Genomic DNA, 115343 nt, shown 5'->3' with positions numbered 1-115343 from the left:
ATTAAAGAGGTGGATTTAGGAACCTTGGCAGTAGGTGAATCTGCAATTGTAGCAATCAGTCCTTTAGATTTTGATCCAGAATCAAACAGCACATTTTGGGGAAGCATTGAAGTGGATTTTGACTTTGAGAGCAATAGTAATATAGTCTCAATTCCAGCTGAGAATATTCAGCAGAGTAGCAAAAAAGAGCTTAGTGAGAAGAAAAGTAGACATAATGACAATTTAGAGCAAGAGCAGAAGGATTTTTCAATGCGTCAGATTGAGAATAAGCTGCTTAAAAATTATAGTATCTCAAAATTATCAAATAATCAGTTATCAATCCAGTCACTTTCATATCAGCTAGGAGATGAGAAGGAGTTTAAATTAGCAGATACTTATAATCAACAAAATCCACCTACTGTTACAGCTACTGTTGAGAAGATAAGTGATTATGCCTATATCTTTGTCGATGAAAATGTCTCTATATCTTCAGATAAATTGGATAGCTTTGCCGAAGAGTTTGACAATCAAATCTTTCCTACTGATACTAAATATTTTTCTACTCATGATTATTTTGAAGGTGAATATGATATTGATTCCAATCAGAAGGTCATAATTTTAATGACAGACTTGGGTGGAGAGTCTAGTAACGGGACATTAATGGGTTACTTTGCTCCCTGGGATGTATATAGTTCTAGTGAAATTCCTGCTTCTAATGTAGCAGATATGTTCTATATCAACTCTTGGGCAGTTAATCATTATGAATTAGAAGAATCAATTTCTACTTTAGCCCATGAATTTCAGCATCTATTATTCTTTATAGAGAAGAATTTTTATGCTAAGAGAAGATTAACGGATACTTGGATCAATGAAGGCTTTTCTGGCTTGGCTGAATATCTAAATGGATACTATAGCTATAGTGGTGATGGAAGAATTATAGATGTAGAAGGGGATAGTGGTTATTTTTATTATCCACAAGGGGAGTCTTTATTATATTGGAATGATAGATTAAGTGATTATGGTGCTAGTAATTTATTTGCTTATTATCTCTATGAGAGGTTTAATGAGGGGATGATTAAAGATATAATCTCTAGCTCCAAAGCCCCAATAGAGGTAATATCTGATAATTATGGTGATTTTTCCGATATATTCCTTGATTGGATGATTACCAACTATATAACTGATGATGATAATACTAGTTTTAATCGCTATAATTATCCTTTTGAATTAAAATATACCCCTGCACGTGCTGTATTAAATCAAGATTTTACTTCAGACATTTTCTCAATTAAATCTACTGGAGTAAAGTACTATAGGATTGATGGTAGTGGAGTAGATACAACTTTAACAATAGATTTAGATGAAAGAACAGGGATAGTTATCTATAAGGCTGCTAATAACTAAAGGAGGAAAAGACAATAATGAAGAAGCTATTAATAGTAATAAGTCTACTACTCATGCTATTGAGTACCTTTACCATATATGCTATGAGCTCTTCGAAGATAATGACTGAAGGACTAAAAGAGGGTTACCATAGCCTAGGAGGAACTATCTATGAAGAGGGAACAGGTACAATTAGTTTATTGATCTTTAAAGGTTATGATGGAAATAGATATTTAATTACTGGAGATTTAAAGGATAGGTTAAGGAGTCTAAAGGGATTACCCCTAGTTTTAACCGGAAAGGTAGAGGATGTGAATTTGGAGGGGAAGCTAACTCAAGCCAAACTCAAGGTAAAGCTATATGATGTCGAGTATAGTAATGATTATAAAGAGGTCTCTGTTTTAGGAACTTTAGAGGAGGATAAAGAAGGCTTAGTTTTATTAACTAAAAAGCAGAAGGTGATTAGACTAGATTCTGATACTTATCATTCTTTAGATAAGTATTTAGGTGAAGAGATAGTAATCAATGGCTTTTTAGAAGAGCTGACCAATTATCAGGCTAAGATGGAGGTTAAATCTTATAGGAGTTTAGATTAAAAATAACAAGGGCATCTGATGCCCTTGTTATTTTTATTTAATACTAGAATGATTCTTGATATGCTCTATAAATTTCTGCAATAGATTAGTTAAATTCTTATCCTTATGATAAATTATATTAAAACTTCTTTTAAATTCTATATCTCTTATATCTAGCTTTAGCAAATCACCTGCTACAAGTTCTTCTTGGATAGCAATCTCTGGGAGGATAGAGATACCTAGATTATTTCTAATAGATTTCTTGATTGCTTCGATATTATTTAAGGTATGCCTGATGTTATAAGTAATATTATATGCATTCATAATCTTATCAATTATCTCTCTAGTTCCACTCCCCTCTTCTCTACTGATAAAGTATTGATCTGCCATCTCCTCTCTTTCAATTATCCTCTTTCTAGCTAAAGAGTTCTCCTTAGAGCAGACTAAAAAGAGTTTATCATGGAAAAAGGAGTCAAAGAGAATATCTTTAGCTCCAATTAGCCCCTCTACCAGCCCGATATCAATATCATTATTTAGAATCTTCTCTTCAATTACACTGGTATTATCTATAATAAGATTTAAATTAATCTCTGGATACTTAGTATTAAACTCTTTAATAATTGAAGGTAGTAGATAGGTACCAATAGTCATACTAGCCCCTACCCTTATCTTTCCAATCTTTAAATTAGCTATATCCTCTAGAGTGTTCTCTGCCTCATCCATAATCAAAATTATCCGTTTGCTATATTTTAAAAGTATCTCTCCAGCATGGGTTAAAATTAATTTTTTATTCATCCTCTCAAACAACTTAACCTGTAATTTATCCTCTAAATCTATAATTGTTTGACTAACAGCAGGTTGAGTCATGTATAATTGCCTACCTGCTTCAGACATGCTAGTAGTCTTGCAGACTGTTGCAAAAATTTTAATTTCTCTTAAATTAATCTTGTGATTTAAATTCATCAGTGACCCCCTATAAGTAATTACTTATATAATTAATAATATCATACTATTTTACTAATAGTAAATTGAATATTAAAATATAAGTAAAGATGATGTTATCGCTAATGTTAAAAAGTTACTAATATAAAATTATAAAGGGAGTGTATTCAGGTGAGTGGTATGGACAGTAGTAGATGGGAGTTAATAATTCAAAAGATACCGGGTCTATTCTTGGCAACTGTGATTGCTCTTGTTGGGAGGTATCTGGCAACTTGGATTCCAAATTTAGGTGGGGTTACTATTGCTATTTTATTGGGAATGGTTATAGGTAATTTCTTTGATTTTGATGGTAATTATGGGTTAGGAGTCCGTTTTGCTGAGAAGAAACTTCTTTCTTTAGCTATTATGTTGATGGGGTTGAAGCTGGAATTGTCTGTTTTAGGTGAACTAGGACTCTCTGCAATTATTGTTATTATAATTATGGTATTTAGTACTATAACGATGGGGATTATCTTTGGCAGATTATTAGGTTTATCACCTAGCTTTAGTATTTTGCTAGGAGTAGGAAATGGAATCTGTGGATCATCGGCGATTGCAGCAGTAGCACCGATTGTATCTAAGGAGGAAGAGGAGATTGGTTTATCTATTGGAGTAGTTAACCTCTTAGGGACTATTGGAATTTTTCTGCTTCCTTTATTGGTACATCTACTAAGGTTAGAAGAAGCAAGTAGTGGTCTGATGATTGGAGGGACTTTACAGGCTGTAGGTCAAGTAGTAGCAGCAGGATTTTCTATAAATGATAAGATAGGTAGACTAGCTACTGTAGTCAAGATGGGTAGAATTTTAATGTTAGCGCCAGTAGTTTTATTATTTACCTTCTCTAGTAGTGATAATAATTCTGATTCTAAAGGTAAGTTCTCCTTACCAGGATTTATTGTTGGATTCTTTATATTCAGCCTGTTAGGAAGCCTTGGAATTATTCCTGAAACTATCAGTAATTTTCTAAAATCTTTAAGTAAAGTCTTATTAATTATTGCTATGGCAGCAATAGGCTTAAAGATTAAGTTGTCAAGTCTTCTCAAACAGGGTCCTAAAGCTTTAATAGCAGGTCTATTTATCTTCTTGGGACAATTACTTCTGATTACATTTTTAATTAAATTAATGTTATAAACAAGAAATATATGGCGATAGTTAAAAGTAGGTCTAAAAAATAGATCTACTTTTTTAATATATCTTAATTTTAGATAATATTGACAATATTCTATCAGCAAATGTATAATATAATTAAGAGAGATAATTTTTATAAAAAATTAAATATGTTAATCAAAAATCTGATAATAACTCTATTAAAAATATTAGTATTCTTATCTTATCAATATTCATTCCAACTATTACTTAATAACTTTGGTTATGGTTTTTTAATGATGGCTTACTTCAAAAAAGGGGGACGCAAAGATGTTTGAAAGAAAGGTCAAACTCCGAAATGAGTTTAATCTCCATGCAAGACCAGCATCTATCTTGGTAGAAGAAGCAGAGAAGTATGCTTCTAGAATTAAGATAATTAAGGATAATCAAGAAGCAGATGCTAAGAGTATCTTAGGATTAATTTGTTTAGCTGTTAAAGATGGAGAAGAGTTGCTTATTCAAGCTGAAGGTAATGATGCCAAAGTTGCAGTGGATAGAATTGCTGATTTAATTGAGAATAAGCTAAGGATATTGAGCCATTTACAAGATAAAAAAGCAGTAGCCCAGGAATTAGGAGATGAGATAGCTAGATATACTGTACCTAATCCTGCTGAAGTTGTTTCAATGATTGGTAGGGGCGTTAGAAAGACGATGGAATCAATTGGTATAGATATGGATGAAGATATAATTTAAAACTTTAAGATAAAAAATGAGTTGGGTTATATAACCCAACTCATTTTTTATAGAAATTTATTTGTTCAAGAAGGTTTTAATATATTTATCTAGAATAAAGCATAATAAGAAAGAATGGTAAATTGAATTGGGGTTGTTATATTTTGTATGATATAAAAGTTAATTTATTGAATAAAAAGAGATTTGATCATATAGATATGTGTATAAGTAATGGGGGTGAAGATAAAAAATGATGGGGCAAGAGCAAGCATTATTAGAAGAATTAAATAAAATTATAGAAAACGAAGATATTAGAACTTTATTTCAACCAATTATCAGTCTAAGAGATGGAGAAATTTTAGGATATGAGGCATTAAGTAGAGGCCCCAAAGATAGTCCTTTAGAGAGTGCTCCAAGTCTGTTTACTACTGCTATCAAAGCCGATAGGATGGAAGAGTTAGAAAGGATTTGTAGGGATAAATCGATTGATAGATTTAAACTTTTTGATTTAAACTGTAAGCTATTTATTAATGTTGATCCAACGATGATCTATGATTTTTATAATGGAAATGTAAAAGATATAGAGATTTCTCAAGGTAATATAGTCATAGAGTTGACTGAAAAGACCCATATTCGTGACTTCAATAAGTTTGGAGAAGCACTACAGAGGTGTAAAGCTAAGGGTTACAAGGTGGCTATAGATGATGCAGGTGCAGGATATTCAGGATTACAGTCTATTGTTTCCATTTCGTATAACTATATTAAGTTAGATTTATCTCTAGTCAGAAATGTTCATGAAGATATGGTAAAGTACTCTTTGTTAGAGTCTATGATAAACTTTGCAAGAAAGATTGGTGCGAAGGTTATAGCAGAAGGGATTGAATGTAAGCAAGAGTTAAAGACTTTAATTGAATTGGGAGTTGATTATGGGCAAGGTTATTTAATAGCTAGACCGAATCAAGAGATAGTGGATAGATTAGAGATTGTAGATTATATCTTAGAGAAGAAAAGAGAATTCTATCGAAGCAGAGATTATAGTCAGATTGGACATTTGATTAATGAAGGGGTTACTGTTCAAATTAATGATAAAGTAAGTTCTGTATTTGATATCTTTGAGGAGAAGAGATATCTGCAAAGTATAGTGATTTTATCTAAAAAGAAGCCTGTTGCTTTGCTAACTAGAAATAAGTTCTATTCTAAAATGGATACAAAGTATGCTTATTCTACCTATGTGGATAAAGAGGTAAGTTCAATAATAGAGGATAATGCTTTAATTGTCAATGAAGACGAAACTATCGAACAGGTAGCACAATTAGCAATGAGACGTAATATTGAAGATATTTATGATGAGGTTATAGTAATGCGAGATAATCAATATTTAGGTACAGCTTCTATTAGAAGATTATTGGATAGGTTGGCTCAGCTTCAAGTGGAACAGGCTAGAGGAGTAGATTCTTTAACAGGTCTACCAGGGAATCTATCTATTGAAAAGGAAGTATCTATTCGTTTAGCAAAGCAGGAATTATTCTCTGTCCTATATATAGATTTGGATCATTTCAAACCATATAACAACAAATATGGATATAAAAAAGGGGATGAGGTCTTAGCTTTCACTGCAGATTTATTGAAGAATACTCTAGTGAAGCTTGGTAATCATGATGATTTTATAGGTCATATCGGAGGAGATGACTTTATAATCATCACAACTCCTGATAAAGATGAATTGATTAGTAAAGATATAATTAGAGTTTTTGATAAAAAAATTCCTAAATACTTTAGAGAAGAGGATATAACTAAGGGTTATTTAAGAGTTGAAGATAGAGATGGTAATATGCAAAGGTATCCATTAACATCTATTTCGATATCTATCATAAATAATCATAATAATGATATTATAAATTATCGCCAAATCAGTGATATAGCCCTTGAATTAAAGGAGTCTGCTCAAAAGCAAGAGGGAAGTGCTTTTATTAAATTGAATAAATAAGCTTATCTTTCTTGAGATAACAACTCAAAATTGTTGAAATATTAGTTAAAATAAATTATATGATTATTATAATCAAAAATATCATTAAAGAGATTAATTTTAACTAATTCTTAACATTTCTTTTATACTCTATTAACAATACTATGGAATAATAACACTGAAAAGCATTTATTAGACTAGCTTTGATAACTAAATATTATTTCTATTCCCTTTACTTTATGCTATTAAAGATTTAACATAGCCTGATAATAATTATTGATAGAAAAGTTGATCTTATTAATAACTTCAATATATATGATTTCAGGATATTCTATAATTAATAAGGATGGTTAAGTTTATTAAAACTGACTTATATTATTAATTGGGAGGAAAGAGTATGAATAGTAAAGATAAGATTCTGGTAGAAGGCTTAAAGAAGGTTATTGATAATAAGAGTATAAGAACTCTTTTCCAACCTATAATTGATTTAAAAGATGGTCAAATATTAGGTTATGAAGCTTTGAGCAGGGGACCTGAAGGTAGTGACTTAGAAAGTCCTTACAGACTATTTACATTAGCTAGAGAGCACAATATGCTATTTAGATTAGAGCAGGTCTGTCGAGAGAAGGCTCTGTTAAATAGTGAAACTATAGGTGGTGGCACTAAGTTATTTTTAAATGTTGATCCAGGGGTAATTTATGATAATAGCTTTAAAGGTGGTATAACTAAAGAGATTATAGAGAATATAAATATCTCTCAAGAGGATATAGTAATTGAATTGACTGAAACAACTTGTATTGATGATTATAAAGGTTTTAGCTTGGCTTTAGACCATTATAAGCAGCAAGGCTATCAGATTGCTATAGATGATACAGGAGCTGGCTATTCAGGCTTACAATCAATAGTCTCTATTTCTTATAATTATATTAAGTTAGATCGTTCTTTGGTTCAAAATATAGATAGTGAACCAATTAAACAGGCTTTGTTAGAGAGTTTTATGAGATTTGCTAGAAGGATTAATTCTAAGGTCATTGCTGAAGGAATTGAGACGATGGCTGAATTAGATACTCTTTTAGCTATGGGGGTTGATTATGGTCAAGGATATCTAATCGCTAGACCCCAGCAGCAGGTTGATTATAATTTAGATATTATAGATTATATTTTGAAAAAGAATGAGGAGAAAAGAGAGCTTTTAGAGCCAAATATTATTGGAAAGATTGCTAAAAGAAACATTATTGTAGATAGCTCAGTTGATATCAACGAAGTAATAGATATTTTTAAAGAGGATAAGATGTTAGGGAGTTTAGTGGTTTTAAATAATGAGAAAATAATAGGTCTAATCACTAGAAATCGAGCTTTACACAATAATTTGAATCAAAATAAAGATATAGGCTCTATTATAAAAGAGAATCCATTAAAAGTTGATTACTATACAGCAATTGAAGAGGTAATCGATAAATCGATGAAAAGGGATTTCGTAGATATATATGATTGCATAATCATTACTAAAAATAATAATTATTTTGGTACAGTTTCTATTAAAGAGCTTCTAAAATTCTTTTTAAATCTAAGTTCAAGGGAAAAGTTAAATCTAGATTATTTTAATGGAAACTCTCAAAGGTTAGTGATATAAAGTTTAATAAAAAAGATGGCTACTAAATAAAATAGTAGCCATCTTTTTATATTATTAAGAGGTTGAATAAAACGGAAAAATGATAACTTTTATCAATTGAGGAAAGTGTTAACAATATATTAATGTTTTTTTAAAACAATTGTAATAAGGATATGCAATAATGATAGTTAAATTAAGAAGTTATTTGAACTTCTTAAAATACTAAAATATTGATAAGACAATAAGGAGGAGAAGAAGTTTGAAAAGAGGTTTATTATCAAAAAGTTCATTATTTTTGTTAGTTTTGTCTTTAGTAGTTTTAATGAGTAGTATTGCTTTGGCTGCAAGTGCATATACTGTTAAGCCAGGTGATACTTTAGCCAAGATTGCAATTAAAACAGGAGTAAGTGTAAAGAAACTTGTTGAATTAAATAATATTAATGATGCTACTTTAATTTATCCTGGAGAAATTTTAAAGTTGGATGCTAAGGCTCCTAAATATGTATTTTATTTTATAGGTGATGGTTTAGGAGCAGCTCAACGTCAGTTAGCAGAATATTATTTTAAGTATCAAAGTAAGGATCAGAATGCTAAATTAGTAATGGATAAGTTTCCAGTAGCAGGGATCAATACTACATATTCTTCTGATTCATTGGTAACAGATTCTGCAGCAGCAGGAACAGCTTTGGCAACTGGATATAAGACCAATAATGGAGTAATCTCTGAATTGCCAAATGGTAATAAGATAAAAACTCTTTTAGAGGGAGCTAAAAGTAAAGGGATGGCTACTGGATTGGTTTCTACTACTAGATTGACCCATGCTACTCCAGCAACCTTTGCAACACATATTGATAGTAGAAATAAAGAGAATGAAATTGCTGCTCAATATGTAGAGAGTGGAGTTGAATATTTAGCAGCTGGTGGTTATAGATATTTTGTACCTAAGAATGGAGATTTAAAGTCTAAGAGAAAAGATGATAGAGATTTAGTTAAGGAATTTAAAGGTAAAGGATATAATACCTTTATCTCTGAAGCAGATACTAGTCAATTTAGAAGATTTGTACCACAAGGTAAGGATAAGGTAGTAGCTTTATTTACTTATAGTCATATGCCTTATGAGGTTGATAGAGATGTGAACAAGGTGCCAAGCTTGGCTGAAATGACTGAAAAGGGTATTGATGTATTATCTCAATATGAGAATGGATTCTTTATGATGATTGAGGGTGGAAGAATTGACCATGCAGCCCATGCAAATGACCCTGTTGGGATGGTGCATGATACTTTGGCTTTCGATAGAGCTATTAGTAAAGCTTATAAGTTCTATCAAGCTCATCCAAAAGAGACCTTGATTGTAGTAGCAGGAGACCATGAAACTGGTGGTGTTGGTCTAGGTTTTGCTAAAAACTATTTCTTAAATGTAGATATATTAACAGATGCTAAAGTATCTACTGCAGATGTATTAAACTATGGAGAAGGTAAGTATGATGGTGATAGAGCTAAATTCTTTGATTATATTGCTAAAAATTTAGGATTAAGAGATTTAACTGCTAAAGAAAAGGCTGAAATTGAAAAGAATATGGATATGGTGGATAAAGGGCACAAAGGTTCTGCTGGAGAGTATGGTGGCTATGATCCAGTAGCAATTGCTACTACCCATGTTCTATCAGAGAGAGCTAATTTACAATGGACTACTTATGCCCATTCCGCAACTTCAATTCCTCTATCTGCTATAGGTGTTGGAGCAGATAGTTTTGGAGGATATAAAGATAATACTGAAATTGCTAAAGAAATGTCAGAAGTAATGGCAGTTCAACTAGGTAAATAATCAGTGTCTTATCCAACCTTAATTTTATATAAAAAAAGAGCAAATCACTATAATCAGTAATTTAGAAAATAAAATGCCATAATTTATTATTAAAATAAATAGTCGGGGTTAACCCCGACTATTTATAATTAGATTAAACTTAGTCTTAGAGCTGTATTAAGGTTATACAGATTAAAACTCTTAAAATATCAATATTCTTATAAGGACTTTGGAATACTTATAATTTTATAAATTTATCTGAGGTGATTTAGATGAAGAGGCTTCAAATAATAGTAATATTAGTCATGCTTCTATTAATGACAGGACTATTTTTTCTTAATATAAATTCTAAAGATAGAGAGGGAAATGTAGAGGTTAAAGCTATTGTTCTAGATACTGATAATAGTGATATGATTCAAGCAGGTATCTCCAAGATTGGTTTTCAAATTTTGCAGGTTAGAATTATTGAAGGTAAATATCAAGGAGAAGAGATATCAGCTTCAAATAATCTACTTGGTAAGCTAGATATAGATAATTATTATAAAGAGGGAGATAAGATAGTAGTTGCTCTTTTGGAGAAGAATAATCAAATTATCAGTGCCAAAGCTATAGATATCTATCGACAGAATTGGGAATTAGTACTTTTTATTTTATTTGTAGTATTATTAGTCTGGTATGCTGGATATACAGGAGTTAAGGCATTATTCTCCTTTATAGCAAGTCTATATTTGATTTGGAGTTTCTTAATTCCAGGATTATTAGAGGGTAAAAATCCTTTGTTATTATCCTCACTAATTCTACTATTATTATCAGCTCTTATTATCTTTGCAGTAGCTGGCTTTAATAAGAAGGGATTAGCTGCTTTTGTGGGAACAATCTCAGGTTTAGCTATAACTATAGCAATTACAGTCTTTTTCGGTAATCGCTTAGGATTGATGGGAATGACCTCACCCTTTGCAGAAACTTTGTTGTTTAGTGGTCATCTAGATTTGGACATGAAGGATATCTTCTATGCTGCTATAGTAATTGGAGCTTCAGGAGCTGCGATGGATATTGCAATGGATATCGCAGCTTCTATGGAAGAGATCAAGCTAAAGAAACCTGATATCAAGCGAAAAGAGCTGATTCAATCTGGGTTTAATGTGGGAAGGGCAGTAATTGGTACTATGACAACAACTTTACTCTTGGCTTATTCTGGGGGTTATCTTACTTTATTAATGTTATTTATGACTAAGGAGTCAACTCTTAGTAGGATGTTAAATTTTAAAATGGTATCTGCAGAAATTTTACGTACATTAACAGGAAGTATCGGTCTGGTATTGGTAGCACCTATTACAGCCTTTTTTGCTGGATGGATATATTCAGTTGATATTAGAGATATATTTAATAAAACAAGAGAAGGTGAATCAGTGAATTTAAAATGAGATCTTCTAGAGATAATGCGACACTTTGCAACTAAGTATAAGGCTAAGATTAAGTTTGAGTAAATCATAAAAACACTGCTTAAACTATCCTTAGACTTATACTTAATCTTATACTTAAACTCAAAAAGTGTCGCAATATACCCATATAGCCCTATCTTTGAATTCTGGAGTCACAGGATTATAAAAAGATACCGATTAAAGTTTTGTTAACAAGTTATTAATCTATTTATAACTAAATCTTAACATTTGTCTGTTATGATATTCTTATCTAACAGCTAGAAGTTTTATTGTTGAAGCCCACTATAATATAGGTCGAAGGTAATTTGCCAAAAAGGTTATTAATATAGGAGGGAATCGATTTTGAATAATGTATCTAACAGAGATCCTATATTGGAGAGTCTAAAGGAGATAATCAGGACAAAGAATATAAGAATACTTTTTCAACCTATTATTAGCTTAAAGGATGGGGTATTATTAGGGTATGAGGCGTTAACTGAAGGACCAGAGGGTAATATTTTAGAAAATTCTACAAAATTATTCTCTGTGGCTAGAAAATATGGACTAGTCTCTGATGTGGAAAATATCTGTCGGAAGAATACACTATTAAAGACTGAAGGCATTAAAGAGAAGCAAAAGCTATTTATCAATATAGATCCCGATACTCTCTTTAATCAAGGTTTTTTAAGAAAATTTAAAGATAATTTCGATGATTTAGTGCTTTTTTCAAAAAAGAATATTGTTATAGAATTGACAGAAAAGTTAGCTGTAAAGGATCAAGAGTTATTTAAGACATTATTAGATTTCTATACAGGTCAGGGCTGTAAAATTGCTATAGATAATCTAGGAGCAGAGCTTAATGCAAGGACAATTTCATCAGCCTGTTATGGTTATATTAAGGTAGATCAGTGTTTAATTCATGGTATTGATAATGATCAGCTTAAGTTATCATTATTAGAGGGAATAGTGAAATTTGCTCAAAAGATAGACCTTAAGGTGATTGCTGAGGGAATTGAAAGTGAAGAAGAGTTGAAAATCCTAATTGATATAGGAATAGATTATGGACAAGGTCACTTTATTGCAGAACCTGCTGAGAATTTAGTAAGTGATTTAGATATTAGTCAATACATTAATAATAATAGTGTAAAAAATAATTCTTTAGTTGGAGTTGTTATTGGAGAATTAGTAAAGAGACAAGTGTCAGTAAGTTTAGATACTAAGACCAATAAAGTGGTTGAGATGTTTGAGGGAAATGATGATTTACAGGAAATAGTCGTTTTAGAGGATGAGATGCCAGTAGGCCTATTAATGAAGAATAAAATCTTTTCTAGGCTGGGAACTCGTTATGGATACTCTGTATTTATTGATAGATCAGTTAATTTAATTATGGATAAGAACCCATTGATAATAGATGCTAACACAGCAATTGAGAAGGTGTCTGCTGAGGCTATGATTAGAGATGTTGACAATGTGTATGATTGTATAATAGTTACTAAAGATGATAAATATTTAGGTGTAGTATCTATTAAAAATTTACTAGATAAATTCTCGAAATTAAAGATTGAGCATGCCAAAAATTTGAATCCTTTAACCAACTTGCCTGGTAATATGATGATTGAAAGAGAGGTTACAGAAAGGATTTCAAATGATAAGGTCTTTTCAGTTCTTTATATAGACCTAGATAACTTTAAAGCCTATAATGATTATTATGGCTACAAAAAAGGTGATGAAGTTATCGGTTATACAGCTGAACTACTAAAAGAAGTTGTGATGCATGTAGGCAATAAAGGTGACTTTGTAGGTCATATCGGTGGAGATGATTTTGTAATAGTCACTGATCCTCAAAAGGATGAGTTGATCAGTCAGAGTATAATTGATATATTTGATTTAGAAATTAAGAAGTTCTTTAATAAAAAGGATATAGAACAGGGATATATTATGAGCAAGGATAGACAAGGGAATATCTGCAAAACACCTTTGGTAAGTATCTCGATAGCTATTGTTAGTAATAAAGACAGGGAGATATGTAGCCATCTGAAGGTAAGTGATATTGCTGCAGAAGTTAAAAAGCGGGTTAAGAAGATGGATGGTAGTAACTATCAGCGGGATTTACGTAGAAGCTAAGAGAATATTGATTATAATTTTTGAGATAGCGTTAAGCTATCTTTTTGTTTTTGCTTATTTATGATGTAATAATTATCTCTAAAGTGTAATAAAATATTTGATAAGAAATTTAATTATAGAATCCAATCAGCTGATTAATAAAGAATTGACACAGTTGATAATATATGTTACTATTGTAGAAAAAGAATATAATTCTTATCTAGAGTGGTGGAGGGACTGGCCCGATGAAACCCAGCAACCCCCTTTTTAAAAGGAAGGTGCTAATTCCAGCAATATCCATGTGATGTTGAGAGATAAGAGGAGTAAAGTCAATTCTCTTCTTATAAGAAGAGAATTTTTTATTTTAAGACCTAAAAGGAGTGAGTAGAAATGCCAATTAATATTCCAGATAATTTGCCAGCAGCAGAGATTTTAGAGCAGGAGAATATCTTTGTAATGAAGGAGAGTAGAGCTTATCATCAGGATATTCGTGCCTTAAAGATTGTGATCTTGAACTTAATGCCTCTAAAAGAGGTTACTGAGACTCAATTACTACGATTATTAGGAAATAGTCCTTTACAAGTAGATATTGTGTTATTACACCCTAAAAGTCATGATGCTAAAAATACTTCTGAGGAGCATTTAAGTACCTTTTATAAGACCTTTGATGAGATAAAGGATGAGAATTTTGATGGATTGATTATTACTGGTGCTCCAGTAGAACAGCTGCCATTTGAAGAGGTTGACTATTGGAAAGAGTTAGAAGAGATTATGGAGTGGAGCCTGCATCATGTAACATCTACCTTTCATATCTGTTGGGCTTCACAAGCAGGGCTTTATTACCATTATGGCATCCCAAAGTATCCTTTGAATAAGAAATTATTTGGTATATTTCCTCATACTATCAATAAGAGTAAGGTGAAACTGTTACGTGGTTTTGACAATGATTTTTTGGTGCCACAATCACGCCATACAGAGGTTAGACGAGAGGATATCGAGAAGGTTGATGAGCTTGAAATTCTAGCAGAGTCAAAAGAGGCTGGGATTTATTTAGTAGCTAGTAAGGATGGCAAGCAGATATTTGTCACAGGACATTCAGAATATGATAAGGATACCTTAAGATGGGAGTATGAGAGGGATGTAAATAAAGGTTTGGAGATTGAAATTCCTAAGAACTATTACTGTAATGATGATCCAGCTGAAAACCCAATTGTTAATTGGAGAGCTCATGCTCATCTTTTATTCTCTAATTGGCTCAATTATTATGTATATCAACAGACACCATATAATTTAAGTGAGATGAAATAAGTTAAGGGATGGAACCTTTGGGGTTTCATCTTTTTTTATTTTACAGGAGATATAATTTTGTTTAAAAGGTAATTTTTAATTACTTTAATATCCTTATTTTTTTGTATAACTTTATCCTCATATAATTTAAGTTAGTTCTATTAATGATATTTAAAGCTAATGTTTAACAACACATTAACTTAATTGTGATTTTCTTTTAATATTATTATGTGATAATGATGGGGAAATCTATTGCTAAGATTGAAGAATAAAGGGGGATAAAAAAGTAATTAATTGAAGAAGGGTATATTTTAAAATTAGAAAAATATACTCAGATTTAGTCTATAATTAAGGTTTATGAATTATGGAGGATAAGGGAAAAAATAAGATTATAAGGAGGAAGTAATTCATGTTATTTAATAATTTGCCAAGAAAGAAGTTCTTATTAGTAGTAACAATTATTATGAGTTTATTCTTATTAGTAGGTTGTAGTGATGATAACGATGATGATAATTTAAGTACCAATGATAAAGGGATCCTTCAAGTACAAGTCAGTATTCCTAATGAAGCAGAAGATATAGCTAGGGTCGAGGTTGATGTAAAGGATGGTACTAAGCTGATATCAGCTAATGATACAGAGGTTATTGAAGATAATAAAGCTATAGTTGCTTTAGATGATATGACAATCAATACCGATTATACCGTTGAAGTAAGAGCTATCAACAATGATGAATATGTCATCTTTCATGGAGAACAAGATAATGTCAAGCTCCTAACCAAAGATGAAATCAACGATTTTAATATCAACTTAAAGAAGGCAGAGGCTAAATATGTATTCTATATGATAGGTGATGGAATGGGTGAAGCTCATAGAAAGCTTGGCGAGAGCTTATTACAGGTTATAGAAGGTGACTCTTCAGCCAAATTAACTATGAACACTTTTCCAGTAACTGGTAAATTTACTACACGTTCTGCAAATGAGCCTATTACTGATTCAGCAGCAGCAGGAACTGCTTTGGCTACAGGAAGTAAGACTAATAATGGTATGATAGCAGAGCTACCCAATGGAACTGAGTTAAAGACCTTAGTTGAGGCTGCTAAAGAGAAGGGAATGGCTACTGGAATCATGACTACTACACGAATAAATCATGCTACTCCAGCAGTATTTGCTGCTCATAATGATAGTCGGCATAATTATAATGATATTGCAGTAGATTATCTGGATAGTGGAGTAGATTTCTTTGCAGGTGGAGGATATAGATACTTCATTCCTCAAGGAACTACATATCTTGGCAGAAATTTGGACTCTGAGAGGGAAGATGGATGGAATCTAATCGATAGCTTTGAAGATGAAGGATATATAACTTTCCTATCAGAAGAGGAGAGCGAAGACTTCATAGATTATCTTCCAGCAGCAGGAGATAAGGTCTTTGCAACATTTACTAACTATGGATTACCTTATGATATCAATAGACAGAACTTATCTCTAGCTTCAGAATATCGTGAAGAACTACTTAATATTCAAACTCCAAGCATTGCTGAAGTCACACAAAAAGCTATTGAACTGTTATCTCAGGATGAGGACGGATTCTTTATGATGGTTGAAGGTGGAAGAATTGACCATGCAGCTCATGGTAATGATATTGCTGGTACAGCTTATGATACAATAGCTTTTGACAAAGCAGTTGAAAAAGCCTATGAGTTCTATCAAGAGCATCCATATGAGACATTAATTGTTGTACTTGCTGACCATGAAACAGGTGGATTAGAGTTGACAGGTGATTTTGATGCAGAGATACTAAAGGATGTAAAACTGAGTAAATGGGAGTCATCTTTACAGTATTTCTATGATGGTGATAGAGAAGCATTTTATGAGTATATTGCTGAAAATTATGGATTGTCTAATCTAACTGCTGATGAGAAAGAGAGATTGGAAGAGGCTATGAATGAGGCAGAAGCTAATGATATAAATAATCCATATCAGACAGCTGAGGTAGCATCACAGATACTTTCAGAGAGGGTTGGTGTAACCTGGTCAACTGATTATCACACAGATGCTGATGTTCCTTTATCTGCTATAGGTCTGACTGCTAACCCTTTCAGTCAAGTGGAGGATAATACCGATGTAGCTAAGACTATGGCTAAGATTTTGGATTTGAAGATTGGAGTAGAAGAATAATATAATTCTTAAATAAAATTTTACTAGATATAAAAGGTATTTACATTGATTTTAGATGTATTGTTTTCTTGCACATTACTATTCTAAAAGAAGTGTGAATGCCTTTTTAATATAGTTTTACTTTGAATGTTGTTCTAGAGCCAAATAATTTCAAGGTATTAAGAAAGTATTTAATAAGTCTATAAGGAGGAAATAATTGATGGTATTTAATGAGTTGAAAAGAATTAAGTTCTTATCGATAGTACTTTTAAGTTTATTTTTATTGGCAGGATGTAGTAGTGATGATGACCATGAGGAGAGTTATGATGTTTCAGGAAGGATAGTTTATTCTAATGAAGCGGGAAATCAAGTAGGGCTTGAAGGTGTAAATTTAAACTTTAAGTATACTGATGGAATAGCTACAACCAATCACGATGGAAACTGGAGCAAGAACGGAGTAAAAGATACTGATGTTATTACCCCAGCTAAGGATAATTGGAGATTTATACCAGGAAGTAGAAGAGTAAGTAAAGAATCATCCTCTCTTGATTTTACTGCTAGAACAGAAGGGGAGTATAAGATAGCTGTGTTATCAGATTTACATTATTTTGATCCGAGGTTAGGGACAGAAGGGGCGGCTTTTGAAAATTATTTGGCACATGATAGAAAATTGATTGCAGAGAGTAAGGCAATATTAGAGTCTGCAATTCAATCTTTAAAGGAACAGAAGCCCGATGTAGTCTTAATTCCAGGTGATTTGACCAAGGATGGAGAGCGGGTAAATCACGAACAACTGGCTAATTATTTTGCAGAGCTTGAGAAGGAAGGGATTCAAGTTTATGTTGCTCCAGGAAATCATGATATTAATAATCCCCATGCAGTTAGGTATGAAGGTGATGAAGCTATTGAGATTGAGACAATAACAGCCGATGAGTTTGCAAGTATTTACCAAGAGAATGGCTATAGTGAATCTGAATATATAGAGAAGGATAAGAAGTCTTTAAGTTATCTTGTAGAGCCTATTTCTGGAGTTTGGTTGGTTGCTATGGATACTTGTCGTTATGATGATAATGGTGAGGATCCTGTTACAGCAGGTAGATTTAGGGCTAGTACTTTGGAGTGGGTAAGAGATAAGATTAAAGAAGGAAAGAGTCAAGGAAAGACTGTAATTGGGATGATGCACCATGGATTGATTGAGCATTTTGAGTTACAGAGTGCTAAAGGTTTATTTGAAGAGTATGTAGTTGAAGATTGGGAGGCTATCTCTACAGAGTTGGCTGACTTAGGGATGGAGGTAGTATTTACAGGCCATTATCATGCCAATGATATTGCTATAAAAACCACAGATGAAGGTAATAGATTATATGATATAGAGACTGGTTCTTTGGTAACCTACCCCTCTCCTTATAGGATGTTGACCCTTACAGATAATAACCTTGAAGTAGAGACTTATAAAGTAACAGAAGTAGATGCTGATACAGGTGGCTTAGAATTTCAGGATTATGCTAAAGGATATATTGAGGAAGGCTTGCTTGGTTTAACTGAAGCTATGCTAGCAACAGATGGGTTTTTGCAAAATCAAATAGAGGTTTTAGCTCCTGTAGTATCCTCTTCTCTGATAGCACATTATGAAGGTGATGAGAATTTCGATAGCTTAGATGACACAACTCAATATATAATTTCAAATATGAAGCTCTCTGAAGATCCAATGGGAGTAGCTTTGTGGTCAATCTGGCATGATGAATCTGCTGATAATAATACAGAAATTTACTTTGAATTTCAGTAGAGTAGAGATAAATAATAATATTATTAGGAAGAGATGGAGTCTGATGGCTTTGTCTCTTCTTATTTGTATTAATATTTAAAAATTATAAGCAGTATATATAAACTATCAGCTAAGTTGGTTTATATATTTAAGTTCAATGACCAACTCTGTATTGAAAATGATAATCAGCTAGGGATAAACTCTTAGCTTCGATGGTCATATGTTACTATCGAAAATTTTATCTATGATTAAAAAAGGAATAAAGGGGGGAGTTTATGGTAAAAGTTATATTGTGGGCATTATTAATCTTTATATCCAGAGCAATTGATGTTGCATTAGGAACATTAAGGGTGAGGATGGTTGTTAATAAGAGAAGGTATCTAGCAGCTACAATAGGTTTTTTTGAAGTTTTAATTTATATCTTGATAGTAAGTAAGGTCCTTCAAGATACGAGTAATATTTTTAATGTAATTGCTTATTGTGCTGGCTTCTCTTGTGGGACGATACTAGGCTTAAACTTGGAGGATCATTTAAGCTTAAATTTGCTTCAAGCTACAGTTATGATTGAAGATAATCCTTGTTTTTTATTAAAGTTAATAAGGGAAGCAGAATTTAAAGCAGATTTATTAGTAAGGGCAGAAGGTGTTGATAATGAAATAGATGTTATTAATGTGATTTTGGCAGAAGAAAGAAGAGAAGAGCTAGAAGAGATTATTAAATCCTGTGAAAATGACCCGTTAGTATCCTTCCAATCGCTGAGTCAAAGTAGGAATGATTATTTCTATAGTTTGAAGAATAAAATTTAAATAGTTCTGTTAGAGACTGTCTTATTTTGAACTAGATTTAATTCTTTTTTTATCTTAACCAGAAAAGTGTTATAATATATTTAGAATTTAGTTTTTTGCTCCAATTAAAGGGTTTATTATATTTTTATGAAGATTTAACTGACAATCTTAAAATTTATATTTCGGGAGGAATTACTCTATGGAAGAAGCTAAAAAACAGACCTTAAAGGGTAGAGATCAAATAGCTGAAGAGTATAAGTGGGATTTAAGTCAGCTATACGAGAGTGATGAAAGTTGGGAGAAGGAGTTTAATCAGATAAAGGGTAGAGTATCTGAAATGGAGGACTATCAAGGAAAGTTAGGTGAATCTGCTGAGACCTTATTAGCAGGGTTGAATTTAAGTATGGAGCTAAATAGAATCTTGGAAAAGCTCTATAGTTATGCTGCTAGAAAGAATGATGAGGATACTACAGCTAATAAATATCAAGGGATGAAGGCAAGAATCCAAGCCTTATATAGTAATTTTGCTAGTATTAGCTCCTTTATGGTTCCAGAGATTATTCAGATTCCTATCGATAAATTAGAATCTTATTTAGCACAGAAAGAGGAGTTAAAGTTATATAAGCATTATCTGGATGATATTATGCGCCAAAGGTCACACTATCTTAGCCCTCAGGAGGAGAAGATTATCGCTTTGGCTGGTGAGGTCACTCAAGGTCCTAGCAATATCTTTGGGATGATCAATAATGCTGACATCTCTTTTCCTACTATCAAAGGTGAAGATGGTGAGGAGATTGAGGTCAGCCATGGTCGCTATATCGACTTGCTAAAAGATAAGAATCGCCATATCCGTCGTGATGCCTTTAAGGCATATTATAGTTCTTATCAGGAGTTGGAGAATACTCTCTCTATGACTTTAAGTTCTAATGTTAAGAAGAATATCTTTTATAGAAAGGTCCGTAATTATGAGAGTTCCTTGGAAGCATCATTAGCTGGCAACAAAATTCCTGTAGAGGTATATACTAATTTAATCGATACAGTCAGCAAGCATTTAGACTCTATGTATAGTTATATCGATTTACGCCAAGCTGCTTTAGAGCTTGATGAGCTACATATGTATGATCTTTATACTCCAATAATTAAGGATGTAGAGATGAAGGTTACTTATGAAGAGTCTCAAAATATTATTTTAGAAGCCTTAAAACCTTTAGGAGCAGAGTATCTAAAAGTTATTAAGGAAGCTTTTGAGAATAGTTGGATTGATGTCTATGAGAATAAGGGTAAGAGAAGTGGAGCTTATTCAGCTTCTTGTTATGATGCCCATCCATACATCTTGATGAACTATACCGATAGTATCGATAATCTATTTACTTTAGCTCATGAGTTGGGTCATGCAATGCACTCTTACTATTCTAATCAGACTCAACCTTATCTTTATGCAGATTATAGCATCTTTGTAGCTGAGGTTGCTTCTACAGTAAATGAAGCTTTACTGATGCAGTATCTGTTAAGGACAACTGAGGATGAAGAGAAGAGGAAGTATATCTTAAACTACCATTTAGAGCAGTTTAGAGGAACTGTCTATCGCCAGACAATGTTTGCAGAGTTTGAGAAATCTATTCATGACTCAGCTGAACAGGGGCAAGCCTTAACTCCAGAACTATTAGCAAAGGAGTATCATAATTTAAACCAGAAGTATTATGGTCAGAGTATTGTAGTAGATGATGAGATTGATATCGAGTGGGCAAGGATTCCTCATTTCTATTATAATTTCTATGTATATCAATATGCTACTGGTTTCTCTGCTGCAATCACCTTATCCCAAAGGATACTAGAGGAAGGTCAGAGTGCTGTAGATAGATATTTGACCTTCTTACAGGGTGGAAGTTCAGATTATCCAATTGAACTGTTAAAGCAAGCAGGGGTAGATATGGCTACACCTGAGCCTATTGAGAAGGCCTTAAAAGTTTTTGAGCAGTTGGTTGAAGAGATGAAGGAGTTAGTTTTAGTAACAAGTAATGTTTAATACTAAGTAAAGATTTAAAGACAGTCTTTTAAGACGTCCTAAAAAAGGGCGTCTTTGTTTTTTCAAAGATGAGTGAAATCAGCTACTAAATTTTTCTGAAAGAAGGTATTTGTTATGTTTTTAAAGAAATTAATAGTTAAGCTTTAAGTGGTAATTTATTCTATTAGATTAAATAAAAAAATAACTATTATTAAAGAGAAAGGAGGTAAAATTATGAATCCAATTTTATCAACAATAATATATTCAATTATAGGTATAGTTCTATGCTTATTAGGCTACAAAATCTTTGATATTGCTACTCCTTTTAAGTTGGATGATGAAATTCAAAAAGGAAATACAGCAGCTGGTGTAGTAGTATCAGGAATCTTTATTGCAGTGGCTATTATAGTAGCAGCCTCAATAATCTAAGTTCGAAAAATTATATAAGTGTTGCAATCAGATATAATTATTAAATGCTAGGGAGTATAGTAGAAAAATTATAATAACTAAGGCGCCAGTTGGCGTCTTTTTATATACCTTTATTTTATCGATGATTAAGATAATATAGAGAGATTGCGACACTTTCGTGTCTTAGTTGACAGTGTACAGTTGATGGTTGACAGTTAAAATCTTTAAAACCGAAGAAAATTTCTGTTTGAACGAAGCAAAAATTGAGCTGGAATTTATAGTTTAATCAAATTTTAAATAAAGAATATGATTAATGATAATAATTAATATTTTGATTGCGTAGTGAGTTTAATTTTCTTCTTGATTTTTTGGTTACTTTTTCATCAAGGAAAAACGTAACCCGCCCTTAGGCGGAACCTAAGAAATTTGTCTACTTTTTAAAAGTAAAGTATCGCAATATACCCATAAAAAGACACTATTAATATTTAAATTTAATTAGCAGAAAAGGTTAAATTTATTATCTCTTCTTAATTGTAAAATTTTATAATAACTAATCCCTACTTTTAACAAATGATTTGGATAATTAAAAGTTTTACTATATAATATAGTTATACTATATATTTTTAAATCTAGCCATAATTATATAAAAAATAAGGAAAGGTGGGGAAGATGGGAAAAGATAATAAGTATAGGGCTAATAAGATTAAGCAAGAGCATACTATTATAGAGGATATTCTGCCTTTATTAGAGAAAGTAGCAGAATTAAATATAATCAAGAGTATAATTCCAGGCAGAATCAATCGCCGTGGTGGTAGTGGAATTCCTCCACATCTGAAGTTAAAATATCCTACTCCTAGTGGAATTAAAATTTTGGCTAAAAATAGTTCATCTATTCAAGAGGTTTTTGTAGTAACTGATGATGTAGATCAGGCTATGGAATTAATTAAAGAGATAGAATTTGTAAAGTAAGGCTAGTGGTATTACTGAGTTATTAACGCCAGTAATGCCACTATTTGTCTGTTTTAATACATAAATATCTAGTATAACCAATTAATTTTAAGATACCAAATTGAATGATTTTAAAGGAGATACAATTATTATGTAGAATAGAAATATATAAGACAAGCTTAGTAGAAGTTATAAAGATTATTAAATTATAGTAGATGGCTCTTAATAGCAAGAGTTTGTGATTAATAATAAGCTCTATGATTAAAAATATAAATAAGGTTAAGCGTGAATAAATTCAAGAAAATAAAGTAGAGGTTTTATTTAAAGCTAGCCTGTAGATTAGACCTAGATATATTAAATCTACAAAAATAATTTTTATAGACAAGGCAATAAGAGGGAGGAGGCTTTTTTATGAAGAAGTTTGGAATAGTGATTGTTTTAGTGATATCTATTGTCTTTAGCAGTTCAATTATCTTTGCTAATGGATTACCCTTTGAAAAATATAAGGAAGGGCTAATATCCTTTGAAAATCAAGATTGGTCAGAGGCTGAACAATATTTTGATGAGATTATTTTAGAGGATTTATCTTACTCAGAGTATTTAGCAAAATCTCTTTATTTGAAGACCATCTTATTGGCTGCCAAAATAGATAGAGATGTAGAGCTACAGAAGGTCTTTACAAGTGGTGAGAAGGCGGTCTCATTTAAAGAAGGGGAACTTAAAAATGATTTGAAGAACAAAGCAAATGATTACAAGTTATCTGCTAAAAGGCAGGTAGATACATTGATTGGTTTAGCAAATTATTTATTGACTAATCTTCCACCATTGAATCTAGATATTGATTTTATCAATAATAGATGGGACTATGACCCAGAGTGGATTGATACCATTAAAGAGGGTAATATGATTTCAGAAGAGAGGCTGAATGTATTAGAGAATGGAATTTTAGCTGAGAGGGTTAAGGATTATTTGGACTTGACCTTGGGAGCAAGCTCCTTTAATAATATCTTTGTAATAACAGCTGAAAGAGGAGATAACTTATATTACTTATCTAAAGAATATAATGTTCCCTTGGATTTATTATTAGATTTGAATAAGCATATTGAAGACCCTAATCTGATTTATCCAAATGAAAAGATATATATTCCTAAGCGTAGTACTTTGGCTATTAATTATCCAGCTTACTTTTATTATATATCTAATATTTCTTATCAAGCCAATAAAGAGCGCAAAGAGGATATTACTAGGTTGGTTTTTAGGGCTTATCAATTGACTAGTGACAAATCTCATATACCTTATCCAAAGGATTATGAAATTTTTATGGAAGGGATAGAGGTTCAAGACTATCAGCAGAAGGTTACAGCCCAAGCCAAAGAGATTAGAACACAAGATCAAAAGATTAATGAAATGGAAGCAAAGTACAATGAATTGATGAAAGAATTACAGCAGTTGAAGTCCAGTTTAGATAAAGAAAATAATAAGAGAAATAGTAATAATGACTTCTTAGAAGATAGTGATTATGAAGAGTATAACCCTTCTGAAGATCCTTTAACTTACTGATGATTTTTATGAAGATCTTTTAATCAATAGAGGTGAAATGTTCCGAGGGTTAATTCCCTCGGAACTTAGTTTAAGGAGGACTAGTTGATGAAAGAATACATAGGATTGTTATCAATAATTTATATTGTAATTATTATTGCCAAATTAAAAGCCAATGATAAGAGCTTTGAACATTATATTGTCGAATATCAAGAGATCAAATTTCAATTAAAATTGGTTAGTCAGAGCAAGAACCCCTTTGTGATGATGAAATTTAGTAGTACTGTACTTTATATTTTATTGGTCTTATACTATACGGCTAATATAGTTATCTTCTCTAATTACCCCTTAATCAGTTTGATTAGTTATACTCTAATTATTGTTACTATAATTAGGTTAAGTAAAAAAGTAACTATAAATTCTGTACAAGATTTTGAGAAGAGAATTAAACTTAATAGAAGAGATTATCGTAAGCAACAGAGATTACAGTTCTGCTTAGGTTTAGTTGAGTTTGCCTATGCTTTCAATGCATTAATACTGATCAGCTTTTATTATTAACGATAGGTAGCCTTAAAGAAGGCTATCTAATTTTTTTATTGAACTCTTTGGTATTGATAATGGCTTGTAAGAGATTAATAACACCATCTAATTCATCTTCTTTAATATACCTAACATTTCTGACATCATGGGTTTGAATTCTTTCTAAATCTGTTACTATCTTTTTTAGTCCAGTTAGATTTGTATAGTCTAGCATATTAACTATCCTCCTTGATATTAGGTATTTATTGAGGCTTATTTATAGTATCTGTTAAAGTTAGATTAAAGATGTTAGTAAAAATAGCTAATAGTAGTTAATATTAAATTGTTCCTTAATTTTATATTACTATCTAGTCTCTTGGAAATGATAACTTATCATTTTAAAATGAAATAATTTTTTCGATTTTTTATAGCAAAACATTGATATAATTAATGATAAATTATATAATTAGGTTAAATACAAAAATTTGAGGGCAATCTTTTTAAAAGAACCCCGGTTAATTACTAAGAGAATTCTCTTAATAATTAATCGGGGTTTTTGTTTTGTATATAGGTTTTTTGGGAAAACTTTTAGTAAAGGATGGTTTAGATGAACAAGCTTATAAGGTTAAAGTATAGAAAGAGAGTTAAAGAGAAATATCTATTTCCTAATTTGTATAAACTTGGCTACCAAACAGCAGATATAGAATCTGATGCAAAACTGTTGGTAGAAAAAGGTAGACGGAAGGTTTATATTAATGCAGAAGTACTTGTTAGAGTTGAGGGATTACCGGGGTTAGTTATCTCTGTTAGGGCTGGAAATGAAGAGTTGAATCAAGGAGTAAAGATGAAGATGATATCCTACTCCCGTCTACTTTCACCTCCTGCTCCTATATTGGTAATGACTAATGGTCTAGCGACTAAGGTTTATGATACTTATACTGAGCAGGAGTTAGCAGAGATTCCTAGTAAAGATGAGTTGAAAAGATATTTAATCAATCAAGAAATCGATGATAAGTCAAAAGAAAGGTACTTAAATAATTTAATTTCTTCAGTTTCATTATGGGATGAGAGTAAAAAAAAGAGTCCTTATCATACCTACAATATGAGGTCTTTTGCTGACATCAGTGAGAAAACGGTTTTTAATAGTAAATTATTTCATAATCATAATTATGTCCCCAATCTACCAACTATAGATGATAAGGTCTCTATTAGGGTTAGTACTAAGAGTGGCTTAATAGATAAGGTGTACTTATACTATACTATTGATGGGACTTTACCTCAAGGTAAGAAGGGGAAGGAGATTAATGGAACTTGCTTAGAGTTAAAGAGAAGCTATACAGAAGTAAATCCAGCTGACGAAGAATTGATTGATTGGTGGGAAGCCAAGATTGATGCCCAAAAAGAGGGTATAAGGGTTAGATACATTATTGAGGGCTATAATAGTCAGAAGGGAATATCATATTTTGCAGATAATAATGATACTCTAGCAGAGGCAAGTAACTTTTCTTATCTAGTACAGAAATATCAGACTCCCCAATGGGCTAAGGAAGCAATAGTCTATCATATTATTATTGATCGTTTCTGTGATGGTGATCCAACTAATAACTATGATTTAGGTCTTGATCCATTTAGCTATCAAGGTGGAGATTTGCAAGGAATAATTGATAAGTTGGATTATATTAAGAAGTTAGGAGCAACGGCTATCTGGCTGTCACCACTCTATGAGGGATTATACTACCATGGCTATCATATAACAGATTTTTTGGAGATTGATAAGCATTTTGGTGATGATAAGTTACTTCACAAGTTGATTGATAGAGCTCATAGTAAGGGTTTGAAGATTATCTTGGATTTTGTGCCAAATCATTGTTCTAATAAGCATCCTTTCTTTATTGAGGCTCAACAGGATAAAGATAGTAAATATTATAATTGGTTTAAATTTACTAATTGGCCTAATCAATATGATGGTTTTTTTGGATTAAAGGAGTTACCTTATATTAATAATGATTATCCTGCAGCAAGGAAGTATACTATTTATGAACATTTATTGAAATGGCTAAAAATTTATGACTTCGATGGATTAAGAATGGATTATGCTTATGGTTTGTCCCATGATTTCTGGACTGAGTTTAGGATGGCTATTAAAGAGATTAAGCCTGAGGCTTATGTATTTGGCGAGGTTTGGGAAGGACCTGGAATTACAAATAGGTTTGCTGGAGAGTTAGATGGCTGTTTTGATTTTTCATTGGTTTGGAGCTTTAGAGAGCTATTTATTTATGGTAGTAAAAGTGTTTCAGAATTTAAAGATGATTTAGATTATTTAGATGGTTTTTATGAGGATGAATTTATCTTATGTAGATTTTTAGATAACCATGATATGGGTCGGTTCTTATGGGAAGCAGAGGATGATAAAAGCAGATTAAAGTTAGCAGCAACCTGCCAGTTTACCCTAGCAGGAACCCAGTTTATCTATTATGGGACAGAGGTAGGCTTATCCCAAGTAAATGACTGTAGAGATGATAATACAGGAGCAATTGTCTATGATCATTCCCGCAACTTTATGTTATGGGGAGAAGAGCAGGATAAAGAACTGTATAATTTCTATCAAAGCTTATGCAGTGCTAGAAATAATCATTTAGCCTTAAGTTTAGGGGAGAGAGATGATTTAATTGTTGATGATCAAAGGGGAATTTGGGCTTATATTAAGAGCTATGGTCAAGAAGAACTGCTTATTATCTTAAATTGTAAAGAAGAGGAAGCAGAGGTTGAAGTAAATTTAAGTAGTTATAATTTGGCTAACTCTAAGAAGCTTAGAGGTTTATTGAATAATAGAGAATATAGTCTTATAGATGGAAGAGTAAAGCTGAGAGTACCAAAATTGACAGGAGCAATTTTAGGTTGTTAATATAAATTTTGTATCAATAGAAAAGTAATAAAATAGAGAAAAAATCGGCATTTAGGCGGTAGGTGGGCAGGTGGTTAGGAACTACCTCACTACCTAAACCTCTAACTCCTAACTACCAAAGTAAAAAGTGTCGCTAACCATTAAGTTTCATTTCAGGGTTGGACATCTATAATAAGGTTAAATATATATTTTGAGAAGTATGAATTAACTAAAATTGATTAAATTCTTTGAAGTAAATAAATAAATATTATATAATAAAGTAGTTATAAAGATAAGGGAGCAATTATGCTCTCTTATCTTCATTTAGTATTATTAATTTTATTTTTAAGCTCTAATTTGTACAATTGGTGTTAATTTGTTGTTAAAAGATTTTATTTTTTTAAGAGAATTATTAGTTATAGATCAATATTAAATCTTCAATATCTTATATATAGTTAATATTTATTGAATTATATAATGATGTTAGTATTAAATCTTGTTATGAATAAAGGATTTTTTAATTAAGATGGTGAAAAGCTATATAATAATTAGAGAAGTTAAAATAGTGTTTATAAATCTACCAGTATATAAGATAATAAGTTATAAGAGGAGTGACTTTTTAAAATGAGTAAAATAGGATTGCTAAGTTTAGGTTGTGCTAAGAATCAAGTGGATTCTGAGATTATGTTGGGTTTAATTAGAGAAGATGGACATGAGATAGTCAAGAAATATGATGAGGCTGAAGTATTGATAGTCAATACCTGTGGTTTCATCTCTGATGCTAAAGAAGAATCGATTAATAGTATTTTAGAGTTGGCTGAGTATAAGAAGGACGGTAATTGTAAGTTATTAATAGTGACTGGCTGCTTATCTCAAAGATATAGTGAAGAACTCAAAAAAGAGATGCCAGAGGTTGATGCTATTATAGGAACAGGAAATTTTGACGAGATTGTAGAGGTTATCAATGATGCCTTTGGTGGCAAGAAGAGAATAGAGGTTACTAATCCTGAATTTGACTATGATCGCTATCTACCTAGAACCAATCTAACACCAGATCATACAGCATATGTTAAGATAGCAGAGGGCTGTAATAACTGCTGCTCTTATTGCATTATTCCTCAATTAAGAGGAGCTTTAAAGAGTAGGTCAATTGAAAATATTAAAAAAGAGGTTGAACAATTAGCTCAAGCAGGTGTTAAAGAGGTCAATATTATTGCCCAAGATATAACCCAATATGGGATTGATCTCTATGGTAAGTCAAAATTAGTAGATTTACTAAAGGAGTTACTAACTATTGATAATATTAAATGGTTTAGACTATTATATGCTTATCCAAGCCATTTAACTGATGAGATAATCGATTTAATCGCTACAGAAGAGAGGATTTTGAATTACTTAGATTTACCAGTTCAACATGCCGATGATGAGATTAGAAAGCAGATGAATCGTGGTGGAACTAAAGAGGATGTATTAAGAACTATCAAGAAATTACGTAAGAGAATACCTGATATTACTTTAAGAACCTCATTGATTGTAGGCTTTCCAGGGGAGAGTGAAGAGCAGTTTAAGACTCTACTTGACTTTATTAAAGAAGCGGAGTTTGATCGTTTAGGTGCCTTTACTTATTCTCAAGAGGAAGGGACTGTAGCTGCTCAGATGCCGTGTCAGATTCCTGAAGAGAGAAAGCAAGAGCGATATGAAAGGGTAATGAGTTTACAGGAAGATATTTCTTATCAACGAAATCAGGCTTGGATTGGTAAAGAAGTTGAAGTCTTATTAGAAGAGGTTCAGTCAGAAGAACCAGTGATTATGGTTGGAAGGACACGAAGAGATGCTCCTGATGTTGATGGGGTTATCTATGTAGAAGGTACATCAGCTCAGATAGGTGATATGATTAAGGTTAAGGTTACGGAGGCTTATGAGTATGATTTAGTGGGAGTGGAGATTGAATGAATTTAAATTTACCAAATAAATTGTCTTTGCTTAGAATTGCTTTAGTACCAATCTTTATGGTCTTTTTATTGGTGGAATCCTTAGGTGATATAGGGAGATACTTGGCTTTAGGATTCTTTATTCTAGCTGCGATTACCGATGCCTTAGATGGTTATATTGCTAGAAGGGATGGTTTAGTAACCAATTTAGGGAAGTTCATCGATCCTTTAGCTGATAAGTTATTGGTCTCAGCGGCTTTTATCTCTTTAGTTGATATGCAGGCAATCAGTGCTTGGCCAGCAGTGATTATCATCAGCCGTGAATTTGCTGTTACTGGTCTTAGGATTTTGGCTGCTGCTGAAGGAGTTGTAATTGCAGCAAGTAATTTAGGGAAGTATAAGACCAATGCCCAGATTTTTTCTATAATATTTTTAATCTTGGGCTTACCCTTTGCTAATATTTTATTGTGGGCTGCTGTAATATTGACTTTAATCTCTGGTCTAGATTACTTATTAAAGTCTAAGGAGTTGATTAGTGAATGAAAGGATGGAGCATCGATAAGGTCGTTGAATTTCTTGCCACTGGATTTTACAGTGGACTTAGCCCTTATGCCCCAGGAACAGTAGGAACTTTGCTAGGAGCTATCTTACTATGGATTGCTTTCAAGTTTGGCATGGGATTAGTAGGATTTCCATTGGTATTTATAGTATTTATAGTTGGTACTTTTCTATCTCACCATGCTGAAAATCTCTTTGGTGAGAAGGACGCACCACAGATTGTAGTCGATGAATTTGCAGGTTTATTGGTTGCTATGTATAATCTGCCAGTTACTATGTTGATTCCTGCTTTTGTTTTATTTAGAGTCTTTGATATTCTAAAACCACCACCAATTCGTAATCTACAGAAATTCCATGGTGGAGTGGGAATTATGTTAGATGATATCTTGGCAGGTTTAATAGCCAATCTATTAATTCAATTTATTCTACATTTTGCTTAGAAGCTAAAGTACTATGAGAAATCATAGTACTTTTTTATCCTTGTCTACATATTTAAAGGGATTTTGAATCTAATGCTAGAAATTATAGGTATATCTTATATTGAAGGAGAGAGACCATAATGAGCTTTAAAGATAATCGGGTAATGATATTAAAATGTAATGATTATGATGTTCAGTTAATAAAGAAAAATTTAAAGAGAGGTTTAGAACCTTGGGGTGGAATGGAGGCTTTTGTTCAGCCTAACCAGCAAGTATTGTTAAAGGTTAATTTAGTTATGGCAAAGAAAGTAGAAAAATCTGCTACAACTCATCCAGTTCTAGTCCAAGCAGTAACAGAGCTGGTGCAGGAAGTTGGTGCAAAGGTGATCATTGGGGATAGTCCTGGTGGACCCTTTAATGAATCAATGGTAAAGAGAGTTTATCGTAAGACTGGAATGGAAGAGGTTGCTAAGAAGACTGGAGCAGAGCTAAATTGGAACTTTGAGGAGACTCAAAGCACTTTTACTGAAGGTGAGATCTTGAAGAATATAACTTTAGGTAGCTTTATTAGTGATGCTGATGTAATAATTAATTTACCTAAATTTAAGAGCCATGGTTTGACTAAAATGACTGGTGGGGTCAAGAATATGTTTGGTGCAGTTCCAGGTCTATTAAAAGCAGAGTACCATATGAAGATGCAGGAGATCAATGATTTTTCCAATGCGTTAATGGATATAGCCTTGGCTACTAATCCAGATTTAACAATTATGGATGGGATTATGGGAATGGAGGGAGAGGGTCCTACAGGGGGAGAACCTATCAAATTAAATACTATCTTAATCAGTCCCAATCCTGCTGCTTTAGATGTAGTAATGGCGAAAGTAGCTAAAGTAGATCCTTTATCAATTCCTACCATTAAAATTGCTAAGGATAGAGGGCTTATCTATCAATTAGAGGAGGTTGAGCTTTTAGGTGAAGAGGTAGAGCAATATTCCTTTGTGGCACCAACTATTCAGGATTCTGTTGAATTATTGACCCTCAGGTTACCTGCTCCAATTGCTAAATGGTTGCTTTCCTATATGCGACCTAAGCCGATCTTTAAAGAGGATAAGTGTGTACAATGCGGAGTCTGTATTCAAAGCTGTCCACCAAAAATAATTACTAAGACTGACAATTGTGTAGAAGCAAATTTGGATGAGTGCATTCGTTGCTTCTGCTGCCAAGAGCTATGCCCTCAAGAGGCTGTTGACATTCATCGACCATTTTTAGGAAGATTATTATTTGGGAAGTAGTTTAAATTTAAATATCTATATTATAGAGAACACGAAAAAATTTTAACTTCTTTAGCCACGAATTAACACAAATGAAACACGGATAAAATCAAAATCTTAATTTAATATTTCAACTTATCTTGGAATAATTCGTGGAGATTAGTGAAATTGGTGGCAAAAAATTGTTTTTATCTTTAGGTTATAAATTAACATAATAATTATTAATATGAAATCTTTATCGGTTTATATAATAAATTTCATGAAATATTTATGATCTTTTTAGGTTTACTATAAGCAGAGCAAGCTAAAGGTAGGAAGGAGAAATTAGATTGAAAAGAGTAATAAGGTATGTACTTATAATTTTTATTATAAATGTAATATTGGCAGGTGGAGCTAGTGCTACAGAAGAGATAGAAAGTGATTGGTGGTTTCCTTATATAGGGAGATTTAATGGTAACTGGGATTTGAGTGTGGGGGCTCATTTTTGGAATGATCATTTTAAATTAAGAAACCTACAATTAAAATCAAATGTTGATTTAGCACCTGGGATAAGAGTGAATTCAATTTTAAGGTCTAATAAGAAGCTTGGTACAATTGAAGGCTTTGACCCTAACTTTGATGAACTCTACATAGAGAGCTATGGTTATCACTATGGGCAATTAGGTACTTTAAGTGGGAGCTTAAAGATAGGTAAGATGAGATATTTAAGGTTTCCAAATCCAGATTTAATATCTACCTTTGATCAGGTACCAGGAACTGAGGATTTGCGTTATGAGAATGCTGAAACTGGTTATAATGGTCAAATGCTAACTTTAGATTATAATAGTAAATATGGCTTAGGTTATCACATAACAGGTATAAATTGGGGATTTGGGGAACGGGATGGTAGCAATTTAATAGAAAACTATATCTTTTATCGTGATAAATTTGGAATGTTAGATTTTGAGGCTAGAGCTGGAGATTTACCCCTGCGCCATCCAGGAGGTCCAGTTAAAAGAGAGGGAAGACCCTATCAGTTAGGTAGAAGTGGTCCAGGTTATAGTTTTTATTTGGGGTTTGACTGGAAAGGATACAAAGTAGGAGCTTTATATGAAAATCTCTTAGATGAAAAGTTTGATGAGAGGGATATCAGAACAGGAATTATGGTTACTTTTAATTTTTCTAAGGTAACAGAGCTTTTAGGAAAGGTTCGTTTTGATTATACCCGTTCACCAGAAGGCTTTGTCAATCATCTACCTTTATTAGAAGGTAGAATAGGAAGTATTAAAGATAAAGCACCTGAGGGTGCAGTTTTAGTAGGAGAGATTGAAGCTAAACGGATAATTACATATTGGCAGAATGGGCAGGGTAGAAATTTCTATGAACATAGATTATCCCATTGGGGCAATGTAGATCCTGATAAGACCATTGTAGTTATAGATGAGCAGCCTTGGTATCTTAGGTTAGAGTCTCTAGTTAGTCCCCATACCTCCTTTAAAAGCTTAGATGATATCAAGGAGTGGGAGAAAGATCGTCAAGGACCAGCTCAATTAGAGCAGAAGGTTAGTTATAAATTTTATCAAGAGAAATAAATAAAACACCTGAAAACATTATGTTTTCAGGTGTTTTAGAATAAGGCGATAATAGGTTTAATGATTTTGGCTTATGTAGTTAGATATATTCATTCAACTTTAGGATAAAATTTTAAATCTTAGTGACAAGTCACTTACACTGTTATTAAACTGTTGCAATATCTCGCTATTGTATAAGTTCTTTATTAGTAGAAGATGTTATATTATTTTGATAAGCTATTATACCAATTATTGTACCTAAAAAAGCAGCCATAATTACATCACTGAGCCAATGTTTAAAGAGATATACTCGAGCAAAAGCTTCTAAAATTGATATAGTAATTAACAAAGATTTTAATAGTTTGTTTTCAAAATGAATTACTAGAGGTATTATAGCGGCAAATGCCACGATAGTATGACCTGAAGGCATACTCCAGTAATCTGCCCTAAAGATATTAATATTCTTATAAACAAATAATTTATAAGGATTTAAATCAATATAAGGTCTAGCTCTATTAAAGAAGATCTTTAAAAACAAATTAAATAATCCTGCGTAAATAGAAGAACTAAGAGAGATTAATAATATTTTTTTATATTTATCCTGTTGAATTAGTAAAGAAACAATTAATAAAGTTGTAAATAAGGGGAATATAAAAGACCCGTCTCCAAAATTATTTATAATTTTAATGAAGGGTTTTAAAAAGCTAATACTATTTTGCTGAGAAAAATATTTTGAAATCGGTAAATCTAAGAATGAAATTGAGAATATTGTCAAAATAAGAGCAATGAGAAATAGGTTAGAATTCTTTTTAATTATAATCTGTAATTTGCTAAAGGAACCTTTCCAATAGTCTTCTTTGATTAAATAGTAGATAATAAAAATAAATAAAATATACATATAGATAGATGGTGCTAACATAATATCACTCCTTTAAGTATTTTCTTCTTTAAGCTTATGATATTAATATTAAAGAGAAATGAAATTGAGATTAAGGTTCTCTAATTTAAATAGAATTGTATTATTTTGAAAGATAATTATATTTTAGATTAAAATATTTTAATCTTTTTTTAATTTTTATTTAATTCTTTTAATATAAAATATGTAGGAAAGTTGATTTATTAAAGGGAATAGTATGAGAAGAGTAAAATAGCAGATATAATTAAGTTAGATATAGCATGAACTTTGTTATTGTTGAGCTTATTTCAAACTAGTAAATTAAAGAAAGGAGAGGCAATAAAGGTGAGACTTTTAATAGTGGAAGATGAGTATCATTTAGCAGAAGTTTTACAGAAGGGATTAAAAGAAGATGGTTATGCAGTTGATACTGTTAATAATGGAGAAGAAGCACTAGATTTAGCTACAGTGATAGAATATGATTTGATTATTTTAGATTTAATGTTACCTGTAAAAAGTGGACTAGAAGTATTAAGGGAATTGAGGGATCAAGGAAATAAGGTGCCTGTACTAATTCTTACAGCCAAGGAATCAATAGAGGATAAAGTAAGGGGATTAGATTTAGGCGCAGATGATTATTTAACTAAACCCTTTGCTTTTGCTGAACTAAGGGCGAGAATTAGAGCATTATTTAGAAGGAAGTTAGATGAGAGTAATAATGTCTTAAAGATAGATAATCTGGTCTTAGATACTATTACCCATAAGGTGACTAGAGCAGGAAAAGAGATTGAGTTGACAGTTAAAGAGTATTCTGTCTTAGAATACTTAATGAGAAACCGTGGACAAGTCTTAAACAGAACTCAGATTGAGGAGCATGTTTGGGATTATAGATATGGTAGTAACTCTAATATTGTAGATGTATATATTCGTTATCTTCGTAAGAAGATAGATAAAGATTTTGATAGGAAATTAATAGAGACTGTTAGGGGACGGGGCTATAGATTGAAAGGAATAAAGCAATGATGGCTAGATTGAAGAATTTCTTTTCAAGAATTAAGGTTAGACTTACTTTCTGGTACATTATTATTTTAATTTTAGTCTTGGTATTATTTAATGGAGTACTCTATTGGAGTATGGAAAATTATATTCATGATAGAGTAAGAGAGCAACTACAAATTCAGGCAGAGAAGGTTTTAAGAGAAGTAAGTAAAGAACAGGAAGAAGATGGCGGACCATATTTGCTTAAATTAGAGGAAGAGTTGGAGGAGATTGTTTTTAAAGGGACTATCAGTGCTTTTTATAATCAATCGGGAGAACTACTTATGGGAAAAGATGTTGATAAAGTAACTCCTAAAATAATTGAGTCTGTTGAATCTGATTTTTTAATAGAATTAGAAGGTAGGGGAAGTGATGAGAAATGGGTAGTAGTGACTGTAATAGCTAAAAACAACCAAGAGTCTATAGGATATTTAAGATTGGCCCGTTCTTTAACTGATGAAGAAGCAACCTTGAATAAGCTAATAACTATTTTAATATTTGGAATACCATTAACTTTATTGTTGGCTAGTAGTGGTGGTTATTTCTTAGCTTATAAAGCATTAAAGCCTATTGACCAGATTAATAAGACGGCACAAGCTATAAGCCATAGTAATTTGTCCAAAAGAATAATTGCTAAGAATAGTGATGATGAAACAGGGCGTTTGATAGATACTTTAAATGATTTATTAAACCGTTTAGAAGAAGCCTTTAGTAGAGAGAAGAGATTTACCAGTGATGCTTCCCATGAGCTAAGGACTCCTATTGCTATAATTAGAGCTCATGCTGAAGAAAATTTAAAAGGAGAAAGGTCTATTAAGGATTACAGACATTCCTTAAAGGTTATCCACAAGCAGACCGATTACATGAGCCATTTAGTAGGTCAATTACTATTATTAGCTCGTAGTGATATGAATCAACAACCTATTGAGAAAGAAAATTTAGATTTCACAGAATTGGTTGAAATAGTTATTGAAGAGATGGAGGAATTGGCATTAAAGAAGGATATAAACATAGATTCTAAGGTTGAGCAAGGATTAAATCTCTATGGTGATCAGAGTATGTTGACTCAGTTGTTAATAAATCTTTTAGATAATGCTATTAAATATACTCATCCTAAAGGTAGTATATATATTGACACTAAAGCTAAAAATAATCAGATTAAAATTGAGATTAAGGATACTGGTATTGGTATCTCTAAAGAAGAGCAAGCTTATATCTTTGATAGGTTTTATCGTGTAGATAAGTCCCGTTCTAGAGCTAGTGGTGGAAGTGGATTAGGTTTATCAATCTGCCAATGGATTGTAAAAGTTCATAAGGGAATTATCGAACTTGAAAGTGAAATCAATCAAGGGAGTACTTTTACTATTTATCTTCCACAGAATAAAAAAGGCAATTAAGTGATTCATTTATCTTAATAATAAAATTTACAGAATAGAGAGATTAAGATACTTTATGTATTAGATAAAGAGTAAACCTTTAATCCCTAACCATTAAAGCAAAAAAGTATCGTAATATCCAAATTGAAAGATATTAATTATAGTTTTTAACTATTTTAATTTATTGAGATATAAAGGGGTGTATTAATAAATGGTTCATTTAATAACAGGAGTAGCAGGTTTTATTGGTTCAAATTTGGCTGAAGAATTGTTAAAAAGAGGAGAGAAGGTAATTGGAATAGATTGTTTTACTGATTATTATTCACGTAAATTAAAAGAGAAGAACTTAGAAACTATTATTAAGGAGAAGAATTTTAATTTTATTGAAGCCAATTTATTAGAGATGGATCTAGTAGATTTATTAACAGGGGTTGACTACATATATCATCAAGCAGCTCAGGCTGGTGTGAGATCTAGTTGGGGAAGTAATTTTGATATCTATACTGATAATAATATTCGGTTGACCCAACAATTATTAGAGGCTGCTAGAGAATCTAAGATTAAAAAGTTTATTTATGCATCATCATCATCGGTTTATGGTGATACTGATCAATTACCAATGAAAGAGAGCAATTATTTACAGCCAGTATCCCCATATGGGGTAGCAAAGTTGGCAGCAGAGAACTTATGTTATTTATATTGGAAGAATTTCAGTGTTCCAACTATATCATTAAGATACTTTACTGTTTTTGGAGAGAGGCAGAGACCAGATATGGCTTTTCATATCTTTATTAAGGCTATTTTACAAGGTGAAAAGTTGATAATCTTTGGTGATGGCGAACAATCTCGTAATTTTACCTATGTTAGTGATATAGTAGAAGCAAATATCTTAGCGGCTTTAAGTGATATAGAAGGTGAAATATTTAATGTAGGTGGAGCAGGAGAGCGGGTTACCTTAAATCAGACGCTTGATATTATGGAAGAAATAATAGGTAAAAATGCTAGGCGAGAATACAAAGAGGTAGCTAAAGGTGATGTTAGACATACTGAAGCAGATGAGAGTAAGATTAGAAAGAGACTGGACTATCAACCTAAAATAGGCTTAAGAGAAGGTTTAGAAAGAGAAATTCAATGGCTTAAAGAAATATATGAATAGATTTTATAAGAAAAGGGGATGTGTTATGAAGGATTATCAAGTAGAGTTATCCGTAGTTGCACCAGTCTATAATGAATATGGTAATTTAAGACCATTGACTGAAAAAATCATACAAGCAATAGCCGATGAGGTTGAATCCTTTGAAATTATATATATTGATGATGGAAGTATTGACGGAAGTAGTGAGTTGCTTGATCAGTTAGCTGCAGAGTATAAAGAGGTTAGAGTATACCATTTTACAGAGAATAATGGACAGACTGCAGCCTTTGCAGCAGCCTTTGAGAAGGCGGAAGGAAGGTTGGTAGCTACATTAGATGCTGATTTGCAGGTTGATCCAACAGATATTTTAAAGCTATTAACAAAGATTGAAGAGTATGATTTGGTTTGTGGAGTAAGGGTAGACCGAGAGGATACAGTTATTAAGAAGATATCTTCTAAGATTGCTAACGGTGTCAGAAATTGGCTAACTAATGAGGAGATTATTGATACAGGTTGTCCTTTGAAATTATTTAAAAGTGAAGTAGTTAAAGACTATAATTTATTTGAAGGAATGCATCGTTTCTTTCCTACTTTAGCTAAGATGAAGGGGTATAGTGTAATAGAGGTTCCAGTCAATCATTATCCTAGACATGAGGGTAGTTCTAAGTATGGGATTAGTAATCGTTTGTGGGCTGGTTTGAAGGATACCTTAGCTGTAAGATGGATGCAGAAAAGGCAGATAGATTATCAAATTAAGGGAGAAGATAATTAATGTTGTGGATAGTGATAGGATTAATCGGGCAAGTGATTTTTTCTTTGAGATTTATTGTACAATGGATAGCTTCTGAGAAGGCTAAACAGAGTGTGATCCCTAATGTATTCTGGTATTTAAGTATTGCAGGCAGTCTTACTTTATTAAGTTATGCGATTCACCAAAAAGATCCTGTCTTTATTCTAGGGCAAGCTGCTGGTTCATTTATCTATCTAAGAAATTTAATTTTAATCAAGAAAAATAGTGAAAGGGAGAAGGATTAATATTAAAAACAATAATATTACTAAAAATAAGATTTTATTGTCCCTGTTAGTAATAGTTATATTTTGTGGATTTATTTATATTCCTTCAGCAATCAATCGTGATTTACATTATCGTGATGAATTGAGATATGTGGAGGTTGCTAGAGAGATGTTAGTTAACCACCAGTGGTTAGTTCCCCAGTTAGCAGGAAGGTTTTATTCAGATAAGCCTCCTGCTTACTTTTGGGTTTTGAATCTATTTAAAGTTATCTTTGGAACCTATTCAACACTGGCTATGGTTCTACCTAGTATAATTAGCTCAATAATGGTTGTAATACTGACCTTCTTTATTGGCAGTGTATTTATGAAAAACAAATATTCATTACTAGCTTCATTGATCTTGACTACTAGTTTTTTATTTTTTGGAATGTCGATTTTTGTCAGAATGGATATGATGATGAGTTTATTTATCACTGCTGCTCTATTATTATTTTTTATTGGATATTCTACTGATAAGGAAGTTAAGGGTAGATACTATCAATTGATGTTCTTGTTAATGGGAATTGCTACAGTTATTAAGGGACCAGCTGGGTTTTTAGACCCGTTATCAATAGTTTTTTTCTTTCTCTTGTTAGAAGGTAATTTAGCTGAATTGAAGAAGATGAATATATTTAAAGGTTTTATGACTTTTTTTATAGTAGTTTTATTATGGATTATACCAGCTATTATTAGTGGTGGTAAAGAATATGCTTATGAGCTATTGATTGTACAGACCTTTGGTCGTTCAGTTAAGTCTTTTGCTCATCAAAGATCCTTTTATTATTACTTTATTATGTTCCCTTTGACTTTTTTACCATGGTCTATGTTTTTAATTAGTAGTTTTGTCTATGCTCTTAAGAATAGAAGAAATTTAAGCAGAGAATTTAAATTTCTATTAGCTTGGTTTTGGATGCCTTTTTTACTCTTTTCTATGATCAGTGGTAAATTAGATATTTATCTGCTTCCTATTTATCCAGCAGCTAGTCTATTAGTAGCAATGCTATTCAAAAAAGTTTTAGAGAAGAGGACAAATAACAGTTATCTAGTTATTCCAGCAGCTATGGCTGCTATCTTATTTATAATAATTACTCTGTTAATTCCTGAAACTATAGAAGGCATTGACTTAAGGCATATATTAATGCCTACAGTCATTTCTATGCTTGGATTAAGTCTAATTATATTATTTTCACTAGCTAAGAAGAGCTATAAGATTATTCCGTATCTGTTTTTATTATTGATTTCTATTTTTTTGGTTAATTTTTCATGGGGAGTAGTTCCACCTTTAAGTGCTACCTATACTAAAAGACCTATTGCTAATAAAATGAAAAAATTTAAAGAGCAAGGCTTAAATAATATTGTTGCTTACGAATATGGACAGCCTGAAACTTTAGCAGTCTATACTGGATTTATCATTCCTGATATAAAGGGAGAAGAGAATTTATTTAGTTATATTAGAAATAACAAACAGGTTTTAATAATTATGAACATTAATCATTGGAGTAATTTTAAGAATAAATTAGCTGATGACTTTAAGCAAGTATATTCATCAAATGATTATCTTTTATTATTAAAGCAAGAACAATGAAGGGAAGAGAGGGGTTTTGGAGAATCTTAAACATATCAAAATATTAATTGGAAGATTCGAATAATTTTGGGGAGGAATTTATTTTGATTAAAAGGATTAACTATGATAAAAAGCTCTTAATCTATACTTTAATATTAACTGTTATTGTTTTTAGCTTATATCTCTTTAATATTTGGAATTATGATCTGTGGTCTCCTGATGAGCCACGTTACTCAGAAGTAGCTAGAGAGATGTTAGCAGAAGGAAACTGGATTATTCCTCATTTAAATCAGGAGATTTATTATGAGAAACCACCATTATATTTTGGGATAATTGCAGCTTTTTCAGCACTAGTTGGCAAGATAACTGTTACAACGGTCAGATTACCTGGGATTATTTTGGGAAGTCTGTTAGTTGGAATACTTAGTTATTATTACGGGAGTAAATTAGAAAGAAGAGTTGGAATCTTAATGGGAATTGTTTTAGCAACTATTGGTAATTACTTCTGGTTTGCCATGAGGGTCAATTTAGATATTCCACTTATCTTCTGTACTACTATAGCTATGATTTTATTATATGAACAATTAGAAGATAAAGATAGTTGTTGGAAGTCTTGTTTAGCTTTTTTGTTAATGGGGGTTGCTTCTTTAGTCAAAAGCCCAGTAGCCTTATTACCAGTAGTTGTTATTTTAGTCTATGCAGCTATAAGTAAAGAATTAGCTAAGCTGAAGAATATAGCCTGGATTAAAGGGTTTATATTCTTTGCTGTGGTAGTTGGAATTTGGATAGCTTTGGTCTTTAAAGTCGCAGGATATAATTATTTTAAAGTAACAGTAATAGACCAGTTATTTGAGTATTCTACTGGAGCACAAGGTCATCCCAATCCTGTTTATTATTATCTGATTAACTTCCCAATTGAAGCTTTGCCTTGGACTATATTCTTAATTCCAGCAGCCTATTATCTGTGGAAGAAGAGAGATACTTTACCTAAGTTAATACAATTTAATTGTATCTGGTTTATGAGTATTTTGATTATATTGAGTTTTGTAGGGAGTAAGCGGGGAATATACTTGTTACAGGTATATCCAGCCTTTGCTCTTTTAATTGGGTGGTATTTCAGTGAATTTTCTAAGAAGCAGATAGAATCTTTAAAGGGGCTAAAGATTCCAGTATTAATTTTTGGTATCTTGATTTTAATAGCGGGAATATTCTTGTCATTACAAGGCTTTGATCTATTAGAGAAAGAGTTTAGCACTTCTATGATAAGAGAATATGGCTTTACTACTGTTATTAAATCTTTATCATTATTCTTTATTATTTGGGGACTTCTTTTCCTCTCTTTAATATTCCAAAAGAGTAGTAAGAGAGTATTTACAGTTACCTTAACTTTTTCAGTAGTATTGATTTTATTAATGAAAACCATAGTTATGCCAAGTGTTAATTTTGTTAAGAGTGAACGATATTTGGCCGATGATCTAGCTGTTTTGCAAGTAGCTGATGAAGAGGTGGGACTATGGGGTTCTCATAATAATGATAGTGGATTTATCTTTTATAATGGAATCTATTATGATTATATCTTTGAAAGTAAAGAAGAAGTAAAGAAATTTTTAGATAATTCCAAGGGTGTAATTTTAATTGTCTCTGATAAGGATAAATTTTATAACTCCTTTGAAGTTAAAGAAGGTTGGCTAGTCAGGGAGTATAAGGTTGGAAGTAATGATATGTTGTTAATAAAAACAATGAATAATTAGATTATTGAGTAAAGCTACCGACTTTGGTTGGTAGCTTTTAATTTTTAAATAGAGAATGATGTTAAAATTCCCTAATTATTTGGGGGATGCAATTATATCTTAAAAATGTAAAGTGAGACTTAATGGGAATATTGCGACACTTTTTGAGTTTAAGTATAAGATTAAGTATAAGTCTAAGGATAGTTTAAGCAGTGTTTTTATGATTTACTCAAACTTAATCTTAGCCTTATACTTAGTTGCAAAGTGTCGCATTATCTCTATATTACTTCATATTAAAATCTTATTTTAGTATATACAGTGAATAAGGTTCCAATAGTTAATTATAGCAGGAATATCTTTACTAATACTGAATTTAATAAATCAAGAGTTGAATTTATAATATAAGCTAAGTATAGAGATATATTAAAAATAGGTCAATAAGCTATTAAAGGAGGAATCATAGATGCATGATAAATTTTTAGATGATTTAAAGGATAAGCTACCTAAATTCCCAGGGATACATAGAAAGGACAAGTACTTTAATTCAGCTGTCTTATTGTTACTATATTGGATAGATGGAGAGTATCATCTTCTTTTTGAAAGAAGGGCTGCTAATATCAGTCAAGGTGGGGAGGTCTGTTTTCCAGGTGGTAAATATGACCCCAGGATTGATTCAAATTATGAGGATACTGCTATTAGAGAGACTATGGAAGAGTTGGGGGTTATTAAGGAGAATATTAAGATTATAGGTAAGCTAGATACCTTAGTGGCAGCTATGGGAGCAACTATCGATACCTTTGTAGGAGTTTTAGAGATAGATAGCTTAGAGGATTTAGAGATAAATCGAGGAGAGGTTGCTGAAGTATTTACTCTTCCCATAGCTTATTTTAAAGATAATAGTCCTCAGGAGTATCAGGTCAGACTAGAGATACAGCCTAGCTATTTTAATCAAAATGGCGAAGAGGTAATAACCTTTCCAGCTAAAGAGTTAGGACTGCCTCAGCGCTATACTAAGCCTTGGAGTGGAAAGGATCATAAGATATATCTCTATCAGACTGAGCAAGGAATTATTTGGGGGATAACAGCAGAGCTAATCTATGATTTTGTGGAAAGATTCTGTTAATGATTTAAAATAATTTAAATTAATATTATTTATGGAGGTGCTAAGATGCCTTATATTAATCTGAAATTGGCTAAAGGAAGAACTATAGAGCAGAAGAAAAGATTTGTAAAAGCCATTACTAAGGAAGCAGTCGAGATATTAAATGTTAAAGCAGAATGGGTTACAGTGATAATTGATGAATATGATAGGAGTAATTGGGCAACAGGAGGAGAGTTACATTCTATCAAGTTTGGTGAAGGATGTGGAAAGATGGGTGTAGAAGAAAAGGTGGGAAAGGAATTATTGAGCCTAAAAGAAGAGTAGAAAGGTGTGTTTGTAGTGAAAAATTTTGAATTTGATGGTGAGAAGTATAAGAAGGCTTCTAAACATCAGAAAGAATGGGGAAGAAGATTAATAGGAGAGCTAGACTTAAAAGGAGATGAGACTATCCTCGATTTAGGCTGTGGTGATGGAGTATTGACTGCTCAATTGGCTGAAGCTGTTCCCAAGGGTAGGGTTTTAGGTATTGATGCCTCTTTAGGGATGGTCAAGACTGCTACTAGATTGCTTAAAGAGAATCTAGACTTTCAAGTAATGGATATCAATCAGATTAACTTTATAGAGCAATTTGATCTTATCTTTTCTAATGCGGCTTTGCATTGGGTGAAAGACCATAATAACTTACTCAATAACTGCTTTAAGGCATTAAAACCTAAAGGAACAATTCGTTTTAATTTTGCTGCTGATGGTAATTGCTCCAACTATTTTGGGGTGATCAGAAGAACGATTAAAGAAGCTAGATATAGAAGGTACTTCAATGGTTTTGAATGGCCTTGGTATATGCCTAAAGTCAGTCATTATGAGGAGTTAATTGCAGGGTGCAAATTCAGTCAGATAGAGGTTTGGGAAGAGAATGCTGATTGGAATTTTCCTAACTCTGCTGAATTGGTCAAGTGGATTGAGCATCCTTCTTTAGTACCATTTTTAGAATTTATAGCAGAAGAAGATGCTGAATCCTTTAGAAATATTGTGATTAAGAGAATGTTAGAAAGTACTGAGCTAGAAGATGGAAGGTGTTTTGAGACCTTTAGGAGGATTAATGTATCGGCTAGGAAATAATTTTAATTGGAATCAGATAAAAATTAATCTGCAAGGAGATTATACTATGAATAATTTAAAATTTTATTTGATAGATAAGGATAAAATAGAGCTGATTAAGCCATTATGGGTTGAACTGAACCGATATCATCAAGCAAAATCAATCTATTTTGAAGAGGATTTTAGCAGGAATACCTTTGAGAATAGAATTAGAAAGTTAAATAGAGCAGAATCTCTGTTAAGAATCGAAGTAGTAGAGGATATAACTAAGGAGGAACTAGTTGCTTACTCTATCTCTTCAGTTAGTTCTAAAAAGATTGGAGAGATAGATTCAATTTATGTAAAGAAAGAATATAGGAGAATGAATTTAGGAGATAGGCTAATGAAGGGTGCTTTAAGATGGTTAGCTGAAGAAAAAGTGGATTCAAAGAAGATAGCTGTCGCATATGGTAATGAAGAGGTATGGAAGTTCTATGTCAAATATGGATTTAAGCCTAGAATTACTATTTTGGAAGATTAGTTTAAGAAGTATAATCATCCAACTTGAGAATTAATATTTATACAAAGTAATGAAATAATATTAATTTGAAATCAATCCTTGACATGTAATATAAACCTATATATACTAAATATATAATAAATAAAAGATAATTCAATATAAAATAAATTTTGAAAGGAGGTCATAAAGAATGAATAATTTAGTAATTGTAATGTTGTTAATTATTTTATTGTTAATTGGTGTAGGAAGTATTAAAAATAAATATATCTTTATGACCTGCTTGGGGATTGCTATCTAATCTAATCAAGATTACATAAATTTTTTGCTTAGACCACAGGTTATGAAGGCCTGTGGTCTTTTATTATGCAATAGGTAATTTATGTCTATTAGTAGGCCATTATATCTTTAACCACAGGTGATTAATATCATCTGTGGTTTTTTGTTTATATTTATATTGAATTATAGAGTAATTTTGGGGAGGCGATTACTTATTAGTGAGGTTAATAAGCTAAAAATGTGGAAAGGGTTTATTTAATAATGATTTTATAATGTCTGATTGAATAATTAATTTCTGTGTTATAAGTAGTTTTATCAAGGGAGGTAATAGTTTTGAGTAGTTTAAAGTTGTTTTGGAGTTATATGAAAGGTAATAGATTATTGTATATTGGAGCATTGGTCAGTGTAGCATTAGCAACTTTTTTTTCAATTCTCAATCCACTGGTATTAAGGGTAACGATAGATTCTATAATTGGTGATAAGCCTTTAGATTTACCTCGATTAATAGGTGAGGTTATAAAGGGGTTTGGTGGTAAAGAAGTTCTAGAGCAGAACTTATGGGTTGCAGGGGTAATAATGGTTGGCTTGACCCTATTACAGGGGATATTCTTATATTTTAAAGGTAAATGGTCTGCTATAGCGGCAGAATCAATTGCTAAGAATACAAGGGAGAGACTATATGATCATTTGCAGCATCTACCTTATGAATATCATACTAAGGCTGAGACTGGTGATTTAATTCAGCGTTGTACTTCTGATGTAGATACTGTTCGTCGCTTTTTGGCAGTACAATTTGTAGAGGTTGGTCGTGCTATCTTTATGATGACCTTTGTAGCTATTATTATGTTCTCTTTAGATATGAGGCTAACCCTAGTAGCTATTGGAGTAGTGCCTATTATTTTAGCTTTCTCTTATTTCTTTTATAAAGAGGTTAAGAAATCCTTCAAAGATGCTGATGAGGCTGAAGGAAGGATGTCTACTGTATTACAGGAGAACTTAACAGGGGTTAGAGTAGTTAGAGCTTTTGCTAGGCAGAACTATGAGATAGATAAATTTGATAAAGAAAGTTCAGGTTATCGAGCTAAATGTTATCGTGTATTACGATTATTGGCTTGGTTCTGGTCGGTATCTGATTTCTTATGTATGCTTCAGATTGGAATTGTATTGATATTTGGTTCTTACTGGGCCTTTGAAGGTAGTATAACCTTAGGAACTCTGGTTGTATTTGTCACCTATGAAGGGATGTTATTATGGCCAGTTCGTCAGCTAGGGCGTATTTTAACAGATATGGGTAAGACCTTAGTTGCTTTAGGGCGGATTCAAGAAGTGTTAGATGAAGTTAGAGAAGAAGAGAATGATAGTGACTTTAAGCCAGCACTTAGAGGAAATATTAAATTTGAAAAGGTCTATTTTGAATATGAAGAGGGCAAAGGAGTACTTAAAGATATCTCCTTTGAGGTCAATGAAGGAGAAACCATAGCAATTTTAGGAGCAACTGGTTCTGGAAAGAGTTCTTTGGTCCATCTCTTGGCTAGATTATATGATTATCAACAGGGTTCAATTAAGATAGATGGTTATGAAATCAAGGATATCAATAAAAAGTGGCTAAGAAGACATATAGGTCTTGTATTACAAGAGCCTTTTCTTTTTGCTAAATCTGTTAAAGAGAATATAGGCTTAGCAAGAAGTGATGTCAGAGATACAGAGATCTTTGAGGCTGCAAATAACGCAGCTATTCATGATGTTATTCTCGATTTTGAAAAGGGCTATGATACTATAGTAGGAGAACGAGGAGTTTCTCTATCAGGTGGTCAGAAACAGAGGGTGGCTATTGCTAGAACTCTAATCAGAGAATGCCCAATCTTAATCTTTGATGACTCTTTAAGTGCAGTTGATACTGAAACTGATGCTACTATTCGTCAGGAGTTAAAAAAGAAAAAAGAGAATACTACAACCTTTATTATCTCTCACCGGATCAATACCTTAGCAGAAGCTGATAAGATATTGGTAATAGATGATGGTAAGATTGTAGAAGCAGGGACTCATCAAGATTTAATTAATAAAGAGGGAATGTATAAGAGAGTTTGGGAGATTCAAAATTCTTTAGAGCAAGAAATGGAGGTTGGCTAAGTTGGCAGAGTTTAGAGAACAAGATTATAATAAAGAGTTTGACTTTGGCTTATGGAAGAAGCTTATTCATTATCTCAAACCATTAAAGAAAGAAGTACTGATTTTAGCTATTGTAATGATTGGAGTTGGAGGAATAGATGCAATCTTTCCTTTGATGACCAAATATGCAGTCGATAAATTTGTTGTTGCTAGTAATATTGATGGTCTATTAAAGTTTAGTTTAGCCTATGGCGTGTTAGTAATTGTGCAGGCTATTAATGTTTGGCTACTGATAGATTATGCTGGTAGAATAGAGACTACAATGAGTTATGACATTAGAAAGGCTGGCTTTCAAAGGTTACAGGAGTTATCCTTCTCTTATTATGATAAGACAGCAGTAGGATGGTTGATGGCAAGAATGACCTCTGATGTTAAAAGGTTGGGTGAAGTTATCTCTTGGGGCTTTGTAGATTCAGTTTGGGGAATGACGATGATGCTAACAACTATGGTGATAATGTTCTATTTGAATTGGAAATTAGCTCTGATTACCTTATCGGTTGTACCAGTTTTAGCGGTTTTGAGTATCTATTTTCAGAAGAAGATATTAAAAGCCTATCGTAAGGTAAGAAAGATTAATTCAACAATTACAGGGGCTTTTAATGAAGGTATTATGGGAGCTAAGACTACTAAGACCTTGGTTAGAGAGGAAGAAAACTTAAAGGAATTTGAAGCTAAGACGGCTAAGATGAGAGAATCATCAGTTAAAGCAGCTATCTTTTCTGCCTTATATCTGCCAGTGGTATTAACTTTGGGAAGTATAGGAACTAGCTTTGCTTTAGTTTTTGGAGGTAAGGATGTCCTCTTGACTACTATCAGCTATGGAACCTTAGTTGCTTTTATCTCTTATACAGTTCACTTTTTCGAACCGATTAGCCAATTAGCACGAGTCTTTGCTGAGTTGCAGTCGGCTCAAGCATCAGCCGAAAGGACTATGTCGATGATAGAGACTGAACCTGATATTCAAGATACTCAAGATGTTGTTGAAATTTATGGTGATATCTTTAATCCTAAGTCTGAGAATTGGGAGGAGCTTAAAGGAGATATTACCTTTAAAAATGTATCCTTCGCTTATGAAGATGGAGAACGGATTTTAGAGGACTTTAATTTAGAGATCAAGGCTGGGGAGACTATCGCATTAGTAGGTGAAACTGGCTCTGGTAAGAGTACCCTTGTTAATTTAGCCTGTAGGTTCTATGAGCCAATAGCAGGAGAAATATTGATTGATGGAGTAGATTATAAGAGACGGTCTCAACTCTGGTTACATTCTAATATAGGCTATGTACTGCAAACACCTCATCTCTTTAGTGGAACGATTAAAGAGAATATTCGTTATGGTAATTTAGAGGCAAGTGATTTGGATATAATCAGAGCAGCCAAGTTGGTCAATGCCCATCAGCTTATTAAGAAGCTAGAGCAAGGTTATGATACTAAAATAGGTGAAGGTGGAGGTAGTTTATCTACTGGAGAGAAGCAATTAATCTCCTTTGCTAGAGCAGTGTTAGCAGATCCTAAGATATTTGTGCTTGATGAGGCTACCTCTTCTATAGATACTGAGATGGAGCAGATCATCCAAGAGGCCATTGATAAGTTATTAAAAGGAAGAACTAACTTCATTATTGCTCATAGGTTATCAACTATTCGTTCTGCTGATAGAATTTTGGTACTTAGAGATGGTGAGATAATTGAAGCAGGTAATCACCAAGAGCTATTAAGAACTAAGGGATATTATTATAAGCTTTATACCAATCAATTTATGAAGGAAGAGATTGTTTAGAATTCAAATATATAGTCATCCAACTTTAAATTTAAAGTTGGATGACTATATAAGGAGGTGAAAAGATGAAGTTGACTTTAACTGTAATGGCAGCAGAATTGGCAGTATCCCGTTTGGATGAGAGTAGTGAAATACCTAACTGGGCAGCAGCCAGTGAATTCTTTTCAATTACCAGAACTGAGGATGAATTATCAATAGTCTCTTCAAAGGAGGATGTGCCAGTAGGGATAAAGAGTGAAGCGGGCTGGAGAGCCTTAAAGGTTGAAGGTCCTTTAGATTTTTCAATGGTAGGTGTTTTGGCTTCCATTGCATCACCTTTGGCTCAAAAGGGGATAAGTATCTTTGTGATTTCAACCTATGATACCGATTATATTTTAGTAAAGAAGGAAGATTTGAGAGAAGCTATTAGAGTTCTAAGTAAAGAGAACATAATCAAAAATTAGGATTTAAGAGGGAGGAGAGTATGAGATTAAATAAAATTCATCACATTGCAATTATATGTTCTAATTATCAAGAATCTAAAGAATTTTATGTCAATATCCTTAATTTGAAGGTGATTAAAGAGACTTATCGAGAAGAGCGGGATTCTTATAAATTAGATTTAGCTATTGGAGAGCACAGTCAAATAGAGTTATTCTCCTTTCCAAATTCACCCAAAAGACCAAGTTATCCTGAAGCTAGGGGACTTAGACATCTAGCTTTTGAGGTTGATGATATAGAAGAAGCAGTAAAAGATCTAGAAAAGCAAGGGATTGCTGTAGAAGATATAAGAATCGATGAAATTACAGAAAAGAGGTTTACCTTTTTTAAAGATCCTGATGAGCTACCTTTAGAGCTATATGAAAGATAAAAAATTGGTTATCGTTTAGTAATTTTTGCCAAACTTTTTTATTTTGGTGGTTGGGTAGCTAGGGGTCAGGTATTTAGGGTTTAACCAAACTATCAAACCACCTAGCTACCTAATGCCAAAAATGTCCTTTTATCCTTCAATCCTATCAGGTTTTCTATTAACAGTAAGATATTATAATATTTGTAACTCTTTATCATATAACTTTTCAAAGCCCTTACTAGCTGATAGGGCATCATTTATTTCTAGTTCTACATCTTCTTTGGAAATAGTCTTAATCACAAATTTATCATTTTCTAAATAACAGTCGATATCCTCTATTAAAGCATTTAAATTTCTATCTAAACTCTCTGCAATTTCAACTAGGATACCAAACTTACGGATTATCTCTTTGTCATCACCTTTTTTATCTATTACATCGCTAAATTGGGAGCGATTTAAATTATATTTTCTTAAATCATATTTGTCATGGCGATGCGAGGCTGAAATATAGGCACTAATCAATAATTCTCGATGGGACAACCCATTTATTCCAGAGTTAAGAATCATATAAAAGGAATGCTCATGATGATCATAATAGTTGATACTTTTTCCTATATCATGGAGCATAGTGGCAGTCTTTAGGATTTTGTCAACATCTCCTTCAAATTGATTTTCATCAAGTTTGAATAAAGGGTTTAATTCTTGATATAATTTTTTGGATAACTTATATATATGTTCTGCATGTTTCTTATTTAAATTTAAATTATTTATAATATTATTTATAGAAAAGTCCAATACATTGGGAGTAGGCTCTTTATCTTCATAGAGATAATTATAGATTAATCCCTCTCTAATCCCTTTACCACTAATAAGTAACTCCTCTAGATTACAGAAGTTCATCAATGTTGTTACAGCAGCAGCGGCTCCAATAAAGATATCTGCTCTTTTTTTAGATAGTCCACTAATCTTCTTTCTTTCCTTTAAATCCTTGTCTTTAACTAATTTATAGATACTATCAACAGTAGCTTCATTCATTTGGTAATAATGGAGCAAATCCAGAGGGTAATCATTATTTCTCTGGTCTATTTTGGCAATATTTCTGATAGTACCACCAACTCCAATTAAAGAGTCACAATCTATATCTTTTAGCCAATTAACTTCATTAAAGGACTTTGTTAAGAAGTTTAGCAGTTGCTCCTCTTGTTCGCTAGTGATGCTATCATAAAGATTGAACTGTTGGGTTAAATCTAGAGAACCAAAGGACAAGCTAATACATTCCTTTATCCTTCTATCTTTCATCCAAATAAGTTCTATACTTCCTCCACCGATATCCATAATCAGCCCATTATCTCGATCAATGCTATTTACAACTCCCCAGTAATCATAATAACCTTCTTCTTCACCTGATAATACTTGCACATCAAGTTCGACTTCCTTTTTTACTCTATTTAAAAATTCCTCTTGATTATCAGCTTTGCGTACAGCAGCTGTAGCAACAGCTATAATCTCTTTAGTCTCAGTAGCGTCACATAAGTTTTTAAACATCTTCAAGGTTTGAATAGCTACTTTAATGCGCCCTTCCTGCAATTTATTATCTTTCTCCATTCCTTCGCCTAATCTAACAGTTTCCTTTAGCTCGTCAATTATCCTAAAAGAGTTGTTCTTTTTGATCTCTGCTAAGACTAATTTGATAGAATTTGAACCGATATCAATAATAGCAATATTTCTCATAAAAATCCTCCCTTTATTTCTAAGCATTTTAAAAAAAATAGCAAAAATAATTAATTATATTATTATGAAATTATTTCTTATAATTATACATTATTTCTAAAAATAATAATAGTTAAATAATTACTTTTTAACTTGATCTTAATGATTATTAACATTGTGTTAACAAGTGTACAGCAGGAATATGTTATAATACTGTAAAAGATAGATCTTTATGTTGAGAATTGATTTTTAAAGTGTTTTCTCTTCGACGAATAAAGATTAGCTGATAATATCTTATATTTATAAATTTCTAATTCTAGAATTTAATTTAAAGTTATCTTATACAGAGATATTCAGATAGTAATGAGTGATGAGCAAGCAGTGAGCAATAACGAGAAAAAGTATGTACTCGTTATCTAGTACTTGTTACTAAAATGTCTCAATATTTATTTCGATTAATTTTATTATAAATAGTTAAAAATTAAACACACTTATTTGGGAGGAATTGATATGAGTGAAAAAGCTGCTGTTATTTATATTGGCTCTAGTGCATTATATTTAAAGATAGGAGAAAAGAGAGCTGATAATATGAAAATCTTAGAATCTCTTGAATATCCACTAAGTTTAGGTCACGATACCTTTAAAAAAGATAAGATCAGCTTTGAGAAGGTAGATGAAACCTGTAGAGTACTCAAAGGTTTTTTGAAATTAACTGATGAGTATAGAATAGAGAAGATCAAAACAGTAGCTACCACTGCCATTAGAGAGGCCAAAAATAGAGATTATATCTTAGACCAGATTAAGGTAAAGACTGGATTGCAGGTAGAAGTATTAGATGATTCTGAAGAGAAGATACATATTTATAAAGGGATGTCTAAAAAGCTTAAAAAATTGGGGTTAAATGATCAACAAGCATTAATGTGCTATATTGGAACAGGAAGATTAGGGGTATCATTATACTCTAAAGGGAATATCAAATACAATCAAAATATTAGAATAGGTTCTTTGAAATTAAGTGAGCTATTAGGTAAGATTCAAGAGAAGACAGATAAATTCTATCTAGTCCTAGAAGAGTATTTAAGAAGCTTTACTTATATGTTGCAGAAGAGTTTTCCTATAATGAATATTTCTCATTTTGTTGTCTGTGGAAAAGAGATAGAGATGATAGCTAACTTATGTGAGGTAGAGAAAGAGAAGGAGTCATGGTATATTCCCAAGGATAAATTTCAGAACTTTTATGATCAAATTAAAGATAAGACTCCAATTCAACTCCTTAATATGTACAACCTATCACCAGAAAAATCAGAGATTTTATTACCAGCTATGGCTATTTATAAGACGGTCTTTAATTTTACCCAAGCAGAGAAGATTATAGCTCCATTTGTATTCTTAGTAGATGTGCTATTATATGATACTCTATATTCAGAAGAGAGTAGAGGGTGGAATGATGTCTTTGTTGAGAATACAATAATTTCGGCTAAAAGTATTGGAGAGAAATTTTATTATAATAAGAAGCATGCTGAGGTTGTAACAGGTTTTACTTTGAAGATATTTGATGGGATTAAAGCTATCCATGGTTTAGGTGATAGAGAAAGATTATTATTAGAAATAGCGGCTATTTTACATGATGTAGGTAAATATATCAGCCTTAAACGCCATTATTACCATTCTTATGATATTATTTATGCTTCCAGTATATTGGGACTAAATAACAAAGAGATAGAGATTGTAGCAAATGTAGCAAGATATCATAGTGCTAAGTCACCTAATGGTAGTGATATCAACTATAGACAATTAGCTATTGAAGATAAGGTATTAGTGGCTAAATTGGCAGCTATTTTACGATTAGGTGATTCTTTAGATAGAAGCCATATTAAGAAGTTTGAAGATCTTAAGGTCAATTTAGAGGCTAAGAAGTTAGAGGTTATTGGTTATAGTAATGAAAATACCTTATTAGAGGCTTGGACCTTTGAGCAGAAGTCAGAACTTTTCAAAGAAGTATTTGGAATAAAAGCTGAATTTATTAAAAAGAGGGTGAAATAATGGATTATACTGATTCTAAATATTATCTCAGTAAACAGTTTGGTTGGTTGGAATTTAATAACCGTGTCTTAGAAGAGGCTCAAGATGAGAGGACACCTTTATTGGAAAGATTGAAATTTTTAGCAATAACTGCATCTAATTTGGATGAGTTTGTGATGGTTACAGTAGCCAGGTTAAAGGAGCAGATAGAGTCTGGTTATAATAAGGAGGATAAGGCAGGCTTTAGACCAAAGGAGCTTTTTAAAGGACTTTCTAATCGAATGCATCAGATGGTTAGGGAGCAGTATAATTGTTTAGCTTATGTACTAGATACCTTAGAAGAAGAGAATATTAGCTTTGTAGAGTATAGAGATTTGGATGAAAAGCAGAAGGATTTTTTGGATAATTATTTTCATGATAATATTCATCCTGTATTGACACCAATGGCTATTGATCAGAGTAGACCTTTTCCTTTGATTTTAAATAAGAGTTTAAATTTAGTAGTACGCTTAACAAGTTCTCCAGAATCGAATACTCTTTCTCCTAATAAAGATGGTCAAGGTTTATTTTCAATGGTTAGAGTACCTTCTATTTTACCTAGAATTGTAGAGGTACCTTCTGATAATAAGCAAAGCTTTATCTTTATGGAGAAGGTAATCAAGGAGTATCTAAATAAGTTATTCTTTGGATATACAGTAGAGGCTGTAGGTGCTTTTAGAATTACCAGAAATGCTGAGGTAAGCCTTGATGAGGAGGCACAAAACTTACTAATAGAGATGGAACGTTATGTTAAAAGAAGAAAGTGGGGTTTTCCTGTTAGATTAGAGATAGAGCAAGGAATTGATCGGAAATTAAAGGATTTCTTAGTTCATTCTCTAGATTTAAATAGAGAAGATATCTATGAAGTTGCAGGACCTATTGATTTAACTACTTTTATGGACTTTAGTGGTCTAGATGGTTTTGATCACCTTAGATATGAACCGCTATTACCTCAACCAGCTCAAGACTTCTATAATAAAGAAGAGAGTATCTTTGATCTGATTAAGGAGAAGGACCTATTGGTTCACCATCCTTATGAAAGTTTTGACCCTGTAGTTAGATTGGTACAGGAGGCTGCTGAAGATTCTGAAGTATTAGCTATTAAACAGACCCTTTATCGGGTCAGTGGAGATTCTCCAATTATAGAGGCTCTAGCTCAAGCAGCTGAAAATGGAAAGCAGGTTACAGTGTTAGTAGAGCTAAAGGCTAGATTTGATGAGGAGAATAATATAGAGTGGGCCAAGAAGCTAGAAAAGTCAGGTTGTCATGTTGTTTATGGATTGGTTGGCTTGAAGGTACACTCTAAATTATTATTAATAGTTAGAGATGAAGAAGAAGGTATTAGAAGGTATGTTCATATGAGTACAGGAAACTATAATGATAAGACGGCTAAATTATATACTGATACTGGAATGTTTACTGCTAAAGAGACTTTTGGTTCTGATGTTTCAGCTATGTTCAACCTCTTAACAGGCTACTCTTCGGCTCCTAAATGGAAGAAGTTAGCGGTTGCTCCCCTGAATTTACGAGAAACCTTTGTTAAGTTGATTAGAAATGAAGTTGAGCAAGTAAGATCAGGTAAGGAAGGGCATATTATTGCTAAAATGAACTCTTTGGTTGATTCTGGAATAATTAAGGAGTTATATAAAGCATCTTCAGCAGGGGTTAAGATAGATTTAATAGTACGAGGAATGTGCTGTTTAAAGTCTGGAATTGAAGGTTTTAGTGAGAATATTAGAGTAATTAGTATAATCGGACGTTTGTTAGAGCATAGCCGCATCTTTTATTTCAATAATGGTGCTAATCCTAAAATATTTATGTCTAGTGCTGACTGGAGACCTAGAAATCTAGATAGAAGGGTTGAAGCATTATTTCCTGTAGAGGATGAGGATTTGAAGAATAGAGTTATTAATCTCTTAGATATTACCCTAAGGGATAATGTTAAAGCACGGGAGCAACAGCCTGATGGAAGTTATAAACGTGTGAAAAGAAAAGGGAAGGAGTTAGAATCTCAGCTTGAGTTCCATAGATTGGCCAAGAAGGCGATTAAAAAGATGGATAGCAAGAAGGTAATAGCTTTGTTCAAGCAGACATCAGCAATTGATACTAACATACATTAATTTAAATAGAATTATTTGAGGGTTCACCAACTATGGTGAACCTTTTTTCTATATCGTATTAATTTTATTGGTTCAACAACGAACTTTGTGATTAATGCCTATTTTATATAAGTTGAACTAATAATTTTTATAAAAGATGTAAATCAAAATCTTTTTTTGACGCAGACTAAAATCTGACTAAGATCTGATTTAAAACCTTTTATTATTTAATTTCTTATTTTTAGTCCGCTTTTGTCTGTGTAAATCTGCGTCTAATAATTCTTTTGATTCTAAATTATTTTCACAAAAGTCGTGGAAGAGCCATTTTATTATTGATTGTAACAGTTAGTAGATATATTGTAACAATTATTAAGTCTAAGTATAAGTAGAAGATTGAAATAATATTTTATGTTTTATTCAGGCTTAGCCTTAATCTCATACTTCAGATTACATTAATTACAAGTTATTTACATTAGATTCCTGTAAAAAATTATGTTATAATAAATTTTGTTGTCGATATGACAATTGTTATCCGAATTATGAAAGGAGGCAGTAATGATGAATATCAAGAGAAGCTTATTGGCTTTAATTTTAACCTTAACAGTTCTTTTTGCAGGAAGTTACCTTGTGGATAGCTATAAATTTAATCATGCATTAAATGATGATTTATTGAGAATTGATGGTGTAGAAAGGGTAGAGATTGATAAATCTAGTACAATTTATAAAGTGGAAGTTACTTTAAGAGCCGTTGACAATTTAATTGAAGTTTATGAAGGTATTAATGATAGAATAAAAGAGACCACTAAAGATGAGAGATATAAGTTAGTTATTAACTCTGATTCTGCTGAATTAACTGAGATGTATGAAGGAATTAATTTGGCTTTATATGAGGCTTTAGAGACAGGAGAGTTTGTTAAACTAGGAGAGAGAGTTGATAATTTTGCTAAGGAGTATCAATTAGATAAATCAGAGATTAAGGTTGATACTGATTATCTTTATTTAACTTTGATTAAAGAGAAGCAGGAATTATATAAAGTAGTTAAACGGAGTCAAAAGAAGAGATTAGGAGGTGAGATGAATGGCTAAAGATTTTGGGTTAGGAATTGGAGTAGCAGCAATTATCTTCTTAGCTGTTAATGGAATCAACCTCTTTCCAATGGTACTTTTGGGAGGCTTAGGTTACTTTTTATTCAATTCATTAAACAAGCAGGCTTTAGGGGATAACTTTGCTATTTCAAATAAAGATGATAATAAGGTTCCAAAGGTAGACTTTGCTGATATTGGTGGACAGGATTCAGCTAAAAATGAGTTATTAGAAGCATTGGAATTTGTCAAGAGTAAAGAAGAGATTAAGAAGCTAGGGATTAGACCCTTAAAGGGCTTGATGCTAAGTGGTCCTCCAGGAACTGGTAAGACCTTAATGGCTAAAGCAGCAGCTAACTATATCGACTCTATCTTCATCTCTACTTCAGGTAGTGAGTTTATTGAGATGTATGCAGGAGTTGGTGCTAAAAGGGTTAGAAAACTATTTAAGGATGCCCGTGATAAGGCTAAGAAAGCCGATAAGAATAATGCGATTATCTTTATCGATGAGATAGATGTATTAGGTGGTAAGCGTGGTAGTAACTCTAGCCATATGGAATATGATCAGACCCTTAACCAATTACTAGTGGAGCTTGATGGTATCAGTGTAGATGATCAAGTTAATGTCTTAGTAGTTGGTGCTACAAACAGAATTGATATTCTAGATGAGGCTCTCTTAAGACCAGGGCGTTTTGATCGTATTGTCAAGGTAGATTTACCAGATAGAGAGGGTAGAGAGCATATCTTAAAGATTCATACCCATAATAAGCCTTTAGCTGATGATGTTGATTTAGAACAGTTAGCTAAAGAGACCTTCCGTTTCTCTGGTGCTCAATTAGAGAGCTTGACCAATGAAGCGGCTATTATGGCTATGCGTGAAGATGCAGAAACAATTAATAGGAATCACTTTAAAGAGGCTATTGATAAGGTAATGATGGGTGAGAAGTTAAATCGTCGCCCCAATAAAGAGGAATTAAAGCGAGTAGCTTATCATGAGGTTGGACATGCCCTCTTAGGAGAGATAGTAAATCCAAAGTCTGTATCTAATATTACAATTACTTCTCGTGGTAGAGCCTTAGGTTATGTTCGCCATAATCCAGAGGATGACTATTACCTACAGACTATCGACTACTTAAAGAATCAGATTGCTGTCTTGGTAGCCGGTTCTTTAGTAGAAGAAGAGATTTTAGGTAATAGAAGTACAGGAGCAAGTAATGACTTTGAGAAGGCAATTGAAGTTGCCAAGCAGATTATTTTCTCAGGAATGTCCAAATTAGGAGTAGTAAGTAAGGATAGCCTTCCAGGTAAGCTATTACACGAGACTACCTCTGAAATTATTGCAGATCAAGAGGAGTTAGTAAGAAGAGTGATTAAAGCCAATAGCGATTTTATTCACCAAGTAGTAGAGATCTTATTAGAAGAAGAGAGTATTACAGGTGATGACTTTAGAGAACTATTATCTAAAAACAAAGAGAGTGTAGCTTAGAAGCAGACTAACAACTTATGTTGGTCTGTTTTTTTATTGCAGAATTAAATTAGCTACGATATAATGAGTTTATGGGTATTACATATTGAATTATACTCATCGGGATAATTAGTTGGGAATTATATAATTTAAATTAATAAGGAGTGAAAATTATGCTAAGTAAGAAAAAAGGAATAATAGTATTGTCATTAATGTTACTTGTAGCTGTGATGGCAGGGTGTTCTGGGGATAGTACTACTACTGAATTGATTGAAGGTGTAGAAGGACCAGATCAAGTTATAGTTGGTGTTGAAAGTGATGAATTTGTTGCGACAGGAGAAACTGGTTCTAGTTATATATGGGAAGTTGCAGGTGCTAATATGGGAATCTTTACTGCACCAAATGATGCTAATACTAAATTTATTCCATCAGAGGAAGCTGCTCAATATGGAACAGTTAATATTAGTGTTATGATTAACAATACTGAAAAGAACTTACCTAGTATAGAAGTATTAAAAAATGAAAGCAAAACTGAATATGCAGAAGGTACTTTTCATGCCATTGTAACTACTAGTGATAAGAAACGTGAAGGATATATTGCAGCTGGTACGATTGGACCATTGGCACTAGAAGAAGCTAAAAATCCTTATATGGTCAAGGCAGATAATCGAGGCCTAATCATTGACCAGAAAGAATTTGATCGTGATGGTAGATTTTATGATGTACAGGATATAGCTCATTGGGGATTAGGAGATAGTTACTATTTAATAGGTTATGGAGAAGTAAGTAGTGGTTTTTATAAATCATTTGTTTTAAAGTTGAATAACAAGATGGAGATTGAAGAAGAATATAATCCTGAGGATGAAGACAGTCAAGAAGATCAAGTTACTACAAAAGTATATTTGAGAAGTGGAATAGTATCAACTCATGTTTTTACTTCCGATTATATAGTTGCTGTAGGAAATTATGATGATGGCGAGACTGTATTACCATATATAACTAAAATAAATATAGCTGATGGAAGTGATAAAGAGGACTATTATTTTTTAAATGAAAAAGATACTACCTTATCAAATCCATATTATAATTTAGAGTCTATTGTAGAGACTGATGATGGGTATATTGCTGTTGGATATACAGGAAATAGTAGAAATGATTCCGATGGAATATTATTAACATTAAACTCAGACTTCCAGATAAAAACTTTGGAAACCGATTTTGGCTCTAAATTATATAAGATCAAAGAAGTTAGCCAAGAAATTAAAAACAATAAAAATGTTGAATTTGTAGTAGTTGGCGATAATGGTTATATAGCTGAGGTTGATAGTAACGGTAATATAGCTAATTCTACTAAGTTAGAGTCAGGTTTAGTCTTTAGAGATGTGATTGTAGATGGAACAGATTATGTAGTAGTTGGTGAAGAAGATAAAGAACAAGGGGTTGTTGTTAAGATAAAATCTGGTTCTTCGAATTATACTTATAAACAAAATTATGGTAGATATTTATATGGTGTTGCTAAAGCTACGGATAATGATTATTTATTAGCAGGACATTCTGCAGATGAAAATAGTTATGTAGTTAAAGTTGATTCAAATTTAGAAGTTGTAAAGAGAGTTAAAGAATAATAATTAATTTAGAGGGCGGTCTTAAGACCGTCCTTATTAGTTTAGGAGTGTATGAATTTGAAAAAATATCTATTAGTTTTATTAATAATCTTATTGTTTAGTTCTAGTAGTCAAGCTATGGAGAAAGAGGACAAAGTAGAGTTTAGAGGTAGTTTTAATTATAGCAATTATATCTATAAATATTATGATATTAAGATCAAAGATGGTTCTACTATAAAGATGTTAAATGATAATTTCATAAGAGAGGATTTACACCAAGGAACTGGATATTATGGAGAGTTAGTTTATTGGTTTAATCATAAATTAGCATTAGGGGTTGGCTTGCGTAAGAATAATATTATAGCTGAATGGTCAACTGGTAGTGAAGGTCAAAATAATAAGTACACTTCTCAACTAGATAGTTATTATACTAAGATTATTTATTCAGTAAATCCTAATTGGAGTCCTTATCTTAATATTAATTATAATAAATATAAGGAGCATTTTAGTGGAGAAGGCTTTGATAGTGATATGAGAAGAGGCGATGGACTGGGTCTAATGCTTGGTGTAGTGATGACTCATCCAATCAATCAAAGGTTAAGTTTCATACTAGATATGGGATATTATATGAATAATATCGATATAACAGAAAAGTATAGTAACTATAAATATAAAGTTATAGATATAGATAATGAAGAATTGAAGATGAAGGGCTTAGTTGCTAGTATTGGTCTTTCTTATAAATTCTAGATCAAAAAGAAGAGTCTCTCAATTTAGCAATTGATAAGTACTTCAACTTATTAGCTAGCTGTATTTAAGAAACTAAAATCCCCCTAAATACAGATTTTAAAAAAAATCAAAAACCAGCAGGTGAATAGGTATTTATATCTAACTATATAAATAGTAGGTAAATCATAGATTAAAATTGCTTTAAAGGTTATATTAATTATAGATACTTACTATTATTAAATGAATTTGATAGGGATAATATATAACAGATAAATTCTTATAATGTTATTCTGTTAGTTAATTTCAAATTTTATTTTATAAATTATTTCAGTTTAATTTTTAAGAAGTTGAAGGGGGTTAAACAATGGTAACAGAAAAAGATAAATCAACTAAAATCAACATCAATACTGCTACAGTTGAAGAGTTGACGACTTTAAAAGGAATAGGTCCTGCTTTAGCAGGTAGAATCGTTGATTATCGTGAGATGAAAGGTAGTTTTGATAGCTTAGAAGAGTTGAAGTTGGTATCAGGAATTGGCAAGAAGCTCTTTGCAGGGGTAAAAGATGAAATTACTAATCAAATTCAAGAAGTGAACTTAAAGCAATTAGATGAAGATGAACAAGCACCATCGAGCGGAGCTTCAAGTGATGAGCTAGTTGAAGATAAGAAGAAAGAGTTTGAGTTGAATGAAGGGATAGATATTGTCAATGAATATCAGGTTCCAGAGAAGTATGGAGTAAATGAATTGGTCTTACAGGTTAAAAATCCTCAGACAGCTCATCTGTATTGGGAATATACTCAGGATAAAATAAATGAAGTGATAGCTCAAAGTGGTGTCAATGACGTTAATGAGGCTAAGCTATCCTTAAGAATTTATAACCTAACTACAGATTCAGAGTATGATATTGAAGTTGGTTTAGATAATGATAGCTGGTGGCTAAATGACTTAGAGACTACTAATAGTTATTTTGTGAAATTAGGAGTAGTAGATGAGGAAGGTAATTTTTACTCTATGCTTGAATCTAATAAAGTTACTATGCCAACCAATAAGGTAAGTGATAGATTAGATGAGGAATGGATGACCGTTCAAGAAACTATGGAGAAATTATACCTATTATCTGGTGGACTATTATTTGAACAGAGAGAAGGCGGATATAGCTCTATAGATATTCTTAGAAAGCTAGAGTCAGTCAGTGAAGTTTATGATTTAGATCAAATTTATAGTTCTATTGAACTCTTAAAAGGACCTTTAGAGGGTTCTAAGGAGACTATTAATGCTTCAAACTAATAACAGAATATGATAAAAAAGCTAGGATATCCTAGCTTTTTTCTTTTTAGTGAAGAGATTATAGTAGCTGAATTTTAATAGCTAGTAAGGGATAATGGGGTATATTACGACAGTTTTGCTACTAGGTTCTAGCTACTGGACACTGGCTGTTAATTTTATAAGTTCTTAGCCAGTGGCTAACGGCTAGCAGCTAGTAGCTAATCAAAAAGTACCGTTTTATCTCTTTGTTGTATTACTTTTTTATTAGAATTAGAGTCTAAGCTTTTCTTTTGAATTAATTTGTAAATCTAATTGATTTGAAGGTGATTTAAAAGGTATAAAGAATCTTATTTATACATATATCATAGATCTAATCCAGCTGAAAGTAATTAGAATTTTAAAGTATAAAAGTTTTGGACTTGTAAAGTATATCTAGTGATTATAATTTGCAGTCATAATGTATAAATTTTTATTAGGTGGTGATTATGAATGAAAGCTGAAATTATTACTATTGGTACAGAACTATTATTAGGGCAGATTATAGATACTAACTCCCAATGGATAGGGCAAAAGTTAGCAGAGATAGGTGTTGATCTGTATTATAAGGCAACAGTTGGGGATAATAAGAAGAGGATTTTAGATACACTTCAAAGCTCTATTGAGCGCTCTGATATTATTATTACAACTGGAGGTTTAGGACCGACTCAAGATGATTTGACTAGAGAGTGCATAGCGGAAGCTTTAGGATTAGATTTAAGCAAAAGTGAAGATTTATTAGAGGAGATCAAGGGTTATTTTAATAGGATGGGCCGTAATATGGCTGATAACAATATCAAACAGGCTTATTTACCTGAGGGTGCAGTAGCTATTGCTAACTCTGAGGGTACAGCTCCAGGAATATTATTAGATCAAGCTGGGAAGATTATTGTAGCAATGCCAGGAGTACCTATAGAGATGAAAGCAATGATGGTTGAGACTGTGCTACCATATTTGAAAAAGAAGTTTTCAAAGGCTGAAGTGATTAAATCTAGAGTAATTAAGACTTGTGGGATAGGAGAATCATCTTTAGAAGAGTTGATTTCAGATATTTTAATAGAGCAAACAAACCCTACGATAGCCCCTTTAGCCAGTCAAGGGGAAGTAAAGCTGAGATTAACAGCTAAAGCTGATAGTGAAGAAGAGGCTAATAAGTTAATTAATTTAAAGGAAGCTAAGTTGCGAGAGCGAATAGGGGAGTATATTTATGGTTATGATGATGATAACTTAGAAGGGGTAGTAGCTAAATTATTATGGGCTAGGAAGCTGACCATTGCGACAGCAGAATCCTGTACAGGGGGACTGATTGGCGATAGATTGACCAGTGTAGCAGGTAGTTCTGCTTATTTTGAAAGAGGAGTAATTAGTTATAGTAATCAAGCTAAGGTGGATCTATTAAAGGTTAAGGAGAGTACATTAAAAAAGTATGGTGCTGTCAGTAGTCAAACAGCTGAAGAGATGGCTAAGGGTGTAAGGGATTTAGCTAAAACTGATATTGGTATATCCACTACAGGGATTGCTGGACCAGGAGGAGGTAGTATAGAGAAGCCTGTTGGTCTAGTCTATATGGCTATAGCTGATAAGAATGGTGTAGAGAGCTATAAGTATCAATTTAATGGTAGCCGGGGAAAGGTTAAGTATATGACCTCTCAGGTGATTTTAAACTTACTAAGAAAGAAGCTTTTAGCTACAAGCTGATAGGGAAAGGAAGATAAGATGAAGGGGCTAGTGGGAAAGATAATTTTAGCAACTGCTATTATACTATTTTTAATTAATTTTACCTCTGCCAAGGTCTATAAATTAAGTGCTTTTGATGTTGAAATTGATTTAAAGCTATCAGATCAACCTGCTACAGTTTTTGATTTTCCTCCTGTAGGTAGAATCAGAGCTAGTACCCATAAGTCCCCTTTAGATATAAATCTAACCTTGGATGCAATTCATCAAGAGCGATTAAAGGCAATAATAGAGAATATCAAGAGCAAAGATGAGTTAATCTCCTTACTAAAAGAGAAGGGAAATGTTGTTGTTCAATTATTTATGATCAGATTAGCTGTGATAGCTATCTTGGGTGGAATAGTTGGGGCAAGTTTGATTAAGTTTGATCGTCAATCTATTCTAATAGGGACTATAATGGGAATCATAATTGTACTTATATTAACTACAATGACCTATTATACTTATGACTTATCAAAGTTTAATGATCCCAATTATGAAGGAATGTTAGAAGCTGCACCATGGATGATTGGTATGATTCAAAAAGGTTTAGATAGTATAGATCAATTGGGTGAAGAGATGGAATTGATTGCCTCTAATATGGCAGAGCTATTCTCAAAGGTTGATACTTTAAGACCGCTAAGTAGGGTAACTGGGGATTTGAAGGTCTTACATATTACAGATATTCATAATAACCCTGTAGCTTTGCCCTTTGTAGAAGAGATAGTAGATAGTTTTGGAGTAGATTTAATTATTGATACAGGGGATATTACCGATTATGGTACTCCACTAGAGGGTGAATTATTAAAGAGAATAGATGATTTAAAGGTACCCTATATCTTTATAGCAGGTAATCATGACTCACCAGATATTGTCGAGAGTATGAGAGAGTTTGAAAATGTAATCGTCTTACAAGCAGATGTAATCAATATTAAAGGGCTAGTGATAGCAGGGGTAGAAGATCCTGCTGCTAAAAGCAATCAAATTAAGCCTTTAGAAGAAGAGGATATGGCAGAATATAAAGAAGGCTTGGAAGAGCTAGTTGCTAGATTAAAGGTAACTCCTGATATAGTGATTACCCATAACTTTAAGCTAGGAAAGGGGTTATTAGGAGAGATTCCTTTATTACTACATGGGCATGACCATGTCTTTAAGATTTATGATATGAAAGGAACTACAATTATAGATGCAGGGACTACTGGTGCTTCTGGAATTAGAGGTTTACAGAGTGAGGAAGGAATCCCCTACTCTGTTGCCTTATTACATTATAACAGTTCAACAGAAGAACCAGAGAAATGGTCTTTAGATGTAGTTGATATTATTAAATTCTATGATCGCCATAGTGGTTTTATCTTAGAAAGAAAGTTAATTAATGATAAGGGGATGGATAAAGAAAAAGAAGTTGATTAAACTTTCTAAAATATAGATATTTATAGATATCTGATTAACTTATGTTATTTTTACGTTTTGGATTTTAATTAGTTGCTGGTTACTTGTCACTGTCGTCCAACTTTACTTTAATTTAGATTCTATTCTGAAGTTGGATGACTATAGAAGGGAGAGATTTAAAGTGGGTGAAGAATTAAGGCTCTTTATTGCTATAGAATTAGAAGATCTTATTAAGGAGAAATTGGAGAAGATTAAGAATATTTTAAGGGACTGTTCTTTAGAGATAAAGTGGGTTGATAAGTGTAACCTTCATCTTACCCTTAAATTTTTGGGTGAAGTTAATGTAGATAATATTGATGCTATTGAACAGAAGTTATTGGCTTTAAAAGGGGAGGTAGATAAATTTGATATCAGAATTAAAGGTTTAGGTGCTTTTCCTAATCTAGATTATCCTAAGGTAATTTGGACTGGTATAGATGATGGTCAAGAGAACTTAAAGAAGTTACAACAATTGCTTGAAGATTCGATGTTGGATTTGGGCTTTAAGGCAGAAGCTCACAGTTATCTCCCCCATATTACTTTAGGTAGGACAGGCCGTAAAGAGAAGAATTTTACTTTAATTAGTAAGAGGATAAAAGAATTTCCCTTTGAAATTGACTGTAAACAACAGGTAAATAAAATATCACTAATGAAGAGCAGGCTGACACCTAAAGGGGTTGTGTATAACTCTTTATTTGAGGTGGAATTTTAATAATAAAATAGCGATAATTTGATTAACTATCATTAATAGGGCATACATTTTATGTAATTGCTTTTTAAAAGAATATATAATATAATATTATCATGTTAAAGAAGAGTAATGATTATTTCAGGCTTCTAGGCTTATTATTAATAGAAGGAGTGGATAGTATGTCATTAGCAGAGAAGAAGAAAGCTTTAGAGAGAACTCTTAGCCAGATTGAAAAAGAGTTTGGTAAAGGTTCAATTATGAAGCTAGGAGAAGCTAAGGTGATGGATGTAGAGGCTATCTCTACAGGTGCTTTATCCTTAGATGTAGCTTTAGGTGTAGGTGGTGTTCCTAAAGGAAGGATTATAGAGGTTTATGGGCCAGAGAGTTCTGGTAAGACTACAGTAACCCTACATATGATTGCGGAGGTGCAAAAAGAAGGTGGAGTAGCTGCTTTTATTGATGCAGAGCATGCTTTAGACCCTAAATATGCTCAGAATTTAGGAGTAAATATCAATGAATTGTTAGTATCCCAGCCTAATACTGGTGAGGATGCTTTAGAGATATGTGAAGCATTGGCCCGCAGTGGTGCTGTAGAGTTAATTGTTATTGACTCAGTAGCAGCTTTGGTACCAAAAGCTGAAATTGAAGGAGAAATGGGAGATGCTCACGTTGGACTACAGGCACGTTTGATGTCTCAAGCGATGAGAAAACTATCAGGTGTATTAAGTAAATCTAAATGTACTTGTGTCTTTATCAATCAGATTCGTGAAAAGGTTGGCGTAATGTTTGGTAGCCCAGAGACTACTTCTGGTGGACGAGCCCTTAAATTCTACTCTTCAGTCAGATTGGATGTCAGAAGAAGGCAGACTATTAAAGATGGTGATGAATACCTAGGTAATAAAACCCAAGTAAAGGTAGTTAAAAATAAGGTGGCAGCTCCCTTTAAAACTGCTGAATTTGATATCATGTATGGTACAGGGATTTCAGCAGCAGGTTGTATTTTAGATATGGCGGTAGAAGAGGATATAGTTGAGAGAGCTGGTTCTTGGTACTCTTATGGTGATGACCATCGAGAACAAGGTAGAGATAATTTTAAAAATTATTTAGAGACTAAGCCAGAACTATTAAAGGAGATTGAGCGTAAGGTTAAGGTTAAGATAGGAATAATTCAAGAAGAGGCTCAGCCAGAGCAGGAAGATAAGGATAAAGCTAAGGATAGTAAAGGAAAGAAAGAGAACAAAGAGTCAGCTTAATGAAAAAGCTCTTTAAAGGGCTTTTTAAGAAACTATGAATTATTTTGTTAGCCACAGGTTCAAACCTGTGGCTAGTGTTATATATAGGTTCAACAATGAAATTTGTGATTAATACTAATTTTAAGATTATTGTAGAGTAAAGAGATTATGGGGTGTTGAGGGTAATGGATTTTGTTGGAGAAATAACTAAGATTGAAGCCCAAAAGAGAAATAGTGGAAGGTGCTCTATCTTCGTTGATGGTGAATTTTTCGTAGGGATCGATGCAGAATTGATTTATAAGTTTAAGTTGAAGAAAGGCTATAAATTAACAGAGGATATTTTAGAGTATATATTAAATCAAGAAGATTTTATTCAAGCCAAGAAGGCTGCTTTTAACCTCTTATCCTATCGGCAAAGAAGTTGCCAAGAGCTAAAAGGTAGACTAGCTGATAAAGGCTTTGATGAATTTATTATTGAACAGGTAATTAAGGTATTAGAACGATTGAACTATATTGATGATAGAGAATTTGCAGGGGCTTGGATTAGAGATAGAATAACTAGAAAGTATGGGCCTTGGGTTATTAAGATGCAGCTTAAGGAAAAAGGGGTCGATGAGAGAATAATCAAAGAAGAGTTGTCCAGTGAATACAGTTATGATCTCCAGTATCAGAATGCTTTTAAGTTGGCTAAAAAGAAGGAGAAGCGATACCGCAAATATGATGCTTGGGAAAAAAGAAATAAATTGGCTCAATCATTACAGAGAAAGGGATTTAGCTTTGATATTATTAATGAAGTGTTAGATGATTTAGATGAGGAGGGGTAGAGTGAGGCTCTTATTTTTAACAGATACCCATATTAGAGGAACCAATCCAAGTAGGAGGTTGGATGACTTTAAAGAGACTTTATTGAGGAAATTAACAGAGGTAAGAGAGATTGCAATTGAGGAAGAGGTTGATTATATTCTCCATGGTGGAGATTTATTTGATCGTCCAGATACAGCCCCTTCTGTGGTTGGTGAATTTGTCAAGGTACTAAGGACTTATCCTAAGCCAATTTATATAGTAGCAGGAAATCACGATCTATATGGGCATAATCCTCAGACCTTGCCACGGACAATGTTGGGGTTATTGATTGCTTCAGGGGTTGTTAAATTGATTCCTGATGAAGCGATAATATTAAAGGATAAGGGGGGGATAACCCTACAGTTATCTGGAAGGAACTTTGATTATACCTTAGATAATAAAAATAGTGATGCTTATAACATTAAAAAGGCTAGTAATGCTGATTATGCTATTCATATAGTCCATGGAATGTTATTGGACAGACCTTTTTTTGAGTCTGGTTTTACCTTGATTGAGGATGTAGAGACAGAAGCAGATATTACTATTGCAGGGCATTATCATTTAGGCTTTGGGGTAAAGGAATATAAAGGCAGATATTTCTTAAATCCAGGTTCATTGGTAAGGGCAAGTGCTGATATCAAAGAGATTAATCGAACCCCGCAAGTAGCGATTATTGAACTAAAAGATGAGCTTAATATTACTTTAAGAAAGTTAAAGTCTGCCCAAAAAGGTAAAGAGGTCTTAGACCGTAGGGCTATCGAGGAAGAGAAGTTTAGGGAGAAGAAGTTGGCTGAATTTGTTAGGCAGATCAAGGCTTCTGATAATTTTAAGGTCTTTAGTATCGATGCTATCTTAAATAAGATAGCTGCTAATAAAGGGTTAGAGGAAGATATAATTAAAGAAGCCCTACATAGATTGGAGTTTGCACAGCAAGAGGTTGGTCAAGGTGGTGAGAATAATTAATGGTAGGTATTAAGAGCATTGAACTGATAAATTTTCAATCCCATGAGAATAGTAAATTAAATCTTGATCAAGGTCTGAATGTGATTACAGGTCCTTCGGATCAGGGAAAGTCAGCAATTATTAGAGCCTTAAGATGGGTCTTATATAATGAGCCTAGGGGAAGTGACTTTATCCGCCATGGTAAAAAAAAGTGTCAGGTAGGAATTGAGTTAAGCAATGGTTTTAAAATTATCCGGAAGCGGACTCCCAGTAAAAATAGGTATATCTTAATCACTCCTGAAGGGGAGGAGCATGTCTTTGAGAAAGTAGGTAGTGGAGTACCTGAAGAGATACTAGAGATTCATGGGATGAGAAAGATCTATTTGGGGACAGATGATGAGACAACTTTGAATATAGATTATCAACTAGAAGGTGCTTTTCTCTTAACAGATAGTGGATCGATTAGAGCCAAAACCTTAGGTAGATTGATCAATGTTCATGTTGTTGATGTTGCTATTCAAAGTACCACTAGAGATATTAAAAGAAACAGTGCAGAGCAGAACCAACTTACAGAGCTGATTGCTGAGAACGAAGAGAAGTTAAAGGAATTTGAAAATTTAAATGAGATTAAAGACGAGATTGATGCTCAGAAAAAGTTATTACTTCAACTAAAAAATATCGATAGTAAATTAGAGAGATTAAAATGCTTCAAAGATAGAAAAGATCAGCTTGCTTGTGAGCAAGAAGAGATTGAGAAGATATTGAAGCAACTAAATGATTTAGATAAGTTAGAGTCAATTTATTTAAGTTTAGCTGATAATAATAGCAGATTAGATAAGTTGGCATCATACCTAAAAATTTACAAAGAACAGCAAACAGAACTTAATACTTACAGCAAGATATTAGATGAGTTAGAGGGTATAGATGAATTATTTAAGGTTTATGAAGAGTTGGAATCAACTGTTGATAGATTGAGAATTTTAGATAGATACTTTATTGAATATAAGAAGCAAGAGCATAGTATCAAGGTGGGAAGTAGGATATTAGAAGAGCTTGAAGACTTAGACAAGGTAGAAGATATATTTAAGCTCTTAAGTCAAGAGAGCAATAAACTTTCTTATCTAATCAAGTATCATCAAGCCTATCGGGAAAATATCAAAGGTATAGCAGCTAAACAGAGGGTCATTGAAGCAAGTAAGGATGTTAGCAAAGTAATAGATATTGTAGATAAAGAGTTACCTTATCTCTTAGAAAAAGCTAAGACTCTAGTTAAAGTCTTAGCTAGACAGAAAGAGATGAGAGACGAATATAAAAGAGAGTATATCCAAGCTAAATCCTTAGCTGAGATTGATAAGGCAGATGAGGTAGTTGCTCTAATGAAACAAGAGAAGATTAAGCTAGCTAAGTTATTAGAATTTAAGGAAGCTAGAGCAAGGAATTTAAGAGAGATGGATCAATTATCGACTTTATTAGCCAAGCAGGAGGATAAGGTCAATCAATTAGCTCAAGCTTATGGGGATTATTTAAAAGAAGAAGGAAGATGCCCGACCTGTTTGAGTGTGGTTGATGAGAATGTGATAGAGCATATCTTAGAAGAGATAAAGAGTGAAGAGTGACTTACAATAAATGGAAAGGGTGAATTGAATGGCTAATATGGCTAAATATGAGCAGGAGATTACTCAAATAAAAAAAGAGTTGGATACTGCTAATAGATTGAAGATGCAAAGTGAGGCTAGAATGGAATCCTTAAAGAAGGATAATGAGAAGTTGGTAGCAGAGATAAAAGAGTTTGGAGTAGAACCTGATAATTTAGAAGAAGAGATTAAGCAGACAGAAGCTAAGCTTCAAGAACTATTGAAACAGGCTAAAGAGATGTTACCTGATAAAGATGTATTACAGGGGAAAGTAGGACAGTAATTGGTGACGAGTAATGAGTAACAAGTTTGTTTTACTATAACTGTTTGCTCATTACTTATTACCCACTACTTTAACTTAGATAGGGAAGGAGGAAATCTTATGCCTATAGCTGATATTATTAATGGCTTAGAAGAGAATATAAATAGATTGCAAAGTGAATATGACCAGAAGAAAGGTACCAAGGAGCATATAGAGCAGGTAATTGCAGAGAGTAAGTTGAAGTTGGAGAAGAGAAAGAGTGAAAGAGATTTATTAGAGCAGGTCAACCTCCTTTTTCATGAGACCTCTGAATTTGCTAGAGAACAATCAAGGCAACAGATAGAGTCTTTGGTGACTCACTTTTTACAATATGTTTTTGGTGAGAATTTCAGCTTTGAAATAGAGCTGAGAAGTCGGGGAGGACAGCCTTGGGCAGATTTTTATGTAGTCTCTCAAGAGGATAAGTATAGGGTCAAAAATGAACCCCAAGATGCTCGTGGGGGAGGGGTGGTTGATGTTGTCTCTTTGGCCTTAAGAATAGCTATTTTACAGAGCCATAACAATCCAGCTATCGATGGATCGATTATCTTAGATGAGCCTGCTAAACATGTTAGTGAGGAGTATATAATTAGGGTAACTGAATTTTTAAAAGAGGTACATAGTTTTTCTGAACGTCAAATTATTGTAGTTACACATCAACAACACTTAAGTGAAGTGGCTGATAAAGCTTTTAGAGTAGAACTGAAGGATGGAAAAAGTGAGGTTGCTGTTAAAGAATTTTAGCATATCTTGCTAGACATCTGATGTAATTATTTATAAGATTTGTTGTAGTTATCATTTAATTTTTGACTTAGATTACAATATAAGGTTAATGTATATCGGCTTTATTCAATTATAAAGGTATTAAACCCCTCTCAGAGGCATTCTATCTTGACATAATAACTATAAGAAGATAAAATATAAACGTGGTACTTCCTTAAGAAAAAATTAAATCTTCGTAATTTTACAACTTAATAATGGAATGGAGGTGAAAGGCATGGAGTTTGTTTTAATGATTGTTGCTTTATTAGTTGGAGTAATAACTGGCTTTGCCGTTAGAAAATATATTGCAGAGAGTAAGATTGGAACTGCTGAAACAGAAGCAGAGAGAATTATTGAAGACGCAAAACGTCAGGCTGAATCTAATAAAAGAGAGCTATTAGTTGAAGCCAAAGAAGAGGCTCATCAAGTTAAAGATGAGGTTGAAAAAGAATGTCGTGAGCGTCGAAATGAATTACAACGATTTGAAAGTCGTCTGCTGAAAAAAGAAGAAAATTTGGAACGTAAAGCTGAAACTCTAACATCTAGAGAAGAAAACATTAAAAATCGAGAAGTTTCTGTTAAGAAGAAGGAAAGAGATATCAATGATTTATATGATAAGCAGGTTGAGAAGCTAGAATATTTAGCAGGATTGACAACTCAACAGGCTAGAGAATTATTACTAAGCCAAGTAGAAGATGAGATTGAACATGAAATGGCTAAAAAGATTAAAGATATCGAAACAAGAGCCAAAGAAGAAGCCAACAAGAGAGCTAAAGAGGTTATCTCTTCTGCTATCCAGCGTTGTGCTGCTGATCATGTTGCTGAAACCACAGTTTCAGTGGTATCGCTACCAAATGATGAGATGAAAGGTAGAATCATTGGTAGAGAAGGTAGAAATATTAGAGCTTTAGAGAGTTTAACAGGTATTGACTTGATTATCGATGATACACCAGAGGCTGTTGTCTTATCAGGATTTGATCCTATTAGACGTGAAATAGCTAGAATTGCCTTAGAAAAACTTATTATAGACGGTAGAATTCACCCTGCCCGCATAGAGGAGATGGTGGAGAAGGCTCGTCAAGAGATAGATGATAAGATTTATGAGGTTGGTGAACAAGCTACCTTTGATGTAGGAGTACATGGTTTAGACCGCGAGACTATGTATCTATTAGGAAGACTGAAGTATAGGACAAGTTATGGTCAAAATGTACTAAAACACTCTATTGAAGTTGCTCATTTAGCTAGTGTGATGGCAGCTGAATTAGGTGTAGATGTCAATATAGCTAAGAGAGCAGGACTGCTTCATGATATAGGTAAGGCAATTGACCATGAAGTTGAAGGATCCCATGTCAAGATAGGGGTTGATTTCGCTCGGAAACATGGAGAATCAGAGAAGATTATTCATGCAATTGAAGCTCATCATGGTGATGTTGAGCCCCAATCTATAGAGGCGGTATTAGTTGCAGCAGCAGATGCTGTTTCAGCTGCTAGACCAGGTGCTAGACGTGAAACATTAGAATCATATATCAAACGTTTAGAGAATCTAGAGAATATTGCTGACTCTTTTGAAGGTGTAGAGAAATCTTATGCCATTCAAGCAGGTCGTGAAATTAGAATTATGGTTGAACCTGAAGATGTTGATGATGCTAAATCAAGTAAAATAGCTTATGATGTAGCTAAAAAGATAGAAGAAAACTTAGAATATCCAGGACAGATTAAAGTAACTGTTGTTAGAGAAACAAGATCAGTTCAATATGCTAAGTAATTTTAAAGGTGACCCTTTGTGGTCACCTTTTGCTATATCTCCTTTAAACTTAATTCCTAATTAATATTATTATCTTAAATCTAGAAGAAAGTTTTTTAACAGGTATTATTTTTAGATTAAAATTCTTTATTTTAAGCAGGAATTTGTGAGTCTATATGTAATTAAATAAGTAAAGTAAGTAGCACATAAGTACAAAACAATCAACTAATGAATAGACTAATAATGTAAATTTTAAAGGAGTGCTAACTATGGAGACAAATAAAGTTAACTTAAATCGTGATAATAGCATAGAATTATTGACATCTATTTTACTTGAGTACCCGATTATTAATACAGTGGATATTAATTTGGAGGAGAAGAGTTTAAAGATATCTTTTTTAATCGATGAAGAGATAACTTATGAAAGTTGGCTAAATCAGAAGAGAAAGATAGAGCAGCATTTTAGATTATTTAACAAGTTCAAAAAGAAGAATAAGCAGAATATTATAGTTACTAAGGATGACTATAATGGTCTAACTAGGTTAAATCTGAGTAGAGATTTAGAGGGATGCTCTAAAAATGAATTAGATTTTATAATCTCAGTTCTAAAAGAGATCTTTGAGGATAAGCTGTTAAAGAATCAAAATTTTTATTATGCTAAGGGTGCTTCTGCTATAGATTCTTTACTTGAAGAGGTATCTAAAGATAATCTGCTAGAAGATATGGGTCGTGAATATTTAGGATTTATAGAAGAGGATAAGGTTTTAGTATTTAATAAAAACAGAAATAATGCTTAAATTAAATTCTATGATAAAATAAATTTTAGCTATAAAGTGATAATAACTACTGTTTTTATTAAAAATTATTTGATAGATATCTATTATTTTTATAAGATTAGGATCTTTTGGTGAATATTATTTAAATAAGTTAGACAGTATATTATTATATTAGAAGGTATCAATCTTAGTAGTTAATGTTATGTTTGTTATAACATTTTAAATCAACAAGAAGTATATAAGGTTTTATCTTAAATTAAAGATGATTTTATAATCAACTATTTAAGAATACCTAGTATTTTTTAATGATAACGTATTATATCAGATTTATTAAATTAATCCAGCTTAACTATATAAATTATTATATATTTACAATTATAATAATTTATATAGGAATTTTTAAGCTATAGTGTATATATATGATGGTATTGGACAGTATAAGGAGGAACTCTTTAAATGAAAATTTTATTCATTGGGGATATAGTAGGCAGAACTGGTAGAAAAGCAGTAAGAGAGCTACTTCCTCAAATTATTGAATCAGAAGAATTAGATTTTATTATAGCTAATGGAGAGAATGCTGCTGGAGGATTTGGTTTAACCAAAGGGGTTATGGATGAACTTCTTGATTATGGAATTGATTTATTAACTAATGGTAACCACACTTGGGATAATAGAGAAATTTTTGAGTTCATTGATGACACTGACAAAGTGATTAGACCCTATAATTATCCTCAAGGAACCCCTGGGGTTGGATTTCAAATCATTAATAAAGGAGACGTTACTTTGGGTGTGGTTAATCTTTTGGGAAGGGTATATATAGGGAATTATCTTTGCCCTTTTCGTACTTTAGACAAGGTCATTGAAGAGTTAAAAGATCAAGTTGATGCTATTGTAGTAGATTTCCATGCTGAGGTTACTGCAGAGAAAGAAGCCTTAGGTTGGTATGCTGATGGCAGAGTATCAGCAATTGTAGGAACTCACACTCATGTTCAAACTGCTGATGAGCGGATATTGCCCCAAGGAACTGCTTATATCACTGATTTAGGTTTAACTGGTGGAGTAAATTCAATTTTGGGTATGAATATCGATGAGCCCTTAGAGAGATTTTTAACCCAGATGCCAAACAGGTTTAAAGTAGCTACCGGTGATGCTAAATTATCTGGTTTAATTGTTGAAGTCGATAATAACACTGCTAAAGCTACAGAGGTTAAAAGAGTTGCCATGGTACATAAATCTAATTAAAACTCTCAAATAAAAAATAATATTTTTTCCAAAAAAAGAAGGAATTGTTTTGAAAATGTTGAAGTAAATATATACAATAAAATTCATTAAATTAATTTATCAAAACAAATGGGGAGGTATTTAAACATGGAAGTACTAAAAGTATCATCTAGTTCAAGTCCTAATTCTGTAGCTGGAGCCTTAGCTGGTGTATTAAGAGATAATGGTGGAGCTGAGCTTCAAGCGATAGGAGCTGGTGCATTAAATCAAGCAGTAAAGGCAGTAGCTATTGCAAGAGGTTATGTAGCACCAAGTGGAGTTGATTTGATTTGTATCCCTGCTTTTACAGACATTGAGATTGATGGAGAAGAAAGAACGGCTATTAAACTAATTGTGCAGCCAAGATAAATTTAATATTGATATATTATAAAAGCAACCAAGAGGTTGCTTTTTTTCTTTATATAATACTTTTTAGTTTGATTTATTTATATTTGATTGATAGAAATTGAGTAGGTAAGTATCTTAATATGGGGATATTGCGATAGTTTAGTAATCGGTGACGAGTGACAGGCAACGAGTAAAAATCTCCTTTTGTCACTTGTTACTCATCACTGTCATCAAACTTTAAAAAGAGATTTAAAGTTTGATGAATATATATTTAAACCACTAATGAATAATTAAATTAGAGCAGGTTAAGACTATCTAATAATAAATCTGGTTATTCTACTTAAAAATATAATTTAGTAAAGGGGGCTAAAAGCAGTGCCTACAGGAGTAATATTATTACTAGCTTTAGAGTTGATAATTTATTTTGGTTTTGCAGAGCAGATGATAAAAAAAATGGGGTTAAGTAAGACTGCCTTACTTATCTTTTTTGCTTTAATGATAGTGGGTAGCTATCTAGACATACCAATTTCTACTAATCCCTTAATTACAATTAATTTAGGGGGAGCAGTAGTTCCTATCGTTTTGGCTGTCTATCTCTTATCTAAAGCAGATAGAGGGGAAGTTTTTAGAACGATAATAGCAACGATATTGGCAGGTGGAGCAATTTTTGCTTTAACCCAATTTTATCAGTTTGAAGAGGGGCACACATTAATAGATACAAATTATCTCTTCCCAATAGTCACAGGTGTGATTGCTTATTTGATTGGCCGTTCTCGTAGAGAGGCTTTTGTAGCAGGTGCTTTAGGTTTTTTAATTTATGATTTAATTCATGTAGTCAGAATTACCTTAGGAGGAGTTCCTGGGGAAGCAGATATAGGTGGAGCAGGAGCCTTTGATTCAATAGTTATTGGAGGATTATTAGCTGTTCTTTTAGTAGAGTTGATAGGAGAGTCTAGGGAAAGATTGTTTAGAGATGATAAGGATGCTAGTCAGAGATTTAATGATGCTAAGTTGGCTCATTCAATGGAGGTTGGAGAGCTAGGTTATGAAGGTAAAGAGGAGAATAAGGATGGTGAAAAGGATGAATAAAAGGATTCTAATAACTGCTTCTCTCCTTATTACCCTATTCTTTCTGCTATCTTCACCTAATACTTATGCACAGCAGCAGAATTATTTTACGGTAGTTGCTGAAAAGAGCAGAGATGTTATCTTTGAGACGGCAATGGAAGTCAGTGTAGGTGATTATTATCTCAATGAGCAGAATAAGAAGTATAGAATCATTAAAGTAGATGGTAAGAAATGTATTGCTAAGTTTGAGGGGACAGTAAAACTAATAGAAGATGATGATAATTTATTTGCTTTATCTCAAGGACTATTAGCTCAAAAGGGTAATAAATTAATTGCTCTTTATAATACCCATAGTGATGAATCCTATAAGCCTACCAGTGGAACCCATAGTGAGCCTGGTAAAGGAGATGTGTTTAATGTAGCAGCAATGCTTGCTCAGGCTTTGGAGAAGAAGGGAATTGAGGTTATCCATAATCAATCTAAACATGATCCTCATGATGGTGGAGCTTATGAACGTTCTCGTAGAACAGCTACTAGACTAGCAAGAAAGAGACCTGATGCTATCTTTGATATACATCGTGATGGGGTTCCTAATAGTAAGGAGTACACAGCTGATATAAATGGTAAGAAGTTTGGACAGGTTAGAATGGTAGTAGGACGTCAGAATCCTCAGATGAAGGTCAATGATAAGTTTGCTAAAGAGATTAAGGCCGTTACTGATAAATATTATCCAGGACTGGTCAAAGGTATCTTCTATGCCAAAGGTAAGTATAATCAAGATCTCTCTCCCCGTTCTTTGATACTAGAGTTTGCTACCTATGTACAACCTCAAGAAGCTGCCAGTGTTAGTGTGAATTTATTTGCTGATTCTATCAATAAATTACTTTATGGTGGTGAAAGCGAAGGTGCTTTAGGAATTGGAGGAACTACAACTAAGCAAACTAAAGCTAATGAATCCTCAGGTGCTTTTAGTGCTATAGGAATTATTTTAGCGATTGTATTGGTTATAGGAGGATTTTTATTCTTTGCAAATAAAACTGGAGCTGGTGGTGCATTTAGTAACTCTTTGGGGGTAAAAGAAGACGACGATAAAGGAGAGGATGATAATTAGGAGTGGAGGTATAAGATGATAAAGTATGGGGAAATGATTTTATTAGCAGTTATCTTGGGAACCTTTACTCGATTATTGTTATTAAGGGTTGATTATCGCCAATATCCAGGTTATCCCCATGGATATATTGTTCATTTGACTTTAGCTTTTTTAGCTTCATCTTTAGGTGCTTTAGTATTACCAGCTATGTTAGAGGAGAATTATGTAGCTGTTACTATTCTAGGGGCTGCTGTTCAGCAATTTCGTGGCATTAGGAACATGGAAAGGGACTTTTTAAGTCAGATTGAAGACACTGAACTTGTGCCTCGGGGTCAAGCATATATTGAGGGGATAGCTAAGGTCTTTGAATCAAGGAACTATTTAGCAATGATTGCTGCGCTGTTAACTAGTTTTGGCTATTATTTCTTTAATTTAATAGGATATAACTCTTTAAATATAGCTGGGGGAGTGATTATTGGTACAATAGTTGTCTATGTCTTATACACTTTGATGTCTGAAGACCATGTAGGAGATATTGCAGAGATTAGAGTGGTAGATTTAGAGTTTGTTGGACCAAATAATGCCAATCTATCTGTTGAGGATACCGTAATTATGAATGTAGGTTTAAAAGAAGCAAAGGAGAGTTGGAAAAAATCAGGGGTAGGAATAGTTATTGCTCCCAAAGATGATAATGCACGAGCTACCTTAGCCAATACAGGCCAAAGGCAGGCGATTATCCATGATGTTGTTAGCCAACTAGGGGTTAGGCTAGATGTTGGTGTTCAAGATTATACACCTTTAGCTAGAATTAATCTCCATACAGGGCGGGTCTATATTATTATGATACCAATGGAGCCTGATAGAGAGTGCATTATAGAAGCGGTAAGGCGTACCCCTGTTTTGGAGGCTTCCCGTAGGGCTCCATTGGCGACTAAAGCAGGGAGGATGGCATCAGACTAGTGATGAGTGACAAGTGATGGGTAATAAGTAGAAATCTTCTCTCGTCACCTTGGAATTACCTAGAAGGGATGAATTAGATGGATATTAACGATTATATTCTAGCCATTGTAACCTCTTATGAGGATAAGGATAAAGTAGATAATGGTTCTGCTCCAATCTTTTATGCTGAAGATGAAGAAGAGTTGGAGTATATCTCGATGATGATTTCGAGATTAACTAAGTCGATGGTTCATGATTTAGGAAATGGGGTTTATGTTTTGATAAAACATTAAAATATATCTGTTCTATTAATTAAATTTAGATGTCTGGTATTGGAGTATGGGTATATTGCGACAATTTCGTAATTAGGTGGGTAGGTGGTTAGGTTTTTCCTAACTACCTACCTGCCCCAAACTATCTAACTACCAAAGTAAAAGTGTCGCTTTTCTATTAGTAAAGATATTAATTCTATATGCTATTAAGGGCTAGCAGCTGCTAGTCTTTTTTAGCTATCAAAGGTTTATTTATTTTGAATTCGAAATTAAATGGAATATATAGACAGATAGTAAAGACTGTGATTTAATAAATTAACTTGACGAAATTACCTTAATATATAATAATAATAAAGGGAGTGGACAAATAGAGGTGATAAAAGATGGGAGAAAGATTATTTGCAGAATTTGAAGATGTAAGCAGATATATTAGAATTGAAGGAGTAGAAGCAGGAAGTATCGCTGAAGAGTTAGGAGTAGAGGTCGGAGATAATTTAGTTAAAATTAATGGGAATACAATTAGAGATTTTATAGATTATAAATTCTTGATTACTGATACATACCTGGAGGTTGAGATAATTAAGAGTAATGGCGAATGTTGGGTTCTAGAGGTTGAGAAGGACTATGATGAACCTTTAGGAATTGAGTTCTCTGAGATTGTTTTTGATGGGTTAAAGCAGTGCCATAATAATTGTATCTTCTGTTTTGTAAAGCAGACTGCACCTAATACTAGAAAGACATTGAATCTAAAGGATGATGATTATCGCTTCTCTTTCTTAGGTGGAAGTTATACCACACTGACTAACCTATCTGATGAGGAGTTTGCGAGAATCAAGCAGATGCATTTAAGTCCACTACATGTGTCAGTCCATAGTACAGACCCCAAGGTCAGGGTCAGGATGTTAAGAAATAAGAAGGCTGGCAGGATATTAGAACAGATTAGAGATTTGGTAGAGGCTGGGATAGAGCTTAATACTCAAGTGGTACTCTGCCCTGGAATCAATGATGGAAAGATCTTAGAGAGGACTATTAGAGATTTAGGAGAATTTCTACCTAACGTCAAGTCCTTAGCTATCGTTCCAGTTGGACTGACCAAGTATCGAGATGATTTAGATGAATTAAGAACTTTTACATCTAAAGAGGCTAAAGAAGTAATTAAGATGGTAAAAGAGTGGCAGAATAAATTTAGAGCGGAGTATGATAATAACTTTATCTATCTCTCTGATGAATTTTACTTGTTGGCAGGAGAAGAGGTGCCTTCGACAGACTATTATGATGATTTTCTCCAATTAGAGAATGGGGTAGGAATGGTGAGGTTATTATTAGATGAATTTGCAGAGTTAGAAGAAGGGTTACCTCAGAAGCTAATAGAGTGTCGTAAGGTTACTATGGTTACTTCTGTTTCGGGAACTAAAGCAATTGAGCCTATTATAAATAGGCTCAATCAGATAGGAAATTTGGAGATTCAGCTAATTACAGTAGAGAATCAATATTTTGGTCCTACTGTTACAGTAACAGGTTTATTGACTGGAGCAGATATCTTGAATAAATTAGCTGAAGTTGATGACTTAGGTGATCTGACTCTAATTCCAGAGATTGTGCTAAATGATGATGGATTATTCTTAGATGATTTGAGTTGGGCTGACTTTGTTAAAGAGCTTTCTAATCAAGTTGTCAAGGTTAAGAATCAAGGGATAGATTTAGTAGAAAAGATGTTAGGATATAATTTTGGAGGTGTTAATAATGATAAAACCAGTAGTTGCGATTGTGGGTAGACCAAATGTAGGAAAATCGACTCTATTTAATAGACTTGTAGGGGAGAGAGTTTCGATTGTAGAGGATAGACCGAGTATTACTAGGGATAGAATTTATGGTGATTCTGAATGGCTAGGTAATCCTTTTATTGTGATTGATACAGGAGGAATTGAGCTTGATGATCAAAGTACCATTAAAGCACAGATGAGATATCAGGCACAAGTAGCAATAGAGGAAGCAGATGTTATTTTGTTTGTAGTAGATGTTAGAGCAGGTTTGACCAATATGGATAGGGATGTAGCAGAGTTGTTACGCCAATCTAATAAACCAGTTATCTTGGTAGCCAATAAAGCTGAGAATAATCAAGAAGCAGAGATGAATAAGTATGATTTTTATGAATTAGGATTTGATGATCCCCAGTTGATTTCAGCTGAACATGGGCGAAGAACAGGGGATTTATTGGACAAACTGATTGAATATTTCCCTGAGGTAGAAGAAGAGCTATATGATGATGATACAATTAAGATTTCGGTAATTGGTCGACCAAATGTAGGAAAATCATCTTTAGTAAATAGGATTTTAGGTGAACAAAGAGTAATTGTCAGTGATATTGCTGGTACTACTAGAGATGCTATCGATACTCCTTTTTCCCATGATGATAATGATTATGTAATCATTGATACCGCTGGAATGAGAAGAAGAGGGAAAGTAGATAGAGGGGTAGAAAAATATAGTGTAATCCGCTCTTTAAGAGCAGTAGACCGTTCTGATGTAGTACTAGTGGTATTAGATGCTAGTGAAGGATTAACTGATCAAGATAAGAAGATTGCTGGATATGCTCATGATGAAGGAAAAGGTGTGGTGATAGTTGTTAATAAATGGGACTTAGTTGAGAAGGATACCCATACTATGAATGCATACATTGAAGAGATTAGATATCAAGCAGGATTCTTAAATTATGCTCCAATCATCTTTACATCTGCCCTTACAGGAAAGCGAGTCATGGAGGTATTAGATATAGTTAATTATGTTGTAGAACAGCATAACCGTAGAATTTCAACAAATCTATTAAATAAGGTGATTGAAGATGCTGTAGCTATGAATCAACCGCCATCTAATAAGCATGGTAAGAGGATGAAGATCTTTTATGCTACTCAACCTAGAGTAAAGCCACCATTATTTGTGTTGTTTGTTAATGATCCAGAGTTGATGCATTTCTCTTATAAACGTTATTTAGAGAATCAGATTCGTGGTGCCTTTGGCTTTGAAGGGACTCCTATTAAGATTTTAGCTAGAGGAAGATAATTTATCCGATACCTAAGTGCCTCTAAAACACCCACGTCTATTAAGTGGATGATAAAGGCACTATGGTTCTGGATTTGTTCTAAGGCCCTTAGGTCATCCTTTAGGACTAAGTTTCAGGGGAGATAAAAAACTTTCTCTGAAGCTAAGAACTCACTTTATTCGGAGGAGATATAATGATTAAAGAAGTTTTAGTAATGCTTTTTGCTTATTTGTTAGGTTCTATTCCTTTTGCTTTATTGGTAGTTAAGTTAGTTAAAGGGGTAGATATCCGTGAGTATGGGAGTGGTAATGTAGGGGCTACTAATGCCTTTAGAATATTGGGCTTAGGACTAGGGATCTCAGTAGCTTTACTGGATATAGGCAAAGGATTTATAGCTGTAGCTGTGGCTCGTCACTTTTTTGCAGATCAACCATTATTACTTTTAATAGCTGGGCTATTATCTATTGCAGGTCACAATTGGCCAATCTTCTTAAAATTTAAAGGGGGTAAGGGAGTAGCAACTTCTGTGGGGGTCTTAATCAGTTTATCACCTAAGACTATTTTGTTTGCCTTTTTTATATGGATGATAGTAATACTCACCACCCAATATGTATCTTTGGCCTCAATAATAGCAGCTATAGTAATACCGATTCTGATGTATTTATTTGGTCAGGAGACTATCTTTATAATCTTAGCAGTATTGATTGCAATTTTTGTAATTTATCGGCATCAATCTAATATTAAGAGATTATTGGCTGGAACTGAGAATAAGGTTAGCTTAAATAAAAGAGCAAATGACTGAGTTCTATTTTAAATTAGAGATAGTGATATTATAAAAGGCATTGATAGGAGGAAGGATATGAGTGATAAGATTGCAGTAATTGGAGGAGGTAGTTGGGGAACTGCCTTAGCAGTTGTTCTAGATAATAATGGATATGATGTTTGGTTACAGGATGTTTCAGAGAAGAGGGTAACCGAAATCAATCAAGAACATAAGCATTCATTTTTGCCAGGTATTAAGCTTCCTAAAGGTATTAAAGCTACTACTGACTTAGAGGAAGCAGTTACTAGCTCTAAAGCAGTAGTTATTGTCGTACCTTCACATATAGTTAGAATCGTAGCTAAGAACTTAAAGGGGCTATTAGATGATGATGTAATCATTGTTACTGCTTCTAAGGGTATAGAAGAAGAGACCCATTTGAGAATGTCTGAGGTCATCAAAGATGAGTTAAGTGATAAGTTTCATGATAGAATTGTAGCTTTAAGTGGACCAAGCCATGCTGAAGAGGTAGTTTTAAGCCATCCAACTACTGTGGTAGTGGCAAATCAGAATAAAGAGTTGGCACAGCAGGTTCAAGATATCTTTATGTCTGATTGGTTTAGAGTCTATACAAATCCTGATATAGTAGGTGTTGAACTTGGTGGAGCAGTCAAAAATGCGATTGCTATCGCTGCTGGTATCTCCGATGGGCTTGATTTTGGAGATAATGCTATAGCAGCTTTAATTACTCGTGGTATTACAGAGGTGAAGCGTCTAGGAGTGGCAATGGGGGCTGAGTCTATGACCTTTGCTGGATTAACTGGTTTAGGAGATTTAATTGTAACCTGTGCCAGTCAACACAGTCGAAATCGTAGATTAGGCTTTAAGATAGGGTCAGGCAAGAGCTTAGATCAAGCCTTAGCTGAGATGGAGATGGTTGTAGAAGGGGTTAGAACTGCCAAGGCTGTCTATACCTTAGCCGAAGAATTAGGAGTGGATATGCCGATTGTAGAGCAGGTCTATCGAATCCTATTTGAAGGTAAAGAGCCTAAGCAGGTTGTTAATGATTTAATGCTTAGAGGGGCAACCCATGAGATTGAAGCTGTAGCTACAGAGAAGAAATGGTAGAGAAAGGAAAAATTCGTTTGGGTATTTTTCCATTATAAAAAGTCCAAGGGAATCGTAGGAATAGAGAACAGTGAAGAGTGAAGAGGCGCGAAGTTTTCGTGCCTCTTTTTGTTTTTGATTATCTTTATTATTAAAAATTATAGCTAGATTAATATAGTATAGAGATGTTACGACAGTAACGAGAGGAGATTTTTACTTGTTACCTGTCACTTGTCACTGATTACTAAACTCTCGTAATATCCCCATTAAGCAATAATCTAGTTAAAAATAAAAATTAATTAACGAAGATAATTATATCTTCTCCTTGTTTGTAATATGTATATAAAAAAGAAGGATCGAAAAAATCTCCTAATTTAGTAACATTCCTAGTTTGAGATGAAATTTAGAATTTTATTTAAAGTTACATTCAGTTTTTCTTATTTCTTCTCCTAAGGAATAATCTTAGATACAGGTCATATATATATAGTGATATTTGCTTTAGAGATAAAGGAGGTTTTGAGATAGATTAATTTATTTTAAAGATCTAATATCTGATTATATTGCTATTAATATAGTAATATCATGTAAAGCGATCTTTATAGGTTAATTACATCAATTTTATCGATATATTACAAAGGGAGGGAGAAGAATGGAAAGGTTTGATATTTATCAGGATATCGCTACTAGAACCAATGGTGATATTTATGTAGGGGTAGTTGGGCCTGTTAGAACAGGAAAGTCTACTTTTATAAAGAAATTTATGGACTTATTGGTTCTGCCTAATATGAGTGATGAGTATGACAGAGAGAGAACAAGGGATGAACTACCCCAAAGTGGTGAAGGTAGAACGATTATGACTACAGAGCCCAAATTTGTACCTAATCGTGCTACTGAAATCAGTTTAGATGAGAATGTTGATTTTAAAATACGTTTAGTTGATTGTGTTGGCTACCGTGTTGATGGTGCCTTAGGTTATGAAGAAGAGGATGGGCCTAGAATGGTAACAACACCTTGGTTTGAAGAGGCAATTCCTTTTCAAAAGGCTGCTGAAATTGGCACACAAAAGGTAATTCAAGACCATTCAACTATCGGTCTGGTGATAACTACCGATGGAACAATAACTGATTTATCTAGAGAGAGCTACACAGAAGCTGAGGAGAGGGTTATTAGAGAGTTAAATGAGTTAGGTAAGCCTTTTATCATAGCTCTTAATTCAGCCAATCCTGGGAGTGTTGAGACCCAAGAGTTGGCCCAGAAGTTAGAAGAGAAGTATAATAAACGGGTACTTCCAATCAGCTGTCGTGATTTAAAGGGGGAAGATATAAGTAATCTATTACAAGAGGTCTTATATGAGTTTCCATTAAAAGAGATTAACCTTGATTTACCACTATGGATTGATGAGTTAGAAGATACCCACTGGTTGAGTGTAGATGTCAACAATTCTATCAACGAATCTATCCAAGATATATATACTTTGAGAGATATCAATAATTTAGTAGATAGTTTAGGTGGTAGTGAGAATGCTCAGCGGGTTTATATCTCTGATATGGATTTAGGTAGTGGAACAGCCAATCTTAACTTTGATTTAAAGGATGAGCTATTCTATCAGGTTCTAGAAGAGATGACCGACTTAGAGATTAAAGGAGAGCATAATTTATTCAATCTAATCAAAGAGTTAAGTGTAGTTAAAAAAGAGTATGACCAGATCTCTGATGCTTTAACAAAGGTGAAGGAGACTGGATATGGAATAGTTACTCCTAAGATAGAGGATCTACTCTTTGATGAACCAGAATTGATTAAACGAGGAGGTCATTTTGGGGTTAAGTTAAGAGCCAGTGCTCCATCTATTCATATGATTAGAGCTGATATCAATACAGAGGTATCACCAGTAGTAGGAACTGAAAAGCAGTGTGAAGAGCTGATTGAATTCTTTGCTACTGAATTTGAAGAGAATCCAGATGCTATCTGGCAGAGTGATTTCTTAGGTCGCTCCCTCCATGATTTGGTTAAAGATGGAATAAATCAGAAGTTATACAGAATGCCAATCAATGCTCAAGAGAAGTTACAAGACACTCTACAGAAGATAATAAATGAAGGAAGTGGAGGATTAATTTGCATAATATTATAAACTAATCCGGTCATTTAGGCCGGTTTTTTCTTTTATTACGTTTTTTTTTCTAAAAAAGAAGGAATAATAAAGGATATCAAGAAATTTATTTGTGGCATAATAAGCATAAGACCAATGCTTAGAGATGAATGCTTAAATATTTAATTCATATTTTATAGGAGGTAGATTTGTTATGGCAAATATTACAAAAACAGATTTAGTGGATCAAGTAGCAGAGAAAGCAGGGATTACTAAAAAGGATTCTAAAGCAGCATTAGATGGATTGCTAGAAGTAATTGCTGAAAATTTAAAAGCTGAGGCGCAAAAGCCTGAAGCAGAAAGAGGTAAAATTCAATTAATCGGTTTTGGTAGTTTTGAAGTACGTGAAAGAAGTGCTAGAACTGGACGTAATCCTCAAACTGGTGAAGAGATGCATATTCCAGCTCGTATGGTACCAGCATTTAAAGCAGGAAAAGCTCTTAAAGAGACTGTAAATGAATAATTGCTTAAAATAAAAAGCAGAAAGGGGATATCCCCTTTCTGCTTTTTTTATTCACATATTAGCTCTATATAATTATTATTCTTATAAGCACTTTTAACAATCTCTTCTAAGAATTCATAGTTATCATGATAGATTCTGTTGATTATTTGTGATATTTCAGGATCAAATTGGCTGCCAGAGTTTTTATTAATCTCTTCAATAGCCTCTAGGATAGTGACAGGTCTTCTATAGTGTCTAGGGCTGGTCATTGCATCAAAAGCATCTACAACCCCAATAATCTTTGACTCCAAAGGTATCTCATCACCCTTTAGCCCTTCTGGATACCCCTTGCCATCATAGCGTTCATGGTGATATTTGACTATTTGAGCAATCTCCTTAAAATTACTAATCTTATTAAGAATATCATGACCTATCATACTATGCTTTTTAATCTCTTCATATTCATTATCTGTTAATCTTCCTTTTTTCTTCAAGACAGAGTCTCTAATTCCGATCTTACCTATATCGTGAAGGTGACCTGCGATATGTATCTTAAAGATCTCTTTAGTATTTAATTTCATCTTAGTAGCTATCTTTTCAGCTAGATGGGCTACCCTTTCAGAATGTCCTGATGTATATAAATCTTTAGATTCCAATCCTTTGATTAAGCTCTCTACAAATTCATGTAAATCAATCTTTGAAATCGAACTGCTCTCCATAAGCTTTATCCTCCCTGAATACGAAATTGAAAATCATTATTATTAATTTTATCAATACTTTGGATAAAATGTCAATATAAAAAGATTTATGAGATTTTAATAATTTACATATTTCAAAGTAATCAACAAGGTTATAAAAAATCAAAAAATATTGACAGAAATAATAGAATAATGATATATTAGTATTAGAAATGACAATCATTCTCACATAATGATCTGATATAAGATTATATTAATTATTAAATAAATTTATTTACTAGAATTTAGAAAGGAGGAGCTAGTATGGAGAAGGCAATTATTATCTATGATGGAAGTGTAGTAGAGACTAAAGATATTTCCCAAAAGATAGGAGAATGTCTAAAGGTCAAGTATGAAGTAGTAGAGAAGGATATAAGTAAATTAAATATTGAAGAGATTGAAGAGTTTGATTTGATTATATTTGGTTCAGCAAGCTCTAACTTTAAGATCTCTCAAGAGTCTTTTATAAATTTATATAATGCTTTAGCGGAAGGAAAAGTTGATCTATCTAAGAAAAGGGGTGCTACCTTCTGCCCTTTAAATAAAGATCGCCACTCTTTTTGTGAAACGGTAGATATCTTTGAGAGTGAGTTAAAAGAGATGGGATTGAATATAGATGTGGAAGGTTTTAAATTAGATGCTTTTAGTCAAAAAGATGATCAGTTAATCAACTCTTGGGTAGAAAAATTATTACTTTTAGAAGAAGCTAAAGTAGGTGAGGTTCAAAATGCTATCTAATCATAATATCTGTAACAAAGAGTATTTAAAGTCATTACTCAGTAATATTGGGGCTACTATTATGGGGGTCAAACCTGCTGAATTAAGAAGTGTTATTCTTTCTAGATGTGGTGATTGTCTTTATTGGCAGGACTGCAAAAAATCCCTTTTAGAGCATCAGGATTTAGGTGTTTTAGAAATAGGTGAGGTTGAGAAACAGAATAAGATAAAGGTTTTATTTTATCACCGTTTCTCTTTGGATAGGTATCTTAAAGCTAAGCACAATCTAAAATTTTTAAGGGAGATTGGCTATCCTAAAAACTATAGTTTAGATAGCTATCTTAAACATTTAAAAAGAAGGTTGGAGAGTAATGAATTTCCCCATGAGATTGGAGTCTTTTTTGGCTATCCTTTAAAGGATGTATTAGGATTTATGGGTTATTTGAATCTAGATACAAGTGATTGTGGAGAATGGAGATTTTATGGGAATAAGAGAGTCTCCCAGTTGCAGCAGAAGAGATTTGAAGAAGCTAGAAATTATGTTAAAGAGCGATTAGATGATATTGAAGATAGTAAAGAATTTTATGAAGTTATTTAAAGGTATTTAGGTGTTTGTAAGAGCTAAAAGTCTGTTGTTATATATTAAATGACTTCTAATTTTATCAGTTAGCTGGAGCCTATAATATTAGGCTCCTTTTCTTTGGCTTTACTGAATTAAATTTACTAATCTGGGAAATATAATCAAAGTCATCTAATCAAATTAAGCTGAAATTTTCTTTTTATTATAAGATAATGAGAGAATATAGAGATATTCTCTTCCTATTTATATGAAAATAATCTAATAAGTAAGATTAATATGGGTATTTAATGCAAATGATTTGCATAAAATAAAAGGAGTGGTTGACAGTTTTATTGATATCTGTTATCATTAACTTACCAAATGCAAATGATTTGCAAAAACAAGCGGGGGTGTTAGAATGAGAAAAGGATTATTATTTACTGTAATTACTGTTATTTTTGTGATGATTACTGCTATTGGGTGTAGCAAAAAACAAGAAGAGGTTGGTAATGAGGTAACTCAAGATAGATTAAAGGTATATACTAGCTTTTATCCTCTCTATTATGTGGCTAATCAGATTGGTGGAGAGCAGCTAGAGGTTGAGCTTGTAATACCTAATGGTGCTGAAGTACATAGCTATGAACCTTCTCCTCGTAAATTGGCGGATTTAGAAGAGTCTGATATCTTCTTTTATAATGGTGTAGGCTTAGAGCCATGGGGGGATAAGATTGTCAAGAATCTTAAAGCTGTTGGTGTTAAAACTGTTAAAGTCAGTGAGAGTGTTGAATTAATCAAATTTGAAGAGCACGATCATGAAGCAGAGCATAGTCATGAAGCAGAGCACTTACATGAGCATGGTGACTACGACCCTCATATTTGGTTAAATCCACTTAATATGATTGAAATTGCTAGAGTAATGAAAGAGGAGTTTATTGCATTAGACTCTAGTCATAAAGAATTTTATAATAATAATTTTGCTGATTTTGCTGATGAAATGGAGAGCCTTGACCGAGATTATAAAGATACTCTAGCCAATAAAAAGCAGAGTTATATCTTGGTATCCCATGCATCCTTTGGATATTTAGCAGCTAGATATGGGCTAGAACAGCTAGCTATTGCCGGGATCTCTCCTCATCAGGAGCCTAGCTCAAAAGATTTAGCTAGGTTAACTGATGAGGCAAAGGAACATGGTCTAAAGTACATCTTTATGGAGACTTTAGCCAGTCCTAAAACAGCACAGGTATTGGCTCAAGAGGCTAACTTAGAGGTATTAACCCTCAATCCAATCGCAGGCTTAACAGTTCAAGAGCAGAAGCAGGGTGAAGATTATATCTCTATTATGAAAAAGAACCTATCTAGTTTAAGAAAGGCTTTGGTGGAATAAGATGAAAGAGATAATTAAAGTAAAGAATTTATCCTTTAACTATGAGGATGAGTATATATTAAAGAATATTAATATAACTATCAATAAAGGTGATTTTATCGCCTTTATTGGTCCTAATGGTTCTGGAAAGAGTACATTTTTAAAATTATTAATAGGTGATTTAAAGACAAATAGTGGAGAGGTTAAGTTATTGGATAAGAACATTAAAACTTTTAAAGAGTGGGACAAGGTTGGCTATATTTCACAGAAGGTAAGAGACTTTAATTCCAGTTTTCCTGCTACTGTCAAGGAGATTGTTGGAGCAGCATTATATCAAGAGATGGGATGGTTTAAAATACTGACTAAAAGGTTAGAGCAGAGAATAGATAAAGTATTGAAGCTAGTTGATATGTCTGATTATAAGTATCGAAAGATTGGTGAACTATCTGGTGGACAGCAGCAACGGGTGTTTATTGCTAGAACCTTAATTACCAATCCAGAGATAATCTTTTTAGATGAACCATTAGTGGGGGTAGACCTTAAATCCCAAGATGAATTCTATAACTTATTGACCAAGTTGAACAGAGATTTAGGAATTACCATAGTGATGATCTCCCATGATATTTATATGATCAGTGATCAAGCAAATAAAATCTTCTGTTTTGGAAATAAGAGTATCTTTGTACATCAGGCTAAGGAGTTTGATTATGTCAATTACTTAAATCAGATCAAGGGAGATAATAAATCATTGATACCAAAACATGAACATCAAAGGAGGGATAATAGATGCTGTTAGATATATTTACTTATTCTTTTATGCAGCGTGCTTTTATAGTAGGAAATGTTATAGCGGTAATCTGTCCCTTAATTGGTGTCTTTTTAGTATTAAAAAGGCTATCTCTTATTGGGAATACTCTATCCCATGTAGCATTAACAGGAGTAGCAATTGGGATGATTTTTGGTATTTATCCTATTTATACTGCTTTAGCTGTTTCGGTTTTAGCTGCTGTAGGAATTGAGAAATTACGTAAAAATTATAAGGATTATGCTGAACTATCACTGTCTATTATTTTGGCTACAGGGCTAGGGTTAGCAACTATTTTGATCAGTTTATCCAATAATAATTCGGGGATTTTTAGCTATTTATTTGGTAGTATTTCGATGGTTACTAGACAGGATGTATTGACTGTTATTCCCTTAGCAGTAGTTATTATAGGTGTTATATTATACTTCTATTATGGTTTCTTCTTCTTAGCCTTTAATGAGAGTGATGCCAAGCTAGCAGGGATTCCTGTAAAGATATTGAATTTACTCTTTATGATACTTGTTTCAATTACTGTCTCTTTATCGATGAGAATTATTGGTGGTTTGTTAGTTTCTTCATTGATTACTCTGCCTGTGGCAGGGAGTTTGCAGATGGCTAAAAGTTTTAAACAGACTATTATTTATAGTATTATCTTCAGTGTTTTAGCAGTTAATACTGGGTTATTTATATCCTTTTATTATGATTTGGCTTCTGGAGGTACGATTATTGTAGCTAGTGTGATTTATTTAATTGCTGCTATCATCTATAAAAAGATTAATAGCTTTCTCTATAAAAGGTCTGAATTGAAAGTTGCAGTAAAGGATTAATAATTATTAGATTTCCTGAAATGGGGGAGAAATATGGGGGATTTAGAACTCTGGGAACAGAAGTTAAGGGATAAAGGTATTAGATGGACTAGACAGAGAAGAATTATTATAGAAGTGCTGCTTGCTAGTACAAGACCTTTATCTGCTCAAGATATATTTGCTAAATTAGAGGGTGATTATCCTAAGTTGAGATTATCTACAGTATATCGAAATTTGAACTCCTTTAAAGATAATAAAATTGTTAGAGCTTTGAATTTAAATGGGAATGAACAGAAGTTTGAATTAATCAATGGGCATCATCATCACCATTTAATCTGTATAAAATGTGATGATATTCTCCCATTAGATTGTCCTCTAAAGGAGTTTGAGAGTAAATTAAAGGATGATACAGGATATACTATCTTAGATCATCGAATGAAGATATATGGATTATGTCCAAATTGCAAAAACCATTAAATAAGACTGTAGCCTAAATTAAAGGTTGCAGTCTTTTGTTTTAATAAAGAGATAATGCGATACTTTTAGAATTAACACCTCACCCTAACCCTCTCCTAAGAATAGGAGAGGGTTAGGGTGAGGTGTTAAAGTGTCCCAATATCCATATATTACATCATTGATTAAAAAAGAAAAAACTTTGGGTAATATCTGCTCAATTAGTAAAGAATATAATAGAGGTGGATAAAATTAAATGTTCAACTCTCATAAGAGGTTTGATAATCAAAGATTAGAGAAGTATACTGAAATATTTATGTTAATTTTAGCTGTCTTGGCAATAGGGATGTTGACTGCGGAGAGTTTTTTTAATCTCTCTGCTAAGACTGAAAAATTATTTTCAAATATAGATTTCTTTATCTGTATTGTCTTTGCTCTGGAGTTCTGTTCACGCTTAGCTCATGTTAAAAGAGGTGAAAGGCTGGCTTATATCTCAAATAATCTATTGGATATAATGGCCTTTATTCCCTTTGATAAAGCCTTTAGGTTATTTAGAATAGCTAGAGTATCTAGATTATTGACTTTAAGCCAGTTTTTCTACATAACTAGGGCTTTTAGAGTTGCCAGAATATTTATCTTTATTCGCAGGTCTATTAAAGGATTTCATAGATTTATACAGACAAATGGACTTAATTATATGTTAATTTTCACAGTGATAGTAATCTTTTTGGGAGCAGCAGGTGTCCATAAATTTGAAAACAGAAGCTTTGAAGATGCTTTATGGTGGAGTCTGGTAACTGCTACAACAGTAGGGTATGGAGATATTGCTCCTAAGACTATTGAAGGGAGAATGATTGCAGCTTTAATTATGGTTGTGGGAATATCTTTAATAGGGATGATTACCAGTACTTTATCAACCTTCTTCTTAAATGAGGAGCGGAGAAAAGGGGGGAACAGTAATCTTAAATTTGTAATAGAACAGTTAAATAATCTTGAGGACTTATCAGTAAAAGAAATAAAAGAGCTTAAAAGAATTATCGATGCTTATCTAGAGATGAGGGTCTCTTCACCAAATGAAGAGGAGGAATGATAATTTAGTAATGAGTAACGAGTGACAAGTGATGAGCAAAAATCTTTTTTCAGCACTTGTTATTCGTCACTAGTTACTATTGCTTATTGAACTGGTTGTAGAGTTTGAGCTCCTTCTTTTTCTATCTTACGTGGGTTATCAAAGCTTGGAGCAGTTGGATTGGGATCAGCAAAGTATCTACCTGGTGTAGATAAATCAAAGTATAGTTTAGAATCCTCAGTAACTCCAAAGTCATAAGTAGAGTATTCGGGCTTCTGCTGTAGTTTATTTAAGGCTTCTCTAAACAGTGCATTATGGGCTTCTTCACGATTTAATAGAAAGTCAATTGTCTCTCTAACCCCTTGATCATCTATTTGGCGGTGTAAGTATTCATACACTACCTTGGCCCTCTGCTCAGCGGCGATATTAGAGAGAATATCAGCAGCTAAATCTCCAGTAACATTTACATAATCAGCTGTAAAAGGTGCTCCAGAAGCATTGGCTAACATAGGGGAGAGACCCCCTAAGACTTGAGCTTCAATTGTACCCACAGTATCAGCAGTATTAGCTACATCATGACCATTTAATAGATTGATAGTTTCAGCAACCATCTCTGCATGGCTGAACTCTTCAGTAGCAATGTCCAAAAATAAGTCCTTTATCTCTTGGTCTTGAATCCTAAAGCTTTGTGCAAAATATTGTAGTCCAGCTTTTAGCTCACCATTAGGTCCTCCTAATTGTTCTTGTAACATAGCGGCATAAGCAGGATTGGGTTGATCAACTCTAACCTCATGTAATAACTGTTTGTCATGTTTGAACATGGCTTCAACTCCTCATGATTATTTTAATCTTAGTATTTGGGATTACTATAGGATTGATACTGGAAAATCAAAGATATTAAGAAACCACTTACCTTATAAGGTAAGTGGTCTTTTAAAGAGATATTACTGCATAGTAGGCTGGAATTCCATGTTCATCTTACTCTGTGCATTAGTAGGAGCATAAGAATGAACCATTAATTATTAATTGAAGCTAATTATCTAAGATAGCACCTAATTGCTGATCTTTAACATGAGGACGATATAATTAAAATTGATTAATTTCCTTAAATGCACCAGGTAAGATTTCATGTGATTTCATAACTTCATGGGTACCATATTTTCTATTATTAATTCATAATTACTCCTATCTTATTTATTAATACATGAATTATATTTAGCAATCAAATATTAAAATGTTCATGGTGAAACTTTCTTGTTATCAAACAGATATTGATGGAAGAAATATTCACCAACTACTATTAAGATAGCAAATAGGCTTAGAGTATAAAAAGTTGTAGCAAAATTTCTAGAAAGGATATCAAGAAGATAAACGGTGAAAGCTCCCATCAATCCATCACCTATAGAAGCAGTGATATTTCCAAAGTTAGGGAGTACTAATAAATCCCCTAATAGATAATTCAAAGCTGTTACTAATATTGCTACTATTAGACTCCATCCCAAGGTGTTATTGGCTATAAAAGTGAAGGAGATAGCAGCAAATACAAAGGTCATAATAAATTTAATAATTAGTGCTTTGGTTGTAGAGTTCATTTATTCACCTCCATTCTTAAGTAGTATTTCTTTTAATATCTCATATTATAATGTAATTTATTAGAATTAAGTTATAAATCTAGATATCTATAATTAACAAAAAGTCCTAGCATTATTTTAAAGTTTAGTTGCAAACTAGTAATAGGAGGTGCTTTTGTGGTAGACATCAACAAAGCAGATAGAAGAGAGTCAATACCTGAGAAAGCAGAGCTTAGAGAAGAGAGTAATGGTGAGATAAAGGTAAATGATAGAGGTGCTAGAGCAAATAATGGTGGTTTAATGGGTGAAGTATATGACAAGGCTACCCATGAGAAGGACTTTATCAGCCTTCAGGAGAATAATGAAGGCTTTAACTTTCCTGAGGTTGAGGTCGAAGGTGAGTGGAGTAATTTCAAGGAGGATGTAGCTCAGCAGGTAGGTCGTTTTAGTGACCAGGTTTTGATGGGTTCTCCTGCTGCTGAAACCGAAGATTTTGAGATAGGAAGGGATGGGATTAAGGATATAGCTAAAGCTGCTGATGCAAGACTAAAAGAGAAGATGAAGGATAAAGAGTGAAGAGTAAAGAGTAAGTAAGTTGATTTTAACTTACTTACTCTTTAAATTTATCTTTTTTATTTTCAATTAGGTAAATTGAGATAACTATTATTAGAAAAGGAATTTCTAATAATAGTACATTAATTGGAACCATATAGCCTATATGTTTAAAAACTGCTGGAATTTCACTTTGAAATATTCCCATAGAAGTATTGATAATAAAGAATGGAATAACTAATATTCTATAATCTTTCAATTTAAATAAAGATGAGATTAATTCTAAAGATGCTAAATAAAAAATTCCAACTTCAAGAATAACTCCTGTCATCCAAGCTATAAAGATGATTATCTCTAAACCTGCTAAAGGTAGAGCGCTTAAGGTATAAAAAGGAAATTTTAAGGCAGAAGTCAAATCGGCGCCTAATGTAGTTAAAGCACTGATAAATAGTAGAACTATCATAATTTGTGCTACTAAATTACCTAGTAAACTTGCTCTAATAGTTCTTTTATTATCTGTAAAATATGGTTTGAATATCAATGATAGATTAGGAATTATTAAAAACCAATGAGCAGGTGTAAGGCTAGCTGTAATAACATTTTTGTAGTTAATAGAAAAAGGTTTTAACCATTCTTTATTCATAGATAGTAAATTTAATATTACAATGGTTAGAATTGCCGTAAACATAATAATTATTGCAAATTGGGCCATGCGGGCTATAGTTTCAATCCCTTTATAGCTAATATAACTAGCAAGTAGTCCGATTGCAAGCCAGAAACCAATTATTGATTTACTAGGCATGACAAATGTAACAAACTCTACCCCTTGCAACATCATTAAGCTTGTAGTATGAAGGACTAGTAGAATATATGGAATTAGTAATATAGTGCCTATAAAGGGACCTAATATCTCTTTAAGATCAGCTATAATATTTTTATTAGAAAAATTACATCCTACTTTCAAAATCAGATAATGTATCACAGCAATAGTAGAGCCAGAAACTATTGGGACTATCCAAGCGTATTCCCTTCCATCTTCAATAATTATCTTAGGAATTAATAAGATTATAGTTGAAATAATCATATTAGTTGATAACCAGAAATATTGAAAAGGACTTATTTTTTCTTTTTTCATTAAATCACCTATAGTTTTATTGAATTTAGAATATATATTTATTGTTATCATTTCGTATTAGATTTATCCAAAGTATTGTAATTGCTTAAGATTGGCTGAAATTAATAACATTTACTTAGGTACTTAACAAATAAACTATGTTTTGAGAATAATAGTTGCCTAAGAGGTTATTTTATAGATAGATGTGTGATTATAATTTAAGGGGGAAATAGAATGTCAAAAGTGTTATACGTCAAGGCAAACCCAAAAACTAGAGAGAATTCTTATACCTTTAAGATGTCAGAAGCTTTTGTAGATGAGTATCAAAAGGCTAATCCTAAAGATGAAATTACTACCTTAGATCTATACCAAGAGGATATCAAGCCTTTAACTGCCGAGATGATAGGAGAGCTATTTACCCAAGAAGATAGTGATGTTAGAAGATATGTCAAGCAGTTTGCTAACGCTGACAAATATATCATTGCTGCTCCAATGTGGAATCTAAGTGTTCCTGCTATTTTAAAGGTATATATCGATTATCTAGTAGTAGCTGGAGTTACTTTCAAATACACAGAAGAGGGTCCAGTTGGATTACTTAAAGATAAGAAGGTAACATATTTAGTAGCTAGAGGTGGTAAGTACAGTGAAAGTCCTGCTCAAGATTTTGAGATGGGAGAGCGTTATTTAAGAACAATTTTAGGGTTTATTGGCATTACTGATTTCACTACAGTTTCCACAGAATTGACTAATGTATTACAAGGGGAAGAGCTAGAAAAATCAGTTGCAGCTTCAATTGAAGAGGCTAAGAGGGGTGCGAAGGAGTTTTAAATATTAGTTGTTTTTATATCTTATCATGGTTAAATTGAGACAATATATAGAGATTGCGACACTTTTTCATTAGCTACTCCTTCAGGGCTAAAAACAAGCCCTTTGTGATAAATCCGCTGCTGGCTTCTAGCCTTTAGCTTTTAAGGTCTTAGCTAATAACCAGTAGCTATAAGCTAGTAGCAAAACTGTCGCAATATACCCAGAAACAAGCACTAGCAAGATTAATATTATATGAAATTAATTTCGATAACACACCTAGAAAGGTGTGTTATTTTACTTCTCCCATAATTTTAAAATCATAAATACTCCCTATTAAGGAAACTATAATAGTGATATCTTTAATAAAAGGAGTGTTTATATGTCACAACAGAGACTAAGTAAAGTAATGATAGAACAGCTAAGTAAATGGGGAGTTGAACATATCTATGGGTATGCAGGTGATACCATCTTAAAGTTCTTCTCAGAGCTAAAGGATTCCCCCATTAAACTCTATACTACCAAGAATGAGGCGGCAGCAGGTTTGATGGCCTCGGCTGAATCAAAGCTAAAGGGGCAGTTATCAGTCTGTCTAGCAGATGGTGGACCAGGTACAACCAATATTCTCAATGGTGTTGCTGATGCTTATAGTGATAGAGCACCAATGCTTTTAATCACAGGGCAGGTAGAGAGCTGGAATATGGGAACAAATTATGAACAATTTATCAAGCAGATGAATCTGACCGACTCTCTGACTGTTTATTCTGCTTTGGTCACTAACCCTGAATCCATAGTGGACTTGCTAGTTAAAGCGATGACCAAAGCGATAGTCGAAGGTGGAGTCAGCCATTTAGTTATTCCCATGGATATGTGGGATAAGGAAGTTAATGCTCAAGCTCGTGATTATCTACCCCATTTAGATGAGCTAAGATTGCCTGATGATGAGTTGATTAATCAATCAGTAGAGTTGATAAATCAAGCTCAAAAGCCAATGATATTATATGGTCGAGGTGCTAAAGGTTGTAGGGAAGAGCTATTAGAGTTTGCTAATAAGATCAATGGTGGATTAATCAGTACCTTAGCAGCTAAAGGGATGATTGAATACAATCAACAATTGTATTTAGGTGGTTTAGGCCATGCAGGAAATGAGAAAGCTGATAATCTATTAAAGGAAGCAGATTTAGTCATTATCTTGGGAGCTACTTGGTGGCCAATGGACAGTGTACCACGAAACCCTAGAATAATTCAGCTTGATGCTATTAAAGAGAATATAGGAATGACCCATCCAGTAGAGGTAGGAGTCTTAGGTGAGCTAAAAAGCTCATTGCAATTATTACTAGAAAAGGTCTCTGCTAAAAACAATCAAGAGTGGAGAGCTAAGGTAGAAGGTACTAGAGAGCTATTATTAACTAAATTGTCAAGAGAATATGATAATAATCAAACAGGAATATGCCCTAAAGAGGTTATGAAATCCCTTGCTAATATTCTTGGCGAGGATGAGATTATTACCCTTGATTCTGGGGATAATGTAGTCTGGTTTGCTAAATACTTTAGTAAGAGATGTGAAGAAGTTCTAATCTCAGGAAAGTGGAGGACGATGGGATTTGCTTTACCAGCAGCCTTAGTAGCTAAGATAAATTATCCCCAAAAGCCTGTTACCTGTATTATTGGTGATGGAGGGATAGCAATGGTCTTAGCTGAGCTTCTAACTGCTAAAAGATATAATCTCCCAGTTAGAATAATAGTGATGAATAATGGAGTATTAGCGATGGAAAGAAATAAGATGCTTTCAGCTAATCTAAAAGAAGAAGAGGTTAACTTAAGCAATCCTGATTTTATAAAATTAGCAGAATCCTGTGGTATTAAAGGAATGAGAGCAGAGAGTGTTGAAGAGTTAGATTATATCTTAAATCAGCATCAAGATATGACAGAGACTATATTAATAGATGTAGTAACAGCAGCCCCAGTGCCTGCAGGAACTAAGCTAGAGTCAAGAAAGGTGATTGAATTAGTATAATTGTATAGATAGTTAAAACCCGTGATGACTTTAAAGTCATCACGGGTTTTTCTTTTGGTATATAATTTATTAAAAGAAATTTTTCTAATAAATTTTAATTATAGAGGTTATCAGCTAATAGATATATTGTAAAAATTTTAGTAATCAATGATGAGTGATAAGTAAAAAGTATTTTAGATTTATTACTCATTATTTACTTAATAGTTGCTTTATAATTGATAAGATATTTTGTAACGATTTTGATAGGAAGTACATAATATAAATTGAAATTAGCAAGAAGGGAGGGAAAGAAGATGCCTCATGATGATAACTATGTATTTGTAATCTTCTTAATCTTGATTTTATTATTGTTGGGTACTTATTAATAATTAGTTTTAATTCCATTCATTTCTTGTAATAAAACTAATATAAGGAGGTTTTATCCTAATGGGTGACTATGGATATGATGATAATGGAGCATTTGTAATCTTTTTAATTTTAATCTTACTATTATTAGGTGGAGATTTCGGATATTAATAGAAAACAGGGGCTTTTGCTCCTGTTTTTATCTTTAACGAAAGTGAATTTTAAAGCATAATATAAAGTGTAAGTAGCAAGAAGGGGGTAGATATCAGATGACTGATGATAACAATTATGTATTTGTAGTCTTTCTAATTTTAATTCTGTTATTGTTAGGTAGTTATGAATAATTATTTTTAATCTATTTCTATCTCTATAATAAAGTGATCTAAGGAGGTGTTATCCTAATGGGTGACTATGGATATGATGATAATGGAGTATTTGTAATCTTCTTAATTTTAATCTTATTATTATTAGGAGGAGACTTTGGATATTAAAAAACAAATATAAAAGAAAGTGAGGTGGATGATCATCCACCTCACTTTCTTTTATATTTGTAGTTAAATTAGGAAAAGATATTTTTAAAGGGGGAAGAGACTAATGGAACAATTAACACAGATGGAATTAATACAACTACAAAGTCACCTAGATAGTACTGCACTAGCTATGAAAAAATGCCAAGTATATCAAGAGCAAGCTCAAGCAGAAGAACTGAAATCAATCTTTCAAGATGCAGCGCAGGTATATGAAGAACATCTACAGACTTTATTAAATCAGTTAAGAGAGTTCAATGGAAAAAAGCATTAGGAGGTAAAATATGAATTTAAAGGATAAAGATATGGCAAAAGATATGCTATTAATGAGTCGGCAGATGATACAAGGTTATAGTATGGCAGAGATTGAAGCAGCTAATCAACCTTTACGTCAGGTTTTTCAGGGGTTACATGGAGATGTAGCGGAGATACACACTAGAATCTTTAACTTAATGGAGAGTAATGGGTGGTATAAGATTCCAGTAGCAGGGCAGAATGAGATCGAGAGTGAGATTATTAACTGGGAACAGAAGTCTTTAAAGGACCCTGAATTAGCTGAGAAGAAATTACAATAATATATTTACTAATTAAAATAACCAGTGACTGCTCCATAAAGGAGGAGATTGAATGTTTGAAAAGATAATGAATAAGATGATGATGTCGATAATGAATAATATGATGGATTATATGTGGAAACGAATGATGGAAGAACCCTATACAGAGAATTTGTTTTCTATGGTTACTATTATGCAAAAGCTAAGTCCTAGAGCTATTATTGAAGCTGGAATGCGTGCAGAATCAGGCAAGCCTATTGAACGGCCTTTGGGAACCTATAATATATTATCAGAATGGAATAAGATTCTACTTAATCCTGTCCACCTATATCGTTTACCAACTCAAGATGGAGTAGAGATTAACACTAAAACTGTAATTGGACCTAAAGCAAAGAAACCTCTTAAGCTAGAGATCCCAATTTTAATTACAGGGATGTCTTATGGTGGTGCATTAAGTTTAAAAGCAAAGATTGCTTTAGCAAAAGGTGCTACTATGGCAGGAACGGCTACTAATTCTGGGGAAGCGCCTTTAGTAAATGAGGAACGACAGGCAGCCAAATACTTTATTGGTCAATATAATCGTGCTGGTTGGATGAATAACCATGAGCAACTAAAAGAGCTAGATGCAATTGAAATACAATTAGGACAAGGTGCTCAAGCTGCTGCTCCTATGGGAATGTCTTCCCATCAGATAGGAGAAGATTTGAGAAAGGCTAAGAAACTAAAACCTGGCGAAGATGCAATGATTCATACTCGATTATCTGAAATGAATCAACCATCAGATTTTATTAAGGTAGTAAAGAATTTAAAGAATAAATATGATGTTCCAGTTGGATTAAAGTTTTGTGCCACCCATTATCTAGAAAAAGAGTTAGAAATAGCTGTTAAAGCTGGGATTGATTTTGTGGTTGTCGATGGAGCAGAAGGAGGGACCCATGGAGGACCAACTACCTTAGAAGATGATGTGGGACTTCCAACCTTATTTGCCCTATCAAGGACAGTGAGATTTTTAGAGAGAGTTGAAGTTAAAGATAGAGTTTCAGTGATTGCTTCGGGAGGATTGACGACCCCGGGTCATTTCTTGAAGGCGATGGCATTAGGTGCGGACGCAATATATATAGGTTCTATAGCGTTGATGGCACTACTACAAGCTCAGATGGCAAAGGCATTACCCTATGAACCTGCTCCTCAGATCCCATTATATCTAGGTAAATTCAAAGAAGATTTGGATATAGAGGAGGGGGCTCAACATCTAGCTAAGTTTTTAAAGTCTTGTATAGAAGAGATGAAATTGACTATGTACTCTTTAGGCAAATCTGATCTTGCTCAATTAGATCGATCAGATTTGGTAGTGGTAGATAAGAATTTATCTGATGTATTAGGTGTAGATTATGCTGGATACTTGCCTAAGGTCAGAAAAATTGAGCAGAAGAATCAATATATTTATCCTTCTGTAATGAGTGAAGAAAAAGAGGAGGATTTTAGATTACATTAAATATCAAGGCATATCCTCAGGATATGCCTTTTTAGATAGATCTAGAGGATAAATAGATATTCTGTTGAATATATATTATATACTACTTAGCTTATTTAGATAATAAATATGCTTATTTTTACTTTAAGTATCAGTATCTTATCTTAGATTTGAAATAGGTTGAAGTATATTAAAGAGATGGATGTCTTTATGAGCACATCTTGTTTTGAAGATGTGTTTTTTTATAGTCAGAATGATAGTAAAATTATGATGATTTCATAGAACTTATTTATTTAAGGTAGATTAAGTCGATTATTTTTAATATCCATTCTTGTTTAGTCTTTATTAGGACTAAAAAATAAATTTGGGGATACTTACTTTTATTGTATCTTAAGTTGAATCTTGTTATAATAGCAATAATATTAAAAGATTAATTAATTATAAATACAAAGGAGGAAGTTTTAGATGAGAAAGTTTTTTAAGATTTTATTATTATCATTACTATTAATTCTCTTTGGAGTAAGTTCGATATATGCTCAGCAGCTAAATCAAAAAGAGCTATTTATTCCAAAGTTAGACTATTCCCATTTTAAATTGGATAATGGGTTAGAGATTTATGTATTTGAAGACCATAAGATTCCCTTAGCCAAATTCTCTATCTGGTATAAGGTTGGTTCAATCGATGAGCCAGAAGGGATATCAGGGATTTCGCACTTATTAGAACATACTATGTTCTTAGGAACAGAGAGTCTTGCTAAAGATCAGGTGCATCAATTGATTAAATCTGTAGGGGGAAGTAATAATGCTGGAACCTATTATGATTACACAACCTATTATGAAGAGATTCCATCGGCAAAATTGGAACTAGCAATGGCAATTGAAGCCGACAGAATGAGAAATTTGAAGGTAAATCCTGAAGAGTTTTATCGAGAGAGAGAAGTTGTTAAACAAGAGCGAAGAATGAGAGTAGAGAATAATATCTTCAGCTCCTCCTTAGAAGAGATCCAGGCTGAAGCCTTTAAGGAGTCTCCTTTACATCATCAAGTCATTGGGTGGATGGAAGATATTAATAATATCACAGTAGAGGATATACGAGACTATTATACTAGATATTATGCTCCCAATAATGGAGTAATGGTAGTCTCAGGTGATGTTGATCCTCAAGAGGTACATACTTTAGCTCAAAAATATTATGGTAGCTATCAACCCCAAGAGATTAAGAGGCTAGAGGCTATTGAGCCTGAACAGAAATCAGAAAGGATTATTAAATTAAAGAAGATGACTCAAGTGCCGATTATAGCTATGTTATATAAGATACCTAAAGGTGACCATCCTGATATGGTAGCAATCAATGCTTTACTTGATATCTTAGTCAATAATTCCACTTCTAGAGTGAAGACAGAACTACAGCAGAAGAAGCGGATGATCTTAGAAGCTGGAGGATTTACAGTGGGATTACGTAAGCCAGGCTATGCTTTGTTATATACTGTACCAATGTCAGAAGGAATAGTCTATGATGTACGCTATGACTTTGATCAAGAGTTAGAGAAGTTAATAGAGCAGGGTATTAAAGAGAATGAGCTAAAGATAGTTAAAAAGAGGGTGTTAAAGGATTTAATCTTTAGTCAAAAGGATATCTCTTCTGCAGCTGATACAGTGGCAACAAGTGTTGTTCGTTATAATGATCCAACTTTATACCAGAAGAATATCCAGAGGTTAAAGAACTTAACTACTAAAGATATTATCAGGGTAGCCCAAAAATACTTTGTAAGGGATAATAGGACTATTGGATATATCTTACCTAAGAATTAAGGGATAGAGTTAATTAGAAGGAGGTAAATTAAGTGAAAAAGTTGATTATAGGTATAATGCTGCTAGTAGTTCTCTTTCAAGTAGTTTATAGTGAAGCTGCTTTTGCAGAGGTAGAGTATAGCCAAGAGTTATTTGAGAGCTTAGCAGTTAATAAGAATAAGGTTCCTCATATAGAGATTCCCGATTATAAACGGATAGAGCTTGAAAATGGTCTGATTGTATATTTAGTAGAAGATCATCAGCTTCCTATCATTGAGATTAAGGGTTATATCAATGGGGGAAGGAGACAAGAGACTAAAGAATTGGCAGGAATTAGCTCCTTTATGGTCGAGATGATGAATACTGGAACTAAGCACTTTAATGAAAAGGAGATGGCAAATTATAAAGATATTAATGGAATCGATTTTGCTTTTGGAGTATCGAATGATTATCTCAGTTTTGCCGGTAGTGCTTTAAGTACAGATACAGATGAGCTAATTTCCTTAATGGCAGAGATGTTAGAGGAGCCAAAGTTTAATGCCAATCATTTTACTAGAGTAAAGCAGGAGTTGTATAGAGGTTTGGTTCAAGCTAAAACCCAGGAGAGTTCATTGTTAGATATGTATTTTTATAAGAATATTTATAAAAATCATCCCTATTCTTTTGATGATGATATTGATTTAAATATAGCTGCTCTCTCTAATATCACTCCTGAGAGGTTAGAGAGCTTTTATGATAAGAATATCTCCCCTGCTAATACTATCTTTGCTATTGTAGGTGATTTAGATACTAAGCAGATGGAGCAGATGCTTTATAATTACTTTAATCAGTGGGGAATGATAGAGGAGGATAAAGAGCAAGAGTCTACTGAAAATAAACAGCTTAAAGATAAAGAGTCTGAAGTTAAGAGTCAAGAGGAAGCTAAAGAGAAGAGTAAGTATCAAGACATTGAGGTTGAGATTAAAAAACCGATAGTTGAGATTGATAGAGAGAACTATGGTAAAATAATCCTAGTCAATAAGCCTGATGCTACTCAAGCTAAGATTAAGATGGGATATAATTTCTTTGATAATAGTTTTAAGGATAGAATTGATTTTACAATGGCTAATATCGTCTATGGTGGAGGAGATTTTGAGAGTAGGCTAATGAATAAGCTCCGTACTGAAAAAGGCTTTGTTTATGGAATTGCTGCCAATGACCAATATAATGAATTAGGAGGAGCCTATTACATTAGTACCGAAGTAAAGCCTGAGAATACCTATCAAGCAATAGAAGGGATTAAAGAAGAGATGTCTCTTATAAAAAATGGTGAGAAGAAGATAAAGGAAGATGAGTTATTTAAAATTATCAACCTTTATAATGCTTTCTTCCCTAAATCATATAAATCTAAGTTAAGTGTAATCAATAGAGTTATCCGTGATGTTGAACTACAGGGTAGAGATATCGATTATATCAATAAGGTGATAGAGGAGTATAATCAGTTAAGTGCTAGTAAGGCTCAGGAGGTCTTTGCTGAGTATAGTTATCCTCAAAGGTTTTTAACGGTGATTGTAGGAAGAAAAGAAGAGATTTTACCTCAATTTGAAGAGCAGGAGGTTGATATAGAGGTTGTAGAGATTAATTAAAATAGTCATAGAAATTATTGAGATAAAAAATAGTAGTAATAAATAATTAACCACGAATTGGCACAAATAACACATGAATCATATTTCTTTTGATTCACGTATATTTGTGTAGATTCGTGGTAAAAAATTTTTTGAATTACTGCGCTGATTAATTAAATTATTTAGCTATCTTTAAAGCATCTGTCATAGATGCTTTAACCTTATTTACAAAATACTGATGTACACTTAGATTTTCAGCCAACTCTGGATGGAAAGACGTAGCTAGTAGATTGTTCTGCTCTGCAGCTACAATCTTACTATCCAACTCTAGTAATACTTGAACATTATTAGAGACTTGATTGATATAAGGTGCTCTGATAAATACTAGTGGAATCTCTTGCTCAGCTATTTTAGGAATTACCTCCATAGTCTTAAAGCTAGCTAATTGATTTCCATAGCCATTTCTTTTAACACTGATATCCATCAGATTGAGATGGCTATCTTCACCATCAACTTCTTTAGCTAATAAAATCATGCCAGCACAGGTCCCCCAGATTGGCAGCCCTCTTTGGGCTAAATCTATAATTGTATCCTTTAAATCAAAGATATTAAGTAGCTTTCCTAAGGTAGTGCTTTCACCGCCAGGTAAGATTAGCCCATCTAAATCTGCAAAATCTTCCTTCTTTTTGACACTTAAAGGGGAGACACCAGTAATTTGGTCTAACATCTTTAGGTGTTCAGCTACTCCCCCTTGTAAAGATAAGACACCAATTTTAAGCATAGTTCTATACCACCTTTTCATTAGTTTACAGTGTAGAGTTGACAGTGGTTACATGAAGAGTCATCTTTTCCGACTCGTAAGGACAGTTAAGTAATAGTCTGATAATTAATTTTATGATTAAAATAGAATTAAATTTAAGTATTTTTAGTCTATTAATGTTTTTGAGATTTTAACTGTAAACTGAGTCCCTCTAAGTCCTCTGGACTTTTCGTGGTCTATAAGTGCTTAATGCACTTATAATCCCTACCAACCTCGATGAGCTAATTTTTCATTATCAGGGATTGTACTGATATTAATTCCCACCATTGCTTCGCCGATGTTTTCTGATACTTCAGCAATGATTTTAGGATCATCATAGTGAGCAGTAGCCTTAACGATTGCTCTAGCTCTTTTGGCAGGGTCGCCTGATTTAAAGATTCCTGAACCTACAAATACTCCATCACAACCTAATTGCATCATTAATGCCGCATCAGCAGGGGTAGCTACTCCACCAGCAGCAAAGTTAACTACAGGAAGTTTGCCATGCTCAGCTACATACTTAACTAGATCAAAAGGTGCTCGTAATTCTTTAGCAGCAGCCATCAATTCGTGGCTATCCATAGTGGTCAATCTTCTCATTTGAGAGTTCATTGTTCTCATATGTCTCACAGCTTCTACAACATTACCTGTACCAGCCTCACCTTTAGTTCTGATCATACTAGCACCTTCACCAATCCGACGTAATGCCTCACCTAAGTTAGTGGCACCACAAACAAAAGGTACTTCAAATAAACTCTTATCTATATGGTTATCCTCATCAGCTGGAGTCAATACTTCACTTTCATCTATGTAATCTACACCCAAAGCCTCTAAAACCTGTGCTTCTACAAAATGTCCAATTCTTGCTTTAGCCATAACAGGGATAGAAACTGCTTCAAGGATCCCCTTAATCATTGCAGGGTCAGATGCTCTTGATACCCCACCTTCCTTACGAATATCAGCAGGGACTCTCTCTAAAGCCATAACTGCTACTGCTCCAGCCTCTTCAGCAATCTTTGCTTCCTCTGGAGTGGTTACATCCATAATTACTCCACCCTTTAGCATCTGTGCTAAGTTCTTGTTTAATCCATATCTTTCATTCATATTTATCATCTCCTTTTTAAATTCAACAGTTGTTTAGAAAGAGTAAATAGTGAGAAGTGGAGAAGATTTAGATAGAGAAATTTCTTTCCTAGAAATAGTCGGCAGGACCCAAGGGGGGCTAAGAGACTAATTATTTTACTGCGTACTATTCTTTCTTCACTACTCACTGATTTTTAACTCTTTACTCTTCTTTTGATTTAATATATAATGATTGTATGGGTTCAATTCCATAAAACTTGGGATTGTACCCACGAATTATTATATAACTAATTAAATTGTATTGTCAAGTAGGGTACAAATAAAATTTACAATTTATAATTGCTAATGTACAATTATAAAGCTAGAATTACTATTACTATAAGGTTTTGTTAGGTGATAAATTCTTCATTGTACATTGTTAATTGTTAATTAAGTAAGGAGGATTGTTATGATTGAATCGATACAATTAGATAAATCTTCTTCCAAGCATCTTTATATCCAATTATATCTTCAGTTAAGAGACTTGATTGAAGCTAGCAAATTAAAGGAGCATACTAAATTACCACCTATTAGGAAGTTATCAAAGAGTTTAGGAGTCAATAATGTAACTATTGTCAATGCCTATAATCTATTAGAAGAAGAGAACCTAGTCTATAAGAAGGTGGGTAGTGGAACTTTTGTTGCAGCTCAGAACCTTGTTGAGGATAGAGAGGATATTTATCTTGATGAAGAGGTATATATCGATGAGGATACTAAGTTTATTGAAGAGCGAGAAGAGATAGAAGATGTAGAGAAGCTAATTAATTTTGCAACAGCTGCACCTACTCCTGATTTATTTCCTATTACTCCCTTTAAGAGGCTTTTAAATAAGGTTTTAGATAGGGATAGAGGTTATGCCTTTGGTTATCAGAAGAGCCAAGGTTATCTACCTTTGCGCCAATCAATCAGTGAGTATATTAAAAGGTACAATATAGAGAGTAATATTGATGAGATTCAAATCGTCTCTGGGGCTCAGCAGGGGATTGATATTTTAGCAAAGACCTTTTTAGATTATGGTGATACCGTCTTTGTAGAGAGACCGACTTATCCTGGGGCAATCTCTGTCTTCAAGTCTAGACGTGCTAATATAATAGATATTCCTATGAAAAGAGATGGGATAGATATTGAAGTTTTAGAGGCTGAATTGTCTAAAGAGAAGCCCAAATTTCTTTATTTGATGCCAAATTATCAGAATCCAACAGGGTATAGTTACTCTCAAGAGAAGAAAGAGCGGATATTGGAGTTGGCTAAAGAGCATGATCTCTTAATTATTGAAGATGATTGTTTGAGTGATTTAAATTATGGGAATAGTAATAATCTGTCTTTGAAATCATTATCTGATAATGGCAGGGTAATCTATATTAAGAGTTTTTCTAAAATTTTCATGCCAGGATTGAGATTGGCTTTTTTAATTATTCCAGAACGCTATTTTAATGATATCCTCTTATCAAAGTATATGTCAGATATCTTTACTGATGGACTGGTACAAAGGGTACTTGATTTGTATTTTAGAGAAGAGATCTGGGAGGATCAGATTAGTAAACTAAGGCAAACTTATCAAAAGAGGTATAAGGCTATGATAAATGCTTTGCATAAATATCTACCTCAAAGAGTCAAATTCACTACTCCAGCAGGTGGACTTAATCTTTGGTTAGAGTTACCTGAGAATATTTCAGGTAAAAAGTTACATCAAAAAGCTTTGAAGCTAGGGATTAATATTGCTCCAGGAGAGGTCTTTTACTACAGTCAGAAGAAGGAGAATAGAGTTAGACTGAGTATTGCAGCAGTTACTGGTGAGCAGATAGAACGAGGAGTAAAGAGCTTAGCCAAATTGATAGAGGATGAGTTGGATGAAGAGAGTTATCACTGGGATAATAGTATAATGCCCTTGGTTTGAGTCTAAGTGTGAGTATGAGCTTAAGTGGAGTAAGTTATCTACTCAGCCTTAAACTCATACTTAGGTTTAAATATAAATTAGTTCTTGAGCATTAACTATAATTTCTACTGCATCTTCAAGGTTCTCTACAGAATAATCAGCAGCAGGATATTTACTACCTAATTTGATAGTTCTACAACCTGCTTTATTACCTGCTTCTATGTCGGAGTTGCGGTCACCTACCATAAAGGAATTTTCTAAATTGATATCATATTTTTTAGCTAATTTGAGTATCATCCCTGCCTCAGGTTTGCGGCATTTACAATCTGAGTTGAAGTGGGGACAGTATTCTATATCATCGATATGGGCAGCTTCCTTCTTTAAAGTAGCTAATAAATGCTGATGAATCTCATTTAAATCAGTTTCAGTGAAATACCCACACTCGATACCACCTTGATTAGTAACGATAAAGACCTTATATTCTTTCTCATTTAAACTTTTAATTGCCTTAGCAGTCCAAGGATATAGCTCTAAGTCTTCTGGTTTATTGACAGGGGAATCATAACGATTAATCACACCATCACGGTCTAAAAATACAGCTTTATTCAATATTATCACTCCTTTTTTTCTTTATATAATAGTTTACTTCTCCTTATCTTTTAATATGAGTAGTAAATATTTTAATTAAGCTAAAAATAAAACTTATACTTAGCTTTATCCTTAATATTTTCTTAATATCTATATGATATACTGGTAATAAGTTTAAGTATAATTTTAAAGTAAAACTCAATGTGAGGTGAAGATAGATGGAGGATAAGAAGATTTTAATTGTTGATGATGATAAGAATGTGCTTGAGATTTTAAGCCTATATCTCAATAAAGAAAATTTTAGGGTATTAACTGCTAAAGATGGTAAAGAGGCAATATCTAAAGTAGGAGAAGTTAATCCAGACTTAATTATTTTAGATATTATGATGCCTAAGATAGATGGTCTTGAAGTATTGAAGATTTTAAGAAAGGATAATGAGATTCCTGTTATCCTCTTATCGGCTAAAGGGGAGGAGTTTGATCGGATTTTAGGCTTAGAGATTGGAGCAGATGATTATGTAACCAAGCCTTTTAGTCCACGGGAAGTATTGGCTAGGGTCAAGGTTATCTTAAAGAGGGTAACAAAGGCTAGAGCTATAAAGGAAAGAAGTGATCTGATTTCTTATCCCCATTTGACTATCGATCCACAGGAGAGAAGGGTAGAGGTAGATGGAGGTGTGGTAGATTTATCACCAAAGGAGTACCAGCTATTACTGCTCTTAGCTAGGCATCCTAAGCAGGTCTTTAAACGGGAGCAGTTATGTGACAGGATATGGGGGATAGACTATTATGGGGATATGAGAACTGTAGATGTCCATATTAATTGGTTAAGAGATAAATTAGATTTAGATTATATCAAGACTGTTTGGGGAGTTGGTTATAAATTTGAGGTGCAAGCAGATGTTTAATAATCTCTTTAGTAAGATCATGGGAAGTTATTTGTTAATTCCACTGTTGATTTTATTAGCTCTGCTTACTATTCTACCAAATTATTTAGAAGACTATTTCTTCAAAGCAAAAGAGTTAGAGCTTTTGAGAAAAGGGGAGATGGCTGTTAGGTTAATCAGACAAGGAGATTATAATCATTATAATGAAATTGATAATTTCTTAGGGAGTTTAGAGAGACTATTGGATACTAGCTTGATAGTAATTGATCAAGAGGGTGAGATAATCAATAAAGGGATGCGGATGCGAGAGTTGATGAGAAGACCTAGTATGAATAGAATGCATGGAGCGATGATGCATAATAGGATGCACCGAGCTTTAAATGATGCTATTCCTAGCAGGATTATGAACTTCCAAGAAGAGCTCGATAAGGTCCTAGCTGGAGAGAGGACAAGCTTTCGTGGAGAGATAGAGATGTTAAAACAGCCGATTATTGGGGTTGGAATTCCTTTGTATACTTCTAAGAAGATGGCCTTATTTCTAATCTCTCCATTAAGTGGCTTACAAGAGACAGTAATTAAGGTCAGAAATTTAACCTTACGAGTAACTCTGATAGCTGTCTTATTGGCATTAATTTTGGGTTATTTTATCTCAAAAGGGATTACTCGCCCTGTGTTAGAGATGAAGAAGCAAGCACAGAAGATGGCTAGAGGGGATTATCAGGTTCAGATAGCTAATTTACCTAAAGATGAGATTGGCGAGCTAGGAGAGAGCTTTAATTATCTATCAAATAAATTAGAAGAGAATATAGAAGAGCTAAGTAGGGAAAAGCAGAGAATGCATGAGATGTTGACAAGTATGGCAGAAGGGGTTTTAGGTGTTGGTAGTGATAAAAAGATTTTATTGGCAAACCCTAGATTTAAAGAAATCTTTGAAGTTAAGGAAGAGATTATTGGCAAGAGTTCTATTGAATTAGTTAATGAGAATTTAATGGAATTAATAGATAAGGTCTTGGTAGAAGAAGAGGAGCTAAAAGAGGAGTTTACTTGGGAGGAAAAGATTATTGTGGCCCATGCAGCTCCTGTTAGAGAGAAAGATGCTAAGCTGTGGGGAATTATAATCTTAGTCAGGGATGTTACAGAAATTAGAAAGTTAGATGAGATGAGAAGGTTATTTGTTGCTAATGTATCCCATGAATTAAAGACACCATTAACGGCAATTCGGGGTTATTTAGAGGCTATTTTGGACGGCGTTGTTGATGATGCTAAACTACAAGGTGAATATTTAACAAGGGTATTAACAGAGACTAAGCGGATGACAAGACTCGTTCAAGAAATTCTAAATTTAGCCCGTTTACAGTCAGGTCAGATTGAATTTGATTTAAGAGAGTTTGAACTGTTAGTTTTAGTCAATAAAGTAGTGAGAAATTTAGAGAGTAAGCTAGAGGATAGAACTGTCAGTGTTGAGGGTAAGCAAGAGCTAATAATCAAGAGTGATCAGGATAAGTTAGAAGAGGTGCTGGTCAACTTATTGAGTAATGCAATTAAGTTTACAGCAAGTAATGGAGAGATTAGAATTAAAGTTGAAGAAGATAAAGATAGAGTCAAGATAAAGGTCAGAGATAATGGTATTGGTATTCCTAAAGCCGAATTATCTTATATCTGGGAGAGATTCCATCAAGTTGATAGAGCTAGAACACCTGATCAAGAAGGTACAGGTTTAGGATTGGCAATAGTCAAAGAGATTATTGAGGCTTTAGGAGGAGAGGTTGCTATCAATAGTAGAGAGGGAATTGGAAGTGAGTTTATTATAACTTTATGATGAGCTCTTAATTAAGATGACTGCTTTTTGATAAAATTTAAATAGCAATCATTTTAAATTCATATAGCAACAAAGAAAGTCAGGCTCTTTTTAGAGCCTGACTTTCTTTATTTAGTACCAATTCCTAAATCATTTCTTTGAACAGGAGGAACACCTTTAGGGTCTTTACGATGCTCATTCATCGCAAAGGCATCTACCTTTTCTAGAACTCTTTTTGATTGGATTTCTGCCATCTCTTTAGCAACTTCCATCTTATTCTTCTTAAAGTCTAGCTTTTTAGGCATTAAATCCCCTCCTAATAATGTAATTTATCCAATTTTAAAATAGTTTATTCTATCTGAATATCTTTTTATTTATTAGTTATGATTAGTTAAAATTATGGTGAGATTAGTCAAATAAAAAAGGGATTTTTGTTTTTTTGTGTAATAATGTTAATTGATCAATTATCAAAAAGAAGAGTTATTTAATAGGTGGAAGGATCAAGTTAACTCATTAGAATAAAAAAGGGCGACAAGTGTTGCCCTTTTTTTATATCTACTTCTCATAAATTAACTAAAATAGAGTAAAATAGTTTTAAGTATCCTTAATTATAAATTAAATAGATAGTAAGATTTAATGGGGATATTGCGACACTTTAGTAATTAGTGACAAGTGACGGGTAACGAGTAAAAATCTCTTCTTGTCACTTGTTACTCATCCTTCGGGTTCTTTGAACCCTTCGTAATGGAAAAATCACAAATTGGATTTTTCCTATCCACTCGTTACTGTTGTAATATCTCTATATTGTATTAGTTGTTTAAACTCTATTGGAGGTTAAATATTTATAAATAGATTAAGGAGGAAAAGATGTTGTCAAAGCAGAGAGAAACTTTAGATAAACTAGAGAATATGATAAAGAGCCATGAGATAATTGGTGCCCCTTATCAGATAGAAGGGATGACCTTCATTCCAATAATTGATACTATAATAGGTCTTGGAATAGGAAGTAGTAAAAATGGTGGAGGTGGAGGGTATCTAAGTCCTAAGGCATTGATTATAATTAATCAAGAAAAAGAGGTCTCTTTGTTACCCCTTATAGATAATTCTTCTGATCAAATTAAAGAGAAGCTTCCTGAAATATTGGGGAGTTTAGATGAATTAAAGAAGAGTAAAGAAGTTTGATAATGACTCTTATTAGTTTTTACTTGTTACTCGTTACTTGTCACTCGCCACTGGATTTCAAAAAGGAGGAGATTAAAATTTTCAAGTTAAGAGAGGGTTCTAAAGTTAAATATTATATTATTGAAGAGTTTGAAAAGACGGCCTTAGTGGAACATGCATTTACTACTAAAGTAGGTGGAGTTAGCCAAGGTGACTATGCTGAACTGAATTTGGGGCTTCATGTTTCTGATAGAGTAGATAATATATTGGAAAATAGGCGGCTGATCTCTGAAATATTAGGCTGTGATTCTAGAGAATTAGTAGCAGGCAAGCAGATACATAGTGATCAGATTAAGGTCGTTAGTGTTGATGATAAAGGAAAGGGAGCTTTAGATTATGAGACTGCTATTGAAGATACTGATGCATTAATTACTGATAAATCTGGGATATTATTGACCTCTTATTATGCAGATTGTACTCCGATTTTAATCTTAGATCCAGTGAAGAAAGCTATAGGTTTAGCCCATGCTGGCTGGAAAGGGACCGTATCAAAGATAGCACAGAAGACGGTTTTAAAGATGAGAGATGTATATCAAAGTAATCCAGCGGATATCTTAGTTGGGATTGGTCCTGCTATTGGTCAATGCTGTTATCAAGTAGATTCTAGAGTTATTAAACCATTGAAAGATAACTTTGAGAATTGGGGAAGGCTTATTAAAGAGGATGGAGAAGGTCAGTGGAGATTGAACATGGCTTTAGCCAATCAACTCCAGTTAGAAGAGATAGGGGTAAGATCTGAAAATATTATTCAGAGTGGGTTATGTACTTGTTGTAATTCAGAGTTATTCTTCTCTTACCGTCGAGACCAAGGTAAGACTGGAAGGATGGCCAGTATGATCAAGTTATTATAGGGTCTTTATCCTATTTTATAGGTATCCAATTTTCAAGTGAAACTTAATGGGTATATTGCGACACTTTTACTTTTTAAAAATAAGCAAAGTTTTTATTAATTAAAGAAGTTACGGGAATGCTTATCAGCTTTTTCCCGTGTTACTTTTGCCATTGCCGCAAAAGTAACCAAAAAGTCTAGAAGAAAATTAAACTCACTCAGCAATCCAGATATATTGGGATTAAGATATATGGTACTTCTAATTCAAAGATTATCTTGAACCTATTATTCTTTTAGAATATTTGCCTCGTTCAAACACTAATTTTCTTCGTCTTAAAAATCTTTAAGTTCTTCTAATTGTCGATTGTTAATTGTAAATTTGATGCTAGTATAAAATCATGGACACACTTTAGTGAACATATTACAATATAACTAAGAAAGGGTGTGTCCATATGAGTTATACAGAAGATTTTAAACAAACGATAGTTGAACTTTATCAATCAGGTAATAAATCTAAATCAGAGCTTGCTCGCGAATATGGTGTTTCTAGAACTTCTATAAA

Annotated in this window: 103 protein-coding genes and 1 riboswitch (1 of these 104 running past the window's edge); of the genes, 91 read left to right on the top strand and 12 right to left on the bottom strand. The window is 33.1% G+C overall.

Annotated elements, in window-relative coordinates; translation table 11 throughout:
* Both BX659_RS06120 and BX659_RS06115 read left to right on the top strand, forming a co-directional pair.
* Positions 1 to 1383, top strand: the 3' portion of a protein-coding gene (locus tag BX659_RS06120) for a hypothetical protein (protein WP_097017748.1). 144 nt of this gene lie to the left of the window's left edge; the window shows 1383 of its 1527 coding nt (coding positions 145-1527); its start codon lies off the left edge, out of view; it ends in the stop codon at positions 1381 to 1383.
* 17 nt (positions 1384 to 1400) lie between these two features.
* On the top strand, positions 1401 to 1958 hold the full coding sequence (locus BX659_RS06115) for a hypothetical protein (RefSeq protein WP_097017749.1): 558 nt from the start codon (positions 1401 to 1403) through the stop codon (positions 1956 to 1958).
* 33 nt (positions 1959 to 1991) lie between these two features.
* On the opposite strand, the gene BX659_RS06110 is transcribed toward BX659_RS06115, so the two are convergent.
* Positions 1992 to 2900 carry a LysR family transcriptional regulator gene (locus BX659_RS06110; protein ID WP_097017750.1) on the bottom strand — a complete coding sequence of 303 codons (909 nt, stop codon included), beginning with the start codon at positions 2898 to 2900 and terminating at the stop codon, positions 1992 to 1994.
* 159 nt (positions 2901 to 3059) lie between these two features.
* On the opposite strand from BX659_RS06110, the gene BX659_RS06105 reads away from it, so the two are divergent.
* The 16 genes from BX659_RS06105 (at position 3060) to BX659_RS06030 (ending at position 25095) form a co-directional block, all read left to right on the top strand.
* Positions 3060 to 4049 carry a YeiH family protein gene (locus BX659_RS06105; protein ID WP_097017797.1) on the top strand — a complete coding sequence of 330 codons (990 nt, stop codon included), beginning with the start codon at positions 3060 to 3062 and terminating at the stop codon, positions 4047 to 4049.
* A 285-nt stretch (positions 4050 to 4334) separates the two neighbouring features.
* Positions 4335 to 4757, top strand: coding sequence for an HPr family phosphocarrier protein (locus BX659_RS06100; RefSeq protein WP_097017751.1), 423 nt, complete (start codon positions 4335 to 4337; stop codon positions 4755 to 4757).
* A 232-nt stretch (positions 4758 to 4989) separates the two neighbouring features.
* Entirely contained in the window at positions 4990 to 6723 is a 1734-nt protein-coding gene (locus BX659_RS06095) for a GGDEF domain-containing protein (RefSeq protein ID WP_181186420.1), read from the top strand.
* A gap of 376 nt (positions 6724 to 7099) precedes the next feature.
* Entirely contained in the window at positions 7100 to 8335 is a 1236-nt protein-coding gene (locus BX659_RS06090; protein ID WP_097017753.1) for an EAL domain-containing protein, read from the top strand.
* A gap of 238 nt (positions 8336 to 8573) precedes the next feature.
* Positions 8574 to 10139 carry an alkaline phosphatase gene (locus tag BX659_RS06085; protein WP_097017754.1) on the top strand — a complete coding sequence of 522 codons (1566 nt, stop codon included), beginning with the start codon at positions 8574 to 8576 and terminating at the stop codon, positions 10137 to 10139.
* Between the two features lie 251 nt (positions 10140 to 10390).
* A complete protein-coding gene (locus BX659_RS06080) occupies positions 10391 to 11542 on the top strand; it encodes a YibE/F family protein (RefSeq protein ID WP_097017755.1) in 1152 nt (383 codons plus the stop codon).
* Positions 11543 to 11902: 360 nt separating this feature from the next.
* Positions 11903 to 13663, top strand: a complete 1761-nt coding sequence (locus BX659_RS06075) for an EAL domain-containing protein (RefSeq protein WP_258176114.1) — start codon at positions 11903 to 11905, stop codon at positions 13661 to 13663.
* A gap of 192 nt (positions 13664 to 13855) precedes the next feature.
* Positions 13856 to 13963, top strand: a riboswitch (SAM riboswitch).
* Between the two features lie 69 nt (positions 13964 to 14032).
* Entirely contained in the window at positions 14033 to 14950 is a 918-nt protein-coding gene (gene metA / locus BX659_RS06070) for a homoserine O-acetyltransferase MetA (protein ID WP_106231729.1), read from the top strand.
* Positions 14951 to 15338: 388 nt separating this feature from the next.
* Positions 15339 to 17108: an alkaline phosphatase gene (locus BX659_RS06065; protein WP_219884426.1), complete on the top strand. Its 1770-nt coding sequence runs from the start codon at positions 15339 to 15341 to the stop codon at positions 17106 to 17108.
* Positions 17109 to 17307: 199 nt separating this feature from the next.
* Positions 17308 to 18873 carry a metallophosphoesterase family protein gene (locus BX659_RS06060; RefSeq protein ID WP_106231727.1) on the top strand — a complete coding sequence of 522 codons (1566 nt, stop codon included), beginning with the start codon at positions 17308 to 17310 and terminating at the stop codon, positions 18871 to 18873.
* Between the two features lie 254 nt (positions 18874 to 19127).
* Entirely contained in the window at positions 19128 to 19658 is a 531-nt protein-coding gene (locus BX659_RS06055) for a DUF5698 domain-containing protein (RefSeq protein ID WP_097017759.1), read from the top strand.
* Between the two features lie 178 nt (positions 19659 to 19836).
* Entirely contained in the window at positions 19837 to 21663 is a 1827-nt protein-coding gene (gene pepF, locus BX659_RS06050) for an oligoendopeptidase F (RefSeq protein ID WP_097017760.1), read from the top strand.
* Positions 21664 to 21876: 213 nt separating this feature from the next.
* The gene (locus BX659_RS06045; protein ID WP_097017761.1) at positions 21877 to 22071 is read left to right on the top strand and encodes a DUF350 domain-containing protein; all 195 of its coding nucleotides are present in this window, start codon (positions 21877 to 21879) and stop codon (positions 22069 to 22071) included.
* Positions 22072 to 22719: 648 nt separating this feature from the next.
* Positions 22720 to 23019, top strand: a complete 300-nt coding sequence (locus BX659_RS06040) for a DUF2103 domain-containing protein (protein ID WP_097017762.1) — start codon at positions 22720 to 22722, stop codon at positions 23017 to 23019.
* Positions 23020 to 23409: 390 nt separating this feature from the next.
* Positions 23410 to 24558 carry a LysM peptidoglycan-binding domain-containing protein gene (locus BX659_RS06035; RefSeq protein ID WP_097017763.1) on the top strand — a complete coding sequence of 383 codons (1149 nt, stop codon included), beginning with the start codon at positions 23410 to 23412 and terminating at the stop codon, positions 24556 to 24558.
* An 87-nt stretch (positions 24559 to 24645) separates the two neighbouring features.
* Positions 24646 to 25095 carry a hypothetical protein gene (locus BX659_RS06030; RefSeq protein WP_097017764.1) on the top strand — a complete coding sequence of 150 codons (450 nt, stop codon included), beginning with the start codon at positions 24646 to 24648 and terminating at the stop codon, positions 25093 to 25095.
* Between the two features lie 22 nt (positions 25096 to 25117).
* Here the strand turns inward: BX659_RS06030 and BX659_RS18970 are convergent, their stop codons facing one another.
* Positions 25118 to 25291, bottom strand: coding sequence for a hypothetical protein (locus BX659_RS18970; protein ID WP_172431882.1), 174 nt, complete (start codon positions 25289 to 25291; stop codon positions 25118 to 25120).
* 372 nt (positions 25292 to 25663) lie between these two features.
* Here BX659_RS18970 and BX659_RS06025 point away from each other — a divergent pair, with 372 nt between their 5' ends.
* The 6 genes from BX659_RS06025 to BX659_RS06000 all read left to right on the top strand — a co-directional run bounded on the left by BX659_RS06025 (position 25664) and on the right by BX659_RS06000 (position 33690).
* Positions 25664 to 27961, top strand: a complete 2298-nt coding sequence (locus BX659_RS06025) for an alpha-amylase family glycosyl hydrolase (protein ID WP_097017765.1) — start codon at positions 25664 to 25666, stop codon at positions 27959 to 27961.
* 603 nt (positions 27962 to 28564) lie between these two features.
* On the top strand, positions 28565 to 29893 hold the full coding sequence (gene rimO, locus BX659_RS06020; RefSeq protein ID WP_097017766.1) for a 30S ribosomal protein S12 methylthiotransferase RimO: 1329 nt from the start codon (positions 28565 to 28567) through the stop codon (positions 29891 to 29893).
* Positions 29890 to 30414: a CDP-diacylglycerol--glycerol-3-phosphate 3-phosphatidyltransferase gene (pgsA, locus tag BX659_RS06015; protein WP_097017767.1), complete on the top strand. Its 525-nt coding sequence runs from the start codon at positions 29890 to 29892 to the stop codon at positions 30412 to 30414. The genes rimO and pgsA overlap by 4 nt, the downstream gene beginning before the upstream one ends.
* The gene (locus BX659_RS06010; protein WP_097017768.1) at positions 30411 to 30869 is read left to right on the top strand and encodes a phosphatidylglycerophosphatase A family protein; all 459 of its coding nucleotides are present in this window, start codon (positions 30411 to 30413) and stop codon (positions 30867 to 30869) included. Before pgsA ends, BX659_RS06010 begins: the two co-directional genes overlap by 4 nt.
* Positions 30870 to 30988: 119 nt before the next feature.
* Positions 30989 to 32140: a DUF362 domain-containing protein gene (locus BX659_RS06005; RefSeq protein WP_097017769.1), complete on the top strand. Its 1152-nt coding sequence runs from the start codon at positions 30989 to 30991 to the stop codon at positions 32138 to 32140.
* A gap of 308 nt (positions 32141 to 32448) precedes the next feature.
* Entirely contained in the window at positions 32449 to 33690 is a 1242-nt protein-coding gene (locus BX659_RS06000) for a hypothetical protein (RefSeq protein ID WP_106231725.1), read from the top strand.
* Positions 33691 to 33856: 166 nt separating this feature from the next.
* On the opposite strand, the gene BX659_RS05995 is transcribed toward BX659_RS06000, so the two are convergent.
* Entirely contained in the window at positions 33857 to 34567 is a 711-nt protein-coding gene (locus BX659_RS05995) for a phosphatase PAP2 family protein (RefSeq protein WP_181186419.1), read from the bottom strand.
* Between the two features lie 342 nt (positions 34568 to 34909).
* Here BX659_RS05995 and BX659_RS05990 point away from each other — a divergent pair, with 342 nt between their 5' ends.
* From BX659_RS05990 to gloA2, 15 genes are all read left to right on the top strand, one after another.
* Complete coding sequence (locus BX659_RS05990; protein ID WP_106231722.1) at positions 34910 to 35587, top strand: response regulator transcription factor; 678 nt, start codon at positions 34910 to 34912, stop codon at positions 35585 to 35587.
* Positions 35584 to 36999 (top strand): sensor histidine kinase, encoded by a 1416-nt coding sequence (locus BX659_RS05985; protein WP_106231720.1) that lies wholly within the window; start codon positions 35584 to 35586, stop codon positions 36997 to 36999. The genes BX659_RS05990 and BX659_RS05985 overlap by 4 nt, the downstream gene beginning before the upstream one ends.
* A gap of 190 nt (positions 37000 to 37189) precedes the next feature.
* Positions 37190 to 38134: an NAD-dependent epimerase/dehydratase family protein gene (locus BX659_RS05980; RefSeq protein WP_106231719.1), complete on the top strand. Its 945-nt coding sequence runs from the start codon at positions 37190 to 37192 to the stop codon at positions 38132 to 38134.
* Between the two features lie 25 nt (positions 38135 to 38159).
* Entirely contained in the window at positions 38160 to 38885 is a 726-nt protein-coding gene (locus BX659_RS05975; RefSeq protein ID WP_106231717.1) for a glycosyltransferase family 2 protein, read from the top strand.
* Positions 38885 to 39148, top strand: coding sequence for a lipid-A-disaccharide synthase N-terminal domain-containing protein (locus BX659_RS05970; RefSeq protein ID WP_097017776.1), 264 nt, complete (start codon positions 38885 to 38887; stop codon positions 39146 to 39148). The genes BX659_RS05975 and BX659_RS05970 overlap by 1 nt, the downstream gene beginning before the upstream one ends.
* Positions 39149 to 39185: 37 nt before the next feature.
* Positions 39186 to 40751, top strand: a complete 1566-nt coding sequence (locus BX659_RS05965) for an ArnT family glycosyltransferase (protein ID WP_181186418.1) — start codon at positions 39186 to 39188, stop codon at positions 40749 to 40751.
* A gap of 83 nt (positions 40752 to 40834) precedes the next feature.
* Positions 40835 to 42481: an ArnT family glycosyltransferase gene (locus BX659_RS05960; protein ID WP_106231714.1), complete on the top strand. Its 1647-nt coding sequence runs from the start codon at positions 40835 to 40837 to the stop codon at positions 42479 to 42481.
* A gap of 442 nt (positions 42482 to 42923) precedes the next feature.
* On the top strand, positions 42924 to 43583 hold the full coding sequence (locus BX659_RS05955; RefSeq protein ID WP_106231713.1) for an NUDIX hydrolase: 660 nt from the start codon (positions 42924 to 42926) through the stop codon (positions 43581 to 43583).
* A gap of 45 nt (positions 43584 to 43628) precedes the next feature.
* Positions 43629 to 43886, top strand: a complete 258-nt coding sequence (locus BX659_RS05950; RefSeq protein WP_106231711.1) for a tautomerase family protein — start codon at positions 43629 to 43631, stop codon at positions 43884 to 43886.
* 15 nt (positions 43887 to 43901) lie between these two features.
* A complete protein-coding gene (locus BX659_RS05945; RefSeq protein ID WP_097017781.1) occupies positions 43902 to 44681 on the top strand; it encodes a class I SAM-dependent methyltransferase in 780 nt (259 codons plus the stop codon).
* Positions 44682 to 44727: 46 nt separating this feature from the next.
* Positions 44728 to 45180, top strand: a complete 453-nt coding sequence (locus BX659_RS05940; protein WP_172431884.1) for a GNAT family N-acetyltransferase — start codon at positions 44728 to 44730, stop codon at positions 45178 to 45180.
* Between the two features lie 588 nt (positions 45181 to 45768).
* Positions 45769 to 47565, top strand: a complete 1797-nt coding sequence (locus BX659_RS05935; protein ID WP_181186417.1) for an ABC transporter ATP-binding protein — start codon at positions 45769 to 45771, stop codon at positions 47563 to 47565.
* Position 47566: 1 nt separating this feature from the next.
* Complete coding sequence (locus BX659_RS05930) at positions 47567 to 49378, top strand: ABC transporter ATP-binding protein (RefSeq protein ID WP_106231709.1); 1812 nt, start codon at positions 47567 to 47569, stop codon at positions 49376 to 49378.
* Between the two features lie 65 nt (positions 49379 to 49443).
* Positions 49444 to 49821 carry an ACT domain-containing protein gene (locus BX659_RS05925; RefSeq protein WP_106231707.1) on the top strand — a complete coding sequence of 126 codons (378 nt, stop codon included), beginning with the start codon at positions 49444 to 49446 and terminating at the stop codon, positions 49819 to 49821.
* A 20-nt stretch (positions 49822 to 49841) separates the two neighbouring features.
* Positions 49842 to 50228 carry an SMU1112c/YaeR family gloxylase I-like metalloprotein gene (gene gloA2, locus BX659_RS05920; protein WP_106231705.1) on the top strand — a complete coding sequence of 129 codons (387 nt, stop codon included), beginning with the start codon at positions 49842 to 49844 and terminating at the stop codon, positions 50226 to 50228.
* Positions 50229 to 50399: 171 nt separating this feature from the next.
* On the opposite strand, the gene ppx is transcribed toward gloA2, so the two are convergent.
* On the bottom strand, positions 50400 to 51938 hold the full coding sequence (gene ppx, locus BX659_RS05915) for an exopolyphosphatase (RefSeq protein ID WP_106231703.1): 1539 nt from the start codon (positions 51936 to 51938) through the stop codon (positions 50400 to 50402).
* A gap of 489 nt (positions 51939 to 52427) precedes the next feature.
* Here ppx and BX659_RS19390 point away from each other — a divergent pair, with 489 nt between their 5' ends.
* The 30 genes from BX659_RS19390 (at position 52428) to BX659_RS05765 (ending at position 86820) form a co-directional block, all read left to right on the top strand.
* Positions 52428 to 53960, top strand: coding sequence for a Ppx/GppA phosphatase family protein (locus BX659_RS19390; RefSeq protein WP_106231701.1), 1533 nt, complete (start codon positions 52428 to 52430; stop codon positions 53958 to 53960).
* Positions 53960 to 56098 (top strand): RNA degradosome polyphosphate kinase, encoded by a 2139-nt coding sequence (locus BX659_RS05905; protein ID WP_097017788.1) that lies wholly within the window; start codon positions 53960 to 53962, stop codon positions 56096 to 56098. Before BX659_RS19390 ends, BX659_RS05905 begins: the two co-directional genes overlap by 1 nt.
* Positions 56099 to 56635: 537 nt before the next feature.
* Positions 56636 to 57163: a hypothetical protein gene (locus tag BX659_RS05900; RefSeq protein WP_106231699.1), complete on the top strand. Its 528-nt coding sequence runs from the start codon at positions 56636 to 56638 to the stop codon at positions 57161 to 57163.
* Complete coding sequence (locus tag BX659_RS05895) at positions 57156 to 58646, top strand: AAA family ATPase (RefSeq protein ID WP_106231697.1); 1491 nt, start codon at positions 57156 to 57158, stop codon at positions 58644 to 58646. Before BX659_RS05900 ends, BX659_RS05895 begins: the two co-directional genes overlap by 8 nt.
* Before the next feature lie 152 nt (positions 58647 to 58798).
* Positions 58799 to 60250: a hypothetical protein gene (locus BX659_RS05890; protein ID WP_106231696.1), complete on the top strand. Its 1452-nt coding sequence runs from the start codon at positions 58799 to 58801 to the stop codon at positions 60248 to 60250.
* A 51-nt stretch (positions 60251 to 60301) separates the two neighbouring features.
* Entirely contained in the window at positions 60302 to 60979 is a 678-nt protein-coding gene (locus tag BX659_RS05885; protein WP_106231694.1) for an outer membrane beta-barrel protein, read from the top strand.
* A gap of 343 nt (positions 60980 to 61322) precedes the next feature.
* Positions 61323 to 62246: a DUF4912 domain-containing protein gene (locus tag BX659_RS05880; protein WP_106231693.1), complete on the top strand. Its 924-nt coding sequence runs from the start codon at positions 61323 to 61325 to the stop codon at positions 62244 to 62246.
* Between the two features lie 468 nt (positions 62247 to 62714).
* Entirely contained in the window at positions 62715 to 63959 is a 1245-nt protein-coding gene (locus BX659_RS05875) for a competence/damage-inducible protein A (RefSeq protein ID WP_106231691.1), read from the top strand.
* Positions 63960 to 63977: 18 nt separating this feature from the next.
* Positions 63978 to 65384: a metallophosphoesterase family protein gene (locus tag BX659_RS05870; RefSeq protein ID WP_097018905.1), complete on the top strand. Its 1407-nt coding sequence runs from the start codon at positions 63978 to 63980 to the stop codon at positions 65382 to 65384.
* A 160-nt stretch (positions 65385 to 65544) separates the two neighbouring features.
* A complete protein-coding gene (gene thpR, locus BX659_RS05865) occupies positions 65545 to 66114 on the top strand; it encodes an RNA 2',3'-cyclic phosphodiesterase (RefSeq protein ID WP_097018904.1) in 570 nt (189 codons plus the stop codon).
* 158 nt (positions 66115 to 66272) lie between these two features.
* A complete protein-coding gene (gene recA / locus BX659_RS05860; protein ID WP_097018903.1) occupies positions 66273 to 67346 on the top strand; it encodes a recombinase RecA in 1074 nt (357 codons plus the stop codon).
* Between the two features lie 164 nt (positions 67347 to 67510).
* Positions 67511 to 68149 (top strand): RecX family transcriptional regulator, encoded by a 639-nt coding sequence (locus BX659_RS05855; protein ID WP_097018902.1) that lies wholly within the window; start codon positions 67511 to 67513, stop codon positions 68147 to 68149.
* A 1-nt stretch (position 68150) separates the two neighbouring features.
* Complete coding sequence (locus BX659_RS05850; protein ID WP_097018901.1) at positions 68151 to 69131, top strand: metallophosphoesterase; 981 nt, start codon at positions 68151 to 68153, stop codon at positions 69129 to 69131.
* Positions 69131 to 70726, top strand: a complete 1596-nt coding sequence (locus BX659_RS05845; RefSeq protein ID WP_097018900.1) for an AAA family ATPase — start codon at positions 69131 to 69133, stop codon at positions 70724 to 70726. Before BX659_RS05850 ends, BX659_RS05845 begins: the two co-directional genes overlap by 1 nt.
* Before the next feature lie 28 nt (positions 70727 to 70754).
* A complete protein-coding gene (locus tag BX659_RS05840) occupies positions 70755 to 71027 on the top strand; it encodes a hypothetical protein (protein WP_253250787.1) in 273 nt (90 codons plus the stop codon).
* Between the two features lie 99 nt (positions 71028 to 71126).
* A complete protein-coding gene (locus BX659_RS05835) occupies positions 71127 to 71789 on the top strand; it encodes an ATPase (RefSeq protein WP_097018899.1) in 663 nt (220 codons plus the stop codon).
* A gap of 253 nt (positions 71790 to 72042) precedes the next feature.
* Positions 72043 to 73572, top strand: a complete 1530-nt coding sequence (rny, locus tag BX659_RS05830; protein WP_097018898.1) for a ribonuclease Y — start codon at positions 72043 to 72045, stop codon at positions 73570 to 73572.
* 248 nt (positions 73573 to 73820) lie between these two features.
* Positions 73821 to 74348, top strand: a complete 528-nt coding sequence (locus BX659_RS05825) for a hypothetical protein (RefSeq protein WP_097018897.1) — start codon at positions 73821 to 73823, stop codon at positions 74346 to 74348.
* A 435-nt stretch (positions 74349 to 74783) separates the two neighbouring features.
* On the top strand, positions 74784 to 75569 hold the full coding sequence (locus tag BX659_RS05820) for a TIGR00282 family metallophosphoesterase (protein WP_097018896.1): 786 nt from the start codon (positions 74784 to 74786) through the stop codon (positions 75567 to 75569).
* 126 nt (positions 75570 to 75695) lie between these two features.
* Positions 75696 to 75956 (top strand): stage V sporulation protein S, encoded by a 261-nt coding sequence (locus tag BX659_RS05815; protein WP_097018895.1) that lies wholly within the window; start codon positions 75696 to 75698, stop codon positions 75954 to 75956.
* Positions 75957 to 76310: 354 nt separating this feature from the next.
* Positions 76311 to 77024, top strand: a complete 714-nt coding sequence (locus BX659_RS05810; RefSeq protein ID WP_097018894.1) for a DUF1614 domain-containing protein — start codon at positions 76311 to 76313, stop codon at positions 77022 to 77024.
* Positions 77017 to 78114 (top strand): stage II sporulation protein P, encoded by a 1098-nt coding sequence (spoIIP, locus tag BX659_RS05805; RefSeq protein ID WP_172431957.1) that lies wholly within the window; start codon positions 77017 to 77019, stop codon positions 78112 to 78114. The genes BX659_RS05810 and spoIIP overlap by 8 nt, the downstream gene beginning before the upstream one ends.
* A 15-nt stretch (positions 78115 to 78129) precedes the next feature.
* Positions 78130 to 79053: a YIEGIA family protein gene (locus tag BX659_RS05800; RefSeq protein WP_097018892.1), complete on the top strand. Its 924-nt coding sequence runs from the start codon at positions 78130 to 78132 to the stop codon at positions 79051 to 79053.
* Positions 79054 to 79130: 77 nt separating this feature from the next.
* Entirely contained in the window at positions 79131 to 79325 is a 195-nt protein-coding gene (locus BX659_RS05795; protein ID WP_097018891.1) for a capping complex subunit for YIEGIA, read from the top strand.
* Between the two features lie 362 nt (positions 79326 to 79687).
* Entirely contained in the window at positions 79688 to 81079 is a 1392-nt protein-coding gene (locus tag BX659_RS05790; RefSeq protein WP_097018890.1) for a DUF512 domain-containing protein, read from the top strand.
* Complete coding sequence (gene der / locus BX659_RS05785; protein WP_097018889.1) at positions 81048 to 82364, top strand: ribosome biogenesis GTPase Der; 1317 nt, start codon at positions 81048 to 81050, stop codon at positions 82362 to 82364. The genes BX659_RS05790 and der overlap by 32 nt, the downstream gene beginning before the upstream one ends.
* Positions 82365 to 82537: 173 nt before the next feature.
* Positions 82538 to 83146: a glycerol-3-phosphate 1-O-acyltransferase PlsY gene (plsY, locus tag BX659_RS05780; RefSeq protein WP_097018888.1), complete on the top strand. Its 609-nt coding sequence runs from the start codon at positions 82538 to 82540 to the stop codon at positions 83144 to 83146.
* Positions 83147 to 83203: 57 nt separating this feature from the next.
* Positions 83204 to 84232 carry an NAD(P)H-dependent glycerol-3-phosphate dehydrogenase gene (locus BX659_RS05775; RefSeq protein ID WP_097018887.1) on the top strand — a complete coding sequence of 343 codons (1029 nt, stop codon included), beginning with the start codon at positions 83204 to 83206 and terminating at the stop codon, positions 84230 to 84232.
* A 628-nt stretch (positions 84233 to 84860) separates the two neighbouring features.
* Positions 84861 to 86339 carry a stage IV sporulation protein A gene (gene spoIVA, locus BX659_RS05770; protein WP_097018886.1) on the top strand — a complete coding sequence of 493 codons (1479 nt, stop codon included), beginning with the start codon at positions 84861 to 84863 and terminating at the stop codon, positions 86337 to 86339.
* 172 nt (positions 86340 to 86511) lie between these two features.
* Positions 86512 to 86820 carry an HU family DNA-binding protein gene (locus BX659_RS05765; RefSeq protein ID WP_216358825.1) on the top strand — a complete coding sequence of 103 codons (309 nt, stop codon included), beginning with the start codon at positions 86512 to 86514 and terminating at the stop codon, positions 86818 to 86820.
* A gap of 47 nt (positions 86821 to 86867) precedes the next feature.
* On the opposite strand, the gene BX659_RS05760 is transcribed toward BX659_RS05765, so the two are convergent.
* Entirely contained in the window at positions 86868 to 87518 is a 651-nt protein-coding gene (locus BX659_RS05760; protein WP_097018885.1) for an HD-GYP domain-containing protein, read from the bottom strand.
* Positions 87519 to 87800: 282 nt separating this feature from the next.
* Here BX659_RS05760 and BX659_RS05755 point away from each other — a divergent pair, with 282 nt between their 5' ends.
* From BX659_RS05755 to BX659_RS05725, 7 genes are all read left to right on the top strand, one after another.
* A complete protein-coding gene (locus tag BX659_RS05755; RefSeq protein ID WP_097018884.1) occupies positions 87801 to 88274 on the top strand; it encodes a flavodoxin domain-containing protein in 474 nt (157 codons plus the stop codon).
* Positions 88264 to 88851 carry a DUF3793 family protein gene (locus BX659_RS05750; RefSeq protein WP_097018883.1) on the top strand — a complete coding sequence of 196 codons (588 nt, stop codon included), beginning with the start codon at positions 88264 to 88266 and terminating at the stop codon, positions 88849 to 88851. Before BX659_RS05755 ends, BX659_RS05750 begins: the two co-directional genes overlap by 11 nt.
* 379 nt (positions 88852 to 89230) lie before the next feature.
* Positions 89231 to 90196, top strand: coding sequence for a metal ABC transporter substrate-binding protein (locus BX659_RS05745; RefSeq protein WP_097018882.1), 966 nt, complete (start codon positions 89231 to 89233; stop codon positions 90194 to 90196).
* Position 90197: 1 nt separating this feature from the next.
* Entirely contained in the window at positions 90198 to 90971 is a 774-nt protein-coding gene (locus BX659_RS05740) for a metal ABC transporter ATP-binding protein (RefSeq protein WP_097018881.1), read from the top strand.
* On the top strand, positions 90965 to 91807 hold the full coding sequence (locus BX659_RS05735) for a metal ABC transporter permease (protein ID WP_172431960.1): 843 nt from the start codon (positions 90965 to 90967) through the stop codon (positions 91805 to 91807). Before BX659_RS05740 ends, BX659_RS05735 begins: the two co-directional genes overlap by 7 nt.
* Positions 91808 to 91840: 33 nt before the next feature.
* The gene (locus BX659_RS05730) at positions 91841 to 92263 is read left to right on the top strand and encodes a Fur family transcriptional regulator (RefSeq protein WP_097018879.1); all 423 of its coding nucleotides are present in this window, start codon (positions 91841 to 91843) and stop codon (positions 92261 to 92263) included.
* Between the two features lie 232 nt (positions 92264 to 92495).
* The gene (locus BX659_RS05725; protein WP_097018878.1) at positions 92496 to 93329 is read left to right on the top strand and encodes a potassium channel family protein; all 834 of its coding nucleotides are present in this window, start codon (positions 92496 to 92498) and stop codon (positions 93327 to 93329) included.
* A gap of 83 nt (positions 93330 to 93412) precedes the next feature.
* On the opposite strand, the gene BX659_RS05720 is transcribed toward BX659_RS05725, so the two are convergent.
* Entirely contained in the window at positions 93413 to 94129 is a 717-nt protein-coding gene (locus BX659_RS05720; protein WP_097018877.1) for a manganese catalase family protein, read from the bottom strand.
* Between BX659_RS05720 and BX659_RS18960 the strand changes: the two genes are divergently transcribed.
* Positions 94113 to 94313, top strand: coding sequence for a hypothetical protein (locus BX659_RS18960; RefSeq protein WP_181186416.1), 201 nt, complete (start codon positions 94113 to 94115; stop codon positions 94311 to 94313). The genes BX659_RS05720 and BX659_RS18960 overlap by 17 nt on opposite strands.
* Positions 94314 to 94546: 233 nt before the next feature.
* Here BX659_RS18960 and BX659_RS05715 read toward each other — a convergent pair whose 3' ends face one another.
* Positions 94547 to 94900: a DUF2512 family protein gene (locus BX659_RS05715; protein ID WP_097018876.1), complete on the bottom strand. Its 354-nt coding sequence runs from the start codon at positions 94898 to 94900 to the stop codon at positions 94547 to 94549.
* Between the two features lie 156 nt (positions 94901 to 95056).
* Between BX659_RS05715 and BX659_RS05710 the strand changes: the two genes are divergently transcribed.
* Positions 95057 to 95455, top strand: coding sequence for a hypothetical protein (locus BX659_RS05710; RefSeq protein ID WP_253250786.1), 399 nt, complete (start codon positions 95057 to 95059; stop codon positions 95453 to 95455).
* 34 nt (positions 95456 to 95489) lie between these two features.
* On the opposite strand, the gene BX659_RS05705 is transcribed toward BX659_RS05710, so the two are convergent.
* Positions 95490 to 96566 (bottom strand): GerAB/ArcD/ProY family transporter, encoded by a 1077-nt coding sequence (locus BX659_RS05705; protein ID WP_172431956.1) that lies wholly within the window; start codon positions 96564 to 96566, stop codon positions 95490 to 95492.
* A gap of 213 nt (positions 96567 to 96779) precedes the next feature.
* On the opposite strand from BX659_RS05705, the gene BX659_RS05700 reads away from it, so the two are divergent.
* From BX659_RS05700 to BX659_RS05670, 7 genes are all read left to right on the top strand, one after another.
* A complete protein-coding gene (locus tag BX659_RS05700) occupies positions 96780 to 97373 on the top strand; it encodes an FMN-dependent NADH-azoreductase (protein WP_097018874.1) in 594 nt (197 codons plus the stop codon).
* A gap of 358 nt (positions 97374 to 97731) precedes the next feature.
* Complete coding sequence (locus BX659_RS05695) at positions 97732 to 99366, top strand: thiamine pyrophosphate-binding protein (RefSeq protein ID WP_097018873.1); 1635 nt, start codon at positions 97732 to 97734, stop codon at positions 99364 to 99366.
* 939 nt (positions 99367 to 100305) lie between these two features.
* Entirely contained in the window at positions 100306 to 100512 is a 207-nt protein-coding gene (locus BX659_RS05690; protein ID WP_097018872.1) for a hypothetical protein, read from the top strand.
* 10 nt (positions 100513 to 100522) lie between these two features.
* Entirely contained in the window at positions 100523 to 100813 is a 291-nt protein-coding gene (locus BX659_RS05685; RefSeq protein ID WP_097018871.1) for a spore coat protein, read from the top strand.
* 52 nt (positions 100814 to 100865) lie between these two features.
* On the top strand, positions 100866 to 102287 hold the full coding sequence (locus BX659_RS05680) for an FMN-binding glutamate synthase family protein (RefSeq protein ID WP_097018870.1): 1422 nt from the start codon (positions 100866 to 100868) through the stop codon (positions 102285 to 102287).
* Between the two features lie 444 nt (positions 102288 to 102731).
* Positions 102732 to 104078 (top strand): M16 family metallopeptidase, encoded by a 1347-nt coding sequence (locus tag BX659_RS05675; protein WP_097018869.1) that lies wholly within the window; start codon positions 102732 to 102734, stop codon positions 104076 to 104078.
* Positions 104079 to 104110: 32 nt separating this feature from the next.
* The gene (locus BX659_RS05670; protein ID WP_097018868.1) at positions 104111 to 105682 is read left to right on the top strand and encodes a M16 family metallopeptidase; all 1572 of its coding nucleotides are present in this window, start codon (positions 104111 to 104113) and stop codon (positions 105680 to 105682) included.
* A 157-nt stretch (positions 105683 to 105839) separates the two neighbouring features.
* Here BX659_RS05670 and pdxT read toward each other — a convergent pair whose 3' ends face one another.
* Together pdxT and pdxS are read right to left on the bottom strand one after the other, a co-directional pair.
* On the bottom strand, positions 105840 to 106442 hold the full coding sequence (gene pdxT, locus BX659_RS05665) for a pyridoxal 5'-phosphate synthase glutaminase subunit PdxT (protein ID WP_097018867.1): 603 nt from the start codon (positions 106440 to 106442) through the stop codon (positions 105840 to 105842).
* Positions 106443 to 106685: 243 nt separating this feature from the next.
* Positions 106686 to 107564, bottom strand: a complete 879-nt coding sequence (gene pdxS, locus BX659_RS05660; RefSeq protein WP_097018866.1) for a pyridoxal 5'-phosphate synthase lyase subunit PdxS — start codon at positions 107562 to 107564, stop codon at positions 106686 to 106688.
* Positions 107565 to 107991: 427 nt separating this feature from the next.
* Between pdxS and pdxR the strand changes: the two genes are divergently transcribed.
* Complete coding sequence (pdxR, locus tag BX659_RS05655) at positions 107992 to 109479, top strand: MocR-like pyridoxine biosynthesis transcription factor PdxR (protein WP_097018865.1); 1488 nt, start codon at positions 107992 to 107994, stop codon at positions 109477 to 109479.
* Between the two features lie 66 nt (positions 109480 to 109545).
* On the opposite strand, the gene BX659_RS05650 is transcribed toward pdxR, so the two are convergent.
* Positions 109546 to 110067, bottom strand: a complete 522-nt coding sequence (locus BX659_RS05650; protein ID WP_097018864.1) for a D-glycero-alpha-D-manno-heptose-1,7-bisphosphate 7-phosphatase — start codon at positions 110065 to 110067, stop codon at positions 109546 to 109548.
* 197 nt (positions 110068 to 110264) lie between these two features.
* Here BX659_RS05650 and BX659_RS05645 point away from each other — a divergent pair, with 197 nt between their 5' ends.
* Positions 110265 to 110954 carry a response regulator transcription factor gene (locus BX659_RS05645; RefSeq protein WP_097018863.1) on the top strand — a complete coding sequence of 230 codons (690 nt, stop codon included), beginning with the start codon at positions 110265 to 110267 and terminating at the stop codon, positions 110952 to 110954.
* Positions 110947 to 112752 carry a HAMP domain-containing sensor histidine kinase gene (locus BX659_RS05640; protein WP_097018862.1) on the top strand — a complete coding sequence of 602 codons (1806 nt, stop codon included), beginning with the start codon at positions 110947 to 110949 and terminating at the stop codon, positions 112750 to 112752. The genes BX659_RS05645 and BX659_RS05640 overlap by 8 nt, the downstream gene beginning before the upstream one ends.
* A gap of 107 nt (positions 112753 to 112859) precedes the next feature.
* Here BX659_RS05640 and BX659_RS18955 read toward each other — a convergent pair whose 3' ends face one another.
* Positions 112860 to 113036, bottom strand: coding sequence for a hypothetical protein (locus tag BX659_RS18955; RefSeq protein WP_172431955.1), 177 nt, complete (start codon positions 113034 to 113036; stop codon positions 112860 to 112862).
* A gap of 565 nt (positions 113037 to 113601) precedes the next feature.
* On the opposite strand from BX659_RS18955, the gene BX659_RS05635 reads away from it, so the two are divergent.
* The 3 genes from BX659_RS05635 to BX659_RS19650 all read left to right on the top strand — a co-directional run.
* Positions 113602 to 113913: a spore germination protein GerW family protein gene (locus BX659_RS05635; RefSeq protein ID WP_172431954.1), complete on the top strand. Its 312-nt coding sequence runs from the start codon at positions 113602 to 113604 to the stop codon at positions 113911 to 113913.
* 2 nt (positions 113914 to 113915) lie between these two features.
* A complete protein-coding gene (gene pgeF, locus BX659_RS05630) occupies positions 113916 to 114803 on the top strand; it encodes a peptidoglycan editing factor PgeF (RefSeq protein ID WP_097018860.1) in 888 nt (295 codons plus the stop codon).
* 430 nt (positions 114804 to 115233) lie between these two features.
* A partial coding sequence (locus BX659_RS19650; protein ID WP_143786673.1) for a helix-turn-helix domain-containing protein occupies positions 115234 to 115343 on the top strand: 110 nt, incomplete at its 3' end.

The sequence above is a fragment of the Orenia metallireducens genome (assembly GCF_003001995.1).
Lineage (GTDB): Bacteria > Bacillota > Halanaerobiia > Halobacteroidales > Halobacteroidaceae > Orenia > Orenia metallireducens_B.
The sequence above is the reverse complement of the archived record's forward strand: the minus strand, read 5'-3'. Positions and strand labels throughout refer to the sequence as shown.

Coding starts and splice junctions, on each gene's coding strand:
- pdxT (WP_097018867.1), bottom strand. CDS start 106,442: ATGCTTAAAATTGGTGTCTTATCTTTACAAGGGGGAGTAGCTGAACAC.
- BX659_RS05730 (WP_097018879.1), top strand. CDS start 91,841: ATGGGGGATTTAGAACTCTGGGAACAGAAGTTAAGGGATAAAGGTATT.
- BX659_RS06100 (WP_097017751.1), top strand. CDS start 4,335: ATGTTTGAAAGAAAGGTCAAACTCCGAAATGAGTTTAATCTCCATGCA.
- BX659_RS05680 (WP_097018870.1), top strand. CDS start 100,866: ATGTTTGAAAAGATAATGAATAAGATGATGATGTCGATAATGAATAAT.
- BX659_RS18955 (WP_172431955.1), bottom strand. CDS start 113,036: ATGCCTAAAAAGCTAGACTTTAAGAAGAATAAGATGGAAGTTGCTAAA.
- BX659_RS06025 (WP_097017765.1), top strand. CDS start 25,664: ATGAACAAGCTTATAAGGTTAAAGTATAGAAAGAGAGTTAAAGAGAAA.
- BX659_RS05870 (WP_097018905.1), top strand. CDS start 63,978: ATGAAGGGGCTAGTGGGAAAGATAATTTTAGCAACTGCTATTATACTA.
- BX659_RS05740 (WP_097018881.1), top strand. CDS start 90,198: ATGAAAGAGATAATTAAAGTAAAGAATTTATCCTTTAACTATGAGGAT.
- BX659_RS05700 (WP_097018874.1), top strand. CDS start 96,780: ATGTCAAAAGTGTTATACGTCAAGGCAAACCCAAAAACTAGAGAGAAT.
- BX659_RS05985 (WP_106231720.1), top strand. CDS start 35,584: ATGATGGCTAGATTGAAGAATTTCTTTTCAAGAATTAAGGTTAGACTT.
- BX659_RS06030 (WP_097017764.1), top strand. CDS start 24,646: ATGAAAGAATACATAGGATTGTTATCAATAATTTATATTGTAATTATT.
- BX659_RS05970 (WP_097017776.1), top strand. CDS start 38,885: ATGTTGTGGATAGTGATAGGATTAATCGGGCAAGTGATTTTTTCTTTG.
- BX659_RS05925 (WP_106231707.1), top strand. CDS start 49,444: ATGAAGTTGACTTTAACTGTAATGGCAGCAGAATTGGCAGTATCCCGT.
- BX659_RS05950 (WP_106231711.1), top strand. CDS start 43,629: ATGCCTTATATTAATCTGAAATTGGCTAAAGGAAGAACTATAGAGCAG.
- BX659_RS05745 (WP_097018882.1), top strand. CDS start 89,231: ATGAGAAAAGGATTATTATTTACTGTAATTACTGTTATTTTTGTGATG.
- BX659_RS06095 (WP_181186420.1), top strand. CDS start 4,990: ATGGGGCAAGAGCAAGCATTATTAGAAGAATTAAATAAAATTATAGAA.
- BX659_RS05835 (WP_097018899.1), top strand. CDS start 71,127: ATGCCTATAGCTGATATTATTAATGGCTTAGAAGAGAATATAAATAGA.
- BX659_RS05790 (WP_097018890.1), top strand. CDS start 79,688: ATGGGAGAAAGATTATTTGCAGAATTTGAAGATGTAAGCAGATATATT.
- BX659_RS05880 (WP_106231693.1), top strand. CDS start 61,323: ATGGTAACAGAAAAAGATAAATCAACTAAAATCAACATCAATACTGCT.
- BX659_RS05890 (WP_106231696.1), top strand. CDS start 58,799: ATGCTAAGTAAGAAAAAAGGAATAATAGTATTGTCATTAATGTTACTT.
- BX659_RS06090 (WP_097017753.1), top strand. CDS start 7,100: ATGAATAGTAAAGATAAGATTCTGGTAGAAGGCTTAAAGAAGGTTATT.
- BX659_RS05940 (WP_172431884.1), top strand. CDS start 44,728: ATGAATAATTTAAAATTTTATTTGATAGATAAGGATAAAATAGAGCTG.
- BX659_RS06055 (WP_097017759.1), top strand. CDS start 19,128: ATGGTAAAAGTTATATTGTGGGCATTATTAATCTTTATATCCAGAGCA.
- BX659_RS06080 (WP_097017755.1), top strand. CDS start 10,391: ATGAAGAGGCTTCAAATAATAGTAATATTAGTCATGCTTCTATTAATG.
- spoIVA (WP_097018886.1), top strand. CDS start 84,861: ATGGAAAGGTTTGATATTTATCAGGATATCGCTACTAGAACCAATGGT.
- rny (WP_097018898.1), top strand. CDS start 72,043: ATGGAGTTTGTTTTAATGATTGTTGCTTTATTAGTTGGAGTAATAACT.
- BX659_RS05885 (WP_106231694.1), top strand. CDS start 60,302: ATGAATTTGAAAAAATATCTATTAGTTTTATTAATAATCTTATTGTTT.
- BX659_RS05765 (WP_216358825.1), top strand. CDS start 86,512: ATGGCAAATATTACAAAAACAGATTTAGTGGATCAAGTAGCAGAGAAA.
- spoIIP (WP_172431957.1), top strand. CDS start 77,017: ATGAATAAAAGGATTCTAATAACTGCTTCTCTCCTTATTACCCTATTC.
- BX659_RS05755 (WP_097018884.1), top strand. CDS start 87,801: ATGGAGAAGGCAATTATTATCTATGATGGAAGTGTAGTAGAGACTAAA.
- BX659_RS05775 (WP_097018887.1), top strand. CDS start 83,204: ATGAGTGATAAGATTGCAGTAATTGGAGGAGGTAGTTGGGGAACTGCC.
- pdxR (WP_097018865.1), top strand. CDS start 107,992: ATGATTGAATCGATACAATTAGATAAATCTTCTTCCAAGCATCTTTAT.
- BX659_RS05980 (WP_106231719.1), top strand. CDS start 37,190: ATGGTTCATTTAATAACAGGAGTAGCAGGTTTTATTGGTTCAAATTTG.
- pgeF (WP_097018860.1), top strand. CDS start 113,916: ATGACTCTTATTAGTTTTTACTTGTTACTCGTTACTTGTCACTCGCCA.
- BX659_RS05975 (WP_106231717.1), top strand. CDS start 38,160: ATGAAGGATTATCAAGTAGAGTTATCCGTAGTTGCACCAGTCTATAAT.
- BX659_RS05895 (WP_106231697.1), top strand. CDS start 57,156: ATGGCTAAAGATTTTGGGTTAGGAATTGGAGTAGCAGCAATTATCTTC.
- BX659_RS06115 (WP_097017749.1), top strand. CDS start 1,401: ATGAAGAAGCTATTAATAGTAATAAGTCTACTACTCATGCTATTGAGT.
- BX659_RS05905 (WP_097017788.1), top strand. CDS start 53,960: ATGGATTATACTGATTCTAAATATTATCTCAGTAAACAGTTTGGTTGG.
- BX659_RS05955 (WP_106231713.1), top strand. CDS start 42,924: ATGCATGATAAATTTTTAGATGATTTAAAGGATAAGCTACCTAAATTC.
- BX659_RS05995 (WP_181186419.1), bottom strand. CDS start 34,567: ATGTATATTTTATTTATTTTTATTATCTACTATTTAATCAAAGAAGAC.
- BX659_RS06045 (WP_097017761.1), top strand. CDS start 21,877: ATGAATCCAATTTTATCAACAATAATATATTCAATTATAGGTATAGTT.
- pdxS (WP_097018866.1), bottom strand. CDS start 107,564: ATGAATGAAAGATATGGATTAAACAAGAACTTAGCACAGATGCTAAAG.
- BX659_RS19390 (WP_106231701.1), top strand. CDS start 52,428: ATGAGTGAAAAAGCTGCTGTTATTTATATTGGCTCTAGTGCATTATAT.
- BX659_RS06110 (WP_097017750.1), bottom strand. CDS start 2,900: ATGAATTTAAATCACAAGATTAATTTAAGAGAAATTAAAATTTTTGCA.
- BX659_RS05695 (WP_097018873.1), top strand. CDS start 97,732: ATGTCACAACAGAGACTAAGTAAAGTAATGATAGAACAGCTAAGTAAA.
- ppx (WP_106231703.1), bottom strand. CDS start 51,938: ATGAGAAATATTGCTATTATTGATATCGGTTCAAATTCTATCAAATTA.
- metA (WP_106231729.1), top strand. CDS start 14,033: ATGCCAATTAATATTCCAGATAATTTGCCAGCAGCAGAGATTTTAGAG.
- BX659_RS06105 (WP_097017797.1), top strand. CDS start 3,060: ATGGACAGTAGTAGATGGGAGTTAATAATTCAAAAGATACCGGGTCTA.
- BX659_RS06065 (WP_219884426.1), top strand. CDS start 15,339: ATGTTATTTAATAATTTGCCAAGAAAGAAGTTCTTATTAGTAGTAACA.
- BX659_RS05685 (WP_097018871.1), top strand. CDS start 100,523: ATGAATTTAAAGGATAAAGATATGGCAAAAGATATGCTATTAATGAGT.
- BX659_RS05675 (WP_097018869.1), top strand. CDS start 102,732: ATGAGAAAGTTTTTTAAGATTTTATTATTATCATTACTATTAATTCTC.
- BX659_RS18970 (WP_172431882.1), bottom strand. CDS start 25,291: ATGCTAGACTATACAAATCTAACTGGACTAAAAAAGATAGTAACAGAT.
- gloA2 (WP_106231705.1), top strand. CDS start 49,842: ATGAGATTAAATAAAATTCATCACATTGCAATTATATGTTCTAATTAT.
- recA (WP_097018903.1), top strand. CDS start 66,273: ATGTCATTAGCAGAGAAGAAGAAAGCTTTAGAGAGAACTCTTAGCCAG.
- pgsA (WP_097017767.1), top strand. CDS start 29,890: ATGAATTTAAATTTACCAAATAAATTGTCTTTGCTTAGAATTGCTTTA.
- BX659_RS05725 (WP_097018878.1), top strand. CDS start 92,496: ATGTTCAACTCTCATAAGAGGTTTGATAATCAAAGATTAGAGAAGTAT.
- BX659_RS05760 (WP_097018885.1), bottom strand. CDS start 87,518: ATGGAGAGCAGTTCGATTTCAAAGATTGATTTACATGAATTTGTAGAG.
- BX659_RS05800 (WP_097018892.1), top strand. CDS start 78,130: ATGATAAAGTATGGGGAAATGATTTTATTAGCAGTTATCTTGGGAACC.
- BX659_RS05715 (WP_097018876.1), bottom strand. CDS start 94,900: ATGAACTCTACAACCAAAGCACTAATTATTAAATTTATTATGACCTTT.
- pepF (WP_097017760.1), top strand. CDS start 19,837: ATGGAAGAAGCTAAAAAACAGACCTTAAAGGGTAGAGATCAAATAGCT.
- BX659_RS05820 (WP_097018896.1), top strand. CDS start 74,784: ATGAAAATTTTATTCATTGGGGATATAGTAGGCAGAACTGGTAGAAAA.
- rimO (WP_097017766.1), top strand. CDS start 28,565: ATGAGTAAAATAGGATTGCTAAGTTTAGGTTGTGCTAAGAATCAAGTG.
- BX659_RS05900 (WP_106231699.1), top strand. CDS start 56,636: ATGAATATCAAGAGAAGCTTATTGGCTTTAATTTTAACCTTAACAGTT.
- BX659_RS05845 (WP_097018900.1), top strand. CDS start 69,131: ATGGTAGGTATTAAGAGCATTGAACTGATAAATTTTCAATCCCATGAG.
- plsY (WP_097018888.1), top strand. CDS start 82,538: ATGATTAAAGAAGTTTTAGTAATGCTTTTTGCTTATTTGTTAGGTTCT.
- BX659_RS05815 (WP_097018895.1), top strand. CDS start 75,696: ATGGAAGTACTAAAAGTATCATCTAGTTCAAGTCCTAATTCTGTAGCT.
- BX659_RS05825 (WP_097018897.1), top strand. CDS start 73,821: ATGGAGACAAATAAAGTTAACTTAAATCGTGATAATAGCATAGAATTA.
- BX659_RS06040 (WP_097017762.1), top strand. CDS start 22,720: ATGGGAAAAGATAATAAGTATAGGGCTAATAAGATTAAGCAAGAGCAT.
- BX659_RS05840 (WP_253250787.1), top strand. CDS start 70,755: ATGGCTAATATGGCTAAATATGAGCAGGAGATTACTCAAATAAAAAAA.
- BX659_RS06035 (WP_097017763.1), top strand. CDS start 23,410: ATGAAGAAGTTTGGAATAGTGATTGTTTTAGTGATATCTATTGTCTTT.
- der (WP_097018889.1), top strand. CDS start 81,048: ATGATAAAACCAGTAGTTGCGATTGTGGGTAGACCAAATGTAGGAAAA.
- BX659_RS05705 (WP_172431956.1), bottom strand. CDS start 96,566: ATGAAAAAAGAAAAAATAAGTCCTTTTCAATATTTCTGGTTATCAACT.
- BX659_RS06010 (WP_097017768.1), top strand. CDS start 30,411: ATGAAAGGATGGAGCATCGATAAGGTCGTTGAATTTCTTGCCACTGGA.
- BX659_RS06005 (WP_097017769.1), top strand. CDS start 30,989: ATGAGCTTTAAAGATAATCGGGTAATGATATTAAAATGTAATGATTAT.
- BX659_RS05720 (WP_097018877.1), bottom strand. CDS start 94,129: ATGTTCAAACATGACAAACAGTTATTACATGAGGTTAGAGTTGATCAA.
- BX659_RS05875 (WP_106231691.1), top strand. CDS start 62,715: ATGAAAGCTGAAATTATTACTATTGGTACAGAACTATTATTAGGGCAG.
- BX659_RS05640 (WP_097018862.1), top strand. CDS start 110,947: ATGTTTAATAATCTCTTTAGTAAGATCATGGGAAGTTATTTGTTAATT.
- BX659_RS05645 (WP_097018863.1), top strand. CDS start 110,265: ATGGAGGATAAGAAGATTTTAATTGTTGATGATGATAAGAATGTGCTT.
- BX659_RS06060 (WP_106231727.1), top strand. CDS start 17,308: ATGGTATTTAATGAGTTGAAAAGAATTAAGTTCTTATCGATAGTACTT.
- BX659_RS05855 (WP_097018902.1), top strand. CDS start 67,511: ATGGATTTTGTTGGAGAAATAACTAAGATTGAAGCCCAAAAGAGAAAT.
- BX659_RS05795 (WP_097018891.1), top strand. CDS start 79,131: ATGGATATTAACGATTATATTCTAGCCATTGTAACCTCTTATGAGGAT.
- BX659_RS05750 (WP_097018883.1), top strand. CDS start 88,264: ATGCTATCTAATCATAATATCTGTAACAAAGAGTATTTAAAGTCATTA.
- BX659_RS05690 (WP_097018872.1), top strand. CDS start 100,306: ATGGAACAATTAACACAGATGGAATTAATACAACTACAAAGTCACCTA.